The organism is Stenotrophomonas sp. YJH_SMC_138, assembly GCF_059369855.1.
Map to the genome: position 1 here is coordinate 278,538 of NZ_JCAFTB010000004.1, position 106,073 is coordinate 384,610.

83 protein-coding genes and 2 pseudogenes (1 of these 85 only partly in view) are annotated in these 106,073 nt (G+C 67.1%); 54 read left to right on the forward strand and 31 right to left on the reverse strand.

The window, feature by feature from the left end:
- The 15 genes from hisD to cueR form a co-directional block, all read left to right on the forward strand.
- On the forward strand, nucleotides 1-287 hold the end of the coding sequence (gene hisD / locus AC5P7I_RS11630; RefSeq protein ID WP_032957995.1) for a histidinol dehydrogenase. 1,009 nt of this gene lie to the left of the window's left edge; the window shows 287 of its 1,296 coding nt (coding positions 1,010-1,296); the start codon falls outside the window, past its left edge; its stop codon occupies nucleotides 285-287.
- The gene (gene hisC / locus AC5P7I_RS11635; RefSeq protein ID WP_049440829.1) at nucleotides 284-1,378 is read left to right on the forward strand and encodes a histidinol-phosphate transaminase; all 1,095 of its coding nucleotides are present in this window, start codon (nucleotides 284-286) and stop codon (nucleotides 1,376-1,378) included. Before hisD ends, hisC begins: the two co-directional genes overlap by 4 nt.
- The gene (gene hisB, locus AC5P7I_RS11640) at nucleotides 1,375-2,448 is read left to right on the forward strand and encodes a bifunctional histidinol-phosphatase/imidazoleglycerol-phosphate dehydratase HisB (RefSeq protein WP_014646950.1); all 1,074 of its coding nucleotides are present in this window, start codon (nucleotides 1,375-1,377) and stop codon (nucleotides 2,446-2,448) included. The genes hisC and hisB overlap by 4 nt, the downstream gene beginning before the upstream one ends.
- Entirely contained in the window at nucleotides 2,445-3,047 is a 603-nt protein-coding gene (gene hisH, locus AC5P7I_RS11645; protein ID WP_262087468.1) for an imidazole glycerol phosphate synthase subunit HisH, read from the forward strand. The genes hisB and hisH overlap by 4 nt, the downstream gene beginning before the upstream one ends.
- On the forward strand, nucleotides 3,044-3,778 hold the full coding sequence (hisA, locus tag AC5P7I_RS11650) for a 1-(5-phosphoribosyl)-5-[(5-phosphoribosylamino)methylideneamino]imidazole-4-carboxamide isomerase (protein ID WP_014646952.1): 735 nt from the start codon (nucleotides 3,044-3,046) through the stop codon (nucleotides 3,776-3,778). Before hisH ends, hisA begins: the two co-directional genes overlap by 4 nt.
- Nucleotides 3,772-4,548, forward strand: coding sequence for an imidazole glycerol phosphate synthase subunit HisF (gene hisF / locus AC5P7I_RS11655; RefSeq protein ID WP_014646953.1), 777 nt, complete (start codon nucleotides 3,772-3,774; stop codon nucleotides 4,546-4,548). The genes hisA and hisF overlap by 7 nt, the downstream gene beginning before the upstream one ends.
- Nucleotides 4,538-5,158 (forward strand): bifunctional phosphoribosyl-AMP cyclohydrolase/phosphoribosyl-ATP diphosphatase HisIE, encoded by a 621-nt coding sequence (gene hisIE / locus AC5P7I_RS11660; RefSeq protein WP_014646954.1) that lies wholly within the window; start codon nucleotides 4,538-4,540, stop codon nucleotides 5,156-5,158. The genes hisF and hisIE overlap by 11 nt, the downstream gene beginning before the upstream one ends.
- 98 nt (nucleotides 5,159-5,256) lie before the next feature.
- Nucleotides 5,257-6,846 (forward strand): calcineurin-like phosphoesterase C-terminal domain-containing protein, encoded by a 1,590-nt coding sequence (locus tag AC5P7I_RS11665; RefSeq protein ID WP_262087469.1) that lies wholly within the window; start codon nucleotides 5,257-5,259, stop codon nucleotides 6,844-6,846.
- A 36-nt stretch (nucleotides 6,847-6,882) separates the two neighbouring features.
- Nucleotides 6,883-7,167 carry a hypothetical protein gene (locus AC5P7I_RS11670; RefSeq protein WP_005409434.1) on the forward strand — a complete coding sequence of 95 codons (285 nt, stop codon included), beginning with the start codon at nucleotides 6,883-6,885 and terminating at the stop codon, nucleotides 7,165-7,167.
- Nucleotides 7,168-7,251: 84 nt separating this feature from the next.
- Nucleotides 7,252-8,274, forward strand: coding sequence for a glucokinase (locus AC5P7I_RS11675; RefSeq protein ID WP_075076817.1), 1,023 nt, complete (start codon nucleotides 7,252-7,254; stop codon nucleotides 8,272-8,274).
- 51 nt (nucleotides 8,275-8,325) lie between these two features.
- Nucleotides 8,326-9,324 carry a glycosylasparaginase gene (locus AC5P7I_RS11680; protein WP_041863371.1) on the forward strand — a complete coding sequence of 333 codons (999 nt, stop codon included), beginning with the start codon at nucleotides 8,326-8,328 and terminating at the stop codon, nucleotides 9,322-9,324.
- Nucleotides 9,321-10,052 (forward strand): copper homeostasis protein CutC, encoded by a 732-nt coding sequence (locus AC5P7I_RS11685; protein ID WP_164167546.1) that lies wholly within the window; start codon nucleotides 9,321-9,323, stop codon nucleotides 10,050-10,052. Before AC5P7I_RS11680 ends, AC5P7I_RS11685 begins: the two co-directional genes overlap by 4 nt.
- Nucleotides 10,053-10,430: 378 nt before the next feature.
- On the forward strand, nucleotides 10,431-13,388 hold the full coding sequence (locus AC5P7I_RS11690; RefSeq protein WP_227864047.1) for a TonB-dependent receptor plug domain-containing protein: 2,958 nt from the start codon (nucleotides 10,431-10,433) through the stop codon (nucleotides 13,386-13,388).
- 150 nt (nucleotides 13,389-13,538) lie between these two features.
- Nucleotides 13,539-16,040 (forward strand): heavy metal translocating P-type ATPase, encoded by a 2,502-nt coding sequence (locus AC5P7I_RS11695; protein WP_262087475.1) that lies wholly within the window; start codon nucleotides 13,539-13,541, stop codon nucleotides 16,038-16,040.
- Between the two features lie 11 nt (nucleotides 16,041-16,051).
- Nucleotides 16,052-16,507, forward strand: coding sequence for a Cu(I)-responsive transcriptional regulator (gene cueR, locus AC5P7I_RS11700; RefSeq protein ID WP_134808815.1), 456 nt, complete (start codon nucleotides 16,052-16,054; stop codon nucleotides 16,505-16,507).
- Between the two features lie 78 nt (nucleotides 16,508-16,585).
- On the opposite strand, the gene AC5P7I_RS11705 is transcribed toward cueR, so the two are convergent.
- Nucleotides 16,586-16,780, reverse strand: a complete 195-nt coding sequence (locus AC5P7I_RS11705) for a heavy-metal-associated domain-containing protein (RefSeq protein WP_008267227.1) — start codon at nucleotides 16,778-16,780, stop codon at nucleotides 16,586-16,588.
- A 202-nt stretch (nucleotides 16,781-16,982) separates the two neighbouring features.
- Nucleotides 16,983-20,057, reverse strand: a complete 3,075-nt coding sequence (locus AC5P7I_RS11710; protein WP_262087481.1) for a TonB-dependent receptor — start codon at nucleotides 20,055-20,057, stop codon at nucleotides 16,983-16,985.
- 1,029 nt (nucleotides 20,058-21,086) lie between these two features.
- On the opposite strand from AC5P7I_RS11710, the gene AC5P7I_RS11715 reads away from it, so the two are divergent.
- The 6 genes from AC5P7I_RS11715 to AC5P7I_RS11740 all read left to right on the forward strand — a co-directional run bounded on the left by AC5P7I_RS11715 (nucleotide 21,087) and on the right by AC5P7I_RS11740 (nucleotide 30,994).
- Nucleotides 21,087-23,552, forward strand: coding sequence for a GH92 family glycosyl hydrolase (locus AC5P7I_RS11715; protein ID WP_262087483.1), 2,466 nt, complete (start codon nucleotides 21,087-21,089; stop codon nucleotides 23,550-23,552).
- A gap of 96 nt (nucleotides 23,553-23,648) precedes the next feature.
- A complete protein-coding gene (locus AC5P7I_RS11720; RefSeq protein ID WP_014646964.1) occupies nucleotides 23,649-24,698 on the forward strand; it encodes a LacI family DNA-binding transcriptional regulator in 1,050 nt (349 codons plus the stop codon).
- A gap of 60 nt (nucleotides 24,699-24,758) precedes the next feature.
- Nucleotides 24,759-26,072, forward strand: coding sequence for an L-fucose:H+ symporter permease (gene fucP, locus AC5P7I_RS11725; RefSeq protein ID WP_032957977.1), 1,314 nt, complete (start codon nucleotides 24,759-24,761; stop codon nucleotides 26,070-26,072).
- A 7-nt stretch (nucleotides 26,073-26,079) separates the two neighbouring features.
- Nucleotides 26,080-27,075, forward strand: a complete 996-nt coding sequence (locus AC5P7I_RS11730; protein WP_046430385.1) for a carbohydrate kinase family protein — start codon at nucleotides 26,080-26,082, stop codon at nucleotides 27,073-27,075.
- Nucleotides 27,072-28,298, forward strand: a complete 1,227-nt coding sequence (locus AC5P7I_RS11735; RefSeq protein ID WP_049408762.1) for an AGE family epimerase/isomerase — start codon at nucleotides 27,072-27,074, stop codon at nucleotides 28,296-28,298. The genes AC5P7I_RS11730 and AC5P7I_RS11735 overlap by 4 nt, the downstream gene beginning before the upstream one ends.
- Before the next feature lie 77 nt (nucleotides 28,299-28,375).
- Nucleotides 28,376-30,994 (forward strand): beta-mannosidase, encoded by a 2,619-nt coding sequence (locus AC5P7I_RS11740; protein ID WP_262087485.1) that lies wholly within the window; start codon nucleotides 28,376-28,378, stop codon nucleotides 30,992-30,994.
- A gap of 81 nt (nucleotides 30,995-31,075) precedes the next feature.
- On the opposite strand, the gene mtnC is transcribed toward AC5P7I_RS11740, so the two are convergent.
- From mtnC to AC5P7I_RS11765, 5 genes are all read right to left on the reverse strand, one after another.
- Nucleotides 31,076-31,771 (reverse strand): acireductone synthase, encoded by a 696-nt coding sequence (gene mtnC / locus AC5P7I_RS11745; protein ID WP_014646969.1) that lies wholly within the window; start codon nucleotides 31,769-31,771, stop codon nucleotides 31,076-31,078.
- 3 nt (nucleotides 31,772-31,774) lie between these two features.
- Nucleotides 31,775-32,332, reverse strand: a complete 558-nt coding sequence (locus AC5P7I_RS11750; protein WP_005409451.1) for a 1,2-dihydroxy-3-keto-5-methylthiopentene dioxygenase — start codon at nucleotides 32,330-32,332, stop codon at nucleotides 31,775-31,777.
- A gap of 92 nt (nucleotides 32,333-32,424) precedes the next feature.
- Entirely contained in the window at nucleotides 32,425-33,066 is a 642-nt protein-coding gene (locus AC5P7I_RS11755; protein WP_164077971.1) for a methylthioribulose 1-phosphate dehydratase, read from the reverse strand.
- Between the two features lie 554 nt (nucleotides 33,067-33,620).
- Nucleotides 33,621-35,048 carry an amino acid permease gene (locus tag AC5P7I_RS11760; protein ID WP_014646971.1) on the reverse strand — a complete coding sequence of 476 codons (1,428 nt, stop codon included), beginning with the start codon at nucleotides 35,046-35,048 and terminating at the stop codon, nucleotides 33,621-33,623.
- Between the two features lie 80 nt (nucleotides 35,049-35,128).
- Nucleotides 35,129-36,604 carry an amino acid permease gene (locus AC5P7I_RS11765; protein WP_014646972.1) on the reverse strand — a complete coding sequence of 492 codons (1,476 nt, stop codon included), beginning with the start codon at nucleotides 36,602-36,604 and terminating at the stop codon, nucleotides 35,129-35,131.
- Nucleotides 36,605-36,735: 131 nt separating this feature from the next.
- Between AC5P7I_RS11765 and AC5P7I_RS11770 the strand changes: the two genes are divergently transcribed.
- Nucleotides 36,736-37,350 carry an NUDIX hydrolase gene (locus AC5P7I_RS11770; protein ID WP_032957967.1) on the forward strand — a complete coding sequence of 205 codons (615 nt, stop codon included), beginning with the start codon at nucleotides 36,736-36,738 and terminating at the stop codon, nucleotides 37,348-37,350.
- Between the two features lie 94 nt (nucleotides 37,351-37,444).
- Here AC5P7I_RS11770 and serA read toward each other — a convergent pair whose 3' ends face one another.
- Nucleotides 37,445-38,686, reverse strand: a complete 1,242-nt coding sequence (gene serA, locus AC5P7I_RS11775) for a phosphoglycerate dehydrogenase (protein WP_005416356.1) — start codon at nucleotides 38,684-38,686, stop codon at nucleotides 37,445-37,447.
- 168 nt (nucleotides 38,687-38,854) lie between these two features.
- Between serA and AC5P7I_RS11780 the strand changes: the two genes are divergently transcribed.
- From AC5P7I_RS11780 to AC5P7I_RS11790, 3 genes are all read left to right on the forward strand, one after another.
- The gene (locus AC5P7I_RS11780) at nucleotides 38,855-40,243 is read left to right on the forward strand and encodes an FAD-linked oxidase C-terminal domain-containing protein (protein WP_164077663.1); all 1,389 of its coding nucleotides are present in this window, start codon (nucleotides 38,855-38,857) and stop codon (nucleotides 40,241-40,243) included.
- A 62-nt stretch (nucleotides 40,244-40,305) separates the two neighbouring features.
- The gene (locus tag AC5P7I_RS11785) at nucleotides 40,306-40,605 is read left to right on the forward strand and encodes a DUF2388 domain-containing protein (RefSeq protein ID WP_049408767.1); all 300 of its coding nucleotides are present in this window, start codon (nucleotides 40,306-40,308) and stop codon (nucleotides 40,603-40,605) included.
- 136 nt (nucleotides 40,606-40,741) lie between these two features.
- Complete coding sequence (locus AC5P7I_RS11790) at nucleotides 40,742-42,511, forward strand: DUF7844 domain-containing protein (protein WP_164077664.1); 1,770 nt, start codon at nucleotides 40,742-40,744, stop codon at nucleotides 42,509-42,511.
- Here AC5P7I_RS11790 and AC5P7I_RS11795 read toward each other — a convergent pair.
- Together AC5P7I_RS11795 and AC5P7I_RS11800 are read right to left on the reverse strand one after the other, a co-directional pair.
- On the reverse strand, nucleotides 42,489-43,565 hold the full coding sequence (locus AC5P7I_RS11795) for an ATP-binding protein (RefSeq protein WP_014646977.1): 1,077 nt from the start codon (nucleotides 43,563-43,565) through the stop codon (nucleotides 42,489-42,491). The genes AC5P7I_RS11790 and AC5P7I_RS11795 overlap by 23 nt on opposite strands.
- Nucleotides 43,565-44,281 carry a response regulator gene (locus AC5P7I_RS11800; RefSeq protein ID WP_014646978.1) on the reverse strand — a complete coding sequence of 239 codons (717 nt, stop codon included), beginning with the start codon at nucleotides 44,279-44,281 and terminating at the stop codon, nucleotides 43,565-43,567. Before AC5P7I_RS11800 ends, AC5P7I_RS11795 begins: the two co-directional genes overlap by 1 nt.
- 129 nt (nucleotides 44,282-44,410) lie before the next feature.
- Between AC5P7I_RS11800 and AC5P7I_RS11805 the strand changes: the two genes are divergently transcribed.
- The 4 genes from AC5P7I_RS11805 to AC5P7I_RS11820 all read left to right on the forward strand — a co-directional run bounded on the left by AC5P7I_RS11805 (nucleotide 44,411) and on the right by AC5P7I_RS11820 (nucleotide 49,903).
- On the forward strand, nucleotides 44,411-45,559 hold the full coding sequence (locus AC5P7I_RS11805) for an efflux RND transporter periplasmic adaptor subunit (protein WP_197637166.1): 1,149 nt from the start codon (nucleotides 44,411-44,413) through the stop codon (nucleotides 45,557-45,559).
- Between the two features lie 36 nt (nucleotides 45,560-45,595).
- A complete protein-coding gene (locus AC5P7I_RS11810; protein WP_262087500.1) occupies nucleotides 45,596-48,745 on the forward strand; it encodes a multidrug efflux RND transporter permease subunit in 3,150 nt (1,049 codons plus the stop codon).
- A complete protein-coding gene (locus AC5P7I_RS11815; RefSeq protein WP_046429967.1) occupies nucleotides 48,726-49,118 on the forward strand; it encodes a nuclear transport factor 2 family protein in 393 nt (130 codons plus the stop codon). The genes AC5P7I_RS11810 and AC5P7I_RS11815 overlap by 20 nt, the downstream gene beginning before the upstream one ends.
- A gap of 83 nt (nucleotides 49,119-49,201) precedes the next feature.
- Nucleotides 49,202-49,903 (forward strand): COG3650 family protein, encoded by a 702-nt coding sequence (locus AC5P7I_RS11820; RefSeq protein ID WP_169411791.1) that lies wholly within the window; start codon nucleotides 49,202-49,204, stop codon nucleotides 49,901-49,903.
- Between the two features lie 119 nt (nucleotides 49,904-50,022).
- On the opposite strand, the gene yeiP is transcribed toward AC5P7I_RS11820, so the two are convergent.
- The 5 genes from yeiP to AC5P7I_RS11845 form a co-directional block, all read right to left on the reverse strand.
- The gene (yeiP, locus tag AC5P7I_RS11825; RefSeq protein WP_005409468.1) at nucleotides 50,023-50,589 is read right to left on the reverse strand and encodes an elongation factor P-like protein YeiP; all 567 of its coding nucleotides are present in this window, start codon (nucleotides 50,587-50,589) and stop codon (nucleotides 50,023-50,025) included.
- Nucleotides 50,590-50,638: 49 nt separating this feature from the next.
- Entirely contained in the window at nucleotides 50,639-51,409 is a 771-nt protein-coding gene (locus tag AC5P7I_RS11830) for an SDR family oxidoreductase (protein WP_014646983.1), read from the reverse strand.
- Between the two features lie 101 nt (nucleotides 51,410-51,510).
- Entirely contained in the window at nucleotides 51,511-52,407 is an 897-nt protein-coding gene (locus AC5P7I_RS11835) for a hydroxymethylglutaryl-CoA lyase (protein ID WP_046429964.1), read from the reverse strand.
- A complete protein-coding gene (locus tag AC5P7I_RS11840) occupies nucleotides 52,404-52,805 on the reverse strand; it encodes a VOC family protein (protein ID WP_032959476.1) in 402 nt (133 codons plus the stop codon). The genes AC5P7I_RS11835 and AC5P7I_RS11840 overlap by 4 nt, the downstream gene beginning before the upstream one ends.
- A 2-nt stretch (nucleotides 52,806-52,807) precedes the next feature.
- Nucleotides 52,808-53,596 (reverse strand): enoyl-CoA hydratase/isomerase family protein, encoded by a 789-nt coding sequence (locus AC5P7I_RS11845; protein WP_100449967.1) that lies wholly within the window; start codon nucleotides 53,594-53,596, stop codon nucleotides 52,808-52,810.
- A 119-nt stretch (nucleotides 53,597-53,715) separates the two neighbouring features.
- Between AC5P7I_RS11845 and AC5P7I_RS11850 the strand changes: the two genes are divergently transcribed.
- From AC5P7I_RS11850 to AC5P7I_RS11860, 3 genes are read left to right on the forward strand one after another with little or no spacing between them, the layout of a single operon-like run.
- Entirely contained in the window at nucleotides 53,716-53,970 is a 255-nt protein-coding gene (locus AC5P7I_RS11850) for a FeoA family protein (protein WP_005416370.1), read from the forward strand.
- The gene (gene feoB, locus AC5P7I_RS11855) at nucleotides 53,967-55,832 is read left to right on the forward strand and encodes a ferrous iron transporter B (RefSeq protein WP_032959475.1); all 1,866 of its coding nucleotides are present in this window, start codon (nucleotides 53,967-53,969) and stop codon (nucleotides 55,830-55,832) included. Before AC5P7I_RS11850 ends, feoB begins: the two co-directional genes overlap by 4 nt.
- Complete coding sequence (locus tag AC5P7I_RS11860; protein WP_014646987.1) at nucleotides 55,832-56,080, forward strand: DUF6587 family protein; 249 nt, start codon at nucleotides 55,832-55,834, stop codon at nucleotides 56,078-56,080. Before feoB ends, AC5P7I_RS11860 begins: the two co-directional genes overlap by 1 nt.
- A 127-nt stretch (nucleotides 56,081-56,207) precedes the next feature.
- Here the strand turns inward: AC5P7I_RS11860 and AC5P7I_RS11865 are convergent, their stop codons facing one another.
- The 4 genes from AC5P7I_RS11865 to AC5P7I_RS11880 all read right to left on the reverse strand — a co-directional run bounded on the left by AC5P7I_RS11865 (nucleotide 56,208) and on the right by AC5P7I_RS11880 (nucleotide 58,615).
- Nucleotides 56,208-56,669 carry a DUF4304 domain-containing protein gene (locus AC5P7I_RS11865; protein WP_014646988.1) on the reverse strand — a complete coding sequence of 154 codons (462 nt, stop codon included), beginning with the start codon at nucleotides 56,667-56,669 and terminating at the stop codon, nucleotides 56,208-56,210.
- Between the two features lie 147 nt (nucleotides 56,670-56,816).
- Entirely contained in the window at nucleotides 56,817-57,398 is a 582-nt protein-coding gene (locus tag AC5P7I_RS11870; RefSeq protein WP_049408776.1) for an NAD(P)H-dependent oxidoreductase, read from the reverse strand.
- A gap of 55 nt (nucleotides 57,399-57,453) precedes the next feature.
- The gene (locus AC5P7I_RS11875; protein ID WP_014646990.1) at nucleotides 57,454-57,849 is read right to left on the reverse strand and encodes a MerR family transcriptional regulator; all 396 of its coding nucleotides are present in this window, start codon (nucleotides 57,847-57,849) and stop codon (nucleotides 57,454-57,456) included.
- A gap of 4 nt (nucleotides 57,850-57,853) precedes the next feature.
- Complete coding sequence (locus tag AC5P7I_RS11880) at nucleotides 57,854-58,615, reverse strand: 3-oxoacyl-ACP reductase (RefSeq protein ID WP_425604946.1); 762 nt, start codon at nucleotides 58,613-58,615, stop codon at nucleotides 57,854-57,856.
- Nucleotides 58,616-58,705: 90 nt separating this feature from the next.
- Here AC5P7I_RS11880 and dapB point away from each other — a divergent pair, with 90 nt between their 5' ends.
- From dapB to AC5P7I_RS11905, 5 genes are all read left to right on the forward strand, one after another.
- Nucleotides 58,706-59,425 (forward strand): 4-hydroxy-tetrahydrodipicolinate reductase, encoded by a 720-nt coding sequence (gene dapB, locus AC5P7I_RS11885; protein WP_080052982.1) that lies wholly within the window; start codon nucleotides 58,706-58,708, stop codon nucleotides 59,423-59,425.
- A gap of 329 nt (nucleotides 59,426-59,754) precedes the next feature.
- The gene (gene carA / locus AC5P7I_RS11890) at nucleotides 59,755-60,882 is read left to right on the forward strand and encodes a glutamine-hydrolyzing carbamoyl-phosphate synthase small subunit (RefSeq protein WP_014646993.1); all 1,128 of its coding nucleotides are present in this window, start codon (nucleotides 59,755-59,757) and stop codon (nucleotides 60,880-60,882) included.
- A gap of 149 nt (nucleotides 60,883-61,031) precedes the next feature.
- A complete protein-coding gene (gene carB / locus AC5P7I_RS11895) occupies nucleotides 61,032-64,274 on the forward strand; it encodes a carbamoyl-phosphate synthase large subunit (protein WP_014646994.1) in 3,243 nt (1,080 codons plus the stop codon).
- A gap of 8 nt (nucleotides 64,275-64,282) precedes the next feature.
- Nucleotides 64,283-64,747 carry a transcription elongation factor GreA gene (greA, locus tag AC5P7I_RS11900; protein ID WP_026347191.1) on the forward strand — a complete coding sequence of 155 codons (465 nt, stop codon included), beginning with the start codon at nucleotides 64,283-64,285 and terminating at the stop codon, nucleotides 64,745-64,747.
- Nucleotides 64,748-64,751: 4 nt separating this feature from the next.
- A complete protein-coding gene (locus AC5P7I_RS11905; protein ID WP_014646995.1) occupies nucleotides 64,752-65,669 on the forward strand; it encodes a Regulatory protein, RpfE type in 918 nt (305 codons plus the stop codon).
- Between the two features lie 112 nt (nucleotides 65,670-65,781).
- On the opposite strand, the gene AC5P7I_RS11910 is transcribed toward AC5P7I_RS11905, so the two are convergent.
- Entirely contained in the window at nucleotides 65,782-66,822 is a 1,041-nt protein-coding gene (locus AC5P7I_RS11910; RefSeq protein WP_262087510.1) for a DUF1176 domain-containing protein, read from the reverse strand.
- 146 nt (nucleotides 66,823-66,968) lie between these two features.
- Between AC5P7I_RS11910 and recJ the strand changes: the two genes are divergently transcribed.
- Nucleotides 66,969-68,726 carry a single-stranded-DNA-specific exonuclease RecJ gene (gene recJ / locus AC5P7I_RS11915; protein ID WP_262087512.1) on the forward strand — a complete coding sequence of 586 codons (1,758 nt, stop codon included), beginning with the start codon at nucleotides 66,969-66,971 and terminating at the stop codon, nucleotides 68,724-68,726.
- Between the two features lie 142 nt (nucleotides 68,727-68,868).
- Nucleotides 68,869-71,781 carry a DUF2135 domain-containing protein gene (locus tag AC5P7I_RS11920; RefSeq protein ID WP_262087515.1) on the forward strand — a complete coding sequence of 971 codons (2,913 nt, stop codon included), beginning with the start codon at nucleotides 68,869-68,871 and terminating at the stop codon, nucleotides 71,779-71,781.
- Between the two features lie 102 nt (nucleotides 71,782-71,883).
- Here the strand turns inward: AC5P7I_RS11920 and AC5P7I_RS11925 are convergent, their stop codons facing one another.
- Nucleotides 71,884-73,083 carry an acyltransferase family protein gene (locus tag AC5P7I_RS11925; RefSeq protein ID WP_049418897.1) on the reverse strand — a complete coding sequence of 400 codons (1,200 nt, stop codon included), beginning with the start codon at nucleotides 73,081-73,083 and terminating at the stop codon, nucleotides 71,884-71,886.
- 175 nt (nucleotides 73,084-73,258) lie between these two features.
- On the opposite strand from AC5P7I_RS11925, the gene AC5P7I_RS11930 reads away from it, so the two are divergent.
- From AC5P7I_RS11930 to AC5P7I_RS11965, 8 genes and pseudogenes are all read left to right on the forward strand, one after another.
- On the forward strand, nucleotides 73,259-74,119 hold the full coding sequence (locus AC5P7I_RS11930; RefSeq protein WP_032959458.1) for a LytTR family DNA-binding domain-containing protein: 861 nt from the start codon (nucleotides 73,259-73,261) through the stop codon (nucleotides 74,117-74,119).
- A 70-nt stretch (nucleotides 74,120-74,189) separates the two neighbouring features.
- A protein-coding gene (gene prfB / locus AC5P7I_RS11935) for a peptide chain release factor 2 (RefSeq protein ID WP_014037064.1) occupies nucleotides 74,190-75,315 on the forward strand; the annotation gives its coding sequence in 2 pieces (ribosomal slippage) (nucleotides 74,190-74,264 and nucleotides 74,266-75,315; 1,125 coding nt in all).
- A gap of 156 nt (nucleotides 75,316-75,471) precedes the next feature.
- Nucleotides 75,472-76,254: a helix-turn-helix transcriptional regulator gene (locus AC5P7I_RS11940; RefSeq protein WP_021204557.1), complete on the forward strand. Its 783-nt coding sequence runs from the start codon at nucleotides 75,472-75,474 to the stop codon at nucleotides 76,252-76,254.
- Between the two features lie 645 nt (nucleotides 76,255-76,899).
- A complete protein-coding gene (locus tag AC5P7I_RS11945) occupies nucleotides 76,900-78,285 on the forward strand; it encodes an NAD-dependent succinate-semialdehyde dehydrogenase (RefSeq protein ID WP_262087518.1) in 1,386 nt (461 codons plus the stop codon).
- 62 nt (nucleotides 78,286-78,347) lie between these two features.
- The gene (locus tag AC5P7I_RS11950) at nucleotides 78,348-79,988 is read left to right on the forward strand and encodes an acetolactate synthase large subunit (protein WP_111206961.1); all 1,641 of its coding nucleotides are present in this window, start codon (nucleotides 78,348-78,350) and stop codon (nucleotides 79,986-79,988) included.
- A gap of 187 nt (nucleotides 79,989-80,175) precedes the next feature.
- The gene (gene lysS / locus AC5P7I_RS11955) at nucleotides 80,176-81,687 is read left to right on the forward strand and encodes a lysine--tRNA ligase (RefSeq protein WP_049440102.1); all 1,512 of its coding nucleotides are present in this window, start codon (nucleotides 80,176-80,178) and stop codon (nucleotides 81,685-81,687) included.
- Between the two features lie 205 nt (nucleotides 81,688-81,892).
- Nucleotides 81,893-83,039 (forward strand): annotated as a pseudogene (gene rpfG / locus AC5P7I_RS11960) (cyclic di-GMP phosphodiesterase response regulator RpfG).
- The gene (locus tag AC5P7I_RS11965) at nucleotides 83,036-85,213 is read left to right on the forward strand and encodes a response regulator (protein ID WP_180835313.1); all 2,178 of its coding nucleotides are present in this window, start codon (nucleotides 83,036-83,038) and stop codon (nucleotides 85,211-85,213) included. The pseudogene rpfG and the gene AC5P7I_RS11965 overlap by 4 nt, the downstream one beginning before the upstream one ends.
- 70 nt (nucleotides 85,214-85,283) lie before the next feature.
- On the opposite strand, the gene AC5P7I_RS11970 is transcribed toward AC5P7I_RS11965, so the two are convergent.
- The 5 genes from AC5P7I_RS11970 to betI all read right to left on the reverse strand — a co-directional run bounded on the left by AC5P7I_RS11970 (nucleotide 85,284) and on the right by betI (nucleotide 92,101).
- Nucleotides 85,284-86,156, reverse strand: a complete 873-nt coding sequence (locus AC5P7I_RS11970; protein ID WP_262087529.1) for a crotonase/enoyl-CoA hydratase family protein — start codon at nucleotides 86,154-86,156, stop codon at nucleotides 85,284-85,286.
- 161 nt (nucleotides 86,157-86,317) lie between these two features.
- A complete protein-coding gene (locus tag AC5P7I_RS11975) occupies nucleotides 86,318-87,994 on the reverse strand; it encodes a long-chain fatty acid--CoA ligase (RefSeq protein ID WP_014647008.1) in 1,677 nt (558 codons plus the stop codon).
- Nucleotides 87,995-88,215: 221 nt separating this feature from the next.
- A complete protein-coding gene (gene betA / locus AC5P7I_RS11980; RefSeq protein ID WP_014647009.1) occupies nucleotides 88,216-89,898 on the reverse strand; it encodes a choline dehydrogenase in 1,683 nt (560 codons plus the stop codon).
- Nucleotides 89,899-89,999: 101 nt separating this feature from the next.
- Nucleotides 90,000-91,472: a betaine-aldehyde dehydrogenase gene (gene betB, locus AC5P7I_RS11985; protein WP_014647010.1), complete on the reverse strand. Its 1,473-nt coding sequence runs from the start codon at nucleotides 91,470-91,472 to the stop codon at nucleotides 90,000-90,002.
- Between the two features lie 38 nt (nucleotides 91,473-91,510).
- On the reverse strand, nucleotides 91,511-92,101 hold the full coding sequence (betI, locus tag AC5P7I_RS11990; RefSeq protein WP_262087532.1) for a transcriptional regulator BetI: 591 nt from the start codon (nucleotides 92,099-92,101) through the stop codon (nucleotides 91,511-91,513).
- Between the two features lie 168 nt (nucleotides 92,102-92,269).
- On the opposite strand from betI, the gene AC5P7I_RS11995 reads away from it, so the two are divergent.
- Nucleotides 92,270-93,820, forward strand: a complete 1,551-nt coding sequence (locus AC5P7I_RS11995; RefSeq protein ID WP_014647012.1) for a BCCT family transporter — start codon at nucleotides 92,270-92,272, stop codon at nucleotides 93,818-93,820.
- Between the two features lie 128 nt (nucleotides 93,821-93,948).
- On the opposite strand, the gene acnA is transcribed toward AC5P7I_RS11995, so the two are convergent.
- Nucleotides 93,949-96,702: an aconitate hydratase AcnA gene (gene acnA / locus AC5P7I_RS12000; protein ID WP_169411802.1), complete on the reverse strand. Its 2,754-nt coding sequence runs from the start codon at nucleotides 96,700-96,702 to the stop codon at nucleotides 93,949-93,951.
- A 302-nt stretch (nucleotides 96,703-97,004) separates the two neighbouring features.
- On the opposite strand from acnA, the gene AC5P7I_RS12005 reads away from it, so the two are divergent.
- From AC5P7I_RS12005 to AC5P7I_RS12030, 6 genes are all read left to right on the forward strand, one after another.
- On the forward strand, nucleotides 97,005-97,229 hold the full coding sequence (locus tag AC5P7I_RS12005; protein WP_005409505.1) for an AbrB/MazE/SpoVT family DNA-binding domain-containing protein: 225 nt from the start codon (nucleotides 97,005-97,007) through the stop codon (nucleotides 97,227-97,229).
- Between the two features lie 6 nt (nucleotides 97,230-97,235).
- Nucleotides 97,236-97,634 (forward strand): type II toxin-antitoxin system VapC family toxin, encoded by a 399-nt coding sequence (locus tag AC5P7I_RS12010; RefSeq protein ID WP_005416402.1) that lies wholly within the window; start codon nucleotides 97,236-97,238, stop codon nucleotides 97,632-97,634.
- A gap of 43 nt (nucleotides 97,635-97,677) precedes the next feature.
- The gene (gene acnB, locus AC5P7I_RS12015) at nucleotides 97,678-100,269 is read left to right on the forward strand and encodes a bifunctional aconitate hydratase 2/2-methylisocitrate dehydratase (protein ID WP_014647014.1); all 2,592 of its coding nucleotides are present in this window, start codon (nucleotides 97,678-97,680) and stop codon (nucleotides 100,267-100,269) included.
- Between the two features lie 142 nt (nucleotides 100,270-100,411).
- Entirely contained in the window at nucleotides 100,412-101,239 is an 828-nt protein-coding gene (locus AC5P7I_RS12020; RefSeq protein ID WP_262087535.1) for a WG repeat-containing protein, read from the forward strand.
- 327 nt (nucleotides 101,240-101,566) lie between these two features.
- Nucleotides 101,567-102,214 carry a hypothetical protein gene (locus AC5P7I_RS12025; protein ID WP_262087539.1) on the forward strand — a complete coding sequence of 216 codons (648 nt, stop codon included), beginning with the start codon at nucleotides 101,567-101,569 and terminating at the stop codon, nucleotides 102,212-102,214.
- A gap of 648 nt (nucleotides 102,215-102,862) precedes the next feature.
- Complete coding sequence (locus AC5P7I_RS12030; protein ID WP_232017610.1) at nucleotides 102,863-102,976, forward strand: TonB family protein; 114 nt, start codon at nucleotides 102,863-102,865, stop codon at nucleotides 102,974-102,976.
- Nucleotides 102,977-103,113: 137 nt separating this feature from the next.
- Here the strand turns inward: AC5P7I_RS12030 and AC5P7I_RS12035 are convergent, their stop codons facing one another.
- The 4 genes and pseudogenes from AC5P7I_RS12035 to AC5P7I_RS12050 form a co-directional block, all read right to left on the reverse strand.
- Complete coding sequence (locus AC5P7I_RS12035; protein ID WP_014647016.1) at nucleotides 103,114-104,187, reverse strand: protein-glutamate methylesterase/protein-glutamine glutaminase; 1,074 nt, start codon at nucleotides 104,185-104,187, stop codon at nucleotides 103,114-103,116.
- Nucleotides 104,184-104,780 carry a chemoreceptor glutamine deamidase CheD gene (gene cheD, locus AC5P7I_RS12040; RefSeq protein WP_014037083.1) on the reverse strand — a complete coding sequence of 199 codons (597 nt, stop codon included), beginning with the start codon at nucleotides 104,778-104,780 and terminating at the stop codon, nucleotides 104,184-104,186. Before cheD ends, AC5P7I_RS12035 begins: the two co-directional genes overlap by 4 nt.
- A complete protein-coding gene (locus AC5P7I_RS12045) occupies nucleotides 104,777-105,646 on the reverse strand; it encodes a CheR family methyltransferase (RefSeq protein WP_049407415.1) in 870 nt (289 codons plus the stop codon). Before AC5P7I_RS12045 ends, cheD begins: the two co-directional genes overlap by 4 nt.
- A 37-nt stretch (nucleotides 105,647-105,683) precedes the next feature.
- Nucleotides 105,684-106,073 (reverse strand): annotated as a pseudogene (locus AC5P7I_RS12050) (methyl-accepting chemotaxis protein); the annotation flags it as partial.

Sequence of the window (106,073 nt, forward strand, 5' to 3'; positions counted from 1 at the left end):
CATGGCTGGACAAGGTGCAGGCGGCCGGCTCGGTGTTCCTGGGCGATTACACCCCCGAAGCACTGGGTGACTACTGCAGCGGCACCAACCACGTATTGCCCACCGCCGGTGCCGCGCGTGCCTACAGCGGCGTGAGCGTTGCCAGCTTCCAGAACCTGATCAGCGTGCAGAGCGCCAGCGCCGCCGGCCTGGCCGCGATCGGCGGCTGCGCGCGCATCATCGCTCGTGCCGAAGGCCTGGATGCGCACGAGCGTGCCGTTGCGTTGCGCATGGAGGTGGCGGCATGAGCGCGGCGATCGATGAGGTGCTGGCACTGGTGCGCCCGGACCTGCAGGCCTTCGCCGGCTACAGCTCGGCACGCAGCGCGGCGGTGCAGGGCGAGGTCTGGTTGAATGCCAATGAGTCGGCCTGGGCCAATGCGGCCGATCCCGCAGGCAGCAGCCGGCGCTATCCGGAGCCGCAGCCGCTCGCGCTGCGCGAGGGACTGGCGGCGCTGTACGGCGTGACGCCACAGCAGCTGCTGATCGGTCGCGGCAGCGACGAAGCCATTGATCTGCTGGTGCGCGCGCTGTGCGTGCCGGGTCGCGATGGCGTGCTGGTCACGCCGCCGGTGTTTGGCATGTACGCCGTCTGCGCACGCCTGCAGGGTGCCGCCTTGATTGAAGTGCCGCTGGTGGACAGCGAGGATGGACTGCGCACCGATCTGGATGCGGTGATCGACGCGGCCAAGGCGCAGGGTGCCAAGCTGGTGTTCCTGTGTGCGCCGTCGAACCCGGCCGGCAGTGACATCGCCCTGGATGAGGTCGAGCGCGTGGCGGTTGCGCTGCGCGGGCAGGCGCTGGTCGTGGTGGACGAGGCCTATGTCGAGTATGCACAACGGCCGTCGGCGACCACGTTGCTGGCCGCGCACGCCAATCTGGCGGTGCTGCGCACGCTGTCGAAGGCGCACGCGCTCGCGGCCGCCCGCGTTGGCACGCTGATCGCTGCCCCGGAGCTGATTGCCCTGCTGCGTCGCTGCCAGGCGCCGTACCCGGTACCGACGCCGTGCGCGGAACTGGCCGTGCAGGCACTGCAGCCGGCCGCGCTGGCGCGCACCGCCGAGCGCGTGACCACGGTGATCGCCGAGCGCGAGCGCCTGCGTGCAGCCCTGGTCGGCCTGCCCGGCGTGTGCCGGGTGTATGCCTCGGCCGGCAACTACCTGCTGGTCCGCTTCGCCGATCCCCAGTCCGCGTTCGATACGCTGCTGGCTGCGGGCGTGGTGGTGCGCGACCAGCGCGCTGCGCCGCAGCTGGGTGATGCGCTGCGCATCAGCATCGGCAGCCCCGAAGAGAATGACCGCGTGCTTGCGGCCCTGTCGGCGCGGAGGGCCGCAGCATGACCCCGATCCTGTTCATTGACCGCGACGGTACCCTCATCGAGGAGCCGTCCGACTTCCAGATCGACGCCTACGAAAAGCTGCGCTTCGTGCCGCAGGTGATCCCGGCGCTGCTGAAGCTGCGTGATGCCGGCTACCAGTTCGTGATCGTCACCAACCAGGACGGCCTCGGCAGCGACAGCTACCCGCGCGCCAGCTTCGATGGCCCCAACGACCTGATGCTGCAGATCTTCGAGAGCCAGGGCATCACCTTCCGTGACGTGCTGATCGATTCCAGCTGGCCGCAGGACAATGCGCCGACCCGCAAGCCGGGCATCGGCCTGATGACCGCCTACCTGCAGGACCGCAGCATCGACTGGGCACGCTCGGGCATGGTCGGTGACCGGATCACCGACCTGCAGTTTGCCGCCAACCTCAACATCCGTGGTTTCCAGCTGCGCACCGCGCAGTTTGGTGGGGAGTGGGACTGGCCGGGCATCGCCCATGCGCTGGCCGACGCGCCGCGCACCGCCGTTGTCCAGCGCAACACCAAAGAAACGAAGATCCGCGTTGAGCTGGACCTGGACCGCGCGGGCGATGCACGCATTGCCACCGGCCTGCCGTTCTTCGACCACATGCTGGAGCAGATCGGCAAGCACGGCGGCTTCGCGCTGGACATCCAGGCCGAGGGTGACCTGCACATCGACGAGCACCACACCATCGAGGACACCGGGCTGGCCCTGGGCCAGGCCCTGCGCGAGGCGTTGGGCGACAAGCGCGGCATTGGCCGTTACGGCTTCACCCTGCCCATGGACGAGACCCTGGCCAGCGCTGCGCTGGACTTCAGCGGCCGTCCCTATTTCGTGTTCGAGGGCGAGTTCAAGCGCGAGCGCGTGGGCGATATGCCGACCGAGCTGGTGCCACACTTCTTCCGTTCGCTGTGCGATGCCAGCGGTTTGAACCTCAACCTGCAGGTGCGCGGCGACAACGATCACCACAAGGTGGAGGCCTGCTTCAAGGCGCTGGCGCGCGCGCTGCGTCCGGCGCTGGCCCGGCAGGGCACGGCACTGCCGAGTACCAAGGGGGCGTTGTGAGCGATGTTGCGCTGATCGATGCCGGTGGCGCCAACCTGGGCTCGGTGCGCTACGCACTGGAGCGCCTGGGCGCGACGGTGCGGCTGGTGCGCGATGCGGACGGCCTGGTTGGTGCGCGGCGGGTGATCCTGCCCGGCGTCGGCGCCGCCGGTCCCGGCATGCAGCGCCTGCACGCTCAGGGCCTGGTGGAACCGCTGCAGCGACTGGAGGTGCCGTTGATGGGCATCTGCCTTGGCATGCAGCTGCTGTTCGAACGCTCCGAGGAAGCGGGCGCAGAGACACTGGGACTGATTCCGGGCGTGGTACGCAAGCTGGTGCCGGCCTGTGGCATCCGCGTGCCGCACATGGGCTGGAACCGCCTGCTGCCGCTGCGCGAATCGCTGTTGCTGCAGGGCGTGCCGGAACGCGCCAGCGCCTACTTCGTGCACAGCTATGCGGCGCCGCTCAATACCCACACCGTCGCTGCCTGCGACCACGGTGGCCTGTTCACCGCCGTGGTGGAGCAGGGGCGCTACTACGGCGCACAGTTCCATCCCGAGCGCTCCGGCGAGACCGGCTCGCTGATGCTGCGCAACTTCCTCGAGGGCACTGCTGCATGAGTTTCATCGTCTACCCCGCGCTGGATATCCGCGACGGCCGCGTGGTGCGGCTGCGCCAGGGCGACTACGCGCAGGAAACCTCCTATGGGGATGACCCTCTGCCGCGCGCGCAGGCCTTCGCCGCGCAGGGCGCGCAGTGGATGCATCTGGTCGACCTGGATGCCGCACGGGCCGGTGGCTACACGCTGGCGCCGCTGTTGGCATCCATTCGTGCGCAGACCCCGCTGCAGGTGCAGACCGGCGGTGGCGTGCGCGGCCGCGACGATGTGGCGCGCATCCTCGACGCTGGCGCCGGCCGCGTGGTGGTGGGTTCGCTGGCGGTGCGTCGTCCCGATGAAGTGGTCGGCTGGCTGGAGGAATTCGGCGCCGATCGCATCACGATTGCGCTGGACGCGCGCCAGGACGCCCAGGGGCAATGGCAGCTGCCGGTGCACGGATGGACCGAGAACGCCGGGGTGACCCTGGATGACCTGGCCCGGCGCTACGCGCGCGCCGGCATGCGCCATCTGCTGTGCACCGACATCGCCCGCGACGGCATGCTGGCCGGGCCCAACATCAGCCTCTACCAGCACCTGTCGGCGCTGTTGCCGGGTGTGGCGGTGCAGGCGTCCGGTGGCATCCGTGACGTGGCCGATGTGGCGGAGGCGCGTGCCGCCGGCTGCGGAGGTGCCATCCTCGGCAAGGCACTGCTGGAGCAGCGCATGGACCTGAGCGAGGCGTTGGCATGTTGAGCCGCCGCATCATTCCGTGCCTGGACGTGCGCGATGGCCGCGTGGTCAAGGGCGTGCGCTTCCGCGATCACGTCGACATGGGCGACATCGCCGAGTTGGCACAGCGCTATCGCGACCAGGGCGCGGACGAGCTGGTGTTCTATGACATCGGCGCCAGTCCCGAGGCACGGTCGGTTGACGTCGCCTGGATCGAGCGCATCGCGCGCCTGATCGACATTCCGTTCTGTGTGGCCGGTGGCATCGACAGCGTGGAAACCGCGCGCCGCGTGCTGTTCGCCGGTGCCGACAAGGTGTCGATCAATTCGCCGGCGCTGGGCCGGCCGGAGCTGATCACCGAGCTGGCGGACGAGTTCGGCGTGCAGTGCGTTGTGGTGGGGGTCGATTCGGTGCGCGAGGCCGACGGGCAATGGCGGGTGCGTCGTTTCAGCGGCGATCCGGACAAGACCCAGGCGGTGCCGCTGCGCACGCTCGACTGGATCGTCGAAGCGCAACGGCGTGGAGCCGGTGAGATCGTGCTGAACTGCATGGACAGCGACGGTGTGCGCCGTGGCTACGATGTCGTGCAGCTGCAGCAGGCGCGGGCGCTGTGCCAGGTGCCGCTGATTGCCTCCGGTGGTGCCGGAGCGATGGAGCACTTCGCCGACGCCTTCGACCAGGCCGACGTCGACGGTGCGTTGGCGGCCAGTGTGTTCCACAGCGGCGCCATCGCCATTCCAGAATTGAAGCGCTACCTGCGCGGACAGCAGATCGAGGTGCGGGATGTCTATTGAAGTGAGGCCATCGCTGGATGCGCTGCAGGCGCTGGACTGGGGCAAGGGCGACGGCCTGCTGCCGGCCGTGGTGCAGGATGCCGATACCCTGCAGGTGCTGATGCTGGGCTATGTCAGCGCCGAATCGCTGGCGGCTACGCTGGCCATCGGCCACATGACCTTTTTCAGTCGCAGCAAGCAGCGGTTGTGGACCAAGGGCGAGCAGTCCGGCAACGTGCTGGTGGTGCAGTCGATCCGTGTCGACTGCGACGCCGATACGCTGCTGGTGATGGCGCGCCCGGCCGGGCCGACCTGCCACACCGGTGCCGAGAGCTGTTTCGACCAGGCGCCGAAGGATTTCCTGGGTGGGCTGGGCCAGCTGGTGGCCATGCGTGACGCGCAGCGCCCTCCCGGCAGCTACACCACCAGCCTGTTTGAAGGCGGCATCCGCCGCATCGCGCAGAAGGTGGGTGAGGAGGGCGTGGAGACCGCATTGGCCGCCGTGGCGCAGGATGATGAGGCATTGCTGGGCGAGGCGTCGGACCTGCTGTACCACCTGCTGGTGCTGCTGCGCGCGCGCGGGCTGTCGCTGGATGATGCGCGCGCGGTACTGGAAAAACGCCATCGTTGAGGAAGGCGTACGGACCAACGGTCCGCACCCACCTCTGCAATGCAGCCGAGCATGGCTCGGCTCTACAATAGGTGGTCTTCTTCTTTCCCGGACCGCCCATGAAACTGCCTGCCGCCTGGCTGTGCTGCCTGTTGCTGACCTCGCCGGCCTGGGCCGCGGACACCGTGGTCAGCGGCAAGGTGTATCTGGAGCGTGACGGCAAACCCGGCCGCGGTGCGACCGATCCGGGCCTGGCCGGGATGCAGGTTTCCAACGGCGAGACCATCGTCAAGACTGCCGCTGACGGCAGCTACAGCCTGCCGGTGCGCGACGGCCAGACCGTATTCGTGATCAAGCCCGATGCCTACGCCTTCCCGAAGGCGGCGGACGGCCTGCCTTCGTTCTGGCGCCATTACCGCCCGAACGGCTCGCCGGCGCTGAAGTACGGCGGCATCGCCGCGACCAGCGACGTCACCCGCAACTGGGACTTCGCCCTGCAGTCGGATCGGCATGACAGCCGTCGTGGTTTCCAGATGCTGGTATTCACCGATTCGCAGACCGCCAGCCTGAAGGACATCGGCTACTACCAGCAGTCGATCGTGGCGCCACTGGTCGGCCAGACCAGGGCACGCATGGGCACCACCCTGGGCGACATCGTCAACGACGACCTGACCCTGTACCCGGCGATCAACAAGGTCACCACCGAACTCGGCGTGCCGTGGTTCCACGTGCCGGGCAACCATGACCTCGACTTCGATGCGGCCAGCGACGAACACTCACTGGACAGCTGGCGCAACATCTACGGCCCGGACACCTACGCGGTGGAAGAGGGCGGCGCCAGTTTCGTGTTCCTGGACGACGTGGTGTACGACCCCAAGGCCAGGCCGAAGTACATCGGCGGCCTGCGCGAAGACCAGTTCGCCTTCCTCGCCAGCTACCTGAAGGGCCTGCACAAGGACCGCCTGCTGGTGCTGGGCATGCACATCCCGCTGTTCGACGCGGCGCCGGGGCGCGAGACCTTCCGCCATGCTGACCGCCAGCGCCTGTTCGACCTGCTGAAGGACTTCCGCAACGTACTGGTGCTCAGCGGCCACAGCCACACCCAGCAGCACGTCTACCACGGCAAGGCCGAGGGCTGGAACGGCGACAAGCCACTGCACGAATACAACGTCGGTGCCAACTGCGGTGCGTTCTGGTCGGGCGTGAAGAATGCCGCTGGCGTGCCGGACAGCACCATGAGCGACGGCACGCCGAAGGGCTATGCATTGCTCGACGTGGCCGGCAACGGCAGCTATCGCCTGCAGTACCGCGTGGCCGGCAGGCCGGCCAGCGAGCAGATCGGCCTGCACGCGCCGAAGGTGCTGCGCCAGGGGGCCTACCCGGCGTGGGGTGTCTACGCCAACGTCTACATGGGCGAGGATCGGAGCGTGGTCGAGTACCGTGTCGATGGCGGCGCCTGGCAGCCGATGAAGCAGGTCAGCCAGCCCGACCCGCGCCTGATGGTGGAGAACGTGGCCGATGATCTGGCCAGCAGCCTGCGCGGCTACGACCGTTCGCCCGAGGCCACTGCGTCGCCGCACCTGTGGCGTGGCGCGCTGCCGACCGATCTTGCAGTGGGCAGCCATAAGGTCGAAGTACGCTCCACCCAGCCTGATGGCGCAGTGTTCACCGCCACCACCAGCTACAGCCTGCAGACTGCCCAGCCCTGACCCCCGCGCACCAGCGCTCCAGCGAAAGGACCCCGCATGGATATCCGCTTCATGGCCGGCACCACACCGGTGACCCTCAGCCGCCACTGGTTCACCGGCGCGATGCTGCTGCAGAGCGCCACCGAGAAGGTCTGGGTGCAGCACCCGCTGCATCCGGGCACCCACTTCTCGTTCTCGCTGGTACAGTCGTGGCTGCGCCACATCGCCGGCCACGAAGTGCTGGTCGAGCGCACCCGGCCGCTGTTGTTCGCCGGCTTCCGCCCACAGCGCCTGCGCGTGCTGGTGGATGGGGTGCAGGTGGCCGAACAGGAAGGCATGTAGGTTCACCTGAACCACCGGCGCGCTAGGCAAAGCCGCCCCGATGCCTGAGAATCGGGGCGATTCAATCGATCCAAGCAGGCCAGCGTGACCATCGCAGCAGCGTCAACGGTTTCCTCCGACTCCGCCCGCGGCGGTCTTCCGCGCCGTCTGGTCGTCGCCGATGTCGGCGGCACCTTTGCCCGGCTCGCGCTGGCGGAAACCCGACCCGGCCAGACGCCGCTGCTGGGCAGCCACCGTACCTATGCCTGTGCCGAGCATTCCAGCCTGGCCGCGATCCTGGCCGATTTCACCGCCGGCCTCGGCCACCCGGTGCAGACCGCGGTGGTCGCCATCGCTGGCCTGCTGGATGGCGATGTGCTGATCAACTCGAACCTGCCGTGGACGGTCTCGCTGTCGGCCACCCGCGCGCAGTCCGGGCTGCACGACCTGCAGCTGATCAATGATTTCGAAGCGGTGGCGTTGGCCATCCCCTACCTGCAGCCGGAAGCCCTGGTGCCACTGAACGGTGACGCCGATCCGGCGAAGGCCTTCCCGGCGCTGGTGCTGGGCGCGGGTACCGGGCTGGGCGCCGCGCTGCGTTTCGCTGATGGCGAGCGTCCGGTGCTGGCCAGCGAGATCGGTCATGCCGCGCTGGGCGCCGGCAACGCGCTGGAACTGCAGGTGCTGGGCCGCCTGCTGCAGCGTTGGCCGCACGTGGACAACGAACGCGTGCTGTCCGGCAGCGGCCTGATGAACCTGTATCCGTGCCTGTGCGAACTGCGCGGCGTCACTCCGGTGTGGAACAGTACGGAGGCGCTGATCGGCGCCGCGCGTGGCGGTGAGGATGCACTGGCGGTGGAAACGTTGCAGGTCTTCTGTGCGTGGCTGGGCAGCCTGGCCGGCGACGCGGCGATCGCCGTCGGCGCGCGCTCGGTGTACCTGGCCGGTGGCATTTCCGCGCATGTGCAGGATTTCCTGGCCGATGGCCGCTTCCGTGAGCGCTTCCTCAACAAGGGCGTGCTGACCGAGGTGCTGCGCCAGGTGCCGGTGTGGCGCGTGGAGCATGGCCAGCTGGGCGTGCTCGGCGCAGCGGTCTGGCACGCCGCACGGCAGCCCACGCACGACTGATCGGCAGGGTTGGCATCGGGCCGGCCGTGCATTGCAGACTGGGAGGGGAAAATGGTGGATCGCAGGCAGTTCCTGCAGGCCGGTGCACTGGCCGCAGGCATGGCGGCATTGCCGGGCGTGCAGGCGCGCACGCAGGGTGGGGCCCGGGTGGTCTCCACCTGGGACTTCGGCGTACCGGCCAACCAGGCCGCATGGAAGGTGCTGGCGCAGGGTGGCAGCGCGCTGGATGCGGTGGAGGCGGGCGCACGCTGGGCCGAGAGCGAGCTGTGCAACCCTACCGTTGGCCATTGCGGCAATCCGGATCGCGACGGCGTGCTGAGCCTGGATGCGAGCATCATGGACGGCGATGGCCGTTGTGGTGCAGTGGCCGCGCTGGTGGACATCCTGCATCCGGTGTCGGTGGCCCGCAAAGTGATGGAGAACAGCCCGCATGTGCTGCTGGTCGGCGAGGGCGCGCAGCAGTTCGCGGTGCAGCAGGGATTCGAGCGCAAGCATCTGCTGACGCCGCAGGCCGAAGCGGCCTGGCGCGAGTGGCTGAAGACCGAGAAGTACCAGCCGCAGATCAATGCCGAGCGCCGTGGCATTCCCGGCAACAGCGACAACCACGACACCATCGGCATGCTGGCACTGGATGCCAAGGGCCAGCTGGCCGGTGCCTGCACCACCAGCGGCATGGCGTGGAAACTGCACGGTCGCGTTGGCGACAGTCCGATCATCGGCGCCGGCCTGTACGTCGACAACGACGTCGGCGCGGCCACTGCTTCGGGGGTGGGTGAAGAGATGATCCGCAACGCGGCTTCGTTCCTGGTGGTCGAGCTGATGCGCCAGGGGCGTTCACCGGCGCAGGCCTGCCGTGAAGCCATCGACCGCGTGGTGCGCAAGCGCCCGGAAGCGAGCAGAACGTTGCAGGTGTGCTTCCTGGCCATGAACAAGCAGGGCGAGGTCGGCGCCTATGCGCTGCATCGTGGCTTCGTCTATGCGGTGTGCGATGCGCAGCGCCAGGATGACCTGCGTGACTCGCCGTCGATCTACACGAGCACCCAGGCGTGAGTACGCGGCTGACCCTGGAGATCGCCAGCAACTCGCTGGCCTCGGCGCTGGCCGCGCAGGCTGGCGGCGCCGACCGCATCGAACTGTTCGACAATCTGGCCGAGGGCGGCACCACGCCGTCGTTCGCCAGCATCGCGATGGCCCGCGAGCGCCTGTCGATTCCGCTGTTCGTGCTGGTGCGGCCACGCCCGGGCGACTTCCACTACGACGCGCTGGAAACCGAACTGATGCTGCGTGACATCGCGCAGTGCCGCGCGCTGGGTTGCGATGGCGTGGTGATCGGCGCGCTGGACGTGCAGGGCGGCATCGACCTGGCGCTGTGCCGGGAACTGGTGCAGGCCGCCGGGCCGTTGCAGGTGACCTTCCATCGCGCCTTCGACGCCGCCCGCGATCTGCCGGCGGCGCTGGAGCAGGTGATCGGGCTGGGCTGCCAGCGCGTGCTGACCTCGGGCGGGCAGGCCAGCGCCGAGGCCGGTGCCGATGTGCTGGCGGGCCTGGTCACCCAGGCGGCGGGGCGCATCACGGTGATGGCTGGCGCCGGATTGGCCCCGGGCAACATCGCAACCGTCGCGCGGCAGACCGGCTGTACCGAACTGCACGCCTCCGCAAAAGGCCTGCGCCGCTCGGCGATGCAGTTCCAGAACCCGGCGCTGCGCGGTCTGGACCCGGACTGGAGCCAGACCGCCACCGCTACCGTGGCCGCGCTGCGGCAGGCGCTGGACGGCTGATCGAATCCGTCGGGCATGGCCCGGGGTCAGATCCCTTCTGCGAAGGGATCTGACCCCTGTCGCAACCCCGGCCGCAGGCACGCGACGGACAAAACCGTTCCGCGCGCGATTGTCGTGATCATGTCACTACTTCGTGCGCCGTTCTGTCAGCGATGCGTCGCAACTCTTTGATTGTTCTGGACACCGGCAGCCGATAGCGGCATCTCGCCGGCTGTTGCTGCGTTGCCGCATGCCGGGCGTGGTTCAGCTGTGCTTTAGTTTGGATCGATCCACAGGGGAGGTGCCATATCGGTCGTGAACCGATCCAAGCGCCTGGATCCGTCGTAGTGCCGCGCCACCGTCCGCCCGTGCGTCCACATCTTCGAAGAGCAACCACCCATGGCTCAGATCGTCCACAAGCGTCGCCACCTGCTGTCCCAGGCCCTGATCCTGGCCCTGTTGCCGCTGGCGGCCAGCGCGCAGGAAGCTGCCAGTTCGTCCACCAAGGATCTGGACGCGGTCACCGTCACCGGCTCGCGCATCAAGCGCGCCAGCGTCGAGGGCCCGGCGCCGGTCAACGTGATCACCGCCGCGCAGATCCAGAAGGAAGGCTTTGTCAGCGTGTACGACGCGCTGAAGACCCTCACCGAGGCCACAGGCACCGTTGAAGCCGCATCGCAATGGGGCTCGCATACGCCCAATGCCAGCGGCCTGAACCTGCGCGGGATGGGCCCGAACCGCTCGCTGCTGCTGGTCAATGGCCGTCGTGTAGCGGATTACCCGCTGCCCTACGGTGGCGAAACCAACTTCTCCAACTACGGCAACATTCCGGCCGCGGCGGTGGAGCGCATTGAAGTGCTGACCGGTGGCGCCTCGGCCATCTACGGTTCGGATGCGATCGCCGGCGTGGTCAACGTCATCCTCAAAACCAACTACGACGGCGACGAAGTGCGCGTGCGCGGCGGCACTTCCAGCGAAGGCGGACGTGATACCTGGGATCTGTCCTGGGCCGGTGGCAAGACCGGCGACAACTGGAGCGTGACCTACGCGCTGCAGTACACCAAGCGCGACCCGCTGTTCGGGCGTGATCGCCCGCAGATGGACGATGCCGACGATGCGCCGTACCCGTCCTGGAACATGGAACAACGCAAGGTCGGCTTCCGTCCCACCGCCGGTCTGGCGCTGATCGATCCGACCACGGGCCAGCGCCTGGCGCCGCCCACCGGCACCTGCGAAAAATTCGACGGCGAGTACTACACCGCCGATCGATTGGTCTACAACTACGCCGCCAACCGCATCACCAACACCGGCCGCCTGTGCGGCATGAGCGCCGACTACGCCAACTGGCTGCTTACCGGCGGCGCCGAGAACGTGTCCGGAAACCTGTACGCCACCTTCGATTTCAGCAATGACCTGCAGGCCTGGACCAACCTGGCGGTGTATCGCTCCGAAGCGATCTGGGGCACCAATCCGCCCGGCGTGTCGCTGATCGACGATGACAACGGCTATTACTGGGATGCCAACCGCAACCGGCCGATCCTGGGCGTGCGCCAGTTCACCCCGAACGAAGTCGGGGGCCTGGATACGCTGCGCAACACCAACCGCGAACTGTCCTGGGACTGGAGCGCGGGCCTGCGCGGGCGCCTGGCCGACCGTTTTGACTGGAGTGCCACGGTGGGGCGTTCCTATTACCGCGTGGAAGAACGGCAGAACGTGGTCGACAAGCAGAAGTCGTATGACTACTTCCTTGGCCCGCGCCTGGGCACCACCGCCGATGGCGAGGCGATCTATGCGTTGAACGAATCGCGCTGGTGGAACCCGCTGACGCCGGACCAGTACTGGCAGATGGGGACCGTGGCGAAGAACCGCGCGGCGTCATGGGTCAACCAGGCGTCGGCGGATATCACCGGCGAGCTGTTCCAGGGCTGGGCCGGCCCGATTTCGTTTGCGGCGGTGGCTGAAGTCGCGCAGCAGGGCTATCACCTCAGTCCGGACCCGCGCGCTGGCATCGACTTCGACCTGCAGAATGTCGATCGCGGCGGCGGCGAGCGTACCCGCTACTCGGCCGGCGTCGAGTTCAAGATCCCGCTGCTGGACAGCGTGACCGCCACTGCGGCCGCGCGCTACGACCGCTATGGCAACTACAAGGCCGATGACAGCAGCGAAGCGCTGGACATCGGCAGCCAGAAGGAAACCACCTGGAACGTCGGCCTGGAATGGCGCCCGGTCGAATCGCTGCTGGTGCGTGGCTCGTACGCCACCAGCTTCCATGCGCCGGACATGCATTACCTGCTGGGCCAGCCGAGCAGTTCGGAAGTGCAGACCTATGACCGCCTGCGCTGCATCCAGAGCGGCGCGTACCTGGTCAACAACTGTGGCGTGGGCAACACCGACGTCTGGTACACGTTCGACGTGAACCGGCGTGGGACGCCGCTGCTGCGCTCGGAGACCGGTGATTCGTGGACGGTCGGCTTCGTCTGGGACGTGCTGCCGAACCTGTCGGTCAGTGCCGACTACTGGGCGATCAAGCTGGAAGACATGATCGTCGACGTCGGCGCCGATGAGGTGCTGGCCAGCGAGGCCGGCTGCCTGACCGGCAAGAACATGGACGGTACGCCATGGGCCAACCCGGCCGGTGGCGAGTACTGCGCCGGCATCCTGGCCCGCGTGAACCGTGACAGCAACGGTCGCCTGGTATCGATCGAGCGCGGCCCGTTCAACCTGGCCAGCCGCGAGGTGCGCGGCATCGACCTGACCGCGCGCTATCGACTGGAAACCGCGCAGTGGGGCAGCTTCCAGCTGGGCGTGAACTACACCAACCAGATCTCGACCAAGGAGCAACGCTACGCCGCCGACCCGAATCCGGAACGCCGCGATCGCGACCTGCGCAGCAAGCTGCGCGCGAGCCTGGCCTGGCAGCGCGGCAACTGGAACGCCAATGTCTATGCCGACCGCATCGGTTCGGTGCCGGGCGTGCGCTACCACTGGGGTACCGACCGCCTGGACAACCCTGGTGGCTGCCTGCCGTTCGCCGATGGCTACGTGCCCAGTGACAGCCCGTCGCTGAACTGCCTGGAGCCGGCACGGCTGCCGGATGGTTCGGTGAACCCGAACCCCAACGCCGGGCAGCAGACGGCGCGCTACTACGGTCGAGTGGGGCCGTTCATCACCTGGAACTTCAACGTGGGCTACCAGGTGACCGAACACGCGAAGGTAAACGTGTACGTCAACAACGCCTTCAACGCCGCCAGCTGGAACCACAAGGACCCGTACAAGCTGGATTACGACTTCGCTCCGACCCGCCTGCTGGGCGCGGTCGGCCGCGAGTTCGCGTTGGAGTATGTGTTCACCTTCTGAGGTGACCTGCCTCCGCCGGTAGGTCCACGCCATGCGTGGATATGGACACCCGGGTGCCCATTCAGGAAATGCGGACAGGCTGGATTTGACCTTCCCACGATGGCAAGGTTTAGCCTGTCCGCATCCAGAAGGAGCCCCGGGAATCCGATCATGAGCACGCCCCGCGCCACTGCAGCCCCCGCAAGCCCTGCCACCATCAGCCTGCCCATCGAGGGCATGACCTGTGCCAGCTGTGTCGGCCGGGTCGAGGCGGCGCTGTCCAGGGTCGAAGGCGTGGGCAGTGTTTCGGTCAATCTGGCCACCGAGCGCGCGGATATCCGCCCGTCCGGTCCGGTCGATCGGGCCGCGTTGATCCAGGCGGTGGAGCGGGTGGGCTACGACGTGCCCGCTGCCACCACCGAGCTGTCGGTCGAGGGCATGACCTGTGCGTCCTGCGTGGGCCGAGTCGAACGTGCGCTGTTGGCCGTGCCCGGCGTCAGCCAGGCCAGCGTGAACCTGGCCACGGAGCGCGCCACGGTGCGTGGCATGGCGGAAGTTGCAGCGCTGGTCGCCGCGATCGACAAGGCCGGCTATGACGCACGCGTGATTGAAGCCGGCGTGCAGTCCGATGACGAGGCCGCGGAAAAGAAGGATGCCGAGCGCGCCGAACTGAAGCGCGACCTGATCGTGGCGTCCGCGCTGGCGCTGCCGGTGTTCGTGCTGGAGATGGGGTCGCACCTGATCCCCGGCATGCACGAATGGGTGATGTCCACCATCGGCATGCAGGCCAGCTGGTACCTGCAGTTCGTGCTGACCGCGCTGGTGCTCGCCATCCCGGGCCGCCGCTTCTACCAGAAGGGCATCCCCGCGCTGCTGCGGCTGGCGCCGGACATGAATTCGCTGGTGGCGGTGGGCACTGCCGCAGCGTTTGGCTACTCGGTGGTGGCCACGTTCCTGCCGACGCTGTTGCCGGCGGGCACGGTGAACGTCTACTACGAAGCAGCGGCGGTGATCGTTGCGCTGATCCTGCTCGGCCGCTTCCTTGAGGCCCGGGCCAAGGGCCGCACCTCCGAGGCGATCAAGCGACTGGTCAATCTGCAGGCGAAGGTTGCCCACGTGGTCCGTGACGGCCGGACGGTGGATGTCCCGGTCAATGAAGTGCTGAGCGGCGACGTGGTGGAAGTGCGCCCGGGCGAGCGCGTGCCGGTCGACGGCGAGGTGGTCGAGGGCCGCAGCTACATCGACGAGTCGATGATCAGCGGCGAGCCGATCCCGGTCGAGAAGCAGCCGGGCAGCAGCGTGGTGGGCGGTACGGTCAACCAGAAGGGCGCACTGACGGTACGTGCCACGGCGGTGGGCGCGCAGACCATGCTGGCGCAGATCATCCGCATGGTCGAACAGGCGCAGGGCTCGAAGCTGCCGATCCAGGCGGTGGTCGACAAGGTCACCCTGTGGTTCGTGCCGGCGGTGATGCTGGCCGCGCTGGCGACCTTCGCAGTCTGGCTGATCTTCGGGCCCTCGCCAGCGCTGAGCTTCGCGCTGGTCAATGCGGTGGCGGTGCTGATCATTGCCTGCCCGTGCGCGATGGGGTTGGCGACGCCGACCTCGATCATGGTCGGGACCGGCCGTGGCGCCGAGATGGGTGTGCTGTTCCGCAAGGGTGAAGCGCTCCAGTTGTTGAAGGATGCACAGGTGGTGGCGGTGGACAAGACCGGCACGCTGACCGAAGGGCGCCCGCGCCTGACCGATCTGGAGATTGCTGCCGGCTTCGATCACAACACGGTGCTGGCGGCAGTTGCCGCAACGGAGTCGCGCTCGGAGCATCCCATCGCCCGCGCGATTGTTGATGCCGCGACCGGCCAGGGCATCGCGTTGCCGGGCATGGTCGACTTCGAATCGGTCACCGGCATGGGCGTGCGGGCCAGTGTCGAGGGTGCACGCGTGGAGGTCGGTGCCGATCGCTTCATGCGCGACCTGGGCGTGGACATCACTGTGTTTGCGACGCTGGCGGCAGAGCTGGGCATCCAGGGCAAGTCGCCGCTGTATGCCGCCATCGACGGCCGCCTGGCCGCAATCATCGCGGTATCCGATCCGATCAAGCCGAGCACGCCGGCCGCAATCGCGGCACTGCATCAGCTTGGCCTTAAAGTGGCGATGATCACCGGTGACAACGCTGGTACCGCGCAGGCGATCGCGCGCCAGCTCGGCATCGACGACGTGGTGGCCGAGGTGCTGCCGGAAGGCAAGGTCGAGGCGGTGCGCCGCTTGAAGGCCACACATGGCCATGTCGCCTTCGTCGGCGACGGCATCAACGATGCGCCGGCGCTGGCCGAGGCCGATGTCGGCCTGGCCATCGGCACCGGCACCGATATCGCGGTCGAGTCGGCCGATGTCGTGCTGATGTCGGGCAACCTGCAGGGCGTGCCGAATGCCATTGCACTATCGAAGGCGACGCTGGGCAACATCCGCCAGAACCTGTTCTGGGCCTTCGCTTACAACACCGCATTGATTCCGGTGGCGGCCGGCGTGCTGTATCCGACCTGGGGCGTGCTGCTCTCGCCGGTGTTCGCGGCCGGTGCGATGGCACTGTCCAGCGTGTTCGTGCTGGGCAACGCGCTGCGCCTGCGCCGCTTCCAGCCGCCGATGGCGGACGCCCCCGCCGCGATCCATTGAGGGAGAACCGCATGAATATCGGTGAAGCCGCCAAGGCCTCCAGCGTGTCGGCGAAAATGATCCGCTACTACGAACAGATCGGCCTGATTCCTGCGGCTGATCGCACCGAGTCGGGCTACCGGGCGTACTCGCAGGCGGACATCCACCGCCTGCGCTTCATCCGCCGCGCGCGCGATCTCGGCTTCCAGGTTGCCGAGATCACCGATCTGCTGGGCCTGTGGAACGACACCTCGCGGCACAGCGCCGACGTCAAGCACCTGGCCGAACAGCACATTGCCGACCTGGAGCAACGCATCGAGCACATGCGGCAGATGGCCGACACGTTGAAGTCGCTGATCAGCTGCTGCGCGGGTGACGAGCGCCCGGAATGCCCGATCCTGGAGCGGTTGGGCGAAGACCATGATGCCCCGGTGCCGGTCGTCGCCGCCAAGACCGGCGCGGTGCGGCGACGCGCACAGAAGCAATGAATCGATATCGCGTGCACTGAAAAGCCCGCCCTGTGACAGTGCACGGGGCGGGCTTGGTTCTGGATGCAGTTCAGGGAATCAGGCAGTGCGAGGCGGGAAGCCGGCATCGTTCACCGCGGCGAACACCTGTTCCTGCGACGCGGTGGTCTGCACCTTGACCAGCCCGGTCGGCGGATCGGCCACCACGCTGGCGTTCGGATCGATCTGCTGGATCGCACGGGTCACGCTGCGCGCACAGCCGCCGCAGGTCATGCCGTCGACATGGAATTCCATCTGTAGCTCCTTCGCTGCTCTTGGGATGGGACCAGTGTGCACCTTCCAACGATGGCAGGGTCAAGCGTCGGGCTGAACGACGAACAAGGCGCGGACAAAAAAACGGCAGCCACCTGTACCAGCGCGGCTGCCGTGGAGGAACGTCCCCGCCAGGGCAGGGCATGGGTTGCGCCGGGACGTGCCCGGCCAACCCGGTGCGGGCTTAGAACTTCCAGTTCACGCCGAAGTACAACTGGCGACCGGCGTACAGGTTGGACAGCAGGCGGGCCTGGCTGTCGTTGCCGATGTAGCTGCGCAGCTCGGACTTGGTGGCGTTCAGCACGGCAGCCGTCACCGTCCAGTCCGGGGTCAGGTTGTAGGCCACGTTCAGGTCAAGCTGGCTGTACGGCTTGGTGTAGGTGGTCATGCCATTGTTCAGCCCGCCGACCACTTCACCGCGACGGTTGTACGAGGCACGCGCCAGGAACTTGTCGTTCTCGTAGAACACGGTGACGTTGGCCTGGTTCTTGGCGCTGCCGACCAGCGGCGATGAGCCGATTTCCTCGCCGTCCAGCACGATCGAGGCCAGGTTGGTGTCGTTGTAGGTGTAGTTGGCCTGCACGCCCAGACCGAAGTCGAAGGTGTACTGGCCATACAGCTCCACGCCCTGCGAAACGCCATCGCGGCCGTTGGCCTGGGTCTCGTACTTCTGCACGGTGACCGACTGCCCGCCGACGTTCATCTGCTGGTCGCGCACCACCGGCACGGTGAAGTTGTCCACGTTCTTGCGGAACAGCGAAACACCTGCGACCGCGCCCGGCTGGAAGTACCACTCCAGGCCCAGGTCGAACTGGACCGCCTTGAACGGCTCCAGCGCCTTGTTGCTGCCCGAGCCGTACCAGCCGGGCGTGTCGGTGCCGCCGGTGACACGGCGATCGTTGGCGTACTCCTCGCTGATGTAACGCAGGCCACCGGGATAGGCGATGCTGGTGTAGCTCGGGCGCGCGACCACCTTCGACGCCGCACCGCGCAGCACCAGGTTGTCGGTGATGTCCCAGGCAATGTTGAAGCTCGGCAGCACGTCGGTATAGGTCTTCTCCAGCGACGACAGGGCGTACACCTTGTCGCGCACCTGGGCGTCGGGCAGGCGGACGAAGCCACCCTGGCAGCGCAGGTTCGGATCGGCGGCCGGATCATCGCAGCTCATCGGCGCGCCGCTGGCGTTGTCGACGAAGTAGTCGTTGAAGCGCTCGACCGAGTCGCTGGACTGGGCGAACTGCTTGGTGCGCACCACGCGCACGCCGACGTTGCCGCGCACGCGCTCGGTGCGGAAGTTGGCCTGGAAGTAGCCGGAGTAGATCTTCTCGTTGACGTCGTAGACGAAGTCTTCCTCGGTGCGGTTGTGCGAGCCGCCGTAGGTCTTGTTCAGGTAATCGATGTAGGCCGGGTAGTTGATGCCCGGGAACACATTGGCGTTGAAGGCGCCGGTGATGTTGCTGATCGGGTTGGACAGGAAGAAGCCCGGCTGCGCGTTGCCAGCGGTCGGATCGCAACCGGCCTGGTAACGGTTGTTGTCATAGTCGGACGGGTCCAGGCCCGGGCACACCCAGTAGGTGTTGCCGGTGTTGCGGTGGACCTTGCCGTCGCGGTACTTGGCACCGAACTGGATCGAGTCCAGCCAGCCGGCCTCGAACAGCTTGGTGACGTCTGCCTGGAAGTAGTTCTGCTTGACTTCGGTCTGCATCCACGACGAGTCGGTGGAACCGGTATCGACTTCGGCGACGCCGGCCATCAGCTGCTGCTGCAGGTCGGGAGAGAACTGCACCGACGGCGTGCCGGTGAGGTCCCACGCGGTGTACTGGTTGCCGGACTGCCACTGGTTGCCCACCTTGCGGCGCGGCTTGGCCGACATGCGGAAGTTCATCGACGGACCACCTTCGGACCAGGTGCGGCCGCCGGTGAACGAGGCTTTCCAGAGGGGGCTGATGTCCCAGTCAATGGTCAGGTCCGCGGTCTGCGACAGTGCCTTTTCCTTGCTGTAGCCGCCGGTGAGCTGCGGGGTGGGGATGGTGCAGTCGTCCGGGCCCCAGCCACCGGGCTTGAGGCCGGCGGCAGCCGCTTCATCCTCGCTGCAGTAGTAGGTCTTACCGGCCAGCTTCTGGTACTGCGCGCCGGTGACGATGCTGCCGGTCGGATCGAAGTCCAGGCCATTGAGCAGGCGGCCGCCGGCCCAGTTGCCGTCCTGGTTGTAGCGGGCCAGGTTCCACTCCGGCACCTTCAGCATGTTCTGGGTGTAGTCACCCTGCAGCTCGAAGCGGAAGTAGTTGGCCGTCATCGTGACGTTGTCGACCGGCTTGAACTGGAAGGTCAGCTGCCCGCCCTTGCGTTCGCGCTTCTCTTCCTTCACCGCGAAGTTCACCGAGGTCGGCATGAAGAACTCACTGTAGTTCTTGCCGGTCTGGTTGTTGAAACCGGACTCGCCCCACCAGTAGTGGATGCCATCCTGCTCCAGCAGGTTGCCGTTGGCATCGCGGGCGGTGGTGCCGTTGCCGTACCACTGGTAGTCCTCGGTGCTGGCCTCCATGGTGCGGGTAGTGCGTTTCTGCTGGGTCACGCCGACCAGCACGCCGAAGCGCTCGTCCTTGCTGTGCCAGGAATACAGCGCCGACACCTGCGGATCGACGTCGTGGCTGGTGTCGGAGGTGGTGCCCTCCAGGTTCACGTAGCCGGAGTTGGATTCCATGTCGAGCGGACGGCGGGTATGCAGGATGACCGTGCCGCCGATGCCGCCTTCGTCGATGCGTGCTTCCGGCGACTTGAACAGCTCGGCGCTGGACAGCATGTTCGACGGCAGCAGGGTGTAGTTGAAGGAACGGGTGGCTTCGTTGTTGGTTTCCGAGGAGGCGACGAAGTTGCCGTTCAACTGGGTCAGGGTCAGGTCCGGTGCAAGGCCGCGCACGCTGACGCTCTTGCCTTCGCCACCGCTGCGGGTGATGACCACGCCGGGCACGCGCTGCAGTGCGTCGGCCACGTTCTTGTCGGGGAACTTGCCGACGTCTTCGGCGGTGATCACTTCGACCACGGCGTTGGCATCGCGCTTCTGCTCAAGGCTCTTTTCAATGGCATAGCGGTAGCCGGTGACCTGGACGCTGTCCAGAGTCGTGGCGTCCTGCGAGCTGGTGGTCGTGGCCTGCTGCGCGGCGGCGCCTGCCGGAATGACGGCGGCAGCCAGGGCCAGCGCGATGGCCAGCGACAATGCGTCCTGGCCGTGCGTACGTGTTGAATGCTTCATTCCCATCTCTCCCTCTCTCCTGGATTGATCCGGTGACGTGGCACGGACAACTTGAATCGATCTAATTTGAAGTGAATTTGTCGCTGTCGCCATGCAGTGGCAGTAGCACCGCACGCGTGGCCTGGTGTACGTCCTGTTGCTGCTCCCCCAACTCCCGGCCATCGCAGCGTCGTCTTGGATCGATCTAAGCGATGGGCGGGCGATTTTTAGCATGGGTCGCCCTTGGGCGCATGCTGCTCCGCAATATGGTACTGGCGTGGCGTAGGGATGACGGTTTGCTGAAATCAGTGAAATCGTTTTCGTGCGCAGGGAGGGGGGCGGCAGGGCTGCGCCCTGCACCTGCGGGTAGTGCCGGCCGCTGGCCGGCAAGAGCCAAAGCCAAAGCGGCTCTGGGTTGTCTGGGTTTGGCGGTGCGGTGTGGACTGGCAGGACACGCCGTAAACCCTTCCATGGGGGCTCGATGGCGCCATTGACAGTTTCCCGGTGACGGTTGGATTGATCCTGGAGCGACATGGGGTCATGGGGTCAGATCCGTTTCCCGTTGGAAAACGGATCTGACCCCGGATTGATTTCGATATCTGACAGAGATTCATCCACTCATGGCGTGGATCCATCCACAGATCGCGGAAATCTGTCGAAGGCGGGGTGGGTCCGGTTGCGGGGGTGTCCGCGGCATGGATGCCGCGGCCAAGCCCCCAGGGATGGGTTTACGGCGTCCCTCGCAACCGGACCCACCCCGCCATTCCACGGATCGCCGGCTTTTGCTGTTGCTTCGGCTGTTGCTTCTGAGGTTGCCGGCCAGCGGCCGGCACTACCGCGGGTGCAGGGCGCAGCCCTGCCGAACCCCCTCATGCTGCGCCGCAGAATGCATTCGGCTGAACCTGCATGCTCTACTTGAATCGATCTAAATCCACGGTCACGTGGGTCGGGCGTCATTCCAGGGGGAGCCTTCTGCCGGTCCAGGCAGAGCTCAGCGGAACGGTGCCGGAAGGCCCGGGCCGTCTGTCTCTGCGTCATCGACTACAGGAACCCGACATGCGTCCAGTGCCGTCCGCTCCCGCCGTCCCATCATCCTCGCGCCCGCTGGTGCGCCTGGCCTGCCTGATTGCGCTGTCGGCGGCGCCGATGCTGCTGCAGGCCGCGCCGGCAGCGCTGGAGCGCGAGGTCAATACCTTCATCGGCAGCAAGGACGACGGCAACACGTTCCCGGGCGCGTCGGCGCCGTTCGGCCTGATCCAGGTCAGCCCGATCGGCAGCCACTATTCGGGTTGGCGCTATGACGACGAGAAGATCCGTGGCTTCGGCCACTCCTTCATCTCCGGTGCCGGCTGCTGGGAACAGGGCGGCCAGGTGTCGGTGCTGCCGGTCACGGGCTCGATCGGTCCGGGCGGCGATTTCGATACCGGCAACGCCAAGCAGTTCGACCACAAGGCCTACGCCGCGTCCTACACCCACGATGGCGAGGTCGGCCAGGCCGGCTACTACAAGGTGCGGCTGACCAGCTACGGCGGCATCGATGCCGAGGCGACCGCGCGTACCCGTGCTGCGGCCGAGCGCTACACCTTCAGCCAGCGCAGTGGCGATGGCCACGTGCTGGTCAATGTCGGCCAGGCCAACGAGCGCCATTCGGTGATCGGCAGCGTGGTCGATGTGGTCGGCGACCGCGTGGTCGAGGGCAAGCTGGTCACCAAGAGTTTCTGCGGCGGCCATCAGTACACCACCTGGTTCCGCATCGAGTTCGACCGTCCGTTCAAGGCGCATGGCACCTGGGGTGAGGGCGGCGGCCTGCCGGGCGCGCGCCACAGCATGGAAGGCGAGCAGAAGCCGAACGGTGCCTGGCTCAGCTTCGACCTGGCCAAGGGCCAGTCGGTGACGGCGGTCAGCGCGATCTCGCACGTGGATGCCGAAGGCGCGCGCACCAACCTGCGTGCCGAGGGCATGCAGGGTGGGTCGCTGCTCGGTTTCGACCGCATGCGCGCGCTGTCGCAGCAGGCCTGGCGTGAGCAGCTTGGCCGTGTACGCGTGCAGGGCGGCACCGCCGATGACCGCACCGTGTTCTACAGCGCGGTCTACCACGCGCTGCTGCAGCCGATGACCGGCAACGATGCCGATGGCCGCTACCGCGGCTATGACGATGGCATCCACCGTGCCGAAGGCTGGACCTATTACGAGTACTTCTCGCTGTGGGATACCTACCGCGCGCAGAACCAGTGGCTGGCACTGACCCGCCCGGACGTGGCGCGCGACATCGGCCGCACCTTGCTGGCGATCGATGAGCAGGGCGGTTGGCTGCCGCGCTGGGGCTATGCCAACTTCGAAACCAACATCATGACCGGCGATCCGGTCACCCCGTTCATGGTCGACCTGTGGCGGTTCGGTGCACTCAAGGGCCGTGAATCGCAGGCGTGGGATGCGCTGCGCCGCAATGCCTTCGGCACGCCGCCGCTGAACTCGCGCATGGCCGGCCGCTCCGGCAACCCGACTTACCTGGACAAGGGCTACGTGGCCTATGACCGTGCATTCCCGTCCAAGGGCATGGACGTCGATCCGCACCACGGTGGTTCGGCCACGCTGGAGTACGCGCTGGCCGACTGCGCGCTCTCGCAGATGGCCGACGGCCTGGGCCATGCCCAGGATGCGGCGACGCTGCGCGAGCGCGGCCGCAACTGGCGCAAGGTGTGGGACCCGCAGGTGCGCGACGCCGAGACCGGCTTCACCGGGTTCCCGCGCCCGCGTAACGAGGACGGCCAGTGGTACACCCCGTCCGACGGCCATTACAGCCCGCGTTCGCACCACGGTTTCCACGAGGGCACGGCGTGGCAGTACCAGTGGCTGGCGCAGCAGGACGTGCCGGGCCTGGTCGAAGCGATGGACGGCCGCGAGCAGGCGGGCCGCCGCCTCGATGCGTTCTTCGCGATGGACGCGCTGCAGGCCGACCCGCTCAATGCCGCCCGCAAGGCGTGGGTGGTCGGGCCGTACAGCTACTACAACCAGTTCCGCTACAACCCGAACAACGAGCCGGACCTGCACTCGCCGTGGCTGTACACGCTGATCGGCCAGCCGTGGAAGACCGCGGCCGTGGTGCGTGCGGCGCAGCAGCTGTTCACCAATGCCCCCAACGGTGTGACCGGCAACGATGACCTCGGCACGATGTCGGCCTGGTACCTGTTCAGTGCCATCGGCGTGTACCCGGCGGTGCCGGGCAGCGGCCAGTTCCTGCTGCACACCCCGCGCTTCAGCAAGGTGGAAGTGGACATGGGCAATGGCCGCACCCTGCGCATCGACGCGCCGGGCGCCGATGGCCGCCGCCTGCAGTATGTGCAGGGCGTGCAGGTCGATGGCCAGGCGCATGCACCGGTGTGGCTGGACTGGAACCGCCTGCAGCAGGGCCCGCGCGTGCGCTTTGCGCTGGATGCGAAGGTGCCGGAGCAGGGCTGGGGCACGGCGGTGAAGGATCTGCCGGTATCCTGGTGCGCGGCACCGGGCAGCCAGCTGCGCTGAGCCGGACTGTGCCGTTCGCGGCGACCCAGCGAACGGCACGGCACGACACGGCCCTGATCCATTAGGCTTGAGCTTCCAGCGGAGTCCGGGAAGACGATGAACGACAACGGCAGCAGTCCCAGCAAGCGCGCCGGCAAGGCGGTGACGGTGACCGACATCGCGCGTGCGATCGGCGTGTCACGGGCAACCGTGTCGCTGGTGCTGCGCGGCAGCCCGCTGGTCAATGTCGATACCCGCGCCAAGGTCGAGGCCGAGCTGCGCCGCCAGCGCTATGTCTACAACCGCGCGGCGGCCAACCTGCGCCGGCGCACCTCGTCGAGCATCGCGCTGGTGATCAACGACCTGTCCAACCCGTTCTTCGCCGAATTCGCGTCAGGCGTGGACGAGGCGCTGGGCGGGCGCGGTTACGTGACGTTGCTGGGCAGCACCGGGGAATCGCCAGAGCGCCAGCAGGCCGTGCTGTCCACGCTGATGGAGCACACCCCGGCCGGCCTGATCCTGTCGCCGGCCGAGGGCAGCGACACCGCGCAGTTGCGGCAGGCGCTGGGCGCCAATGCCAACGTGCTGCTGTTCAACCGCGAACTGGCCGGGGCTGACTGGGACTTCCTGACCCTGGACAACCAGCACGGCGCCTATCTGGCCACGCGCCACCTGATCGAGCGCGGCCATCGCCAGATCGCCTTCTTCGGCGGCCACGCCGCATCCAGTTCCTGCCACCAGCGCCGCGCCGGTTTCCAGCAGGCGCTGGCCGAGGCCGGGCTGTCGCTGCCGCCGGGTTGGATGATCGAGTCGGCGCCGAACCGCCTGGAAGCAGCAGCGCGCACCGATGAACTGTTTGCCGATGGCCATCGTCCGAGTGCGGCGGTCTGCTACAACGACACCGTCGCGCTGGGCCTGATGCTGGGCTTGAACTCGCGTGGCATCCGTCCCGGTGGCGACTTTGCCGTTACTGGTTTCGACGACATTTCCGAGGCTGCGGTGGCGGTGCCACCGTTGACCACGCTCACTGCCGACCCGCGCGAGCGTGGCCGGCAAGCGGCCGCGCTGCTGCTGCAACGGCTGGACGAACCGGATGCGCCGCCACGGCGCACGGTCGCGCCGGTGCAGCTGCGCATCCGCGAAAGCAGTGCTGCGCGACCGAACTGATTCCTTTCATACACCCCTTCCACGCAACAACGACCTTCCGCGCATCGAGGCGCGTACCGCATGCCGATCTCCGCAACGCCCCGTCCATCGGGTTCCTCGGGCAACGCACCCGCCGTCACCAACGGCAAGGCGTTGGCTGTCGTCACCACGATCTTCTTCATGTGGGGCTTCCTGACCTGCCTCAATGACATCCTGATCCCGCACCTGAAGGCGGTGTTCGAACTGAACTACGCCAAGGCGATGCTGGTGCAGTTCACCTTCTTCGGCACCTATTTCCTGATGTCGCTGCCGGCGGGGCGGCTGGTGGCGGCGCTGGGCTACAAGAAAGGCATCGTCGCCGGCCTGGTGATCGCCGGCATCGGCGCGCTGGGCTTCTGGCCGGCGGCCGAACTGCGCGTCTATGGCGCCTTCCTCGGCGCACTGTTCGTGCTGGCCACCGGCATTACCGTGCTGCAGGTGGCCGCCAACCCCTATGTCGCGCTGCTGGGCCCGGAGCAGACCAGCTCCAGCCGCCTGACCCTGGCGCAGGCGCTGAACTCGCTGGGCACGGCCATCGCCCCGATCTTCGGCGGCATGCTGATCCTGTCCAACACGGTCAAGAGCGCTGACGACATCGCGGCGCTGCCGGCCGCCGAGCAGCTGGCCTACCGTGCCGCCGAGGCGCAGGCTGTGCAGGGTCCGTACGTGGGCCTGGCGGTGGCGCTGGTGCTGCTGGCGCTGTTCGTATTCCTGTTCCGCCTGCCGGCGCTGAGCGACGCCACCGAGCAGGCCGACCAGGGCCACCACCACAGCTACCTGGATGCGCTGCGCAAGCGCCACCTGCTGCTGGGCGTGCTGGGCATCTTCTTCTACGTCGGTGCCGAAGTGTCGATTGGCAGCTTCCTGGTCAACTACCTGTCGATGCCGAACATCGGTGGCTTCAGCGAGCAGCAGGCCACGCATTACGTGTCTGCCTACTGGACGATGGCGATGATCGGCCGCTTCGCCGGTTCGGCGCTGCTGGCGCGCTTCTCGCCCAGCCGTCTGCTGGCGATCTTCGCGCTGGTCAACGTGGCGCTGCTGGTCACCACCATGCTGAGCTCCGGCAACGTCGCGCTGTACTCGGTGGTGGCCATCGGCCTGTTCAACTCGATCATGTTCCCGACCATCTTCGCGCTGAGCATCGAGCGCCTCGGCCCGCTGACCAACAAGGGGTCCAGCCTGCTGATCATGGCCATCGTCGGCGGTGCCGTGGTGCCGTACCTGCAGGGCGTGCTGGCCGACCACATCGGTGTGCAGGCCAGCTTCATCCTGCCGCTGCTGTGCTACGGCTACATCATTTTCTACGGACTGGTCGGCGCGCGTACGCCGGCCTCCGCAACGCAGGGAGGCTGAGTCCGGAATGGGTGCCATCGTTTGCTTCGGCGAAATTTTGATCGATCTACTAGCACAGCCGCCGGCCTCGGCCGACACCCCGCGTGCGTTCCTGCAGTACGCCGGTGGGGCGCCGGCCAACGTCGCGGTGGCGGCTGCGCGGCTGGGTGCGAAGACCCAGTTCGTCGGCATGCTGGGCCGCGACATGTTCGGCGATTTCCTGGCCGACAGCCTGGTCGAGCACGGCGTGGGTACCGATTACATCGTGCGCACCGACGCGGCGAAGACCGCACTGGCCTTCGTGGCCCTGGATGCCAATGGCGAGCGCAGCTTCAGTTTCTACCGCCCGCCGGCGGCTGACCTGCTGTTCCGTGACAGCGACTTCCAGGCGGCGTGCCTCGACAGCGCGCAATGCTTCCACGTCTGTTCCAACAGCCTGACCGAGCCGGCCATCGCCGAGGCGACCTTTGCCGGCATGGACCGTGCCCGCGCTGCCGGTGCGGTGGTCAGCCTGGACCTCAACCTGCGTCCTGCCCTGTGGCCGGCGAACGAGGACCCGGCGCCGCGCCTGTGGCAGGCGCTGGAACGCGCCGACCTGGTCAAGCTGTCGCGCGAGGAGCTGGACTACCTGGCCGCGCCGCTGGGCGCCGATGGCGAGGCGGCGGTGCTGCGGCGCCTGCTGGCCGCGCGGGCGCGCTGGGTGATCGTCACCGATGGTGCAGCCACGCTGCACTGGTACACCCGCGACAACCACGGCACGGTCACCAGCTTCCGCGTGGCCACGGTCGACACCACGGCGGCCGGTGATGCCTTCGTCGGTGGCGTGCTGGTTGGCCTGCTGGAGCGCGGCGGGGCCGGTGCCGGTTTTACCGCCTTCTGCCAGGACCCGGAGGCGATCACCGCCACGCTGCGCTTCGGCGCAGCGGTCGGCGCGCTGGCTGTTACCCGCAAGGGCGCGTTCGCCGCGATGCCCTCGCTCGATGAAGTGCAGCAGCTGCTGCAGGCACAGGACATTACTGCATGAGCACCTCGCCCGATTTCCGTTCGCCCGCGTTCCTGCGCGCGCACATCGCCGATACCATGGCGTTCTACCACCCGCGCTGCATCGATCCCAACGGTGGCTTCTTCCACTACTTCCGTGATGACGGCAGCATCTACGATGCCAGCCATCGCCACCTGGTGAGCAGTACCCGTTTCGTCTTCAACTACGCGATGGCCTACCGCGAGTTCGGCAATGCCGAGTACCGCGACGCGGTCGAGCACGGCGTGCGCTACCTGCGCGAGGTGCACCGCAACCCGGCCACCGGCGGCTATGCCTGGACCCTTCGTGATGGCAAGGTCGAGGACGACATGAACCACTGCTACGGCGTGGCCTTCGTGCTGCTGGCCTACAGCTGCGCGCTGAAGGCAGGTATCGAGCAGGCCCGCGCGTGGATGGACGAGACCTGGCAGCTGCTGGAAGCGCGCTTCTGGGAGCCGCAGCACGGGCTCTACAAGGATGAAGCGGACGGCCAGTGGAACTTCACCGGCTATCGTGGGCAGAACGCCAACATGCACATGTGCGAGGCGATGCTGGCCGCGTTCGAGGCCAGTGGCGAGCAGCGCTATGTGGAGCGCGCGCTGCAGCTGGCCGACAACATGACCCGCCGCCAGGCGGCCAAGGCCGGCGGGCTGGTCTGGGAGCACTACGATGAGAACTGGGAGATCGACTGGGACTACAACCTGGACGACCCCAAGCACCTGTTCCGCCCGTGGGGCTTCCAACCGGGGCACCAGACCGAGTGGGCCAAGCTGCTGCTGATCCTCGATCGCCACGTGCAGGCCGACTGGCTGGTGCCGACCGCGCAGCACCTGTTCGACGTGGCCGTGGCGCGCAGCTGGGACGACGCGCGAGGCGGCCTGTACTACGGCTTCGCACCGGAATCGCGCCGGCAGCCGGGCATGGATGGCGCGCCGATCGGCGGCGACAGCTTTGTCTGCGACGACGACAAGTACTTCTGGGTGCAGGCGGAGACGCTGGCGACCGCCGCGCTGATGGCCAAGCGCACCGGCGATGACCGCTACTGGCAGTGGTACGAACGCATCTGGGCGTACGCGTGGGAACACTTCGTCGACCATCAGTTCGGCGCCTGGTTCCGCATCCTCGATGCCGACAACCGCAAGTACAGCGACGAGAAGAGCCCGGCCGGCAAGGTGGATTACCACACCATGGGCGCGTGCTACGAAGTGTTGAACGTGGTGCGTTGAGGCGCGTGTCGCCATACGCATGATGAATCGGAATCAGTAGCGCCGGGCCACGCCCGGCGGAGAAACAGGAGCTCCGCGTGCATCGTCTTTCCCTCGTTGTCCGTCTGCTCCTGCTGCTGGTCGCAACGTCGGCCTTCCCGGCAATTGCAGCGCCTCTGCAGGCACAGTGGGAGTTCCGCATGCTGCCCGGCGACGCGCAGGGCGCCGCCCACCCAGGCCTGCAGCAATGGCGTGCGGCAACGGTGCCGGGCAGCGTGCACACCGAGCTGCTGGCGCATGCGCTGATCCGCGACCCGTACGTGGGTGCGCCCGAAGCGGAGCTGCAATGGATCGGCCTGGCGGCCTGGGAGTACCGCGCGCGCTTCGACGTGGACGCGGCGATGCTGGCCAAGCCCCATGCCGAACTGCGCTTCGACGGGCTGGACACTTATGCCGAAGTCAGCCTCAACGGCAAGCCGCTGCTGCGCGCGGACAACGCGCACCGGACCTGGCGCGCGCGCGTGGAAGGGCATCTGCGCGCAAGGGGCAATGAACTGCAGATCGTGTTCCGCTCACCGATCCGCACGCTGCTTCCGGGCGTACAGGCGATGCCACACAAGATCGCTGGCAACTACCCGTCGCCGTATGGCGATGAGCCGAAGGACGCGATGGTCGGAAACTTCGCGCGCAAGCCGGCCTACCACTTCGGCTGGGACTGGGGCCCGCGTTATGTCACCGCCGGGGTCTGGCGCGGGGTCGACCTGCAGGCTTGGGATACGCACCGCCTGACCAGTCTTGCCGTGCGCACCGATGCATTGAGCGCGGAGCAGGCGAAGCTGGCGGTGCTGCTGCAGGTGGAGCAGGGCAGCGCCACCGGTTCTGCGGTCGTCAATGTGGAAGTCCTCGATCCGCAGGGTCGCAGCGTGGCCCAGCAGCAGCGCACCGTACTGCTGAAGCCCGGGCAGAACAGTGTTGAACTACCGATTGAACTGGCGGAACCGAAGCGGTGGTGGCCGGTCGGCCATGGTGCGCAGGATCGCTATACCGTGCAGGCGCGCCTGGATGGCGGTGCCGACGCAACGCTGGTGCGCGAGCAGCGCATCGGCCTACGCACGGTCGAACTGCGCCGCGAAGAGGACGGCAAGGGCGGGCAGGGCTTCGCCTTCGTCATCAACGGCGTGCCGATCTTCGCCAAGGGCGCCAACGTCATTCCGTTCGATGCCTTCCCCGCACGCGTCGACGCAGCACGCCTGCGCCAGGTGCTGACCGCCGCGCGCGACGCCAACATGAACATGCTGCGCAACTGGGGCGGTGGCTACTACGAGGACGACGCGTTCTTCGACATCGCCGATGAGCTGGGCCTGCTGGTCTGGCAGGACTTCATGTTCGGCGGCGGCATGCAGCCGGGCTACGATCCGGCCTTCCGTGCCAGCGTGGTGGCCGAGGCGCGCGACAACGTGCGCCGGCTGCGCCATCACCCCAGCATCGTGCTGTGGTGTGGCAACAACGAGGAAGAAACCGCCTGGAAGGACTGGGGTCACGGCCGCGACCTGAAGGCGGCCGACCCGGCATTTGCGGCGAAGGTCTGGCAGGGCTATGTCGACCTGTTTGGCAACGACCTGCGCCAGGTGGTGGGCGAGGAAGGACTGGGCGTACCGTACTGGTCCAGTTCGCCCAGCAACGATCTGGACGAGAAGGCCAACGATTCGACCCGCGGCGACAAGCACTACTGGCAGGTCTGGGGCAATCCGGCGCTGCCGGTGCAGGCCTACCTGCGTGAGACGCCGCGCTTCATGTCCGAGTACGGGCTGCAGGCGTGGCCGTCGGTGGCGACGGTGGATCAGATCGCCACCCGCGCCGAGCAGCGCATCGACAGCCCGGTGATCCGCGCGCACCAGAAATTCATGGCCGGCGAGGGCAACAGCCGCCTGCTGCACTACATCGAACAGGGCTATGGCACGCCGAAGGACTTCGAGGACTTCGTCTACCTCAGCCAGGTCATGCAGGCCGATGGCATCGCACTGGCGGCGCTGCATCATCGCGCCTCCCGGCCATACACGATGGGTTCGCTGTACTGGCAGCTCAACGATGTCTGGCCAGGCGCCTCGTGGTCCAGCGTGGATTACTTCGGCCGCTGGAAGGCGCTGCACTTCGCCGCGCGGCGCTTCTTCGCGCCGGTCACGGTAGCCGCGCTGCGCGATGAAGGCAGCACGCGGGTACGCCTGATCAATGACGGTGCGGCGCTGGATGCACGTTGGCGGCTGCGGGTGATCGACATGGACGGCAAGGTGCTGCGCCGTCGCGAGGATGCGGTGACGCTGGCGGCGTCGGGTGTGACCTCGATCGGTGATTTCCGCGATGCCGAATTGCTGGCCGGTGCCGACCCGAAGCGCACGGTGGCGGTGTTTGAGCTGCTGCGGAACGGGGCGGTGAGCGCACGGCAGGTTGTCGGATTCGTCGAAGCCAAGGACCAGGTATTGCCGCGGCAGAAGCTCAAGGCCACCTTGTCCATCGAAGGCGACCACTATCGACTGCGGCTGGAAAGCGCGGCGTATGTGCGTGCGACGTGGATCGACTTCGGTGCGCTGGACGTGCAGGTCGAAGAAAACCTGCTGGATCTGCTGCCGGGCGAAACCCGCGATATCGCGGTGCGCGGCCCGGTGGATCTGGTTACCCTGCGCGAGGCGCTGAGGGTGAAGACCCTCAGCGAGCGTTGAGGGATATCCCGCTTTGGTAGGTGCCAACCTTGGTTGGCACACCAGGAGCCTGCCAACCAAGGTTGGCCTCTACCATTTTGCTTACAGCTGGATCTGCTGGAAGTTCTCGACCCGCTCGTGGCCGTTGGCGGACTGGCCGGTACGCGGCATCGGGTAGTCATCCAGGCGGTCGATCAGCCGGGTCTGCAGGCCGGCTTCGCGGGCAGCATCCAGTTCTTCGACCACATCGGACAGGAACAGGATCTCGCCGGCCGGCACGCCAATGGCCTGCACGATGCGGCGGTAGCTGTCGGCCTCACGCTTGCCACCCATCTCGGTATCGAACCAGCCCGACACCAGCGGGCTGAGGTCACCGGCATCGCTGAAGCCGAAGAACAGCTTCTGTGCCGGCACCGAGCCGGAGGAGTACACGTACAGCGGCAGGCCGGAGGCATGCCAGCCCTTCAGCACCGGTGCCACTTCCGGGTAGAAGTGCGCGGTGTAGTCGCCGCGACGGTAGCCCTCATCCCAGATCAGGCCCTGCAGCGCCTTCAGTGCGGTGTGCTTGCGGTCCTGGTCAATCCAGCCCTGCAGCGTCTCGGCCACCAGGCTGTCCTGGCAGGCGCCGCCGATCTCGGTAGCCACCGCGTCCAGCCAGCGGCGGACCTCCGGCTGCTGGCCATGTTCGGCGACGAACGCGGGCAAGGCCTTGCGGGCATAGGGGAACAGCACGTTCTTGACGAACGAGATGCTGCTGGTGGTGCCTTCGATGTCGGTCAGGATGACGCGGGGCTGCATGGATCAGGACGCCTGGGTAGGTACGTAACGGGGGAACTTCTGCGCGATGTCGGTGCCGGTGAAATGACCCACCCAGCCGTCCGGCTCGGTGAAGAAGCGGATCGCCACGAAGCTCGGTTCATCGCCCATGTCGAACCAGTGGGTGGTGCCATCGGGCACGGCGATCAGGTCGTCCTTCACGCACTCGATCTCATAGACCTTGTCACCCACGTGCAGGGTGAACAGGCCCGAGCCTGCGACGAAGAAGCGCACCTCGTCTTCCTTGTGGAAGTGCTCGTCGAGGAACTTCTTGCGCAGCTCGGCGCGGTTCGGGTTGTCCGGGGCGATCGAGGCCACGTCCACGCTCTTGAAGCCGCGCTCGGCGACCAGGCGGTCGATGTCCGCACGGTAGGCGGCGAACACTTCCTCCTGGCTGGCGCCCGGCGCGACTGGCGCGGTGGCCTGCCAGCGCTCGAAGGTGACGCCGATCTTCTGCAGCTCGGCAGCGATGACCGCGCCGTCCTGGGTGTCCAGCAGCGGCGATTCGGGGCGGGTGTCGTCGTAGATGCGCAGTCGGCTCATGGCGGCAGCTTGAACGTCTCGGGGGGAAGACAGGGTAGCAGGGTGGGGGCGAGGCGCAGATTCCGGATCGGCATCTGCACCTGCGCGCAGGCTCAGCCGCGCAGCTTGCGCAGCTCGAGCTCGCAGTGGAACAGGAATTCGAAGGCTTCCAGGTGGCGGCGCGCCTCGGCCATGTCACGACCCCAGGCATACAGGCCGTGGCCGTCGATCAGGTAACCCCACAGGTTCTGCCGGTCGAGCAGGTCGTCGACCTGCGCCGAGAGCACGTTCATGTCCTGGGTGTTGGCGAACACCGGCACGTCGATGGCCATTTCATGGGTGCTGTTGCCGGCGAAGGCCTTCAGCAGCTCGTAGCCTTCCAGGCGGATATGACCCTGCGGCGCGTACAGGCGCGAAGCGATGGTCTGCACCGGCGAATGCGTATGCAGCACACAGCCGATTTCCGGGAAGCGGCGGTACAGCTGGGTGTGCAGCAGGGTCTCGGCGGACGGGCGCAGCGGGCGACCGACGGCCAGGCCGTCGAAGTCCACCACCATGATGTCGTCCTCGATCAGCCGGCCCTTGTCCTGGCCGGACACGGTGATCGCGGCGTGGCGGTCATCCAGGCGGTGGGAGAAATTGCTGCTGGTGGCCGGGGTCCAGCCGGCGTGCGCCAGTTCGCGGACGTTGTCGATCAGCAGCTGGGCCAGTTCGCTCAGGCGCGCGGTGTCGTACGGGAAGGTGGGGGCGTTCATGCCGGCGATTTTACTGGATTCGGCCAACGGCTGAGCCCCTCGTGGCGGGTCGTGTAGAGCGGTTCATGGGCGGGCGGGGCGGGTGGGCCGTGCAGGGGACGCTGCAAGTACGTCCCTGTAAGCTCGATGGCGCCATACATGGCGCCAACGCCCTTGCACGGCCCACCCACCCGCCTCGGACAGGTTCCGGCGTGCGGCCAGCCACGGAGTGAAGAAGGAAAAGCGAAACGCGGGTCGCGGCGCTGGCTTGCTCGGAGCCGAGCATGGCTCGGCTCTACAGGGGATTCATCGACCGGAGAGAATTCATCTCTCAGACGCAATTCATCCACGCATGGCGTGGATCTACCGGACGTGCCAGGAGACTGTCGGAGGCGGGGAGGGGGGAGGTTGCGGGGGCGTGAGCCGCATGGATGCGGCGACCGAGCTTACAGGGATGTACTTGCAGCGTCCCCCGCAATCTCCCCCCTCCCCGCCAAACCCTCAGCCCAGCTCTTGCCGTCGCTCCGGCTTCAAAGGCGGGTGCAGGGCCGCAGGCCCTGCAATACAAAAACCCCTTACTGACCCCGCAGGCGGCTGTGCCGGAACCCGTAGCAGAAATAGATCACGAAGCCGACGAACGTCCATACACCCATCAGCATCCAGTTGTGCATCGTCATCGCCGACAGCAGCGCCAGGCAGCTCAGCACGCCCAGGCTGCAGATCAGCCACGCCATCGGCATGCGGAACGGGCGCGGCAGGTCCGGCTGGGTGCGGCGCAGGATCAGCACGCCGGCGCAGACTGCGGCGAACGCGATCAGCGTGCCCATCGAGGTCAGCTCGCCGAGGATGTCCAGCGGGAACAGCGCCGCCAGCAGCGCGATGCCGATGCCGGTGATCACGGTGTTGATGTGCGGCGTGCGGTACTTCGGGTGGATCCGGGTGAACACCGGTGGCAGCAGGCCGTCGCGCCCCATGATCATGAAGATGCGCGGCTGGCCGATGATCATCACCAGCACTACCGAAGACAGGCCGACCAGCGCACCGACCTCGACCACCCAGCGCAGCCAGCCCAGCTGTGGGTGCGCGGCCACGGCAGTCACCACCGGCTCGTCGGTGCCCAGCAGCTGGAACGGCACCAGGCCAGTCATCACTGCGGCCATTGCGATATACAACACGGTGCAGATCACCAGCGACAGCATCATGCCGATCGGCATGTCACGCTGCGGGTTCTTCGATTCCTGCGCCGCCACCGATACCGCCTCGAAACCGATGTAGGCGAAGAACACCATCGCCGCGCCACGCAGCACGCCTTCCATGCCGTACTTGCCCGGGCCTTCATTGGCCGGAATGAACGGGGTCCAGTTGCTGGTGTCCACGTATTTCCAGCCGACCACGATGACCAGCACGATCAGGCCGGTCTTGAGCACGACCATCGCCATGTTCATCGCCGAGGACTTGCTGATGCCGACGTAGCACAGCCAGGTCAGCAGCAGCACCAGTGCGGCGGCGGGCAGGTTGGCGATCGCGCCGGTGGGGCGCAGCTGCGCGTCCAGTGGCGCGCTGACCAGTGCCGCCGGTAGATGGATGTCGAACTGGCTGAGCAGGCTGAGGAAATAACCGGTCCAGCTGACCGCCACCGCCGAGGCGGAGACGCCGTACTCGAGCACCAGCATCCAGCCGATGAACCAGGCCGAGAGCTCGCCGAAGGTGGCGTAGGTGTAGGTGTAGGCGCTGCCGGAGACCGGCACCATCGAGGCGAATTCGGCATAGGCCAGCGCGCAGAAGGCGCAGCAGATGGCGGCCAGCACGAAGGACAGCATGATCGCCGGGCCGGCGTGGTTGGCGGCGGCCTGGCCGGTGATGACGAAGATGCCGCCGCCGATCACCGCGCCGATGCCCAGGGCGGTCAGCCCCCAGGGGCCAAGGTGGCGACGCAGGCTCAGGCCGTTGGCGTCTTCATGGGCGGCATGCGGATGCTTGGTGGCCCACAGTTGCTTGAACATGTGCGGTGGTCTTGTCGAAGCGCGCCATGGCGGCGCGCGGGAAAACGGACGGGCCGGCGCGAGGCCGGCCCGAAGGCGGATCAGGGCGACTTGGCGAGCTTGCTGTTGCGGATGCCGTAGCCCAGGTAAATCAGCAGGCCGAGCAGCGTCCAGCCAACGAACAGGTGCCAATGCACCACGAACGCCTGCCAGAACAGGAACAGGCAGGTGGCCGCGCCGAGCGGGCAGATGATCCAGACCATCGGCACGCGGAACGGGCGGTGCAGGTCCGGCTTGGAATAGCGCAGCACCAGCACGCCGATGCAGACCGTGGCGAAGGCCAGCAGGGTGCCCATCGAGACCAGCTCGCCCAGCACGTTCAGCGGCACCAGGCCGGCCAGCGCGGCGGCGATCACGCCGACCACGATGGTGGCGACGTACGGGGTGCGGAAACGGGCATGGACCTTGCCGAAGAACTTCGGCAGCAGGCCGTCGCGGGAGATGGTATAGGCGATGCGGGTCTGGCCCATCATCATCACCAGCACCACCGAGGACAGGCCGGCGATGGCGCCGACTTCCACGAACGTCTTCAGCCAGGACAGGGTCGGGTAGGGCTCCAGGGCGGTGGCCACCGGCTTGTCGGTGCCCAGCAGGTGGTACGGCATCATGCCGGTCAGCACCGCACAGACGATGATGTAGACGATCGTGCACACGGCCAGCGAGCCGAGCAGGCCGATCGGCATGTTGCGTTGCGGGTCCTTGGTCTCGCCAGCAGCGGTGGAGACCGCATCGAAGCCGATGTACGCGAAGAACACGATGGTGGCGGCGCGGAAGATGCCGCTCCAGCCGAACTCACCCGGCACGCCGGTGTTTTCCGGAATGAACGGGTGCCAGTTGGCCGGGTCGATGTGGGCCGCGCCGATGCCGATGAACAGGCAGATGACAGTGACCTTGATCGCCACGATGATCGCGTTGACGAACGCCGACTGGGTCACGCCCACGTACAGCAGGCCGGACACCGCCGCCACGATCAGCACCGCCGGCAGGTTGAACAGCTTGCCGGAGGAGACGAACTCGCTGCCGGTCCAGGCGATGGGCGCGGCGCTGAGCATGTCCGGGAAGGGCATGTGCAGCGTGGTGGTGATGAAGCTGATCAGGTAGGCCGACCAGCCCACCGCGACCGAGGCCGAGGCGAACAGGTACTCCAGCACCAGGCACCAGCCGATGAACCAGGCCATGCCTTCGCCGAGGGTGGCGTAGGAATAGGAGTAGGCACTGCCGGAGACCGGCATCATCGCCGCGAACTCGGCATAGCACAGGCCTGCCAGCGCACAGGCGAAACCGGCCAGCACGAACGACAGCATGACCGCCGGGCCCGCGTGGTTGGCTGCGGCCTGGCCGGTCAGCACGAAGATGCCTGCGCCGATCACCGCACCCACGCCCAGCAGGATGAGGTGTTTAGCCGTGAGGGTCCGTTTCAACGTGGCTTCGCCGTCCAGGCTGCCTTCGATGGGTTCGCCGGCATCGACGTGCCCGGCCGGCTCGACCGGCTTGACCCTCAACAGAGCTTTCAGCATGCAGTACTTCCTAGTGATCGGATGGGGTGGGCGGCCGATACGTTGCCGGCTGCCTTGATGGTGAAGGCCGTGCGAACGGCCCGCTGTACCTTAGCCAAAGCTGAAGCCAACGCACAAGCGCAATCGCAACAATGAACGGCGATAATGAGCAGTATTTTTCCGAACCGCCCCCATTCATGAGCCAGACCGCCGAAACCCTTGCCGCGCTTGACGATCGCCTGCGCGGCCTGCTCCGGGACTACGCGCGCCGCGAACCCGCCCACGACGCCCTGGCTGCCGAATTCGGCACATTGCTGGATGATCCGGAAGATCCGTTCCGCCGCGAGCGCCTGGCCGGCCACTTCACCGCCAGCTGCTGGCTGGTCAGCGCCGATGGCCAGCGCCTGCTGCTCACCCACCACCGCAAGCTGCAGCGCTGGCTGCAGCTGGGCGGCCACGCCGACGGCGACCGTGACCTGGCCCGGGTGGCGCTGAAGGAAGCCGAGGAGGAGTCGGGCCTGAGCGGCCTGGTACTGGAAGACCCGGCCATCTTCGATCTGGACAAGCACTGGATTCCGGAGCGCAAGGACGTGCCGGGGCACTGGCACTACGACGTGCGTTTCGTGATACGGGCGCTGGGGGGCGAGGCCTTCGTGCTCAGCGAGGAATCGCTCGACCTGGCCTGGCGGCCGGTGACCGAGGTCGCGTCCGATCCGGAATCGGATGAATCCATGCAGCGCATGGCACACCGCTGGCTGGCGCGCTAGCCATATGTAGAGCCGAGCCAATGCTCGGCTCAATGTCGGCCAGAAGTGCAGCCGAGCATGGGCTCGGCTCTACAAGTGCAAGGCGGAACGCGCGTCAGTACAGGATGCGCGTCCGCAGCGTGCCCGGAATCGCGGCCAGTTCGTCGCGGACGGCGGCGGCCTGCGCCTCGCTGGCGGTGATGTCAATCACCACGTAACCCACCTTCGGGTCGGTGCGCAGGAACTGGCCGTCGATGTTGACGTTGTGGCGCGAGAAGATCTCGTTGACCCTGGACAGCACGCCCGGCACGTTCTGGTGGATATGCAGCAGGCGCAGGCTGTCCTCGTGTTCGGGCAGGGTCACTTCCGGGAAGTTGACCGCCGACAGCGTGCTGCCGTTGTCGCTGTAGCGCACCAGCTTGGCCGCCACTTCCACGCCGATGTTGTCCTGCGCTTCCAGCGTGCTGCCGCCCACGTGCGGGGTCAGGATCACGTTGTCGTGGCGGGTCAGCGGCGACTCGAAGATATCGCCGTTGCCCTTCGGTTCGACCGGGAATACGTCCAGCGCGGCACCGCCGACGTGGCCGCTGGCTAGCGCTGCGTCCAGCGCGTCGATGTCGACCACGGTGCCGCGCGCGGCGTTGATCAGGTGCGCGCCCTTGCGCATCTTCGCCAGCTCGGTGCTGCCGATCATCCACTGCGTGGCCGGGGTCTCCGGCACGTGCAGGGTGACGATGTCGGCGCGGGCCAGCAGATCGTCCAGGCTCGCCGCGGCACGGGCATTGCCCAGCGCCAGCTTGGTTTCCACGTCGTGGAAGATCACCTGCATGCCCAGCGATTCGGCCAGCACGCCGACCTGGGTGCCGATGTGGCCGTAACCGATGATGCCCAGCGTCTTGCCGCGCACTTCATGGCTGCCGCTGGCCGACTTCGACCAGCCGCCGCGATGGCACTCGGCGTTCTTCTGCGGAATGCCACGGGTCAGCATGATCGCCTCGGCGATCACCAGCTCGGCCACGCTGCGGGTGTTGGAGTAGGGCGCATTGAACACCGGGATGCCGGCCAGCTCGGCCGCGTCCAGGTCGACCTGGTTGGTGCCGATGCAGAAGCAGCCCACCGCGATCAGGCGCTTGGCCTCGGCCAGCACCTCGGCGCTGAGCTGGGTGCGTGAGCGGATGCCGACGATGTGCGCCTCGGCGATGCGCGCCTTCAGTTCGTCCTCGGGCAGCGCCTTGGTGTGCGCCTCGATCTGGCTGTAGCCGGCGGCGCTGAACACCTCCACGGCGGTCTGGCTGACCCCCTCCAGCAACAGTACGCGGATATCCTGCTTCGGGAACGAGGTCTTCTTCGGCGACATGGGGCAACACGGCCAGTGGGACAGGGGCTGACCACTATGCCAGATCGAAGCGCCCATGGTGCAGTGCGCAATTGGTTGCATCCGTAGCTATCTGTATCGCTGCGGGGCTGGACGCTGGCGCGTACCGCTGGCACGCTTGCCCGTCTTCACGCACCGCGTTGGACCGTCATGACCGATTCCCGCATTGCCTCGCTGCAGCAGGCCTGTCCCGGCCTGAAGCTGAAGATCGACCCGGCTGACCTGGAGCATTACGGGCGCGACTGGACCCGGCGCTGGACGCCAGCGCCGCTGGCGATCGCACTGCCGGCCACGGTCGAGGAAGTGCAGGCGGTGATGCGCTGGAGTGCGGGCGAGGGCGTGGCCGTGGTGCCGTCCGGCGGACGTACCGGCCTTTCCGGTGGCGCGGTGGCCGCCAACGGCGAGCTGGTGCTCAGCCTGGAACGGATGAACAAGGCACTGGCCTACGACGCGGTCGATCGCACCCTGGTGGTGCAGGCCGGCATGCCGCTGGAGGCCGTGCACAACGCCGCGCTGGACCACGGCCTGATCTACCCGGTGGACTTCGCTGCGCGCGGGTCGTGCACGATCGGCGGCAACATCGCCACCAATGCCGGCGGCATCCGCGTGATCCGCTATGGCAATACCCGCGAGTGGATCGCCGGGCTGAAGGTGGTTACCGCCAGCGGCGAACTGCTGGAACTCAACAAGGGCCTGATCAAGAACTCCAGCGGCTATGACTTCCGCCAGCTGCTGATCGGTTCGGAAGGCACGTTGGGCGTGATCGTCGAGGCGACAGTGAAACTCACCGATCCGCCGCCAGCCAGCAACGTGATGCTGCTGGCCGTGCCCAGCTTCGAGGTGCTGATGCAGGTGTTCGCCGCGTTCCGCGCGCGCCTGCAGCTGCAGGCCTTCGAATTCTTCACCGACCGGGCGCTGGAGCACGTGCTGGCGCATGGCGCGCAGGCACCGTTCGACGAGGTGCATCCGTACTACGTCGTCACCGAGTTCGCGGCCAACGACGAGGCACAGGAAGCCGCGGCGATGGCGGCCTTCGAGGACTGCATGGGCAACGGCTGGGTCAGCGACGGTGTGATCAGTGCCAGCGATGCCCAGGCCGCCCAGCTGTGGCGCCTGCGCGAAGGCATCACCGAGTCGCTGGCGCGCTACAAGCCCTACAAGAATGACGTCTCGGTGCGGATCTCGGCGATGCCGGCGTTCCTGGCCGAGACCCAGGCACTGATCGGGCAGGCCTACCCGCACTTCGACGTGGTCTGGTTCGGCCATATCGGCGATGGCAACCTGCACATCAACGTGCTCAAGCCGGACGACACCAGCGACGCCGACTTCGTGGCGCAGTGCGAGCACGTGACCAAGCTGCTGGCGCAGGTGCTGGCCCGCTTCGATGGCAGCATCTCGGCCGAGCACGGCATCGGACTGGTCAAGAAGGGCTACCTGGACAGCACCCGCGGCCCCGCCGAGATCGCGCTCATGAAGGCGGTCAAACGCGCGTTCGATCCCCAAGCGCGGCTGAATCCCGGCAAGCTGTTCGACGCCTGAGCCGGGCAAATCCTTCACGTACCCGTTACGCTCCACGCACCTTCACAACCGGCTTCGAACCGATGACCCGTCCGCTTCTGCTGCTCGCCCTGCTGTCCCTGCCGCTGGCCGGCTTCGCTTCCAGCTTCGCTGGCACCTCGGCCGGTTCGGCGACCGGTGCCTCCTCCGGTTCCTCGGGCAGCAGCTCGGGCGACGACAAGGTGGTGCAGGCCGCGCGCGACGATGCCGCTGCGTTCGTCGCCAGCGACGGCCAGATCCGTGGCGCCCGCCTGCAGGCCGCGCTGGTCCACCTGCGCGAGCAGAGCGCTGCCGCACAGCAACAGAGCGACCTGGAACTGGCCCGCGCGCTGCTGGCGCGTTGATGCGGGCTGCATGACCTCGGCGCCATCGCTTTCTGCAGAGCCGAGCCATGCCCGGCTGGATGCCCGGCGCACCCGGATCGCAACAGCAGCCGAGCATGGCTCGGCTCTACGGAAGCACAGCGGGCGGTGCGGGTGGATGGCCGCATTGGCATGGCTGCTCATCCCTTCCGCCCATGCGGCTGATCGGCTGCAGCTCGATCCCTCCGGTCTCGATCCGACGCAGCAGCAGCTCGCCAGCCAGACCCTGGCTGACGTGCAGTCCCTGCTGCCGGAAGGCCTGCTGCGCGCTTTGCCGGCTCAGGTGCAGGTGCGCTGGAGTGATGACCTTCCCGCCGAGGTGCACGGGCGCGCTTTCGCCGGCCGCATTACGTTGCGCCGCACCCTGCTGGATGACGGCATGCCCGGCAACCGCCGTGCGCGCCGCAGTGCGCTGGTGCATGAACTGACCCACGTCGCCGACCGTGGCGGTGCGAACTGGTCGCAGAGCGTGCGATGGCGTGACCTTGCGGGCTGGCAGCGCAAGCCCTGGCACCTCGGCCGGGGCGACAACGATTTCCGTGATCGCAGCCCGGATGTCTATGAACTGACGAACCCGGCCGAGTACCTGGCCGTGAATGCCGAGCATTTCGTCCTCGACGGCGAGTTCGCCTGCCGGCGGCCCGCATTGGCGCAGTGGTACCAGGCGCATTTCGGAACGCCACCGTCGCTGCCACGGCCGCGGTGCGCCACGACGCTGCCCCTGCTGCAGGCCGAATCGGAGGAGGGCGCTGCATCGCTGCTGCAGCTCGATCCGGCGCGCGTCTACGCGGTGGACTACCTGTTCGCCGAAGGCAGTGCGCAGCCGATGAGTCGCTGGGGCCACAGCATGCTGCGGCTGGTGGTCTGCAAGCCGGGCCGCGTACCTGGGCCGGACTGCCGCCTGGACCTGGAGTACCACCGCGTGCTGTCGTTCCGCGCGTTCGTGGGCGACGTGCAGATATCCAACTGGCGTGGCCTGACCGGCGGCTATCCGTCGCGGCTGTTCGTGCTGCCCCTGCAGCAGGTGGTGGACGAGTACACCAAGGTCGAGCTGCGCGGGCTGCAGTCGCTGCCGCTGCAGCTGGGCCGCAGCGAAATCGCGAGCCTGCTCGAGCGCACCGCGCAGGTGCACTGGAGCTATGACGGGCGCTATTACTTCGTCAGCAACAACTGCGCGGTGGAAACCGCCAAGCTGCTGCAGGCCGGGGTGCCGCGCCTTGGCGAGGCGGGCCTGGCCCAGCTGAGCCCGCGCGGCCTGAAGCGGCGACTGGTGCGGCTGGACGTGCTCGACGAGAGGGTACTGGCGGACCGCACTGCAGCGCAGGCGCAGGGCTACTACTTCGCCTCGGCGCGCGACCACTACCAGCAGTTGTTCGCAGTGGCCGCGGCCCAGCTGGCCTTGCCCGCTCGTGATGTGCGCGGCTGGTTGAAGCTGCCTGCACAGCAACGCGCACCGTGGCTGCTGCAGGGTGACCTGCGTGCCAGTGCCGGCCTGTTGCTGCTGGAACAGGCCGCGCAGCGGCGCGCCGAGCTGCGCGCACGCGATGTGCTCAAGCGGCAGCTGCTGGCCGCACCGGACAGCGCTGAAACGCGCAGCCTGCGCGGGTTGCTGGAGCAGAGCGGGCAGTGGCTGCGCCCGGGGACGCTGCTGCAGGATGACGGCTATGGATTGCCGCTGGGCGACGAGCAGGCGCTGCTGTCCGCGGCCGTGGCCACTGCCAGTGCGCAGGCGGTCCCGGCGTGGCAGGCATTGCGCGTCCAGCTGCGCCAGCAGCTGCCGATCCGCCAACGCGAGGAAATGGATGCGATCGACGCCAATCTGGCCGCACTCGGTGCACACCTGCGTACGCAGGCAGCCCGCCCGGCTACTGGCGCGGCAGTTCGATGACGAAGCGGCTGCCGCCGGCGCTGCCCGGGATGCAGTAGACGCGGCCACCGTGCGCGTCGGCGATGGCCTTGACCACCGCCAGGCCGAGCCCGCTGCCGCCGCCCTGTCGCGAACGCGAACCGTCGCCACGCATGAACGGGGTGAAGATATCCGCGTGCAGTTCAGGGTCGATGCCCGGACCCTCGTCTTCGATCGCCACCTGCACGTGGCCGGGCGTGTCATGCACTGCAATCCGCACCTTGCCCGGGCTGGCATAGCGCCGCGCGTTCTCCAGCAGCGCCAGCAATGCCTGGCGCAGGCGGGTCGGGTCGCAGTGCGCGTTGTGTTCCTCGCGGCTGGTTTCCAGCTCAAGCACGAAGCCGGCGGCGCGGAACTGTGGATCGACCAGGGTCATCACCGAATGCACCTCGGCCACCACGTCGGTGCGCGCGCGACGCACGTCCAGCCGCGCGTTGTCGGACAGGCTCAGCACGCGCAGGTCCTCGATCAGCCGTGACAGCCCTTCGACCTGGGCCAGCAGGCTGCGGAACTGCGACTCGTCTGGCTGGAACACACCCTCTGCCAGCCCCTGCAGGCGGCCACGCAGGATCGTCACCGGTGTGCGCAGCTCATGGGCGATGGCCGCGTGCCACATCGCGCGCTCGCTCTCCATGTGCTGCAGGCGGCGCGCCATCGCATTGAAGTCCTCGACCAGGGTCGCCACTTCGCCCGGCGAATTTTCCTCGACGCTGGCGCGTGCACCCAGGTCGCCGCCCGCGAGCGCACGCACGCTGTCCACCAGCGAATTCAGCGGCGACAGGATGCGGTGGGCGAGGCGGAACGAGGCGGCGATGGCCAGCGCCAGCCCGGTCAGGATCACGCCCACCATCCATGCCAGTTCCGGGCCGGTCGGCAGCCAGCTTTCCGGCTCCTCGGCACTGCCGGGGAAGAACTCGACCAGCACCGCGTACAGCAGCCACGATGACAGGATCATCATCACGATGACGCCGATCACCATCAGCGACATCGAAACGATGATGTGGCGGCTCAGCCCGGAGCGGCGCAGGGAGGGCATCAGCGATCGGCCATCAGCCGGTAGCCGACGCCACGCACGCTGGCTGGGACGTTGACCATGCCCACTTCATCCAGCTTGCGGCGCAGCTTGCTGACATGGCTGTCGACGGTGCGCTCCAGTGCTTCGCTTTCCGGCAGGCATTCGTGCATCAGCTCGCTGCGGCTGAAGATGCGCGTCGGCGCCAGCGCCATGCAGTGCAGCAGCTTGAACTCGGTGAGGGTGAGCAGCACTTCGTGGCTGTAGCCTTCGCCCTCCACGTGCACCGCGTGGGTGGCCGAGTCGATCAGCAGCGGGCCGACGCGCAACGCGGTGGGTGCGTCCACGCGCGCGGCGCGCAGCGTGCGCCGCAGTACGGCGCGCACGCGCGCGGCCACCTCGGCCGGGTTGAAGGGCTTGACCACGTAGTCATCAGCGCCCATCCGCAGCGCGGTCAGCTTGTCCAGGTCCTGGTCCAGTGCGGTCAGCATGATCACCGGCGTCTCGCCGCGCTGGCGCAGCTGGGTCAGCACGCTCCAGCCGTCCAGGCGCGGCAGCTGCACATCGAGCAGGACCAGGTCGGGCCGGGCGCTGCGGTGCAGGTCCAGTGCGCTGTGGCCATCGGCGGCGCGCAGCGTGCGCAGTCCTTCGCGTTCCAGGTAGGCGCAGAGAATGTCAGCGATCTCGGCCTCATCCTCGACGATCAGGACGAGGGCGGCGAGGGCAGGGGAGGCATGCATGCAGGGGCGGGGCCGTAAGGTGCTTGCCTCCATCGTATCTCCACAGTTCCTCCATCGAAACCCCATCATCGCCACGCAGACTGCGCGCTTCAGAACCTATCCGCCGCCTGCGCGGCATTGTGCACAGCAATGAGAACCTTCAGGACTCCGGTCGCGTTGATCGCGGCCCTCGCCTTGGCCATGACGGCCTGCTCCACTCCCGAAGCCACCCCCGAGGCGGCGCCGCGCGTCAGCGTGATCAGCGTCGGCCCGCAGGTGGTGCAGCGTGACGACGAACTGCCAGGCCGCGTCGCGGCGGTGCGCACCGCGCAGATCCGCGCACAGGTGGGCGGCATCGTGCAGCGGCGCCTGTTCGACCAGGGGGCGGAAGTCAGTGCAGGCCAGGCCTTGTTCCAGATTGACCCGGCAGCGTTCCGGGCCGACGTCGATTCGGCGCTGGCCGCACTGCAGCGCAGTGAGGCGGCGTTGGGCCGCAGTCGCGTGCAGTCGCAGCGCCTGCACGCCCTGGCTGCCGCGCAGGCGGTCAGCCAGCAGCATCGGGACGACGCCAGCGCCGAGTACGAGCAGGCACGCGCGGCAGTGAATGAAGCGCGCGCGATCCTGTCCCGTCGCCAGCTCGACCTGCGCTATGCCACGGTCAGCGCACCGATTGCCGGTCGTATCGATCAGGCATTGGTGACCGAAGGTGCGCTGGTCGGCGTGGCCGATGCCGAGCCGATGGCCGTGGTACAGCAGATCGACCAGGTCTACGTGGATGTGCGCCAGCCGGCGGCGCAGCTGGAGTCGCTGCAGCGCAGTGCGGCCGGCGGCGACAAGCTGCCGGTGACGATCATCGGTGCCGCCGGCAAGCCGCTGCCCGAGCGTGGCCAGCTGCTGTTCTCCGGTATCAATGTCGATGCACGGACGGGTGATGTGATCCTGCGCATCCTGGTGGACAACCCGCGGCGGCAGCTGCTGCCCGGCATGTATGTGCGCGCGAGGGTGCCGCGGGGTGCCCCGGCCAGCACGATGACCGTGCCACAGCAGGCGGTGCTGCGCAGCGCCGGTGGCCAGGCCTATGCCTGGGTGATCGGCGCCGAGGGCAGGGCGGTGATACGCACGCTGGAGGTGGAAGGCAGCGTCGATCGCCAGTGGCTGGTGCGCGCGGGCCTGAAGGCCGGCGAGAAAGTGGTGGTCGAGGGCCAGGAGCGCCTGCAGGAAGGCGTGGTGGTCGATGCGCGCGACTGGCAGAAGCCAGTCGCCAGCGCCGGTGCGGTGCAGGCCGGCAGCAAGGGCTGAGCCTTTCCCGGGACAGCCCCTCCAGGAAAATCCAACATGGCACGTTTCTTCATCGATCGCCCGGTGTTCGCCTGGGTGCTGGCGATCTTCATCATCCTGGCCGGCGCGCTGGCGATTCCGCGCCTGGCCGTGGAGCGCTATCCGGCGGTCGCGCCGCCCAGCGTCAGCATCTATGCCAGCTACCCGGGTGCGAGCCCGCAGACGTTGAACGATGCGGTGGTCGGCCTGATCGAGCGCGAGCTGTCCAGCGTCAAGCACCTGCTGTACTTCGAATCGTCGGTGGACACCTCCGGCGAAGCCTCGATCACCGCCACCTTCAAGCCCGGCACCAATCCGGAACTGGCGCAGGTGGACGTGCAGAACCGGATCAAGGCGATCGAGCCGCGCCTTCCGCGCAGCGTGCGGCAGAACGGCCTGTTCGTGGAGGCCGCCGATTCCGGCTTCCTGATGCTGGTCGGCCTGCGTTCGCCGGATGCCAGCGTCAGCGAGGCCGCGCTGGGCGATTTCATGGCGCGCAACATCATCGAAGAGCTGCGCCGCATCGATGGCGTCGGTCGCGTGCAGTTATTCGGTGCCGAGCAGGCGATGCGCGTGTGGCTGGACCCGACCCGGTTGACCGGCTACGGCCTGACCATGGGCGATGTGGCCACTGCCATCGAGCAGCAGAACCTGGAGATCTCGCCGGGGCGCATCGGTGATTCGCCGGGTGTTCCAGGCCAGCGCATCACCGTGCCGCTCAGCGCCGACGGCCAGTTGTCCACGCCGGAACAGTTCGCGGCGATCGTACTGCGCGCCGGGGCCGACGGTTCACGGGTGGTGCTGGGTGATGTCGCCCGCGTCGAACTGGGCGCGCAGAGCTATGCCTGGGGCACCCGCGAGGATGGCCATCCGGCCACCGCCGCCGGGGTGCAGCTGCGGCCGGGCGCGAATGCGGTGCGCACGGCGTCGGCGGTCCGTGAGCGCATGGCGGAACTGGCGCCGCTGTTGCCGCGCGGCGTGGAGGCGAGCATCCCGTTCGACACCGCGCCGTTCGTGAAGATCTCGATCCAGAAGGTGGTGCAGACGCTGCTGGAGGCGATGCTGCTGGTGTTCGCGGTGATGTACCTGTTCCTGCAGAACTGGCGCTACACGCTGATTCCTGCGCTGGTCGCACCGATCGCGCTGCTCGGTACCTTCGCGGTGATGCTGGCGCTGGGCTTCTCGATCAACGTGCTGACCATGTTCGGCATGGTGCTGGCGATCGGCATCATCGTCGACGACGCGATCGTGGTGGTCGAGGGCGTGGAGCGGATCATGGCCGAGGAGGGCCTGCCGCCGCGCGAGGCGACCATCAAGGCGATGCGCGAGCTGACCGGCGCGGTGATCGGCATCACCCTGGTGCTGACCGCGGTGTTCATTCCGATGGCCTTGGCCAGCGGCTCGGTGGGCGCGATCTACCGCCAGTTCACCGTGGCGATGGCGGTGTCGATCCTGTTCTCGGCGCTGCTGGCACTGAGCCTGACACCGGCGCTGTGCGCGACCCTGCTGCGCCCGAACACCCACGGCCATCATGGTCGTGGCGGGCTGTTCGGCGCCTTCAATCGTGGCTTCGAGGCGTTGACCGGGCGCTACCAGCGTGGCGTGGCCTCCGTGCTGCGGCGAAGCGGCCGGGTGATGGGCGTGTTCGCCGCGCTGGTGGCGGCGCTGCTGCTGGGCCTGCACTGGCTGCCGGGCGCGTTCCTGCCGGAAGAGGACCAGGGCTATTTCATGACCTCGATCCAGCTGCCGGCCGAAGCCACCGCCGAACGCACGCTGGCGGTGGTCGAAGCCTACGAACGGCACGTGGCCTCGCGCCCGGGCATCGGCTCCAACCAGTCGATCCTCGGTTACAGCTTCTCCGGTTCCGGCCCGAGCGCGGCGCTGACCTACACCATGCTGAAGGACTGGGGCGAGCGTGCTGGCGCCACCGCGGCCGGCGAGGTGGAGGCCGCGCAGCAGGCGATGGCCACGGTTGCCGAGGGCGAGGTGATGAGCGTGATGCCGCCGGCGATCGACAGCCTGGGCCGTTCGTCCGGGTTCTCGCTGGCCCTGCAGGCGCGTACCGGGCAGAGCCAGGCCGAGCTGCGCGCGGCCCTGCAGCAGCTGCTGAAGCTGGCCGACGCCAGTCCGCTGCTGTCGGAGGTGCATGCCGATGGCCTGCCGGCAGGTACCAGCGTGCGGCTGGACATTGATCGCGCCAAGGCCGAGGCGATGGGCGTGGGCTTCGAGCACATCAGCAACACGCTGTCAGCGGCGATGGGCTCGCAGTACGTCAATGATTTCCCCAACAAGGGCCGGTTGCAGCAGGTGATCCTGCAGGCCGACGCGCCGCATCGCATGGAACTGGAGGACGTGCTGAAACTGTACGTGCGCAACAGCGAGGGCGGCATGGTGGCGTTGTCGGAACTGGTGACCCCGCACTGGACCGAGGCGCCGCTGCAGCTGCAGCGCTACCTCGGCTTCCCGGCGTTGAATCTGTCCGGCGCACCGGCCTCCGGCGTGTCGACCGGCCAGGCCATGGCGGAGATGGAGCGGTTGGCCGGGAAGCTGCCGTCCGGTTTTGCCCTGCAGTGGACCAGCCAGTCGCTGCAGGAGCGTGAGTCGGGGGCGCAGGCGCCGTGGCTGCTGCTGTTGTCGATGCTGGTGGTGTTCCTGGTACTGGCGGCGCTGTACGAGAGCTGGTCGATTCCGCTGGCGGTGATGCTGGTGGTGCCGTTGGGCCTGCTCGGCGCGGTCGCCGCCGTATTGTTGCGCGGCATGCCCAACGACGTGTTCTTCAAGGTCGGCATGATCACTGTGATCGGGCTGTCGGCGAAGAACGCGATCCTCATTGTCGAGTTCGCGCGGCAGCTGCAGCAGCAGGGGCGTGGCCTGGTCGAGGCGGTACTGGAGGCGGCCCGTCTGCGCCTGCGCCCGATCGTGATGACCTCGCTGGCGTTCGCGCTGGGCGTGGTGCCGCTGACGCTGGCGCAGGGTGCGTCGAAGGAAACCCAGCAGGCGATCGGAACCGGTGTGTTCGGCGGCATGGTCAGTGCGACCGTGCTGGCGGTGTTCTTCGTGCCGGTCTTCTATGTAGTGGTGCAGGGCGCGCGGCAGTGGATCGCGCAGCGCCTGCGCAGGCGCCGGCCGATGCCGGGAGGAACCGTGGATGGAACGGAACATCGTTGAAGATCTGCATGAGCAGCAGTTGATGGCGCTGGAGCAGCGCCTGTGCGCTGCGCTGCTGGAAAATGACCACGATGCGTTGAACGCGCTGGTATCGCCGGCCTTGTTCATGATGGAAGGCCACGGCGGCCGCATGCTCGATCTGCCATGGCTGGGCGATTGGCTGGCCGGCAGCCTGCAGGTGCGAAGCCTGCAGCTGCACGCGGTGGAGACGCTGCTGTGTGGCCGCCTGGCGTTGCTGTCCAGCGACGTGCGGTTGTCCGTGTCGCGGCAGGGCCGGGAGCGTGAAGTGAAGCTGCGCCTGCTGCGGGTCTGGACCTGCAGTTCCGCCGGCAGCGGTGCGCAGCTGTTGTCGATGGCGGTACTGGCCGCGTGAGTACGGTCAGGCCGCTTTCAGGCCGCGCTCACCGGCAGGTGGTAGGGTCGAAGGTCTCTGTAGTGTCGACAAGGAGTCGAGCCATGCGTGTAGTTCCCAGTCTGTTGGCAGCCTCGCTCGGGTTGGTGCTGGCCGCGTGCCAGCCGGCCCAGGCACCCGCTGCGGGCGGCACCGATGCCGCGCCGCCGGCGGCGCCCGAACCGGCTGCCAGCACCAGCGCCGGTACCGGCAGCGAGACCACGTACCAGTGTGGTGATCTGAGCGTGCGCGCGACTTTCAATGGCGAGGATGCGGCCACGGTGGTGATCGGCGAACGTACCTTCGCCATGACCTCCGAACGTGCGGCGTCGGGTGCCAGGTACGGTGATGGCCAGGGCAACAGCTTCTGGACCAAGGGCAGCGATGACGGCCTGTTGAGCCTGAAGGGCGAGGCGGACCGCGAGTGCCATGCGGTCGAAGCGACCGAAGGCGATGGCAGCGCGGGCACGGCCGCGTTCCGCGCCACGGGCAACGAGCCGGGCTGGTTGGCGGTCGTCGATGGCGACGCGCCGGGCCTGCGGGTGGAAGTTGACTATGGCGAGCGTCGCTTCGACGTCGCCACGCCCACCGAAGGTGCTGACGGTTGGAGTGGCAAGGCGTCCGACGGTACCGACGTCAAGCTCAGCTTCCAGCGCACCACCTGCCAGGACGACATGAGCGGCGAGTCGTTCGATGCCAAGGTGAACCTGACCATCGGCACCCGCCAGTACCACGGCTGCGGCAACTTCGGTGCGAAGCAGCCGTAAGCCTTCTGTAGAGCCGAGCCCACGCTCGGCTCTACACGATCGGTACATCCGATGCGCTGCCCGCTGCCTGCGGCGAGCACGCCGCAAGCAGGGACAGGCAGCCGATCAGCGCAGGGTGCTCAGTCGGCGCGGCCGGCGAATTCGCCGGTGGCGGTGTTCACCAGCACGCGTTCGCCGTTGACGATGTACTCCGGCACCATGATCTCGATGCCGGTGTTGAGTTTGGCCGGCTTCGGGCGCTTGGTGGCAGTGCCGCCCTTCAGTTCCGGCGGGGTCTCGATCACTTCCAGCACCACCGAGGCCGGCAGCTGGATCGCCACCGGCTGCTCGTCGATCACCTGCACGTAGATGCCGGTCAGGCCGTCGGTGATGTAGCCGGCGTCGTCGCCGATCACGTCCGCGTCCAGGGTGTAGGGCGTGTAGTCCTCGTCATCGAGGAACACGAAGGCATCGCCATCCTTGTACGAATAGGTGGACTGGCGGCGCAGCAGTTCGACCTCGACCAGGTTGTCGTCGGCATCGAAGCTGGCGTCGAGCTTGTTGCCGCCCGGCACGCTGTACATGATGAAGCGGAAGCGGACGTTGCCGCCGCGACCCTGCGGCGAGCTGCGCTCGATGTCGCGGATCTGGTACACGCCGTTGTTGTACTCGACGACGTTGCCCTTCTTGATGTCGTTGGCTTTCATGGTGATCTAGGTCGTTGGGGGAGGGCGCCGTCCCGGCGCCCGGGGGGAATCACTTCGGAGCGAGGCGGGTAGCGCCGTCCAGGCGGATGGTCTCGCCGTTGAGGTAGGTGTTGCCGAGGATGAAGCCGACCAGGCTGGCGAAGTCTTCCGGCTTGCCCAGGCGCGACGGGAACGGGATCGAGGCGGCCAGCGACTGCTGCACGGCTTCGGGCATGCCATCGACCATCGGCGTCCAGAACACGCCAGGAGCAATCGTATTGACGCGGATGCCGAAGCGCGACAGTTCGCGCGCCATCGGCAGCGTCATCGACACCACGCCGCCCTTGCTGGCGGCATACGCGGCCTGGCCGATCTGTCCTTCATAGGCAGCGATGCTGGCGGTGTTGATGATCACGCCGCGCTCGCCGTCTTCGCCGGCGTCGTTGTGCTGCATGCGGTTGGCCGCGGCCTTGGCGACGTTGAAGCTGCCGACCAGGTTGACCATCACCGTGCCCTGGAAGCCGGCCAGCGGCATCGGGCCTTCCTTGCCGAGCACGCGACCGGCGCCGAGGATGCCGGCGCAGTTCATCGCCACGTTCAGGCCGCCGAGGAAATCGTGGGCCTGGTCGATGGCTGCAGCCACGGCCGCCTCATCGCTGACATTGACATTGAAATAGCGGGCCTTGTCGGCACCCAGCCCGGCAACGGCAGCTGCACCCTTGTCGTCGTTGAGGTCGAACAGAGCCACCTTGCCGCCCTGGGCGACGAGGTGCTGGGCCACGGCCAGGCCGAGGCCGGAGACGCCGCCAGTGATCACGGCACGTACGGAAGACAGCTGCATTGCACGGTCCTGCAGGTTCGAGAACCGCCGATTCTAACGGAAGCGGCGACCGCCGCCGTTGTGCACTGCGCCGCCCCGGCAGGAGCGGCGCAGCGGGGTGCTCAGCCGGTCGCTGCCAGCGCCTGCCCGGTGCGGCTGGCGGTGGCGCGGCCGAGCAGGCCAGCCAGCCAGCGGCCGGTCTCTGCCAGTGCCGGCAGGTCCACGCCGCTGTCCAGGCCCAGGCCCTGCAGCAGGTAGACCACGTCCTCGCTGGCGACGTTGCCGCTGGCCCCCTTCGCATACGGGCAGCCACCGGCCCCCGAGACTGCGCTGTCGACCACGCGCACGCCTGCTTCCAGGCAGGTGGCGATGTTGGCGATGGCCTGGCCGTAGGTGTCGTGGAAGTGCACGGCCAAGGCGTCCATCGGGATCTCGGCAGCGACCGCCTGCAGCATCGCCCGTGCCTTGCGTGGGGTGCCGACGCCGATGGTGTCGCCCAGCGAGATTTCGTAACAGCCCATCTGGTGCAGCGCGCGCGCCACCCGCACCACGTCGGCCAGCGGCACCTCGCCCTGGTAGGGGCAGCCGAGCACGGTGGAGACGTAGCCGCGCACGCGCACGCCATCGGCGGCGGCGCGGCGCAGTATCGGCTCGAACCGGGCCAGCGATTCGTCGATGCCGGCATTGGTGTTGGTGCGGTTGAAGGCCTCGGACGCAGCGGTGAACACCGCCACTTCCTCCACGCCCACCGCGCGGGCGCGGTCGTAGCCCTGTTCGTTCGGCACCAGCACCGGGTAGTGGATGCCCGGCCGGCGCTGGATGCCGGCGTAGACCTCCGCGGCATCGGCCAGCTGCGGAATCCACTTCGGGCTGACGAAACTGGTCGCCTCGATGCTGCGCAGGCCGGTGGCCGACAGGCGGTTGATCAGTTCGATCTTGTCGGCGGTGGACACCGACTGCTTTTCGTTCTGCAGGCCGTCACGCGGGCCGACCTCGACGATGCGGACGTAGTCGCTCATGCAGCCACCTCGCCGACGGGGCGATGGCAGACCGCTTCGATGTTGTTGCCGTCCGGGTCGAGCACGAAGGCGGCGTAGTAATCCGGGTGGTACCACGGGCGCAGGCCCGGCGCGCCGTTGTCGCGGCCACCGGCGGCGAGGGCGGCGGCGTGGAAGGCGTCCACCTGCGCGCGGCTGGCGCAGGCGAAGGCCACGTGCACGCCGTGGCTGGCGGTGCCGCCATTGCCGAGCCAGAAGAACGGCTTGCCGTCGCTGCCGAAGCCGATGTGGTCGTGGTCGCCGGTCTGTTCGGCGCTCACTTCCATCACCACGCCGATCTGCAGCGGCGCCAGCGCCTGCAGGAAGAAGGTCTTGCTGCGCGCCAGGTCGGCGCTGGTCAAACCAAGATGATCGAGCATGTTCAGGCTTCCGTGACCCAATGGGGGGCGCGCTTGTCGAGGAAGGCACCCAGGCCTTCCTGGCCCTCGGCGGACACCCGCAGGCGCGCGATCAGGGCGGCATTATCTCGATCCAGCGCATCGCGGTCATCGCTGTCGCGGACCTGCCGGACCAGCTGCTTGGCGGTGGACGAGGCGATCGGGCCGGCCTTGTCGAGCAGGGCCAGCTGGCGCTCCAGCGCTTCGTCCAGGCGCTCGGGCTCGACCAGCTGGTGGACCAGGCCGATGCGCAGTGCGGTATCGGCGTCGAAGTGCTCGCCGGTGGCGAACCAGCGCCGCGCCTGGCGCGGGCCGATGGCCTCGATCACGTAAGGCGAGATCACCGCCGGCAGCAAGCCAAGGCGGCTTTCGGTCAGGCCGAAGCGGGCCGAGGTGCTGGCGATGGCAATGTCGCAGCAGGCAACCAGGCCGACGCCGCCACCGAAGGCCGCGCCGTGGACCCGGGCCAGGGTCGGCTTGGGCAGCTCGTCCAGGGTGCGCATCAGCCGTGCCAGTGCCAGCGAGTCCTCGCGGTTGTCGGCCTCGCTGGCCGCCGCCATGCCGCGCATCCACTGCATGTCGGCACCGGCCGAGAAGGAGGCGCCGTGGCCGGCGACCACCACGGCCCGGACCGAATCATCGCGGCCGGCGGCTTCCAGCGCGGCGGTCAGCCGGGCGATCAGGCTGGCGTCAAAGGCGTTGTGCAGCTCCGGCCGGTTCAGCCAGAGGGTGAGGACGGCGCCACGGCGCTCGATCTGCAAAGCATCGTTCATGGGATTCCAGGGTCACTCCATACCTGTATGGATCATAGCGGGCCATTGGTCATGGGCCATGACGCGACGCGGGAATGTTAGAATCGAGAACCATTTACATCCAGCAGAGAACACGCTAGATGACGCTGTCCGAACTGCCGCTGCACACCTCGGCCGTGGTCGAGTCCGTGCAGGACCTGCATGCCAACGATGCCATTGCCCGGCGCCTGCGCGAGCTGGGTTTCGTGAACGGCGAGGAAGTGCGCCTGGTGGCCAAGGGCCCGGTGGGCGGCGAGCCGCTGCTGGTGCAGGTCGGGTTCACCCGGTTCGCGCTGCGGATCAGTGAAGCCAAGCGGGTCGTGGTCGACGCCGCCAGCCAGGAACGACGTGCATGACCGCAATCGCCGCCACCGCCCCCCTGCGCATCGCGCTGGTCGGTAACCCCAACAGCGGCAAGACCGCGCTGTTCAACCAGCTGACCGGCAGCCGGCAGAAGGTCGCCAACTACACCGGCGTCACCGTCGAGCGCAAGGAGGGCCGCCTGCGCGCGCCGTCCGGCCGTGAATTCGCCGTGCTTGACCTGCCGGGCGCCTACAGCCTGCATCCGGCCAGCCTGGACGAGGCGATCACCCGTGACCTGTGCCGGGGCTTCTACCCGGGCGAGGCCGCGCCGGACGTGCTGCTGTGCGTGATCGACGCCACCAACCTGCGCCTGCACCTGCGCTTCGCGCTGGAACTGCGCGAGCTGGGCAAGCCGATGGTGGTGGCCCTGAACATGGTCGACGCGGCCCAGCGCCGCGGCATCCAGGTGGATGTGGCCGCGCTGGAACGCGAGCTGGGCGTGCCGGTGGTGGAGACCGTGGCGGTGCGCAAGCAGGGCGCCAAGGCCCTGGTCGAGCGCCTGGACGCCATGGTGCCGCACCTGGATGCGCCGGTGCCGGGCCCGGAAGGTGGCATCGATTACCACGCCAAGGTGCGCGGGATCCTGTCGGTCGCCGTGCGCATGCCGGCACGGACCGCGAAGATCGACGACGCGCTGGACCGCTGGCTGCTGCACCCGGTGTTCGGCCTGGTCAGCCTGGCGGTGGTGATGTTCCTGATCTTCCAGGCGGTGTACGCCTGGGCGACGCCGCTGATGGACGGCATCGAGGCTGGCTTCGCCTGGCTCGGCACCTTTGTTGGCAGCGTGCTGCCGGAAGGCCCGCTGGCCAGCCTGCTGACCGACGGCATCATCGCAGGCGTCGGCGGCGTGGTGGTGTTCCTGCCGCAGATCCTGATCCTGTTCTTCTTCATCCTGGTGCTGGAGGAGTCCGGCTACCTGCCGCGTGCGGCGTTCCTGCTCGACCGCATGATGGCGGCCGCCGGCCTGTCCGGCCGCTCGTTCATCCCGCTGCTGTCCAGCTTCGCCTGCGCGGTGCCGGGCATCATGTCCACGCGCAGCATCCAGGACCCGCGTGACCGCCTGGCCACGATCCTGGTGGCGCCGCTGATGACCTGCTCGGCGCGCCTGCCGGTGTACGCGCTGCTGATCGGTGCGTTCATTCCGCAGAAGACGGTGTGGGGCGTGTTCAACCAGCAGGGCCTGGTGCTGTTCGGCCTGTATGCGGCGGGCATTCTCAGCGCGCTGGCGATGTCGTGGATCATGAAGAAGTGGCGTCGCGACAAGAGCGAGCACCCGCTGATGCTGGAGCTGCCGTCGTACCGCCTGCCGCATGTGCGCGACCTGGCCGTGGGGCTGTACGAGCGCGGCATGATCTTCCTCAAGCGCGTCGGCGGCATCATCCTGGCGCTGACCATCCTGCTGTGGGTGCTGCTGTCGTTCCCGGCGGCACCGGCCGACGCCACGATGCCAGCCATCGACTACAGCTACGCCGGCCAGATCGGCCATGCGATGGCGGTGTTCTTCGCGCCGCTGGGCTTCAACTGGCAGATCTGCATCGCGCTGATCCCGGGCCTGGCCGCGCGCGAGGTGGCGGTGTCTTCGCTGGCCACCGTGTATGCGCTGTCGGCCGCCGATGACGATGCCGCCAGCCAGGCGCTGACCCCGCTGATCAGCGATGGCTGGTCGCTGGCGACCGCGCTGTCGCTGCTGGTCTGGTACATCTACGCCCCGATGTGCATCTCGACGCTGGCCACCATCAAGCGCGAGACCAATTCGTGGAAGCAGATGGGCTTTGCCGCGTTCTACCTGTTCGCAGCGGCTTATGTGGCCGCACTGATCACCTACCAGGTGACCAGGGCGCTGGGAGGCGGCTGATGGATACCGGCCTGCTGATCCAGTACCTGATCATCGCGGTGGCTGTGCTGGTCAGTGCCTGGGTGGTGCTGAAGAAGCAGTTCCCGGGCACCGTGCGCACGCTGCGCGGTGCGTTGGCGTTGGCCCTGTTGAAGCCGGGCCGCGCCGCCTGGCTGCAGGCGCTGGGGCGGAAAATCGCGCCGCCGGCAACGGGCGGCGGTGGTGGTGCCTGTGGCGGTTGCGACAGCTGCGGGCCGACCAAGAAGTAGCGTCGAGCCATGCTCGACGGCGGCCGGCCGGTGGGTGCGAACCTTCGGCCGGTGGTGCGGGCCTTCGCCCTGTGGGTGCAAACCTTCGCCCTGTGGGTGCGGACCTTGGTTCGCACGCTCTCGGGATTCAGACCTCTCTGCGGATGATCGCCCGGAAGTTCCCGTCCCGGTTGAATCGCCGCACCGATTCCCTGTTCCCATGGGCTGCCGCGAAACCTGCCACGTCGGCCAGGGCATCGAGCAGCAGGGCCTTCAACGCGTCGCGGTTACCGGCCTCCAGCAGATCTTCAAGATCCTGCTGGATGAAGGTCCGGCGCAGGCCCGGCGTTTCTTCGATCCGCCAGTCGACATGGGGCGTGGGGATGCTGGAGCGGTACCGGAAAGCCGTTTCAAGATCGTCAGGCGCGAGGGGATACGCGAGCAGCTCCGGAAAGTAGAGTCCAGCATTCACATAGAAGCCCCGGCTTTCGCTGGCGCGCTGGTGATTCACGACAAGCAGCGCGGCGTCCAGCAAGCGGTAGCGGGTCGTCGACGTCCCGGCAAAGCCGGTCTTCCTGGCGCACTTGCTGAAGACAGTCGAGGATTTCATGGGCTTTGCCTGGGCCGTAACAAGGGCCCACAGCCTTGAGGCGCAGTGCCTGACGGTCAATTGGCAAACGCGACACCCGCAACGAGTGCCGCAGGTGGGTGCGAACGCTCCAGGTGGGTGCGAACCTTGGTTCGCACGCTCTTCCAGCTAGTTGGCCCGTGAGCCCAGCTCCGCTGCCAACGCCAGCCACCGGTTGCGTTGCTCCGGCGAGCTGCTGCGCACCGCACCGAGTCGGCTGACCCGCACCGGGCGGATGCCGCAGAATTCCAGAATAGTGGCGCGGATCTGGGTGATGCCCGGGTCGCGGTAGATCCAGCGGTAATACCAGGGCGGCGTATCCAGCGTGGTGATCACCCGTGCGCTGCGACCGGCCAGCAGCCGGTCCCACCAGACTGAATCGCGCCGGTAGCGGAAGGCGTACCCCGGCAGCAGCACGCGATCGAAGAAGCCCTTCAGCAGCGCCGGCATCGCGCCCCACCAGGTGGGATAGACCAGCACCAGATGGTCGCAGGCCTCGATCGCATCCGCAGTGTCCTGCAGGTCGGCTTCCAGCGGCTGGATCTGGCGGTAGCCATGGCGCAGCACCGGATCGAACTCGAGTTCGCCCAGTGCGATCAGGCGCACCCGATGGCCAGCATTCTCGGCGGCGGTGGCGTAGCGCTGGGCGAGGGCACCGCACAGGCTGTCGCGGTCGGGATGGCCGAGCAGGATCAGGATGGAACGGGACACGGCAACCTCGGGCAATGGAAAGTGCGCGAGGTTGGGCTATGCCCTTGGGGCAGAGTCAACCACCAGCGGCGCAGCCGCTGGGTTCCAGGATGCAGTCACCGCTGCCGGAGTGCAGCCACTGCCGCAGTTCGTCGCTGACCTGCTGCAGGTCGAGCTCGACCTGCGCCAGCCGTGCCCGCTCGCTGGCGATGCGGCTGCGTTGTTGCTCGAGCAGGGCCAGCACCGCGGGCCAGTCGAGCCGTCCGTCGCGGCCCTGCAGGCGGGAGATCGCGGCCAGGGTGATGCCCAGCGCCAACGCCTGGCGGATCAGCTGCACCCAGGCCACATCCTGTTCGCTGTAGTCGCGATAGCGGTTCAGCCGCGGCACCGGCGGCAGTAGTCCGCGCGCCTCGTACAGGCGGATGGCCTTGGCGCTGGCGCCGGTCAGGCGGCTGACCTCGGAAATGCGCATTGGCTCAGTCCCGCACCAGCCCGCCATCGACCACCAGGTTCTGCCCGGTCACCGCGCGCGACCAGGGGCTGGCGAAGAACAGCGCGGCATCGGCGAATTCTGCTGGCGTGGTAACGCTGCGCAGTGGCGTGTTGGCGGCGATGTAGTCGAACACTGCCTCCGGCGTGGCAGCGCTGGCATCGGTGGTGCGCAGCAGGCCGCCGGACAGCATGTTCACGGTGATGCCATGCGGGCCGAGGTCGCCGGCCAGCGTGCGCGTGAGGGACAGTAGCGCGGCCTTGGCGGCGGTGTAGTCGTGGTAGGGCACGACCGGGTTCTGGAACAGGTTGGTGCCGATGTTGATGATGCGGCCGAAGCGTCGGGCCTGCATGCCGGGCAGGGCGGCCTGCACGGTGTTCAGCGCGCCGCGCACGCTGCCCTCGAACTGCGCCTGGAAGGCCGGCCAGCCGATATCGGCGGCGCCGTCGCGGGCATCACCATTGAACGAGAACGCGGCGAGCGCGTTGTTGACCACGGTGGTGACGCCCTGGCCGAAGTGGGCCAGGGCGTGCTGCAGCATTGCATCGACCTGGCTGCGGTCGGTGACGTCGGCCGGCAGCGCGATCGCCTGTCCGCCCAGCTCGGCGGCCAGCGCCCGTGCGGGGCCTTCGCTGCGGTGGTAGTTGACGATGACGCGCGCACCCTGCGCCGCGAACGCGCGGGCGATGTGCTGGCCAAGGCCGCGGCCGGCGCCGGTGATCAGCACCAGCTGTTCGCTGATCTGCATGAGGGAGCTGCCATCCATTGCATGAAAGGGCATGCAGCGTAGCAGCGATGGCGCTTGCCGGAGCGGGCGTGCTGCCGCTAGCCTGCAGGCATGAACCAGACTCCTCTGCGATTGCTCATTCACGGTGCCTCCGGGCGCATGGGCCAAGCCCTGCTGCGGCTGGCCGCCGAACATCCCGAAACCCTGCAGATCGTGGCCGCAGTGACCGGCCGTGCGCCGGCACAGCGCGTGGTCGACGGCGTGCCGTTCTTCGGCGCCAGTGAGCTGCCCGGCGCGCCGGTGTTCGATGTGGCGATCGACTTCAGCCTGCCGGAGGGCTTCGACCCGATGCTGGCGCTGTGCGTGGAGCGGGGTGCCGGGCTGGTGTCGGGCACCACCGGTATCTCCAGCACGCAGCGGCAAGCGTTGGAGGCCGCGGCGGCGAAGATCCCGCTGGTATGGGCCTCGAACTTCAGCCTGGGCGTGGCGGTACTGGACGAGCTGGTGGAGCGCGCGGCGCAGGCGCTGGCCGGCTGGGACTGCGACATCGTCGAATCGCACCACACCCAGAAGAAGGATGCGCCATCGGGCACCGCGCTGACCCTGGGCGCGGCCGCGCAACGGGGCGGGGCGGAGCCGCACTACGCCAGCCTGCGTGCCGGTGACATCGTGGGCGAGCACCTGGTGCAGTTCACCGGTCTGGGCGAGCGCATCGAGCTGGTGCATCGGGCCACCAACCGCGACATTTTCGCCCGCGGCGCCCTGTTCGCCGCCCGCCAGCTGCAGGGGCGGGCGCCGGGCAGCTACCGGGTGCGGGACCTGCTGCAGTAGGGCGGGCTGATTCGTGGGGTCGGATCCCTTTCCTGCGGAAAGGGCTCTGACCCCATCCGAGGGCGCCTGGGGTCAGAGCCTTTCCCATTCGGGAAATGGATCCGACCCCGCCTCCGGCCCGCATACGCCATCGGATTGAAATGAATGCGCAATCGCCGAAGCGCGATAACCGCTGGCGCGAGCGCCCCGGCAGCGCTACAATTCGCACTCGCCGAATCACGAAAGCCGGACCGGTCCCAGACCGTACGTCCGCGCTTTTTTGCAACCGGATTTCCGTGAAGCGCAGGCGTGACTTCGGCAGCCCCCTCGGTAGCCAAAGTGAGATTCCCGTGACCCAAGCCGCAATCCTCGTCCTCGAAGACGGCACCGTATTCGAGGGCGAATCCGTAGGCGCGCCCGGCCTGTCCGTCGGTGAGGTGGTGTTCAACACCGCCATGACCGGCTACCAGGAAGTGCTGACCGACCCGTCCTACGCCCGGCAGATGGTCACGCTGACCTATCCGCATATCGGTAACACCGGCATGACCGACCAGGACAACGAAGCGTCCAAGGTGTGGTCGGCCGGCCTGATCGTGCGCGACGTTCCGCGCCGCCCCAGCAACTGGCGCAGCCAGGTGTCGCTGCAGGACTGGCTGATCCAGCGTGGCGTGGTCGCCATCGCCGGCATCGACACCCGCAAGCTGACCCGCATCCTGCGCGAGAAGGGCGCGCAGAACGGTGCGCTGATGGCCGGCGACATCGACGTGGAAAAGGCACTGGAAGCCGCCCGCAAGTTCCCGGGGCTGAAGGGCATGGATCTGGCCAAGGTCGTCACTACCGAGAAGACCTACACCTGGACCGAGGGCCAGCTGGACCTGGATGCCAACGCTTTCGTCAGCGTGCCGGCCCGGTTCAAGGTCGTGGCCTACGACTTCGGCGTGAAGACCAACATCCTGCGCATGCTGGCCGAGCGTGGCTGCGAAGTGACCGTGGTACCGGCGCAGACCCCGGCCGCCGAAGTGCTGGCCCTGAAGCCGGACGGCGTGTTCCTGTCCAACGGCCCGGGTGACCCGGAGCCGTGTGACTACGCCATCGAAGCGATCAAGACCTTCATCGATGTGAAGATCCCGACCTTCGGCATCTGCCTGGGCCACCAGCTGCTGGGCCTGGCCTCGGGCGCGCAGACCATGAAGATGGGCCATGGCCACCACGGTGCCAATCACCCGGTGCAGGACCTGGACAGCGGCCGGGTGATGATCACCTCGCAGAACCACGGCTTCGCGATCGATGAAGCGACCCTGCCGCCGACCCTGCGCGTGACCCACCGTTCGCTGTTCGACGGCACCAACCAGGGTGTCGCCCGCACCGACGTGCCGGCGTTCTCGTTCCAGGGCCACCCGGAAGCGTCGCCGGGCCCGACCGATGTCGGTCCGCTGTTCGACCGCTTCGTGGTGCTGATGGAGCAGGCCAAGGCGTGATCAGTACGCCGCCGGCCCCCCGGTGGCGTCGCGATGGACCGTAAACCCCGCATCGCTGCTGCCCCCGGCGCGGCGCTGCGGATCAAGATTCCTGATCGACAGCGTGCGATCACTCCCCCTTGTCACGCTGTACTGACTTAGAGAAGAAAATGCCCAAGCGCACTGACCTCAAGACCATCCTCATCATCGGTGCTGGCCCGATCGTCATCGGCCAGGCCTGCGAGTTCGACTACTCCGGCGCCCAGGCCTGCAAGGCCCTGCGTGACGAGGGTTACCGCGTGGTGCTGGTCAACAGCAACCCGGCCACGATCATGACCGACCCGGAGATGGCCGACGCCGTCTACATCGAGCCGATCAACTGGCAGACGGTCGAGAAGATCATCGCCAAGGAAAAGCCCGATGCGCTGCTGCCGACCATGGGTGGCCAGACCGCGCTGAACTGCGCGCTGGACCTGGCCGACAACGGCGTGCTGGAGAAGTACAACGTCGAACTGATCGGCGCCAAGCGCGAAGCGATCCGCATGGCCGAAGACCGCGAGCTGTTCCGCGTGGCCATGGGTGAGATCGGCCTGGAATGCCCGACCGCCGCCGTCGCCCACACCCTGGACGAAGCGCTGGAGATCCAGACCCGCGTCGGCTACCCGACCATCATCCGCCCCAGCTTCACCCTGGGCGGCAGCGGTGGCGGCATCGCCTACAACCGCGAAGAGCTGGTCGAGATCGTCAGCCGCGGCCTGGAACTGTCGCCGACCACCGAGGTGCTGGTGGAAGAGTCGGTGCTGGGCTGGAAGGAATTCGAGATGGAAGTGGTCCGCGATACCGCGGACAACTGCATCATCGTCTGCTCGATCGAAAACCTTGACCCGATGGGCGTGCACACCGGTGACTCGATCACCGTGGCGCCGGCGCAGACCCTCACCGACAAGGAATACCAGCGCCTGCGCGATGCCTCCATCGCCGTGCTGCGCAAGATCGGCGTCGATACCGGTGGCTCGAACGTGCAGTTCGGCATCAACCCGAAGACCGGCCGCGTGGTCGTCATCGAGATGAACCCGCGCGTGTCGCGTTCCTCGGCGCTGGCCTCCAAGGCCACCGGCTTCCCGATCGCCAAGGTCGCCGCCAAGCTGGCCGTGGGTTACACCCTGGACGAACTGAAGAACGAAATCACCGGTGGCCTGACCCCGGCCTCGTTCGAACCGTCGATCGACTATGTCGTCACCAAGATCCCGCGCTTCGCCTTCGAGAAGTTCCCGGCCGCCGACGCCCGCCTGACCACCCAGATGAAGTCGGTGGGCGAGGTGATGGCGATGGGCCGTACCTTCCAGGAGTCGGTGCAGAAGGCCCTGCGTGGCCTGGAAACCGGCAAGGTCGGCTTCGACCCGACCGGCCTGGACCTGGCCAACGAAGACGACCTGCAGACCCTGCGTCGCGAGTTGAAGGCGCCGGGCCCGGAGCGCCTGTTCTTCGTCGCCGACGCGTTCCGCGCCGGCATGAGCGTGGAAGAGATCTACGCACTGTCGTTCATCGACCACTGGTTCCTGGACCAGATCGAGGAAATCATCGCTGCAGAAGGCGAAGTCGCTGCCGGTGGCATCGACGCGCTGGACGCCGCACGCCTGCGCAAGCTGAAGCGTGCTGGCTTCTCCGATGCGCGCCTGGCGCAGCTGACCGGCACCAATGAAGCCGCCATCCGCGCGCTGCGTCGTGCGCACAAGGTGCGCCCGGTCTACAAGCGCGTGGACTCCTGCGCCGGTGAATTCTCCACCGGCACCGCCTACCTGTACTCGACCTACGAGGACGAGTGCGAGGCCGCGCCGAGCAACCGCGACAAGATCATGATCCTGGGCGGTGGCCCGAACCGCATCGGCCAGGGCATCGAGTTCGACTACTGCTGCGTGCACGCCGCACTGGCGCTGCGCGAGGATGGCTATGAAACCATCATGGTCAACTGCAACCCGGAAACCGTGTCGACCGACTACGACACCTCCGACCGCCTGTACTTCGAACCGCTGACCCTGGAAGACGTGCTGGAGATCGTCGAACTGGAACAGCCGAAGGGCGTGATCGTGCAGTACGGCGGCCAGACCCCGCTGAAGCTGGCGCGCGCGCTGGAAGCCAATGGCGTGCCGGTGATCGGCACCAGCCCGGACTCGATCGACCTGGCCGAAGACCGCGAGCGCTTCCAGCAGCTGGTCGACACGCTGGGCCTGAAGCAGCCGCCGAACCGCATCGCCCGCAACGACCAGGAAGCCCTGCTGCTGGCCCGCGAGATCGGCTACCCGCTGGTGGTGCGCCCGAGCTACGTGCTGGGCGGCCGTGCGATGGAAATCGTCTACGGCGAAGCCGACCTGGCCCGCTACGTGCGCGACGCGGTGAAGGTGTCCAACGATTCGCCGGTGCTGCTGGACCGCTTCCTCGACAACGCCGTGGAGTGCGACGTCGACATCATTGCCGATGCCCAGGGCAACGTCCTGATCGGTGGCGTGATGGAGCACATCGAAGAAGCCGGCGTGCACTCGGGCGATTCCTCGTGCTCGCTGCCGCCGTACTCGCTGTCGGCTGAAACCCAGGCCGAGCTGCGCCGCCAGGTGGTGGAGCTGGCCAAGGCCCTGAACGTGGTCGGCCTGATGAACACCCAGTTCGCGATCCAGACCAGCGACGAGGGTGCCGACACCATCTACCTGCTGGAAGTGAACCCGCGTGCCTCGCGCACCGTGCCGTTCGTGTCCAAGGCCACCGGCATGCCGCTGGCCAAGATCGCCGCCCGCTGCATGGCCGGCAAGACGCTGGCCGAGCAGGGCGCGACCAAGGAAATCGTGCCGGACTACTACTCGGTGAAGGAAGCGATCTTCCCGTTCGCCAAGTTCCAGGGCGTCGACCCGATCCTCGGGCCGGAGATGCGCTCCACCGGTGAGGTGATGGGCGTGGGCCGCACCTTCAACGCCGCCTTCGCGCGGGCGCAGGAAGCCGGCGGCATCAAGGCCCCGCCGGTTGGCAAGGCCTTCGTCTCGGTGCGTGATCCGGACAAGAAGCGCGTGCTGCCGGTGGCCAAGGCGCTGCTGGCGCGCGGCTACAGCCTGGTCGCCACCCGTGGCACCGCCGCCTGGCTGCAGCAGCACGGCATGGACTGCGAGATCATCAACAAGGTGGTCGAAGGCCGTCCGCACATCGTCGACTCGATCAAGAACGGCGAGATCGTCTACATCGTCAACACGACCGAAGGTCGTTCGGCGATCAACGACTCGTTCTCGATCCGTCGCGAGGCGCTGCAGCATCGCGTCACCTACTCGACCACCATTGCCGGCGCCAAGGCGCTGGTGGATTCACTGGAATTCCGCGGCACCGGTCCCGTCTGGTCGCTGCAGGAGCTGCACAAGGAGTTGAATGCATGAGAGCCCCCATCACCATGAAGGGCGCGCAGAAGCTGCGCGACGAACTGGATCACCTGAAGTCGGTCAAGCGCCCGAAGGTGATCGCCGCCATCGCCGAAGCGCGTGAGCATGGCGACCTGAAGGAGAACGCCGAGTACCACGCCGCGCGCGAGGAACAGGGCTTCATCGAAGGCCGCATCAAGCAGCTGGAAGGCGAGCTGTCGCACGCCGAGATCATCGACGTGAGCAAGCTCAACGCCGGCTCCAAGGTGGTGTTCGGCGCCAGCGTGACGCTGGCCGACGTGGAAACCGACGAAGAGAAGAAGTACCAGATCGTCGGTGACCTGGAAGCGGACATCAAGCTGGGCCTGATCGCGATTTCCTCGCCGGTGGCGCGCGCGATGATCGGCAAGCTGGAAGGCGATTCGATCGTGATCGACGCCCCGGCCGGCCAGCGCGAGTACGAGATCGTCAGCGTCAGCTACGTGGACTGACACGGTGGCAACGGCGACCCTGCTGTTGCCGGCCCGCAGCCGCTTTGCCGCGGCTGCGTTGCCGGACGATGTGGCACGTGCGCTCGGCCGTGCCACGACCGTGCAGGTCGCGCCGGGCGAACGCGCGCAGCTGACGCGCCATTTCGCGGTTGCCGCGCCGCACTGGCCGGTGGCCGCGTTGACCCGCCAGCGCGACGTCGGCGATGCGGCCGGCGCCAGCTGGCTGCGTGCCGATCCGGCCTGCATGGTGCCGGACATGCATGGCGCGCGGATGATGGCCTACGGCGAAACCCTGCGGCCGACGCTGGCCGACAGCCTGGCCCTGCTGCCGGTGCTGCAGCCCTTGTTTGCCGATGCCGGGTTCGTGCTTGACGCACCGGACCCGTCGCGCTGGTACCTGCGGCTTCCAATCGACCTGGTGCTGCCGGACTTCAATAGTCCGGACGAGGTGCTGGGCGATGACCTGTTCTCGCATCTGCCGGAGGGCGAGGGCGGCCGTCGCTGGCGGGCGCTGATGACCGAAGCGCAGGTACTGCTGCACAACCATTCCTGGAACCAGCAGCGCGCCGCTCAGGGACAACAGCCGATCAATTCGCTGTGGTTCTGGGGCGGTGGCGTGATGCCGGTGTCGGTCAGCACGCCGCACGCACAGGTGCGCAGCCGCGATGCCCTGCTGCAGGGCCTGGCCCTGGCGGCTGGCGTAGCCGTGGATGGCGAACAGGCGGTGGATGCACTGGTCGACCTGCGCCAGCTGCGTTCGCTGCAGCAGCTCGGCAATGATGCAATCCGGCCGCTGCTGGCCGCGCTCAAGCGTGGCGAGCTGCAGCGGCTGGTGCTCGATTTCGAGGACGGCCTGCAGTTCCAGCTGGACCGCGGCCAGCGCTGGCAGTTCTGGAAGAAGCCGCGGCAGCTTCACGATTGATCGGGGTCGACCGATCGGGGTCGGATCCGTTTTCCATCGGAAAACGGCTCTGACCCCCAGGGTTTGTCGGGGTTGCCGACCAGCGGCCGGCACTACCGCAGGTAGCGGCGCCTCAACGGACCTCGCTGACCACCGTCGGCAGTGTCCAGTGCCCGCCGAGCATATTGCGACACTGGCCCGTCGTGAAATCGCTGCTCTTCACGAAGCGCTCCCCGTCCCACACCCAGTCATTGGCGGAGATGCAATCGCCGACACCGCGGCCTCGGGAGCGGCCTCGCAGCGTAGCGTCATCGCGGTCAAAATCTTCGGCCAGGTTGGTGACAAAGGTCGCCTGGTACGGCGATTTGTCTCGCACCACCCAGTAGGCGTTGCTCATGTTGTAGGCACCCACGAAGCAACTGGTGCTTGCCAGTACATGCTGGGCGTCCAGTCGCTGGATCTCGATCTCATCTGTCCCGCCATCGCTCAGGCGGCCGCACTCATCCGGCTTCGGCAGGCTGGCGATCAGTGCCTTGCGCAGGCCCGGCGCTTTCGCCAGTGCCGCGTCCGAGGACCGCGGTGCCACCAGCGTGCCGCGCATGATCACTGGCACCGGTAATGCCGCAGGCACGCTCGCTTCGGGCTTGTCGCCACGCCGCACCAGCGCACCGGGCGTGCCCAGCCGGCCCTGGGCCTCGTCCATCTTCAGCAGTACGGCCGCTGCGCCGCTGTCGGAGATCGGCCACGCCTTGCCCTTGCCGTCGATGATCTCGATGCGTGCCTGGCGCGGCAGTGCGGCGACCAGTGCATCGGTCTGTGCCTGCTGCAACAACACGTTGTCCCTGTCGCCGGTGTCGTGCACCGGGCCCAGGTCCTTGCCGTTCAGGCGCAGGCGCAGCGCCCCGGTCGGCGTCGGGCTTTCGCCATCCTCGCCATTGCGCAGCCGCGCGAGCACCTTCGTACCCGGGCCGCCCGCGCGTTCCAGCATCAGGCTGAGCAGATTGCCGGGTTCTTCCGGGCTGTAGCCGGCGGCGCGGCAGGTGCGGGTGTTGTCACAGGCCAGCGACCAGTCGTTGTGCTGGAACTGCACGCCGGCCTTCGGTTCGGGCGTGGCGGCGTGGGCGGCCGGGGCCAGTGCGAGGCCCAGCAGCGCGGGAAGCAGCGTGCGATGCATGCGTTGAAGTCCATTTCAGGGCCGACAAGCATGGAAGATATGCTGGCAGATTCCAAATGCTCGCGATCAGGGGGGGAGCCTCCTGCGGGCAGAGAGATCCGACCCCGCGCTATCATGGGGATGTCTTCCGCAACCCGGCGATGCCGATGTCCCTTGCCGCCGATGCTGTGCAGCCATTCCCTGATACGCCGACGATCCGCCGCCGCGATGCGGTTGCGCCCGGCAGCTGGCCGGATGGCACGCTGCCGCTGCTGGCGCGTCTCTATGCCAACCGGGGCGCGGGTACACCGGAGTTGGCGCAGCCGAAACTGGGCCATCTGCACGCCCCCGAGCTGCTGACCGGCATCGATGATGCGGTGGGCCTGCTGATCGAGGCCATCGCCAATGACAAGCGCATCCTGGTGGTCGGCGATTTCGATTGCGATGGCGCCACCGCCTGTGCGGTCGGCGTGCGTGGCCTGCGCATGCTCGGCGCGCAGCATGTCTTCCACGCGGTGCCGAACCGAATGGTGCACGGCTACGGCCTGTCACCTTCTCTGGTGGAGGAGCTGGCCGAGCTGCAGCCGGACCTGCTGGTCACGGTCGACCACGGCATCGCCTGCCATGCGGGCGTGATCGCGGCCAAGGCGCGGGGCTGGCAGGTGCTGGTCACCGACCATCACCTACCCGGGCCGCAGCTGCCGCCGGCCGATGTCATCGTCGATCCCAATCTCGACGGTGATGCCTTCCCCAGCAAGTCGCTGGCCGGCGTCGGCGTGATCTTCTACGTGCTGATGGCGCTGCGCCGGCACATGCGCGAGGCCGGCGTCTTCGCCGATGGCAAGGGGCCGGACCTGACCACGCTGCTGGACCTGGTGGCGGTCGGCACCGTCGCCGACCTGGTGGCGCTGGATCCGAACAACCGGGCACTGGTCAGCGCGGGCCTGCGGCGCCTGCGCGCGGGGCAGGGCTGTGTCGGCCTGCGTGCGCTGATCGAAGCCAGCGGCCGTGATGCCGCGCGGCTCACAGCCACCGACATCGGCTTCGCGCTTGGCCCGCGCCTGAATGCCGCGGGCCGGCTGGAAGACATGGCGCTGGGCATCGCGCTGCTGCTGACCGAAGACCCGCGCCAGGCGCGCGAGATCGCGCAGACGCTGGAGCAGATCAATTCGGAACGGCGCGCCGTGCAGCAGTCGATGACCGATGACGCCGAGCAGGCGTTGACCCGGGTAGTGCTGGACATGGCCGGTCAGCGACCGGTGGCGGCCTGCCTGTTCGATGCCGACTGGCATCCGGGCGTGGTCGGCCTGGTCGCGTCGAAGATGAAGGACCGCCTGCATCGACCGGTGATCGCCTTCGCGCCGGCCGAACCCGGCGCCGACACCCTGCGAGGCTCGGCGCGCTCCATTCCCGGCCTGCACATCCGTGACGCCCTGGCGCTGGTCGATGCGCGCCATCCGGGCCTGATCGAGCGCTTCGGCGGCCACGCCATGGCGGCCGGGCTCAGCCTGCGGCGTGACCACGTCGATGACTTCAAGGCCGCCTTCGTCGCGGTGGTGCTGGAGATGCTCGATCCGGCGGCACTGCAGCAGCAGGTGCTCAGTGACGGCGAGCTGGCCGCGGACGAGCTGGACCATCGCCACGCCGATGCGTTGCGCCTGGCCGGGCCGTGGGGCCAGGGTTTCCCCGAGCCACTGTTCGACGGCCACTTCGAAGTGGCCAACTGGCGCGTGCTGAAGGAGCGTCACCTGAAGCTGGAGCTGCGCCTGCCCGGCGTACCCGGCACGATCAACGCCATCCATTTCGGCGGCTGGCACGGCAACGCGCCCGGTCGCCATGTGCATCTCGCCTATCGCCTCGCCTGCGACGACTATCGCGGCGGCAGCGCCATCCAGCTGATCGTGGAGCACTGCCTGCCCGCATGAAAAAAGGGGACGGAGGGGATTAAGTCGCTTGTGCCTTGTTTGCCACTTGCGACTTAATCCCCTCCGTCCCCTTTTTGGGGGCGCCAACCCCATTACGGTTGCTGGTGCGTTCAAAGGTTCACGATCCCACTGGAGTCCGCTCATGGTCTTCGTCCGTTGCTGCACTGTGTTGTTGCTGGCCCTCGCGGCCTGGCCCGCTGGCGCGCAGTCGCCGCCGATCTCCCGGCCGCAGGCCAGCATGCCTTTGCTGATTGCCCCGGCCGCCGAGCAGGCGGTGCAGCTGCGACACGCCCGCATCGAAGGCGAAGTCCAGGCCGGCATCGCCCAGACCCGGATCACACTGGAATTCCACAACCCGAACCGGCGCGTGCTGGAGGGCGAGCTGCAGTTCCCGCTGGCCGACGGTCAGCAGATCAGCGGCTTCGCGCTGGATATCAACGGCGAGATGCGTGACGCGGTGCCGGTGCCCAAGGACCGCGGCCGCCAGGTTTTCGAGGAGATCGCCCGCCGCGGCGTCGACCCGGGCCTGCTGGAACAGACCGCTGGCAACCAGTTCCGGTTGCGCATCTACCCGCTGCCGGCCGGCGGTAGCCGGCGCGTGGAGCTGGTGATTCGCGAGCCGTTGGCCTTCGCCGGCCAAGGCTGGCAGTGGACGCTGCCGCTGCAGTTCGCCGCCGGTGCAGCCTCGGTTGAGCTGAAACTGCAGGCCCCCGACACGGCCACCGCGGGTACGGCGCCATTCCGCATCAGCGCGGGCCAGCTGCAGTGGCAGGGCAGGGGCGCGCAGCTGCCGCAGCAGCTGCAGTGGAGCCTGCCGGCAGCCCGACAGGCACAGGTGCAGGTGGCGCCCTGGCAGGACGGCCATTACCTGTTGGCGCAGCTGCCGGTGGTGGCCAGCAGCACGCCGCGCACGTTGCCCAGCGAGATCGGGCTGCTGTGGGACGGCTCCGGTTCGGCGGGGCAGCGCGATCGCTCGCGTGAGTTCGCCCTGCTGGATCGCTACTTCGCTGCGCTGGGTGACGGCACCGTGGCCTTGACCGTGCTGCGCGATCGCGCCGAGCCGGTGCGTCGATTCCGCATCCGCGCCGGCAACTGGAACGAGCTGCGTGCGGCGCTGCAGGCCGTACGCCCGGACGGTGCCAGCGCGCTGGCGCAGTGGCAGCCGCAGGCGGGCGTGAAGGAATACCTTCTGGTCAGCGATGGACTGTTGACCTATGGGCCGGAACAGCTGCCGGCGATGGCGCCGGACCAACGCCTGTTTGCGATCAGCAGCGCCGGTGCGCGCACCGATGCCGTGCGACTGCGTGGCTGGAGCGAAGCGCATGGTGGTCGCTTCGTCGCGCTGGGGAAGGATGTCGAATTGGCCGCCCGTGAGCTGCTGTCGTCGCCGCTGGATGTGCAGGTCGATGCAGGGCGCGGCGTGCAGGACGTGGTGATCGATCGTCGCAGTGAAGCCCAGGGCTGGTTGTGGCTGCATGCACGACTGGCGGCCGACGGTGTGCCGATGCGGGTGCGCGTGGGTGGCGGCGAATGGCAGGCGCTGCCCGCCACGCAGAAGAGCAAAGACGGTGAACTGCTGGCAGGCTTGTGGGCGCAGGCGCGCCTGCAGCAGCTGGCCGCCGACCGCCGTGGCAACCGTGAGGCGATGCAGCGCCTGTCACAACAGTTCGGCCTGGTCGGGCCGGATACCTCGCTGATCGTGCTGGAGACGCTGGAGGACTACCTGCGCTATGCGATCCGCCCTTCGGGCACGTTGCGCGCCGAGTACGACGCCAGGTTTGCAGTGCAGGTAAGTGATCGCGCCGCAGCCGATCGCCAGCGCCTGGATGAAGTGGCCGCTCGCTGGAAGGAGCGCCAGCAGTGGTGGAACCGCAGCTGGCCGAAGGGTGTGCCGCCGCAGCCGAAGGGCGGGGCACTCGAAGTGGCCTCCGCGGACTACGCGATGGAATCAGCGCCGGTGGCGATGCTCGCCGCGCCGGCCCCGGCGGCACCACCCGCCCCGGCACCGATGGCCGCCGCCGCCGAGCAGCGCATGGAAGCCAGCAGCGCGCGTGCGCGTCGCTCAGCGCCTGCATCGAACAAGGCCCTGGATTCAATCACGGTCACTGGTGGCCGTGTCGCTGCGCCCGCTGCTGCCAACGACGGCCAACTCGGCATCCAGCTGGCGGCCTGGCAGCCGGACTCGGCCATCGCCCGGCGCCTGCGCGAGGGCCCGCCGTCGCAACTCTACGACCGCTATCTGGCCGAGCGCGATGCCCACGCCGACAGCAGCGCGTTCTTCCTCGATGTGGCCGACCTGCTGCTGGAGCAGGGCCAGCGCGAACTGGCACTGCGGGTACTGTCGAACCTGGCCGAGATGGATCTGGACAACCGGCATCTGCTGCGCGTGCTCGGCTACCGGCTGATGCAGGCTGATGCCCCGGCACTGGCGGTGCCGGTGTTCGAGCAGGTGCTGGCGATGGGCCAGGAAGAACCGCAGAGCTTCCGCGACGTGGGCCTGGCGCTGGCAGCGGCCGGCAAGCCGCAACAGGCGCTGGCACCGCTGTACCAGGTGGTGGTGCGGCCGTGGGACAGCCGCTTCGATGGCATCGCCCTGATCGCATTGGATGAGCTGACCAACCTGGTGGCGCGCAGCACGCCACGGCTGGATACCTCGGCCATCGACCCGCGCCTGCTGCAGGCAATGCCGCTGGACCTGCGCGTGGTGCTGTCCTGGGATGCCGACAACAGCGACATGGACCTGTGGGTGACCGACCCGAACGGCGAGCGTGCCTACTACGGCAACCGCCAGACCTACCAGGGCGGGCGGATGTCGCAGGACTTCACCGGCGGCTATGGCCCCGAGCAGTTCTCGCTGCGCAACGCCAAGCCGGGCAAGTACAAGGTCGAGGCGAACTATTTCGGCAGTCGCCAGCAGCTGGTGACCGGTGCGACGACGCTGATGCTGCGCCTGACCACCCATTGGGGCACGGCCAAGCAGAAGGACCAGATGGTGACGATGCGGCTGAAGGATCGCGCCGAAACCGTGCTGGTGGGCGAGTTCGAGGTGCGTTGATCGCTCGGGCACCCGTGTAGAGTCGAGCTGGCTCGACTGCCTCAATGTAGAGCCGAGCCTGCGCTCGGCTCATGGCAGAAGCAGCCGAGCGTGGGCTCGGCTCTACACTACTGCGGTGCGCGCCATTGGCGCCGCCGGCGGATTCGCACGCAGGCCGAACAGGGGCCGCAGCCAACGCACGCGACGGATCAGCAACTCATGGATCAGCAGGCAGCCGCCGACAGTACCGGCCAGCAGCAGGGCCGGTTCCATCCACGGGCCCAACTGAAGTGGCTTGAGCCAGAACAGCAGCACGATGATCAGGCTCTGGTGCAGCATGTACCAGGGATAGATCGCCTCGGTGCAGTACGGCAGCCAGCGGAACGGGCGATCGAGGAAGACCTTTCCCCAGCCGAGGATGGCCAGCAGCGCGGTCCATACGTAAAGCGACTGGCTGGCCCGGCCCTGCAGGTCCCAGAACGGTTCGGGCCATTGCCGCAGCGGGGAATCGGCGGGCAATACCTGGCCGAGGATGCGCAACCCCAGATACCAGCCGACGGCAGCCAGCGCCAGCCATAGCGTGGTGCGGCGCAGGGCGACCACGCGCTCCCAGAACACCGGTTCACGACCCAGCAGGTAGCCGGCCAGGAACACCGTCGCGTACTTCGCGTGCTGGTACCAGTCGCCGAGCAGGGCATTGGTGGACGGGTAGATCGGCTCCAGCCAGATCACCCAGGCCAGCAGCAGGGCGGACGGAAGGCCGATCAGCAGCATCGGCGATGCTGCGCAGAGCGCCATCGCGCGGCGAACCACCGCCGTTCCCAGCAATGGCATCAACAGGGCCAAGGCCAGCGTGTAGTTCCACAGATAGGCCAGGTACCACAGGTGGTTCCAGGTGATGCCGTACTGCCAGCCGGCGAAGCTGCCTTCCGGCCACGGTCGCACCTGCCAGTAGCGCAGCAGGAACTGGCCGAAGCCGGGTGCCACGTGGCCGTTGGCCACGCCTTCGCAATAGGGCTGGATCGGCACGATCACGAACATGCCGAACAGCAGCGGCAGCAGCAGCCGCCAGGTGCGCAGGCCGGCGAAGCGCAGCAACCTGCCTTCCGGCCGCATCAGCGCGATGGCGATACCCGAGATCAGGAACAGCAGCGACATCCGCCAGCGGTTGACGAACAGCATTGGCCACTGCAGCCATTCGGCGGTATGCACGCTCTTGAGGTGAAAGCCCCAGTCGTCCACGTAGGCCATGGCGGTGTGGTAGAGGATCAGCAGGGCGAAGGCGAACACGCGCAGGGCGTCGATGTCGTAGCGTCGGGTCATGGTGGTGGTGTGCCGGAGAGTCGAGCCAAGGTGACGCCGCCCGGTCCGTGCGGCGACTGGCAAGGGGCCGCTGGAACCGACGCAGTGACCAATGGCGGGGGTGGTGGGATCAATGGAGCCGCTACCCTTTGTCCCTTGAGGCAGGCTGGAGCACCGCAACGACATGGATGCAGCAATGACTCAGGGCCGACCATCGCGCTGGCGTACTTCAACCCGGCTGCTGGTATGGGCGGCGATCCTGTCGGCCTCGGCAGTGACCAATGCGCTGGTGGAAGTGATGGACGCCAGTCGCCGCGGCGCCGATCTCGGGCTGTGGGAGCCGATGATCTGGGAGTTCAGCAGCCTCGGCCTGGTCCTGTTGACCCTGCCGCTGCTGTGGTGGGGCTGCGAGCGCTGGCCGCTGCATGCCGATACCTGGAAGCGGCGATTGCCGCTGTATCTGCTGGCCAGCGTCGGCTGGTCGCTGCTGCACGTGGTGGGGATGGTGCTGCTGCGGCACCTGGCCTACGGGTCGCTGGGCCATCGCTACCAGGATGATGCCGGCTGGCTGGAGCGTTTTGCCTACGAATACCTGAAGGATGTACGCACGTTTGCGATGTTCGTGGCACTGGAGCACTTTGCCAGCTGGTTCGGCCGGCGCAGGCAGGGCGAGGCGAGCCTGCTGGCCGAGCCGGACGTCGGCCCGCCGGTGGAGCCGGTCGAGCGCCCCCAGCACTTCCTGGTGCGCAAGCTGGGCAAGGAGTTCCTGGTCGCCACGGCGGACGTGGAGTATGCCCAGGCCGCGGGGAACTATGTGAACCTGCGGGTACGCGGCCACGACTATCCGCTGCGGATCACCATGGCGGTGCTGGAGCAGCGGCTCGACCCGGGCGAGTTCCTGCGCCCGCACCGCAGCTGGCTGATCCATCGGGGCCAGCTGCGCTCGATCGAGCCGCTGGACGGTGGCGAGGCCCTGCTGCACATGGCCGACGGGGCGAAAGTGCCGTGCAGCCGGCGCCAGCTGCCGCTGCTGCGGCAGGCGCTGGGGGCAGGGTGAGGCCCTCATTCCGGGCACCCGCAGCCTGCGGTATCATTACCAGTCATCTTTTGAATGCATAACCGCCGACATGATCGAACTGAATCCTGTCCGCCAGCGCATCACCGATCTGACCGATCGCGTGCTGTCGCTTCGGGGGTATCTTTGACTACGACGCCAAGAAAGAGCGTCTTGAAGAAGTAACGCGGGAGCTGGAAAGCCCCGACGTCTGGAACAACGCCGAGTACGCCCAGAACCTGGGCCGCGAACGTTCCAGCCTGGAAAAGACCGTGGGCGGCATCGCCTCGGTGCTCGATGGCCTGAACGATGCCACCGAGCTGCTGGAGCTGGCCGAGTCCGAGCAGGACGAGGACACCGCCCTGGCCGTGGTCGCCGACCTGGACAAGCACCAGGCCCACGTGGAGAAGCTGGAGTTCCAGCGCATGTTCTCCGGCGAGATGGACAATGCGGCGGCGTTCGTCGACATCCAGGCCGGTGCCGGCGGCACCGAAGCCCAGGACTGGGCCGAGATCCTGCTGCGCATGTACCTGCGCTGGTGCGAGTCGCGCGGCTGGAAGACCGAACTGATGGAAGTGTCCGGTGGCGACGTTGCCGGCATCAAGTCGGCCACGCTGCGCGTGGAAGGCGACTATGCCTATGGCTGGCTGAAGACCGAGACCGGCGTGCACCGCCTGGTGCGCAAGTCGCCGTTCGACTCGGACAACCGCCGCCACACCAGCTTCACCTCGGTGTTCGTGTCGCCGGAAATCGACGACAACATCGACATCACCATCAACCCGGCCGACCTGCGTACCGACGTGTACCGTTCGTCCGGTGCCGGTGGCCAGCACGTGAACAAGACCGAGTCGGCGGTGCGTATCACCCACATCCCGACCAACATCGTCGTGGCCTGCCAGACCGGCCGCAGCCAGCACCAGAACCGCGACAACGCGATGAAGATGCTGGCCGCCAAGCTGTATGAACTGGAGATCCAGAAGCGCAACGCCGAGAAGGACGCGGTGGAAGCCACCAAGTCCGACATCGGCTGGGGCAGTCAGATCCGCAACTACGTGCTCGACCAGAGCCGCATCAAGGACCTGCGCACCGGCATCGAACGGTCGGACACGCAGAAGGTGCTGGACGGCGACCTGGACGAGTTCGTCGAGGCCAGCCTGAAGGCCGGCCTGGCCGTGGGCTCCAAGCGCGTCGATGCCTGATCGGCGCGCCTGCGCGGATATCGTCACCCTCGTGCGCAACGCCGAGGGTGGCTGATCACGCTTCCGATGTGGGGCCGAGCCCATGCTCGGCTGCTGTTGGCGCAGTAGCAGATGCGTCGAGCATGGCTCGACGCTACCACGGGTACGGCGGTAGCGATGATGCGCAGCGAAAGTGAACGCAAGGAACTCGGCGGCTTTCTCAAGGCCTGCCGCGCCCGTGTCGATCCTGCCACGCTCGGCCTGCCGGCCGGGCGCCGGCGTACCCCGGGCCTGAAGCGCGAGGAAGTCGCGCTGGCGATCGGGGTGAGCGTCAGCTGGTACACCTGGATCGAGCAGGGCCGTGAAGTGCGCGCCTCGCCCGAGGTGCTGGAGCGCCTGGCGCAGGTGCTGCGCATGAGCGACGACGAACGCGCCTACGCGTTCGCGCTGTCCGGCTACGGCGTGCCGCTGGAATCACCGGACGAGAGCGTGACCGACGGCTTGCGCCAGCTGGTGGAGGCGATGCAGCCGATCCCGGCCTATGTGCGCAACACCCGCTTCGACATCCTGGCCTGGAACCCGGCCATCGCCGATCTGTTCGTGGACTACAGCCAACTGGCGCCGCATGAGCGCAACACGCTGCGGCTGATGTTCCTGTACCCGCCGTACCGCACGCTGATCCTCAACTGGGAAGAAATGACCCGCGGCCTGCTGGCAGGCTTCCGTGCGGCGATGGCGCAGGCGCCGGACAAGGCGCCGTTCCTGGCGCTGGTGGAGGACATCGCGGCGCATAGCGAGGAGTTCCGCCAGTGGTGGCCGGAGCACGACGTGCGCCGGTTCGATGAGGGTGCGAAGAAGCTGAACCATCCCACGCGCGGGCTGCTGGACCTGCAGTACGTGGCGCTGGTGCCGGAGAGCCGGCACGATCTTTCCCTGGTGACTTACCTGCCGCGTAGGTAGGTTGGTCGGCAGGGCTTGCAGCCCTGCACCTGCTCAATGCAACGGCCAAAGCCAGAGCCAGAGCTAGAGCTGGATTCCGTGGGTTGGCGGGGCGGTGTCGGAGTGCGGGGACGCCGTAAACCCGTCCCTGGGGGCTTGGCAGCCGCATCCATGCGGCTGACACCCCGCACTCCGACACCGCCCCACCTCCGACAGATTCCCGCGGCTGTGGGTAGGTGTCGACCTTGGTCGACACATCTGTCAGATATCGAAAGAAATTCCGGGGTCAGATCCGTTTTCCTATGGAAAACGGATCTGACCCCAAGAGCATTTCCGACAGATCGCGGAAAACCGTCGAAGGCGGGGTGGGTCCGGTTGCGGGAGTGTCCGCGGCATGGATGCCGCGGCCAAGCCCCATGGAAGGGTTTACGGCGTCTCCGGCAACCGGACCCACCTCGCCATCCCACAGATAGCCCGCTGTTGCTGCTGCTTCGGCTGTTGCCGTTGCCTCTGCGGGTGCAGGGCGCAGCCCTGCAAGAGCCCCCATTCAGACAGGTAAGTGCAGGTCACAGGATAAGCAGACGCCTTGTTGCCTCCGCCAATCGGGTCCACATTCCTGTGCAGGAGACGGGCCGCCGCCCGTCGTCGAGACACCAGGAGACCTGCATGTCCGCTGCCCCCACCACCGCCATTTCCCGCGATCCGGCTACCGGCCAGCAGATCGCCAGCCATCCCTTCGCCACCGATGCCGAACTGGATGCGATCCTCGAGCGTGGCCAGGCCGGTTTCGCCGCCTGGAGCGCCCGCAGCCTGGAACAGCGAGCGCAGGTGTTGCGTGCGATGGCGGGCGTACTGCGCCGTGACCGCGAGACGCTGGCTGCGCTGGCTACCGCCGAGATGGGCAAGGTGCAGGCCGAAGCACTGGCCGAGATCGAGAAGTGTGCCGTGCTGTGCGACTGGTACGCCGACCATGGTGCGCAGTTCCTGCGCGACGAGCCGACCCAGGTGCCCGACGACAAGGCTTACGTGTCCTACCTGCCGCTGGGCGTGGTGCTGGGCGTCATGCCGTGGAATTTCCCGTACTGGCAGGTGATGCGCGCGGCGGTACCGATCCTGATGGGCGGCAACGGCTTCCTGCTGAAGCCGGCCGAGAACATCGTCGGCACCGCGCAGCTGCTCGATGCCGCCTGGCGTGATGCCGGGCTGCCGGAAGGCACCTTCATCGCCGCCAACATCAGCCGCGAGGGCACCAGCCGCGCGATTGCCGATGACCGCATTGCGGCAGTCACCCTGACCGGCAGCGTGGCCGCAGGCCGCAGCATCGCTGCCCAGGCCGGGCAGGCGCTGAAGAAGGTGGTGCTGGAACTGGGCGGCTCGGATCCGTTCATCGTGCTGGCCGACGCTGACCTGGATGCGGCCGTCGATGCGGCGGTGACCTCGCGCTTCCAGAACACCGGGCAGGTCTGCATTGCCGGCAAGCGCATCATCGTTGAAGACGCGGTGTACGACCGCTTCGTGGCGCAGTTCTGCCAGAAGGTGCAGGCGCTGACCATCGGTGATGGCCGTGAAGCGGGCAATCGCATTGGTCCGATGGCACGCCAGGACCTGCTGGAACAGTTGGACGCGCAGGTGCGCGCCTCGGTGGACGCAGGCGCGAAGCTGCTCGTCGGCGGCCATCAGCTCGATCGCCCGGGCGCGTTCTACGCGCCCACCGTACTGGCGGACGTGGAGCCGGGCATGCAGGCCTTTGACACGGAAACGTTCGGGCCGGTGGCCTCGATCAGCCGCGCCCGCGATGCCGACCACGCGGTGGAACTGGCCAACCAGAGCGAGTTCGGCCTCAGCGGCAACCTGTGGACCGGTGACCGCGCGCGGGCCATGCAGCTGGCGCGCCGGCTGCAGACCGGCGGTGTGTTCGTCAACGGCTTCTCCGCTTCCGACCCTCGCGTGCCGATCGGCGGTGTGAAGAAGAGCGGCTTCGGCCGCGAGCTCTCGCACTTCGGCATCCGTGAATTCGTCAACGCGCAGACAGTGTGGTTCGACAAGCATTGACGCGCGGCTCTCATCCTTCCTGCAACGATCCACCATCAGTCCAGCACAAAGGACGGCATCCGATGTCCAAGGGTTCAGATCTGCTCGTCGCCGCACTTGAGAACGAAGGCGTCGAGCGCATTTTCGGCATTCCCGGCGAAGAAAACCTCGACGTGGTCGAGTCGCTCCGCCATTCCAGCATCGAACTGGTCATCACCCGCCACGAACAGGCGGCGGTGTTCATGGCGGCCACTTACGGCCGCCTGACCGGCAAGCCGGGCGTATGCCTGGCCACGCTCGGCCCGGGCGCGCTCAACTTCACCACCGGCGCCGCCTATGCGCTGCTGGGTGCGTGGCCGGTGATCATGATCACCGGCCAGAAGGGCATCGTCGCCAGCAAGCAGGCGCGCTTCCAGATCGTCGACATCGTCGGCACGATGAAGCCGCTGACCAAACAGGCGCGGCAGATCGTCTCGGCACGCACCATTCCGACCATCGTCCGCGAGGCGTTCCGTGTCGCCCAGGAAGAGCGCCCGGGCCCGGTGTTGCTGGAGCTGCCCGAAGACATTGCTGCCGATGAGGTCGAGGGCGTGGCGCTGATTCCGCCGCACGCGGTGGACCGTCCCATTGCCAGCCCGGAGGCGCTGGATCGGGCAGCAGAGCTCATCCGCAATGCAAAGCGGCCGCTGCTGATGATCGCTTCGGCGGCCTCGCGGCCGCAGTCCAGCGACGCGCTGTCCGCGTTCGTGCTGCGCGCCGGCATCCCGTTCTTCACCACGCAGATGGGCAAGGGCGCGGTGGCCGGTGGTTCAGGCCTGTACATGGGCACCGCGGCGCTGACCGAGCGCGATTACGTGCACATGGCGATCGACCAGGCCGACGTGATCGTGACCATCGGCCACGAGGTCACCGAGAAGCCGCCATTCGTGATGCGCCCGGGTGGGCCGACGGTGATCCATATCGGGTACTCGCAGGCGGCGGTGGAACAGGTGTATTTCCCGCAGGTGGAGGTGATCGGCGATATCGGTCGTTCGCTGACCCAGCTGGCCGACCGCATCGAGGGCGCGGTGCCGAATGCCGCTGCGCTGCTGCCGCTGCGCGCGACCATCCTCGAACACCTGGCCGACCGGGCCGAAGAGGTCGGGTTCACCCCGCAGCGGCTGGTGCACGACGTGCGCCAGGTGATGCCGCCGGATGGCATCGTGGCGCTGGACAACGGCATGTACAAGATCTGGTTCGCGCGCAACTACCGCACCCAGGTGGCCAACACGCTGCTGCTGGACAACGCGCTGGCGACGATGGGCGCGGGCCTGCCGTCGGCGATCATGGCCTCGATCCTGTATCCGCAGCGGCGGGTGCTGGCGGTGTGCGGCGACGGCGGCTTCATGATGAACAGCCAGGAGCTGGAGACGGCCCGCCGGCTGGGCCTGAACCTGGTGGTGCTGATCCTCAACGACGGTGCCTACGGCATGATCCGCTGGAAGCAGGCCGTGGACGGATTCACCGACTACGGCATGACCTTCAGCAACCCCGATTTCGTGAAGTACGCCGAGGCCTATGGCTGCAAGGGCCACGAGGTGACGGCCATCGAGCAGTTCATCCCGACCCTGGAAGCGGCCTTCAACGAGGGCGGGGTGCACCTGGTGTCGGTGCCGGTGGACTATTCGGAGAACCAGCGGGTGCTGGTGGATGAGTTGCGCCAGGCGTTCCCCGGCAACAGGTAGCGGCGGAGCAGGGCCGGCCGATCCGCCCGGTAGGTGTCGACCTTGGTCGACACGCACGGCGCCAACCAAGGTTGGCGGCTACCGGGGCGGGCCCGGCCCAGGGCTGGGGCTGGGCGGTTTTGGTATGCTGGGCAACCGGCTGTGCCGGGCGCTGCATCCCCTCTCACTACACGATTCCCGCAGATCCATGAGCGAAGCTACCGATACCCCCCCCGTCGACGAAAACAAGTTGATCGCCGAGCGCCGTGAGAAACTCAAAGCGCTGCGTGGGCAGGGCATCGCGTACCCGAACGACTTCCGTCGCGAGGACTTCGCCGGCCGCCTGCAGGAAGAATTCGCAGATGCCGAAACCTGGACCGCCGAGGCCCTGGAAGGCAACGGCCGCCAGGTGAAGATGGCGGGCCGCCTGATGGCCAAGCGCATCATGGGCAAGGCCAGCTTCGCGCAGATCCAGGACGAGTCCGGCCGCATCCAGCTGTTCCTGCAGGGCGCGGTGCTGGGCGATGCCTATACCGCCTTCAAGGGCTGGGACGTGGGCGACATCATCGCCGTCGAAGGCGGCCTGACCCGTACCAAGACCGGCGAGCTGTCGGTCAAGGCCGAATCGATCCGCCTGCTGACCAAGTCGCTGCGCCCGCTGCCGGACAAGTGGCATGGCCTGGCCGACGTCGAGCAGCGTTACCGCCAGCGTTACGTCGACCTGATCGTGACCCCGGAGTCGCGCGCGGTGTTCATCAAGCGCTCGAAGATCATCCGCGCCATGCGCGCGTGGCTGGACAATCGCGACTTCCTGGAAGTCGAGACGCCGATGATGCATTACATCCCCGGCGGCGCGGCGGCCAAGCCGTTCACCACCCACCACAATGCGCTGGACCTGGACCTGTACCTGCGCGTGGCGCCGGAGCTGTACCTCAAGCGCCTGACCGTGGGTGGCCTTGAGCGCGTGTACGAGATCAACCGCAACTTCCGCAATGAAGGCGTCAGCACCCGCCACAACCCGGAATTCACCATGATGGAGCTGTACGAGGCCTATGCCACGTACAACGAGATCATGGACCTGACCGAAGGCGTGATCCGTGACGTGGCCAAGGCCGTCAATGGTGGCACCGAGGTCGAATGGGACGGCGCGAAGATCGACCTGGGCCCGGCATTCCGCCGCTGGCGCATGGACGAGGCAGTCCGCCACCACAACCCGGAAATCTCCGTCGCCGATTGCACCGACCGCGATGCGCTGCTGCGTCATTGCGAGCGCCTGAAGATCCGCGTCAAGCCGTCCTACGGCTGGGGCAAGCTGCTGCTGGAGATCTTCGAGGCCACCGTCGAGCACACCCTGATCCAGCCGACCTTCATCACCGACCATCCGGTGGAGGTCTCGCCGCTGGCCCGTGCCAACGACAATGACCCGGGCTACACCGACCGCTTCGAGCTGTTCGTCAACGGCAAGGAGCTGGCCAACGGCTTCTCCGAGCTGAACGATCCGGAAGACCAGGCCCAGCGCTTCCAGGCCCAGGTGGCGGCGAAGGAAGGTGGCGATGACGAGGCCATGCACTACGACGCCGACTACATCCGTGCGCTGGAGTACGGCATGGCACCGACCGGCGGCCTCGGCATCGGCGTGGATCGCCTGGTGATGCTGCTGACCGGCAGCAGCTCGATCCGCGATGTACTGCTGTTCCCGTACATGCGTCCGGAGCAGTAAGTCGCCTTTTTGACTCCCGATTGTGCGCGCCGTCCCGAAACGAGACGGCGCGATTGACGCGTCCCGCACTCGGCGTATCGTAATTGCACTACCTTGACGCCCGTTATGGCTTGATCGGCGCCAGGGGGAGGGCACGGTGTGGGGAGTCCGCTTCACATTGTGATGACGATCATGAATCGGGACGCATGACACGGGAGTCAGGCCGATGCAGGGTGCGAGCGTTCGCAGCGGCAGAGTATCCTCGCCTGCTGATGATCCAGCGTGGTCGAGAAACCAGGCAGAGTACGCGTTGAACATCGTCATCGTTGACGACCAGACTTCGGCCCGGACGATGCTGCGTCACGTCATCGAAGACATCGCGCCGGAACTGAGCGTGTATGACTTCGGAGACCCGCTGACCGCATTGGCCTGGTGCGAAGCCCATCCGGTCGACCTGCTGCTGCTCGATTACCGCATGCCGGAGATGGATGCGGCTGGAATTCGCCCGTCGTTTCCGTCGTCTGCCCAAGCACCGTGACATTCCGGTGATCCTGATCACCGTGGTCGGTGACGAGCCGATCCGGCAAGCGGCACTGGAAGCAGGCGTCATCGACTTCCTGGTCAAGCCGATCCGCCCGCGCGAGCTGCGTGCGCGCTGCTACAACCTGCTGCAGCTGCGCCAGCAGACCGAGAACGTGAAGCAGCGGGCGCTGTCGCTGGAGCAGCGCCTGCTGGCCAGCATGCATGAGGTCGAAGAGCGCGAGCGCGAGACGCTGTCGCGGCTGGCACGCGCGATCGAGTTCCGTGATGCCGGCACCAGCGCCTACCTGGAGCGCATGGCGCGCGTGGCCGGACTGATCGCCGAACAGCTCGGGCTGCCCGAAGAGGAGGTGCGCCTGATCGAAATGGCTGCGCCGCTGCATGACATGGGCAAGATCGCCATTCCCGATGCGGTGCTGCTCAAGCAGGGCAAGCTCAACGAGGAAGAGCTGGCGATCATGCGCCGGCACCCGCGGATTGGCCATGAACTGCTGAGCGGCAGCCAGAATCGCTTCATCCAGGTTGGCGCGTTGATCGCACTGCGTCATCATGAGCGCTATGACGGCAGTGGCTATCCCGATGGGCTGGTCGGCGACGCGATTCCGCTGGAAGCGCGCATCGTGGCCGTCGCCGATGTCTTCGACGCCCTGATTTCGCCCCGTCCGTACAAGGAAGCATGGACCATGGAAGCCACTCTGGCTTATCTCTACGCCCAGCGTGGCCGCCTGTTCGATCCCCGATGCGTGGACGCGCTGCTGCGCGGCCGCGAACAGCTCGACCAGATCTGCGCCGAGCATTCGATGGCGTCCGCGCGCCCGGGGCTGGGCGCGTGAAACGCCTGTTGTCGCAGCTGCGGCTGCGCCTGTCCCAGCGCCAGGACAGCGAGCACGGCCAGCAGATCGTCCGCATCGTGCTGATCAGCCTGATCCTGGCCTACGTACTGTTGCCGGCACCGCGCCACGATCTGCCGCACACCCAGTACGTCGGTGTGCTGGCGATCGTGCTGACCGGCCTGAGCCTGTCACTGTTGCTGTTCGGCTGGCTGCTGTGGCGGCCGGCGCGTTCCGATCCGCGCCGCGTGCTGGGCATGCTGGCTGACTACGGCCTCATTGCTGCCGGCATGGTGCAGATGGGTGAGCCGCTGGCCTGGGTCTACATCGTGGTGATGTGGGTGACGGTCGGCAATGGCATGCGCTTTGGCAACCACTATCTGTACGTTGCGGTGGCCATGGCGATGGTGAGCTTCGGTTGCACCGTGATGCTGACGCCTTACTGGCAACAGAATTTCCGCCTGGCCATCGGCCTCTGGCTGGGCCTGGCAGCGGTGCCGCTGTACTTCTCGACATTGCTGCGGCAGCTGACCGAAGCGATGGCCGAGGCGCGCCGCGCCAGCGAGGCCAAGAGCCGGTTCCTGGCCAACATGAGCCATGAGTTCCGCACGCCGTTGAACGGTCTCAACGGCATGACCGAAGTGCTGGCCACCACGCGCCTGGATGACGAGCAGCGCGAGTGCCTCAACACCATCCAGGCGTCGTCGCGCAGCCTGCTGGCACTGGTGGAGGAAGTGCTGGACATCTCGGCCATCGAGGCCGGCAAGCTGCGCGTGGTGGCCGAGGACTTCGCCGTGGCCGACGTGATCCAGGCGATCGGTCTGATCCTGTTGCCACAGGCCAAGGCCAAACGGCTGGATTACCGGGTGAAGGTGGCCGATGGTGTGCCGCCACGCGTGCGCGGCGATGTCGGGCACCTGCGGCAGATCCTGCTGAACCTGGCCGGCAACGCGGTCAAGTTCACCGACCATGGCCGGGTCGAGATACGTGTCGGCGTGGTGCAGGCCGATGCCAGCGGGGCGGTGCGGTTGCGCTTCGACATCCTCGACACCGGCATCGGCGTGCCACCTGCCATGCGTGCACGGCTGTTCGACGCGTTCGAGCAGGCCGATGTCAGCATGGCGCGCCGCCACGAGGGGACGGGGCTGGGCACGACCATCGCCAAGGGCCTGGTCGAGGCGATGGACGGTGACATCGGCTATCTGGAAAACCCGCCGCGCGGCAGCCACTTCTGGGTCGAGCTGCCGTTCGCGCCGCCGCAGCCGCAGGTGCCGGGCGCGGTGCCGAGCCTGAGCGGCGACGAAGACGCGGGCCCGGGCGGCAACGTGATCGCTTTTGCCGATCCGTTCCTGCGCCATCGCGCCCGCGTGCGCAGCATGCAGATCCTGGTGGCCGACGACCACGAGGCCAACCGCATGGTCCTGCAGCGCCTGCTGCAGAAGGCCGGCCATCGCGTGCTGTGCGTGGACGGCGGTGAGGCGGTGCTGGATGCGCTGGCCGACAGCGAGTTCGACGCGGTCATCGTCGATCTGCACATGCCGGGCATGAGCGGGCTGGACATGCTCAAGGAACTGCGGGTGATGCAGGCCGGCGGCGGTCCGCGCACGCCGGTACTGGTACTCAGTGCGGATGTAACGCCCGAGGCGATCCAGCGCTGTACCCAGGCCGGCGCACATGCCTTCCTGGCCAAGCCCGTCGTTGCGGTGCGCCTGCTCGATACGCTGGCCGAGATCGCCAGCAATGCCCAGCTGAAGACCATGGCCCCACCGGTGGTGCGACCGGCGGCGCCGCTGCAGGATGGCGTGCTCGACAGCAGCGTGCTGGACGAACTGGCTTCGCTGGGCATGGGCGAGGGCTTCGAACGTGAGTTCATCCGCCAGTGCCTGGAGGACGTGGCGAGCTGCATGGGCAAGGCCGAGCAGGCCGGCGAGGCCACGCAGTGGGATGTGTTCCGCGAACAATCCCACGCGATCAAGGGCGTGGCCAGCAACCTCGGCCTGATGCGCGCGTCCAACCGTGCCGGCGAGCTGATGCGGATGGCCGACTGGCAGCTCAAGACCGAATGGCGTCCGCGCCTGGGCATCCTGCAGGAGGCGATCAAGGAAGGCCGGCGCGCGCTGGACGCGCGGGCCGAACGCCGCATGCGCGGCGCCGCCGATGATGGTGAAGCGCGCTGAGGCGTGGCGTGGACCCAAAAAAAGCCCGGTGGCCAGCCGGGCTTGAACCCATCCTGGGGGAGGGGAGGAATCAGGCCGCGTCGAGACTGGCGCGACGGGTCTGGGCCTTGATCAGGCGATCCATGGTGCGCAGCGAGCGGTCGCCGAGTGCAAGGGCGGAATCGACCCATACCTTGGTGATCTCCAGCAGTTCGTCGTAGCTGACCGGCTGGGCGATGGCGCGTGCGGCATTCATCGCCAGATAGGACTGCGGCGTGCGCTGCTGCTGGCGGATCAGTTCCTCGACCGCCGCCCGGCCTTCGCCCTTCTTCACCAGCACGTCGACCACGCCCATGGCATGCATCTCCTCGGCACTGTAGACCCGGCCGTCGAGGATGATCTTCTCGGCCAGATGGGGGGGCACGCGCCGGCACAGGAAGGAGTACGCACCCATGCCCGGGAACAGGCCGAACAGCACCTCCGGCAGGCCCAGTCCGCTGCCTTCCTCGGCGACGATGGTGTGGCAGGCCAGGGCCATTTCCAGGCCGCCGCCGAGGGCGTCACCCTGGATCAGCGCGATCGAACGGACGTCGCCACCGAACCCGGTATGCAGGTGGTGCACGCCCTCCACGCAGCGCTGGGCGTAGTTCAGCAGGAGGTCGCGGTTGCCTTCGCGGATCAGGCGGGTGAACAGGTCCAGGTCGCCGCCCAGGTTGTAGGCGACGGCATCGGAGGCCAGCACGAAATGCCGCAATGTCCCGTTGTGGCGTTCGGCAGGGCTGCGGGTGATGGCCGCCATGTAGCTCCACATTTCGTCGAGCATGTCCTTGCGGCAGCAGGGGCGGATCCCGGTGGCGGCATCGGCGTGCATGAACAGCCAGTGGGCAGCGCCATCGGCGCTGTCTTCGGTACGGATGGTGGCGAACGGTGAGCCGCTTGAAGGCAGCTTTTCGATGGTACTCATGGAAGGGTCCTCGGCATGCGGCCCGCAGTGTCAGGTGGGTGGCCGGCGGGCCGAACGGTCCACACACGCGGCGATGCTACACCGCCTCAGCGGCGTCGCATGCGAAAGGGCCCGGGACGTTTCCGCCCCGGGCCCTGCACTGTCCAGATTGCCGCAAACCCTTACTGGGCGGGCGTATCGCGGAGTTCGCGACGGAGGATCTTGCCGACGTTGGTCTTCGGCAGCTCCTTTCGGAATTCAACGATTTTGGGGTGCTTGTAGCCGGTCAGGTTGGCCCGGGCATGCTCCTTGACCATTTCGGCGGTCAGGTTCGGGTCCTTCTTCACGATGACCACCTTCACCACCTCGCCGGACTTGTCGTCCGGGACGCCGACCGCGGCCACTTCCAGCACGCCCGGCATCATCGCGATCACGTCCTCGACTTCGTTCGGGTACACGTTGAAGCCGGACACCAGGATCATGTCCTTCTTGCGGTCGACGATGTAGAAGAAGCCGTGTTCGTCCATCTTGGCCATGTCGCCGGTATGCAGCCAGCCGTCCGCGTCGATGGCCTTGGCCGTTTCCTCCGGGCGCTGCCAGTAGCCCTTCATCACCTGCGGGCCCTTGATGCAGAGCTCGCCGACCTCGCCCAGCGGCAGGATGGCACTGTTGTCATCCTTGATGCAGGCATCGGTGGAGGGGATCGGCAGGCCGATCGAGCCGTTGTACTCGGTCAGGGTAAGCGGGTTGATGCAGGCTGCCGGCGAGGTCTCGGTCAGGCCATAGGCCTCGACCAGGGTCACGCCGGTAACCTTCTTCCAGCGCTCGGCGACGGCGCGCTGCACCGCCATGCCGCCGCCCAGGGTGACCTTCAGCGAGGAGAAGTCGACCGTGTCGAAACCGGGGGTGTTGAGCAGGCCGTTGAACAGCGTGTTGACGCCGGTGATGGCGGTGAAACGCACCGACTTGAGCTCCTTGACGAAGCCCTTCATGTCGCGCGGGTTGGTGATCAGGTGATTGCAGCCACCGAACTTCATGAAGACCAGGCCGTTCGCGGTCAGCGCGAAGATGTGGTACAGCGGCAGGGCGGTGATGATCCACTCCTTGCCCATCTCGATGCCGGACGCACTGATCCAGGCCGAGGCCTGCTGCATGTTGGCGATCAGGTTGCGGTTGGTCAGCATCGCGCCCTTGGCCACGCCGGTGGTGCCGCCGGTGTACTGCAGGAACGCGATGTCGTCGTGGTCGATCTCGACCTTGGGCAGGCTGTGGCGGCTGCCGAGCTTGAGCGCCTGGCGGAAGCGCACCGCGCCCTTGAGATGGTAGTTGGGCACCATCTTCTTGATGTACTTCAGCACGAAGTTGACGATCACGCCCTTGGCGCCGAGCAGGTCGCCCAGGCCGGTGGTGACCACATGCTTGACCGGCGTATCGGCGATGACCTGCTCGACGGTGTCGCCGAAGTTGTCGACCACCACCAGCGCGGTCACGCCGGCATCGACCAGCTGGTGCTTGAGCTCGCGGGCGGTGTACAGCGGGTTGACGTTGACCACGGTCAGGCCGGCGCGCAGCACGCCGAAGGTGGCCACCGGGTACTGCAGGCAGTTGGGCATCATCAGGGCGACGCGGTCACCCTTCTTGAGCTTGAGCTCACCGAGCAGGTAGGCCGCGAACTGTTCGACCAGCGCGTCGGTCTCGCCGTAGGTGAGGACCTTGCCGAAGCTGGAGTAGGCGGGACGGTCGCGGAATTTCGCGACGGAAGCGTCGAAGACCGAAGCTACCGAATGGAACTCGTTGACGTCGATCTCGGCGGGAACGCCTTTCGGATAGCTCTGCAGCCAGGGACGATCCAGACTCATATTCCCCCTCCAGGAATCGTGATGTATTAGGTCCGGCCCTGAGCGTATCGACAACGGCCGGTCATTGCAGCATACCCCGCCGTAGGGAAAACGCGAAGAGGCCCCGAAGAGCCTCCTTGCTGGGTAGTGCCGGCCGCTGGCCGGCATCTGCGCTGGACGGACCATACGATGGATGCCGGCCAGCGGCCGGCACTACCGTGGCCCCAAACGGGCCGGCTGCGTCAACCCTGCTTGCGAACGGGTGCGCCGTTGGCCTTGTAGTACGGCGCGGTGCTACGGGCGAGCGGGGTGCGGCCGCGGATCACGTCGGCCAGCTTCTCGGCCATCATGATGGTCGGCGCGTTGAGGTTGCCGGTCACCACCTGCGGCATGATCGAGGCATCGACGATGCGCAGGCCTTCCAGCCCGTGCACGCGGCCCTGGCCATCGACCACCGCCATCGGATCGTCGGCATGGCCCATCTTGTTCGAGCACGACGGGTGATAGGCAGTCTCGGCGTGCTCGCGCACGAACGCATCGATCTGCGCGTCGGTCTGCAGCGCGCTTCCCGGCGAGATCTCGCGGCCGCTGTACGGGGCCAGTGCCGGCTGCGCGAAGATCTCGCGGGTGATGCGGATCGCCGCACGGAACTCGCGCCAGTCCTGGTCGTGCGACATGTAGTTGAACAGGATGCTCGGATGTTCGCGCGGGTCCTTCGAGCGCACGTGGATGCGGCCGCGGCTGGGTGAGCGCATCGAACCGACGTGCATCTGGAAGCTGTGCGCCTTGATCGGGTTGGAGCCGTTGTAATTGATCGCCACCGGCAGGAAGTGGTACTGCAGGTTCGGCCAGTCGAATTCGGCGTCGCTGCGGATGAAGCCACCGGCCTCGAACTGGTTGCTGGCGCCGATGCCGGTGCCCAGGAACAGCCACTCGGCACCGATCGCCGGCTGGTTGTACAGCTTCAGTGCCGGCGCCAGCGACACCGGCTTCTTGCACTCGTACTGCAGGTACATCTCGAGGTGGTCCTGCAGGTTGGCGCCGACGCCCGGCAGGTGGTGCACCAGGTCGATGTCCAGGCTGCGCAGCAGGTCGGCCGGGCCGACGCCCGAGCGCTGCAGGATCTGCGGCGAGGCGATGGCACCGCCGCACAGCAGCACTTCGCGGCGGGCGGTGGCGCGCTGCGGCTGGTCGCTGTGCAGCCACTGCACGCCCACGGCGCGCTTGCCCGAGAACAGAATGCGGTCGGTCAGCGCGTGGGTGACGATGGTCAGGTTCGGGCGCGGCTTGGCCAGGTCCAGGTAGCCGCGGGCGGTGCTGGAACGACGGCCCTTCGGGGTCACCGTGCGGTCCATCGGGCCGAAACCTTCCTGCTGGTAGCCGTTGAGGTCGTCGGTGCGCGGGTAGCCGGCCTGCACGCCGGCTTCGACCATCGCAGCGAACAGCTCGTTGTTGCCGGCCTTCGGCGTGGTAACGCGCAGCGGGCCGTCGCCACCGTGGTAGTCATTGGGGCCGATATCACGGGTTTCGGCCTTGCGGAAGTAGGGCAGGCAGTCCAGGTAGGTCCAGTCTTCCAGGCCCGGCATGCTGGCCCAGTTGTCATAGTCCATCGCGTTGCCGCGGATGTAGCACATGCCGTTGATCAGCGACGAGCCGCCCAGGCCCTTGCCGCGGCCGCAGTCCATGCGGCGGTTGTTCATGAAGGGCTCGGGATCGGTCTTGTACGCCCAGTTGTAGCGCTTGCCCTGCAGTGGGAAGGCCAGTGCCGCCGGCATCTGGGTACGGAAGTCGAGCCGGTAGTCCGGGCCACCGGCTTCCAGCAGCAGCACACTGACATCGGCATCTTCGGTGAGGCGGGTAGCCAGCACGTTGCCGGCCGAACCGGCGCCGATGATGATGTAGTCGTACTCGTTGTGGGTGCTCATGGGTGTCTCCTGCAGGCCGGGGCGCGCTGCATGCAGGCGTCCCGGCGGGATGTCGGATCGGCGCGGTGGCCGGACGATGGGGCGTGCTGGCGGCGCGCCGGTCAGAACACGCTGGCGTAGTCGCCCAGCTCGACCTGCACCGACTTGATGCGGGTGTAGTGGCCGAGGGTCGAGATGCCGTTCTCGCGGCCGACGCCGGATTCCTTGTAGCCACCGACGGGCATTTCGGCCGGCGATTCGCCCCAGGTGTTGATCCAGCAGATGCCGGCTTCCAGGCGGTGGATGATGCGGTGGGCGCGGCTGACGTCCTTGCTGACCACGCCGGCGGCGAGGCCGAAGGTGGTGTCGTTGGCACGACGCACCACTTCGTCTTCGTCGTCGTAGGCGAGGATGCTCATCACCGGCCCGAAGATCTCTTCCCGGACAATCGTCATGTCATCGCGGCAGTCGGAGAACACGGTCGGCAGCACGTACGCGCCATTGGCCAGCGCGCCTTCGGTGGCACGGCCGCCGCCGGTCAGCAGGCGGGCGCCTTCGGCCTTGCCGCTTTCGATGTAGCGCAGCACGTTTTCCATGTGCGGGAAGCTGGTCAGCGGGCCGAAGTTGGTCTCGGCGGCCATCGGGTCGCCGATGCGGATGCGCTTGACGCGCTCGACAACGGCGGCCTCGAACGCGGCCAGCATGCTGCGCGGCACGAACACGCGGGTGCCGTTGGTGCAGACCTGGCCGGAGCTGAAGAAGTTGGCCATCACCGCGATGTCGGCGGCGCGGTCCAGATCGGCGTCATCGCAGATCACCAGCGGCGACTTGCCGCCCAGCTCCATGGTCACTTCCTTCAGCGACGAGGACGCCGCGCTGGCCATGACCTTCTTGCCGGTGGCGACGCCGCCGGTGAAGGAAATCTTCTCGATCACCGGGTGCTCGGTCAGCCACTGCCCGATCTCGCGGCCCGGGCCCTGCACGACGTTGAACACGCCGGCCGGCACGCCGGCTTCGGTGTAGATCTCGGCCAGCCGGATCGCGGTCAACGGGGTCACTTCGGACGGCTTGAACACCATCGCATTGCCGGCGGCGAGGGCCGGGGCCGACTTCCACATGGCGATCTGGATCGGGTAGTTCCAGGCGCCGATGCCGGCCACCACGCCCAGCGGTTCGCGGCGGGTGTAGAAGAAGCTCGATTCGCGCAGCGGCAGCTGGATGCCTTCGATGGCGGTGGCCAGGCCAGCGTAGTACTCGACCACGTCGGCGCCGGTGACGATGTCCACGGTGGTGGTCTCGGCCAGCGCCTTGCCGGTGTCCAGGGTTTCCAGGTGGGCCAGTTCGTCGTTGCGCTCGCGCAGGAGCTCGACGGCGCGGCGCAGGATGCGCGAGCGCTCCATGGCCGTCATCGCGGCCCACACCTTCTGGCCTTCGGCCGCGCTCTGCACGGCGCGCTCGACGTCGGCCTGGCTGGCAACCTGCACTTCGGCGATCACCTCACCGGTGGCCGGGTTGACGGTCTTGAAGGTCTTGCCGCTGGTGGCATCGACGCGCTGGCCGTGGATGTAGAGCTGTTGGACGGGCAGGGTGGTCATGGGGCGTACTCCTTGGAAGGGGGCGGGTGCTGAAGCGCTTATAGCGCGGCAGCCTGCAACTGGAAGTCGATGTAGCCGTAGGCGATGCGCCGCGACTTGTCGGCGTTGAACTGGCCGCCGACCAGGCTGCCACGCAGCCACAGGCCGTCGATCATCGCGGCCAGGCCACGGGCGGCCAGGCGGGCCTGCGGGTGGGGCAGCAGGCGGTTGAACTGGTGGCACAGGTTGGAGAACAGGCGCTGGTCGTTGGCGCGCTGCAGCCGGGCCAGTTCCGGCTGGTGCATGCTGGCGGCCCAGAACGTGAGCCAGACGCGCATTGCGGTACCGTTGATCTGGCTGTCGTCGAAGTTGCCATCGACGATGGCACGCAACTGCTCGCGGGGGTCATCGCTGGCCTCGGAGCGGTAGCGGGCGACGGCGTCCTTCAGTTCGCGCAGGATCTGCCGCATTGCAGCATTGAGCAGGCCGTCCTTGTCGCCAAAGTAGTGGGCGACGATGCCGCTGGACAGCCCTGCCTTCTTCGCGATGGTGGCGACGGTCGCGTCGGCCATGCCGATCTCGTCGATGGTCTGGAAAGTGGCCCGGATCAGCTGTTCGCGCCGTACCGGTTCCACGCCTTTCTTCGGCATTGTCTCTCCATGGATTGCGACCCGAAGGATCGGCTGCCCGCCATTATGCTTTTTATTGATTGAACGTTCAATCAATAAACCCTAGGATGCGCTCGCGCCCCACGCCATGGGCCCGGTTTACCGGTCCGGCCCCGCCCATGTGCTCCCCCGGACTGATGAGACGATCCCATGTCTTCCCTGGCTCATCCCAAGCGTTCGCCCCTGCGCTTGAACCGTTTTGTCTTTCTCAGCTCCTCGGTGTCGATCGGCATCCTCGGGCTGCTCACCGTTCTCTATCCCGAAGGCAGCGAGCACTGGCTGCAATGGGCGCAGGCCGAGGTGTCGGCCGCGTTCGGCTGGTGGTACATGCTGCTGATCGTGCTGTGCCTGGGCTTCGTGCTGTGGCTGGCGTTCTCGCCGTATGGCCGCATCCGCCTGGGCCACAACGAGGAGTCACCGGCGTTTGGCTACGTTGCCTGGGTCTCGATGCTGTTCTCGGCCGGCATCGGCATCGCGCTGCTGTACTACGGTGCCTACGAGCCGCTGGACCATTTCCTGCATCCGCCCGGGCAACCCGGCGGGACCGTGGCCGCCGGCCGCGAAGCGATGGTGCTGACCTTCCTGCACTGGGGCCTGCACGGCTGGGCGCTGTACGCGCTGGTCGGCGTGGCGCTGGGCTACTTCGCGTACCGCCGCGACCTGCCGCTGGCGCTGCGTTCGGCGCTGTACCCGATCTTCGGTGAGCGCATCCACGGCCGCATCGGCGACATGGTCGATGGTTTCGGCATCCTGGCCACGCTGATCTCGATGGTGACCAACCTCGGCATCGGCGCGCTGGTGGTGCAGTCCGGCCTGGTCTACCTGTTCCACATCCCGGATACGCCGCAGGTGCTGGTGGCCATCGTGCTGGTGATGATGGTGGTGGCCACCATCGGCGTGGTCGCCGGTGTGGAAAAGGGCATTGCCTGGCTGTCCAACCTCAACGTGCGCCTGCTGTGTGGCCTGCTGCTGTTCGTGCTGGTCACCGGCCCGACCCTGCACCTGTTCGACGGCCTGATCCAGAACACCGGCGATTACCTCGGCGCGTTCGTGCGCAAGAGCTTCGACATGTACCTCAACGACCCGAAGGGCCGTGAGTGGATGGGCTCGTGGACGCTGTTCTACTGGGCCTGGTGGATCGCCTGGGCGCCGTTCGTCGGCCTTTTCGTGGCGCGCATCTCGCGCGGCCGCACCATCCGCGAAGTGATCATGGGCGTGCTGCTGATCCCGCTCGGCTTCACCCTGGCCTGGCTGTCGATCTTCGGCAACACCGCCATCGACCTGGTGCTCAACCACGGCCAGGCGATCCTGGGTGAGGTGGCCCAGCACGATGCGGCGATGACGCTGTTCAAGTTGCTGGAATACCTGCCCGGCGCGCCGTACGTGGCCGGTGCCGCAGTGGTGATCGGCTTCGTGCTGTTCCTGACCCCGGTCGACTCGGGCACGCTGATGATCGCCAACCTGTGCACCCGTCGCGTTGACGATGGTGTGGAAGACGGCCATGACGCGCCGATCTGGCTGCGCGTGTTCTGGGCGGCCGGCATTACCGTGGCCAGCGTCGGCCTGCTGCTGGCCGGCAATTTCAGTGCGATGCAGACGGCGGTGGTGCTGTGTGGCCTGCCGTTCTCGTTCACCCTGGCGTTCTACATGTGGGGCCTGCTGAAGGCGCTGCGCACCGACCCGGACGCACCCCGCCGCTGAGCGCGTCTGTAGAGCCGAGCCCATGCTCGGCTGCTGTTGGCGCAGAAGCAGCCGAGCGCAGGCTCGGCTCTACAGGGGGGCATCGCAGACGGAAAGGGCCGGACCCGCAAGGATCCGGCCCTTTTCCGTTACTTGGCTGCCAGCTGGCGCAGCACGTACTGCAGCAGGCCGCCATGACGGAAGTACTCGACTTCCTTCGGGGTCAGCAGCATCACCGAGACCTCGAAGGTCTTCTTCGTGCCATCGGCCTTGGTCGCGGTGACCGTGGCGCGCTTGCTGGCACCGTCCTGCAGGCCGGTGATGTCGATCACTTCCGAGCCGTCCAGGCCCAGGCTCTGCGCGTTCTCGCCGTTGCGGAACTGCAGCGGCAGCACGCCCATGCCGACCAGGTTGGAGCGGTGGATGCGCTCGAAGCTTTCGGCGATGACCGCCTTCACCCCCAGCAGCAGGGTGCCCTTGGCCGCCCAGTCGCGCGACGAACCGGTGCCGTATTCCTTGCCGGCCAGCACCACCAGCGGCACCTTGTCGGCCTTGTACTTCATGGCCGCATCGTAGATCGCCAGCTTCTCCGGCTGGCCACCACCGGCGGGGTAGTACAGGGTGTTGCCGCCTTCCTCGCCACCGAACATCAGGTTCTTGATGCGGATGTTGGCGAAGGTGCCGCGGACCATCACGTCATCGTTGCCGCGGCGGCTGCCGTAGCTGTTGAAGTCGGCCGGCTGCACGCCGCGTTCCTGCAGGAAGCGGCCCGCCGGCGAGTCCTTCTTGATGTTGCCGGCCGGGGAGATGTGGTCGGTGGTGATCGAATCGCCGAACAGGCCCATCACGCGTGCGCCGTGCACGTCGTCGATGCTGCCGGTCTGCATGGTCATGCCATCGAAGTACGGCGGGTTCTTGATGTAGGTGGAGGCACCGCTCCACGCGTACAGGTTGCCGTCCGGCGAGGCGATGGTGTTCCAGCGGGTGTCGCCCTTGAACACGTCGGCGTAGTTCTGCTTGAACATCTCCGGGCCGATGGTGGCGGCGATGACATCGCCGATTTCCTTGTTGCTCGGCCAGATGTCGCGCAGGAACACCGGCTGGCCATCGCTGCCGGTGCCCAGCGGCTGGGTGGTCAGGTCGATGTCGGTGGTGCCGGCGATGGCATAGGCCACCACCAGCGGCGGGCTGGCCAGGTAGTTCATCTTCACTTCGGGGTGCACGCGACCCTCGAAGTTGCGGTTGCCCGACAGCACCGAGGTGACCACCAGGTCGCCGGTGGCGATGCCGGCGCTGACTTCGGTCGGCAGCGGGCCGGAGTTGCCGATGCAGGTGGTGCAGCCGTAGCCGACCACGTAGAAGCCGATCTTCTCCAGCTCCTTCAGCACGCCGGCCTTTTCCAGGTAGTCCGTGACCACGCGCGAGCCCGGCCCGAGCGAGGTCTTCACCCACGGCTGGCGGTTCAGGCCCTTGGCGGCCGCATTGCGGGCCAGCAGGCCGGCACCGATCATCACCGCCGGGTTGGAGGTGTTGGTGCAGGAGGTGATGGCGGCGATGACCACCGCGCCATCCTTCAGCCGCACCTTGCGGCCTTCGATCTCGATGTCGGCGAAGCCCTTGGCCAGCTGCTCGTTGCCGACCGCCGCGCCGCCGCCCTCATTGACGAACGAGGAAACATCATCACTGCGCTTGTCGCGGTTGCTGGTCATGCCAACCAGTGCTTCGCGGTAGTTCTTCTGCACGTCCTCCAGCAGCACGCGGTCCTGCGGACGCTTCGGGCCGGCCAGCGACGGCTTCACCGTGCCCATGTCCAGTTCCAGCGTGGTGCTGTACTGGGCATGCGGGCTGCCCGGTTCGTGCCACAGGCCCTGTGCCTTGGCATAGGCTTCGACCAGGTCGATCTGCTCTTCGCTGCGGCCGGACAGGCGCAGGTAGTTCAGCGATTCGGCGTCGATCGGGAAGATGCCGCAGGTGGCGCCGTACTCCGGGGCCATGTTGCCGATGGTGGCACGGTCGGCCAGCGGCAGGTGCTGCAGGCCGTCACCGTAGAACTCGACGAACTTGCCGACGACGCCCAGCTTGCGCAGCATCTGGGTGACGGTCAGCACCAGGTCCGTAGCGGTGGCACCCTCGGGCAGCTTGCCGGTCAGCTTGAAGCCGACCACCTGCGGAATCAGCATCGACGACGGTTGGCCGAGCATGGCGGCCTCGGCTTCGATGCCGCCCACGCCCCAGCCAAGCACGCCGATGCCGTTGATCATGGTGGTGTGGCTGTCGGTACCGAACACGGTATCGGGGTAGGCGATCGCCTTGCCGTCCTTGTCGGCGGTCATCACTACGCGGGCCAGGTTCTCCAGGTTCACCTGGTGGACGATGCCGGTGTTCGGCGGCACCACCTTGAAGTTGTCGAAGGCCTTCTGGCCCCAGCGCAGGAAGCCGTAGCGTTCCTGGTTGCGCTGGAATTCGATCTTGCCGTTGAGGTCCAGCGCGTCCGGCTTGCCGAACACATCGACCTGCACCGAGTGGTCGATGACCAGTTCGGAGGGGATCTGCGGGTTGATCTGCTCCGGCGAGCCGCCCAGCTTGACGACCGCGTCGCGCATCGCGGCCAGGTCGACCACGCAGGGCACGCCGGTGAAGTCCTGCAGGACCACGCGCGCCGGCATGAAGGCGATCTCGGTGTCCGGCTCGGCCGCCGGGTTCCAGCGGGCCACGGCTTCGATGTGGTCCTTGCCGACGGTGATACCGCCGTCCTCGTGCCGGAGCAGGTTCTCCAGCAGGATCTTCATCGAGTAGGGCAGGTGGGAGATATCGAAGCGCTGGCCCAGCGTGGGCAGGCTGAAGTAGTCGTAGGTCTTGCCGCCGACGTTCAGCTGGCTGCGGGTGGAGAACGAATCGCTCATGCGGGGTAACTCCTTCTTGCGGATGGCTTGCAGTGGCCCGCGCATGGGCGGGCCTGCTTGCGGTCGCCGCGGGCCTGACGGCCCCGGTCGTCCCAGTATGAACCTCAGACTGAATGGATTCATCCGGGCCGGGTCCCGGCCTGCGGCATCGGTTCCAGACTACAGGGGAAGGTGTATGGCGTATGTCACGTTTGTGGCCGATCCTTTGCGAGGCAAGGGCTGGCGGGGCGCCGGTCCTGTTCAGGGTGGAAGTATGCCCGGGGAAGTATGTATAATTTGTGCATACTCTGGAGGGCCTACCGATGGAAGCCACTGTTGCAGAACGCGGACAGATCACCCTGCCCAAGGCGGTGCGTGATGCCCTCGGCCTGACCAAGGGCACGCTGCTGAAGGTCGAGCTGGACGGCAGCCGCATCATCCTGCGCAAGAGTGTTGACGATGCGATTTCACGGGCGCGCGGCAAGTTTGCGCTGGACGGCTTCGAATCGTCCGACGCAGCGGTACGCGCGGTGCGTGACGAGGAATAAGCCGTGATGATCGCCGTCGATTCACCGGTGCTGGTCGAGCTGCTCAGCAATGGTCCGCAGGCCGATGCCGTGGAAGCCATCCTCCGGCAGAGCCTGGTCGGTGGCCGCGTGGTGGTCTGTGGCGCGACCCTGGCCGAGGTCTGCGCATCGCTGCGCGGCGGCGCCGAGGTGCTCGAAGCGCTGGAAGAAATGGGCGTGCACTTCAACCCGATGGAAGCCAAGTCGGCGCTGCGCGCCGGCGAGATGCACCGCCGTCATCGCCAGCGCGGCGGCAGCCGCCGCAGCCTGGACGAATTCATGGTCGGCGCCCACGCACTGCTGCAGTGTGACGGCCTGATCACCTGGAACGACACGTTTTACCGCGACTACTTCAAGGGCCTGAAGCTGATCGTGCCGCACGCCTGAGCCCACTTTGTTATTTCAACCTACGCATTACCCGGGAGTTGTCATGTTGGAAGCCTACCGCCACCACGTCGCCGAGCGCGCTGCGCTTGGCATCCCGCCGCTGCCGCTGAGCGCGCAGCAGACGGCCGATGTCATCGAACTGCTGAAGAACCCGCCGCAGGGCGAGGCCGAGTTCCTGCTCGACCTGCTGACCCATCGCGTGCCGGCCGGTGTCGATGACGCGGCCAAGGTCAAGGCCTCGTACCTGGCGGCGATCGCCCTGGGCAGCGAGCAGAACCCGCTGATCAGCCGCGAGCGCGCCACCGAACTGCTGGGCACCATGCTCGGCGGTTACAACGTGGCCCCGCTGGTGCAGTTGCTGGACGACGCCAGCGTCGGCACCATCGCCGCCAACGGCCTGAAGAAGACCCTGCTGGTGTTCGATGCGTTCCATGACGTGCAGGAAAAGGCCAAGGCCGGCAACGCCAACGCCCAGGCCGTGCTGCAGAGCTGGGCCGATGCCGAGTGGTTCACCAGCAATCCGGAAGTGCCGCAGAGCCTGACCGTCACCGTGTTCAAGGTGCCGGGCGAGACCAACACCGACGACCTGTCGCCGGCACCGGACGCGACCACCCGCCCGGACATTCCGATGCACGCCCTGGCGATGCTGAAGAACAAGCGCGACGACGCGCCGTTCACCCCGGAAGAAGACGGCAAGCGCGGCCCGATCCAGCAGATCCTCGACCTGAAGGACAAGGGCCATCTGGTCGCCTACGTCGGCGACGTGGTCGGCACCGGTTCCTCGCGCAAGTCGGCCACCAACAGCGTGCTGTGGTGGACCGGCGACGACATTCCGTTCATCCCGAACAAGCGCGCCGGTGGCGTCTGCCTGGGTTCGAAGATCGCCCCGATCTTCTACAACACCATGGAAGATGCCGGCGCGCTGCCGATCGAGCTGGACGTGTCGAAGATGGAACACGGCGATGTGGTCGAGCTGCGTCCGTATGAAGGCAAGGCGCTGAAGAACGGTGAAGTGATCGCCGAGTTCCAGGTCAAGTCCGACGTGCTGTTCGACGAAGTGCGTGCCGGTGGCCGCATTCCGCTGATCATCGGCCGTGGCCTGACCGGCAAGGCGCGCGAAGCGCTGGGCCTGGCCCCGACCGATCTGTTCCGCCTGCCGGTGCAGCCGGTCGACACCGGCAAGGGCTTCTCGCTGGCGCAGAAGATGGTCGGCCGCGCCTGTGGCCTGCCGGAAGGCCAGGGCATGCGCCCGGGCACCTACTGCGAACCGAAGATGACCTCGGTGGGCTCGCAGGACACCACCGGCCCGATGACCCGCGACGAGCTGAAGGACCTGGCCTGCCTGGGCTTCTCGGCCGACCTGGTGATGCAGTCGTTCTGCCATACCGCCGCGTACCCGAAGCCGGTGGACGTGAAGACCCACCACACCCTGCCGGAGTTCATCTCCACCCGTGGCGGCGTTTCGCTGCGCCCGGGCGACGGCGTGATCCACAGCTGGCTCAACCGCATGCTGCTGCCGGACACCGTCGGCACCGGTGGTGACTCGCACACCCGTTTCCCGGTGGGTATTTCGTTCCCGGCCGGTTCGGGCCTGGTCGCCTTCGCCGCGGCCACCGGCGTGATGCCGCTGGACATGCCGGAGTCGGTGCTGGTGCGCTTCAAGGGCAAGATGCAGCCGGGCGTGACCCTGCGTGACCTGGTCAACGCGATCCCGCTGTACGCGATCAAGTCGGGCCTGCTGACCGTGGCCAAGGCTGGCAAGAAGAACATCTTCTCCGGTCGCATCCTGGAAATCGAAGGCCTGCCGGAGCTGAAGGTCGAGCAGGCGTTCGAACTGTCCGATGCCTCGGCCGAGCGTTCGGCGGCCGGTTGCTCGGTGCGCCTGAACAAGGAACCGATCATCGAGTACCTGACCAGCAACATCACCCTGCTGAAGTGGATGATTGCCGAGGGTTACCAGGACCCGCGTTCGCTGCAGCGTCGCATCGAGAAGATGGAAGCTTGGCTGGCCAACCCGCAGCTGCTGGAGCCGGATGCCGACGCCGAATACGCCGCCGTCATCGAGATCGACCTGGCCGACATCCACGAGCCGATCGTGGCCTGCCCGAACGACCCGGACGACGTGAAGACCCTGTCCGAAGTGGCCGGCGCCAAGATCGACGAAGTGTTCATCGGTTCGTGCATGACCAACATCGGTCACTTCCGCGCCGCTGCCAAGCTGCTGGAAGGCAAGCGTGACCTGCCGACCCGCCTGTGGGTGGCCCCGCCGACCAAGATGGATGCTTCGGAGCTGACCAAGGAAGGCGTGTACGGCACCTTCGGCGCTACCGGCGCGCGCATGGAAATGCCGGGCTGCTCGCTGTGCATGGGCAACCAGGCGCAGATCCGCGAAGGCTCCACCGCGATGTCGACCTCGACCCGCAACTTCCCGAACCGCCTGGGCCGCAACACCAACGTGTACCTGGGTTCGGCGGAACTGGCGGCGATCTGCTCGCGCCTGGGCCGCATCCCGACCAAGGAGGAGTACATGGCGGACATCGGCGTGATCAACGCCAATGGCGCGGAGATCTACCGCTACATGAACTTCGACCAGATCGAGGAATACCAGGACGTGGCCAAGACGGTCGCTGCCTGATGCGGTAGTGCCGGCCGCTGGCCGGCATCTCGTTGAAATGAAGAACCCCCGGTGAAAGCCGGGGGTTTTTTGTGGACAGGGCACTTTCGGAGAAATTGTAACGCGCGCGGGCAGGATGTTTCCCACGCCTGCAGGCCACTGTATGAAAACAGATAAGTTCGCTGAACGAGTAGGCTATGTAATTTTCAGTTCGGAAGATGATGAATACGTTGTAGGTCTGGATGGGGCGCTGCGCTCCCTGCAACGCGCTGCAGGCCTGCATCCGTTGAACCGCAGGATCGTCGAGTATCAAAGGCCCGGCGAAGCGGGGGTGCGTTTCATGATGCTGGAAGACGGCAGCATCTCGTCTTCCCTGTACTACCGACTTGCGCCTTTTCAAACCGCGGCAGGACTGGATGACCAACTGCTGTTGGCCCAAGCCGATGGAGGATGGGGTGTAATAGATCCTACGGGTGCTTGGCTGATTCCTCCTCGCTACCGTCGGATACAAACATTGGGTCCGAATCTGGTCGCGGCATTCGAACGACTGGGATATGACCCCGGGTATCACATACTCGATCTGCGCGGTAATGCGGTGGCTGATTTCACGCCGCATGATCCCTCACCGGAGTTTTTGGCGGATGGAACAAGGGTCTATGCCCTCTCACTGCGGGGTCGCTGGGGTCTGCTGGATGAGTCGGGGCGGTGGAGGCTGGCACCCCGCTACGGCTACGTGAGTGTTTCGAAGGGCTTGGTTTTCGTGCGTGACCGAAACAGTGCCGGTGATGTTACGGTTAATTTTCTTGACCCAGACACAGGAACGACGCTGTTCGAACAGGGATTTCTATCGATTCATCATCAAGCGGATGGTCTGTTTGAGACGTTGAAGACAGATCAGACCTTGGAGCTGATCAAGCTTGACGGGACCGTTCTGGCGAGCCTGCATCCACGTCCAGCTGATAGTCGGACCATGACTGATTGGAGTCGCTGAAGCCTGGCGCGATTCAAATGGCTGACAGGACGTTCCTACATCGCATTACGACCAAGGGTAGGTTCATCGCCGATACCTCCTTGATTGAAGCCTGGCGCGGTATTTCCTGCGCTTTGTCGTCAACTCGTCGATACAAAGGTTCCGGATAACTGCCCCGGATAGCTGTGCTCTTCTCGATTTTTTCAAGGCGATTGGCGATCATGTCCCGTTGAACTGAGATGCATCACCGGAACAGGGAAGCGGACAATGAAGGACATAAGTGGTTTGGCTGGATTCCATGGAGCGGGAAGGTCAGCTACCAAGCTGAAGCCAGTCGTCGAGTCATGGATGGAAATTCTTACCACGTATAGCCGGCGCAACTCGAACGATGCGCTCTGGTGGTACAACGAACGTGCGACGTTGAGCAGCCTTGCGGGCGCTGCGTGGAGGGTGAGTTCCGGCCGTTGGATGGCCATTGAGGAGTTCAGCAGTAGTAAGCGGGCACGTGTCCGCGCCAACTTGATGGAGGACAGCGCGCCACATGGCCGGGTGGAGAGTGGTTCAATCAGTCCGGGCAGAGTCGATCTGCTTTTGACAAATGGCAGGAACCAGTTTGCGATAGAGGCCAAGCAAGCGTGGCAGCCCATTGGTCGAGAGGCGGTCGATTGCCGTGTGCATATGCGCCGCGCGATGGCTGCAGCGTGGAAGGACGCAGGCCACCTGCTGCTTGACGAAGGTGATCACCGTTTGGCATGCACGTTTGTTGTTCCTTATATTGCACCGGGTATTGCCGATCGGGTAGGGGATGTAACCAGCATCATCGAAGGTTGGCTTGAACAGGAAATGTCGGGCCTGAAGGCGGACGCCATCGCTTATCACTTTCCCGGTTGTACCCGTGACCTCAGATCGATCAAGGAGTACGTCTATCCCGGTGTGGTTATGCTGCTCAGGGAGCGGAAGAGGGCCGTCAAGCGGGAAAGGCTGATACAGCAGTGAAAGTGGAGATCTTCCATGAGCCATGGTGCTCATGAATGCACGTTTTCCACTGGGGTTTCGGGCTTCGCCGGGCGACTTCCCGAGCTGTCTGGGCCGCATCCCGACCAAGGAAGAGTACATGGCCGATGTGGGCGTGATCGCCGCCAGCGGCGCGGAGACCTACCGCTACATGGACTTCGACCAGATCGAGGAATACCAGGACGCGGCCAAGACGGTCGCTGCCTGATCCTGCTGATCGGTTGATGATGTAAACGAAGAACCCCCGGTGAAAGCCGGGGGCTCTTCGTTATGCACCGGGCTAGACTTGCCGCTTCGTTTCTTGGAGTACACGGGTGTCGCAGGATCGATTGAGAGGGAGCCGCTCCCGCTGCTGGCGCTGCGTTGGCAGTGCGGTGGTGCTGGCCACGGTGATGATGGCCCACAGCGCCATGGCGCAGCAGGAGACGCAGCAAGCGGTTGTCGAGAACGTTCGCCCCCGCGCACGTGCCGGCATCAATCGTGATGGAGACCAAGCACAACAACCCGCCGCGCTATCCATCACAGGCCTTTCGCGATGAGAAAGAGGGCGAAGCGATCCTGATGGTGCAGGTGGCTGCCGACGGGCAGTAGGTCAGTGCCACCGTACTGCAGAGCACTGGCTGGCCGGAGCTGGACGAGGCCGCGCAGGCGGCGACTCGCAAGTGGCAGTACCTGCCGGCGAGCGAAGGCGGTGTGCCGGTGCCCGGAGAGATCCGCGTGCCGGTGTCGTTCAAGCTGTGGTGATGTTACGGGCGTGTCGAACGGGTTGCATGTGACGCTCGCGGCGCAACGCTGGAGTTCAATAGAGCCGAGCCTACGCGCGGCTTGCCGGTGCGGGCCTGAAAAGCAGCCGAGCGTGGGCTCGGCTCTACAGGGGCCTGTCAGCCGCGGGCGAGGGCGAGCAATCGCTCGGCGATCCGCTCCAGCGGCACCTGTTCCTCGGCCGCGCCCAGCTTGAACGCGGCGCCGGGCATGCCCCAGACCACGCTGGTGGCTTCGTCCTGCACCAGCGTCGGCGCGCCGGCCTGGCGCATTTCCAGCAGGCCGCGTGCGCCGTCGTCGCCCATGCCGGTGAGGATGGCACCGATCGCATTGCCACCGGCGTTCTGCGCGACCGAACGGAACAGCACGTCCACCGCGGGCTTGTGGCGGTTCACTGCCGGGCCATCGTCGACGCGGCAGCGCCAGCGCGCACCGTCGCGGATGATCCGCAGGTGCTTGCCGCCGGGTGGCAGGTAGGCATGGCCAGGCAGCACCGCTTCGCCATCGCTGGCCTCGCGCACGGCCATCGCCGAGTGCCGGTCCAGGCGTTCGGCGAAGGCACTGCTGAAGCTGGCCGGCAAATGCTGGGTCATCACCACGGCGGGCGCGTCGGCAGGCATGCCTTCCAGCACCACGCGCAGCGCTTCGGTGCCGCCCGCCGAGGAACCGATCGCGATCAGTCGGTCGGTGGTGCGGAACTGCGGCGCGGCCGGGCGTATCGCGGGCGCGGCGTCCAGCATGAGCTTCGGCGCGGCAGCGCGCACCAGCGGACGTACCCGCGAGCGCGCCGCCATCTTGACCTTGGCGATGATCTCGTCGGCGTAGCCCTGCAGGCCGCGGGCCACGTCCAACTTCGGCTTGGACACAAAATCCACGGCGCCCAGCGCCAGTGCCTGCAGGGTGGTGTCGGCGCCGCGCTCGGTGAGCGAGGAGATCATCACCACCGGCAACGGGTGCAGGCGCATCAGGTTTTCCAGGAACGCCAGCCCGTCCATGCGCGGCATTTCCACGTCCAGGGTGATCACGTCCGGGGCCAGTCGCTTGATCTTTTCACGGGCCAGCAGCGGGTCGGCGGCGGTGCCGACCACGTCGATGGCGGGATCGCTGGACAGGATCTCGGTGAGCATCTGGCGCACGACGGCAGAGTCGTCGACGATCAGCACCCGGCAGGGGGCGTTGCCGGTAAAGGTCATTCGAACAGCTCCACGCCACCGGTGACCGGCGCCTTGGACAGGCGCGCACGCACCGCCGATTCGGTGGCGGCCACTTCGGCCTCATGCGCATGCGGCAGGCGCTGCACCACCACGCGGCCGGTGTCGGCGAAGAACCAGATCTTGCGCGGATGGATGCCGCACAGGTCCTCGGCGATGATCGGGATGTGCTCGGCCTGCAGGTACTGGCGCACGAACTCGGCGTTGCGGGTGCCCACTGGATTGCTGGTGAAGCCCTTGAGCACGTTGGCGCCGCCGAACACCTTGGCTTCGATGCGCTTGCGGTGGGCGCCCCGCTTGAGCATGTCGTTGATCAGCAGTTCCATCGCATAGCTGCCGTAGCGTGCGGGTGCGCCGTCACCGGCGTTGCCCTCCGGCAGCAGGAAGTGGTTCATGCCGCCGATCTTCAGCACCGGGTCGCGCAGGCAGGCCGCCACGCAGGAGCCCAGCGTGGTGGTCAGCGCAGTGGTGTCATCGACCACCAGGTACTGGGTCGGCAGCAGCTTGGCGGCGATGGTCTGGAAGCGCGCATCCTGGTAGCGCATCACATCGTCGGTACGCAGCGAGGCATTCATGCGCCGGCCTTTGCCGCACGGCGGTACAGGGTGCGGCCGCAGGGCTGGATCAGGTCGGCGGCGTGCAGGTAGTTCTCCGAATGGCCGGTGTAGAGCAGGCCGTCATCGGCCAGGTGCTGGACCAGGCGACCGAGGATGGCGCGCTGGGTCGGCTTGTCGAAGTAGATCATCACGTTGCGGCAGAACAGCGCGTCGAACGGGCCGCCGACGTCGTAGCGCGGGGCGAGCAGGTTCAATGGGCGGAACTCGATCAGTTCGCGCAGCGCCGGCAGCACGCGGCACTGGCCTTCGTTGGGGCCGCTGCCGCGCTGGAAGTAGCGGCGGCGCAGGTCCGGATCGAGGCTGGCGACGCGATCGATGTTGTAGACGCCGCGGCCGGCGGTGGCCAGCACCTGGGTATCGACGTCGGTGGCAATGATGCGTACCGGCGGCTTCAACGTGCCGAAGGCCTCGCAGGCGGTGATCGCCATCGAGTAGGGCTCTTCGCCGGTGGACGCCGCGCACGACCACAGCAGCAGTGGGGCGCGGCTGGAGCGCTGTTGGAGTTCCTCGCGCAGCTTGTCGAAGTGATGCGGTTCGCGGAAGAACGAGGTCAGGTTGGTGGTCAGCGCGTTGGTGAACGCCTGCCATTCGTCACCATCTTCCTGCTCCAGATGGTCCAGGTACTGCTGGAAGCTGCGCATGCCCAGCGTGCGCAGGCGGCGCGACAGGCGGCCATAGACCATGTCGCGCTTTGCCGGCGCGAGGGCGATGCCCACCCGCTGGTAGATCAGGTCGCAGACGCGGCGGAAATCGCGGTCGGCGAACTCGAATTCGCGCGGGCCGGTGACGATGGGGGTAGGACTTTGCACGGGGGACGTGTCCATCGGCAGAGGCGGCGGCCGCAGCCGCCGCGGGTGGGTCTCAGAATTCCTGCCAGTCGCTGTCGCTGGCGGCGAAGGTGCTGGCGTTGCTGCTGCGGCGGACCGGAGCGGGCGTGCTGGTCGGCTGCGGGCGTGCCACGGTGGTGATACGGGCCGGCTCCGCGCGCGCGGCCACGGCCTTCACTGCGGCGGACACCTGGTTGTCGAGGCGGAAGATCGCCACGGCGTCAGCCAGCTGGCCGGCCTGGTCCTCCATTGCGCGTGCCGCAGCAGTGGCTTCTTCCACCAACGCAGCATTCTGCTGGGTGGTTTCGTCCATCTGCACCACGGTCTGGTTGACCTGCTCGATGCCCGCCGACTGTTCCTGCGAGGCCGCAGAGATCTCGGCCATGATGTCGGTCACGCGCTGCACCGAGGCGACGATCTCGCC

Excerpts from the sequence above, each read along its gene's own strand:
- hisC (WP_049440829.1), top strand. The coding sequence starts at position 284 with ATGAGCGCGGCGATCGATGAGGTGCTGGCACTGGTGCGCCCGGACCTG.
- hisB (WP_014646950.1), top strand. The coding sequence starts at position 1,375 with ATGACCCCGATCCTGTTCATTGACCGCGACGGTACCCTCATCGAGGAG.
- hisA (WP_014646952.1), top strand. The coding sequence starts at position 3,044 with ATGAGTTTCATCGTCTACCCCGCGCTGGATATCCGCGACGGCCGCGTG.
- hisF (WP_014646953.1), top strand. The coding sequence starts at position 3,772 with ATGTTGAGCCGCCGCATCATTCCGTGCCTGGACGTGCGCGATGGCCGC.
- hisIE (WP_014646954.1), top strand. The coding sequence starts at position 4,538 with ATGTCTATTGAAGTGAGGCCATCGCTGGATGCGCTGCAGGCGCTGGAC.
- AC5P7I_RS11665 (WP_262087469.1), top strand. The coding sequence starts at position 5,257 with ATGAAACTGCCTGCCGCCTGGCTGTGCTGCCTGTTGCTGACCTCGCCG.
- AC5P7I_RS11670 (WP_005409434.1), top strand. The coding sequence starts at position 6,883 with ATGGATATCCGCTTCATGGCCGGCACCACACCGGTGACCCTCAGCCGC.
- AC5P7I_RS11680 (WP_041863371.1), top strand. The coding sequence starts at position 8,326 with ATGGTGGATCGCAGGCAGTTCCTGCAGGCCGGTGCACTGGCCGCAGGC.
- AC5P7I_RS11690 (WP_227864047.1), top strand. The coding sequence starts at position 10,431 with ATGGCTCAGATCGTCCACAAGCGTCGCCACCTGCTGTCCCAGGCCCTG.
- AC5P7I_RS11695 (WP_262087475.1), top strand. The coding sequence starts at position 13,539 with ATGAGCACGCCCCGCGCCACTGCAGCCCCCGCAAGCCCTGCCACCATC.
- cueR (WP_134808815.1), top strand. The coding sequence starts at position 16,052 with ATGAATATCGGTGAAGCCGCCAAGGCCTCCAGCGTGTCGGCGAAAATG.
- AC5P7I_RS11705 (WP_008267227.1), bottom strand. The coding sequence starts at position 16,780 with ATGGAATTCCATGTCGACGGCATGACCTGCGGCGGCTGTGCGCGCAGC.
- AC5P7I_RS11710 (WP_262087481.1), bottom strand. The coding sequence starts at position 20,057 with ATGGGAATGAAGCATTCAACACGTACGCACGGCCAGGACGCATTGTCG.
- AC5P7I_RS11715 (WP_262087483.1), top strand. The coding sequence starts at position 21,087 with ATGCGTCCAGTGCCGTCCGCTCCCGCCGTCCCATCATCCTCGCGCCCG.
- AC5P7I_RS11720 (WP_014646964.1), top strand. The coding sequence starts at position 23,649 with ATGAACGACAACGGCAGCAGTCCCAGCAAGCGCGCCGGCAAGGCGGTG.
- fucP (WP_032957977.1), top strand. The coding sequence starts at position 24,759 with ATGCCGATCTCCGCAACGCCCCGTCCATCGGGTTCCTCGGGCAACGCA.
- AC5P7I_RS11730 (WP_046430385.1), top strand. The coding sequence starts at position 26,080 with ATGGGTGCCATCGTTTGCTTCGGCGAAATTTTGATCGATCTACTAGCA.
- AC5P7I_RS11735 (WP_049408762.1), top strand. The coding sequence starts at position 27,072 with ATGAGCACCTCGCCCGATTTCCGTTCGCCCGCGTTCCTGCGCGCGCAC.
- mtnC (WP_014646969.1), bottom strand. The coding sequence starts at position 31,771 with ATGCAGCCCCGCGTCATCCTGACCGACATCGAAGGCACCACCAGCAGC.
- AC5P7I_RS11750 (WP_005409451.1), bottom strand. The coding sequence starts at position 32,332 with ATGAGCCGACTGCGCATCTACGACGACACCCGCCCCGAATCGCCGCTG.
- AC5P7I_RS11755 (WP_164077971.1), bottom strand. The coding sequence starts at position 33,066 with ATGAACGCCCCCACCTTCCCGTACGACACCGCGCGCCTGAGCGAACTG.
- AC5P7I_RS11760 (WP_014646971.1), bottom strand. The coding sequence starts at position 35,048 with ATGTTCAAGCAACTGTGGGCCACCAAGCATCCGCATGCCGCCCATGAA.
- AC5P7I_RS11765 (WP_014646972.1), bottom strand. The coding sequence starts at position 36,604 with ATGCTGAAAGCTCTGTTGAGGGTCAAGCCGGTCGAGCCGGCCGGGCAC.
- AC5P7I_RS11770 (WP_032957967.1), top strand. The coding sequence starts at position 36,736 with ATGAACGGCGATAATGAGCAGTATTTTTCCGAACCGCCCCCATTCATG.
- serA (WP_005416356.1), bottom strand. The coding sequence starts at position 38,686 with ATGTCGCCGAAGAAGACCTCGTTCCCGAAGCAGGATATCCGCGTACTG.
- AC5P7I_RS11780 (WP_164077663.1), top strand. The coding sequence starts at position 38,855 with ATGACCGATTCCCGCATTGCCTCGCTGCAGCAGGCCTGTCCCGGCCTG.
- AC5P7I_RS11785 (WP_049408767.1), top strand. The coding sequence starts at position 40,306 with ATGACCCGTCCGCTTCTGCTGCTCGCCCTGCTGTCCCTGCCGCTGGCC.
- AC5P7I_RS11790 (WP_164077664.1), top strand. The coding sequence starts at position 40,742 with ATGGCCGCATTGGCATGGCTGCTCATCCCTTCCGCCCATGCGGCTGAT.
- AC5P7I_RS11795 (WP_014646977.1), bottom strand. The coding sequence starts at position 43,565 with ATGCCCTCCCTGCGCCGCTCCGGGCTGAGCCGCCACATCATCGTTTCG.
- AC5P7I_RS11800 (WP_014646978.1), bottom strand. The coding sequence starts at position 44,281 with ATGCATGCCTCCCCTGCCCTCGCCGCCCTCGTCCTGATCGTCGAGGAT.
- AC5P7I_RS11805 (WP_197637166.1), top strand. The coding sequence starts at position 44,411 with ATGAGAACCTTCAGGACTCCGGTCGCGTTGATCGCGGCCCTCGCCTTG.
- AC5P7I_RS11810 (WP_262087500.1), top strand. The coding sequence starts at position 45,596 with ATGGCACGTTTCTTCATCGATCGCCCGGTGTTCGCCTGGGTGCTGGCG.
- AC5P7I_RS11815 (WP_046429967.1), top strand. The coding sequence starts at position 48,726 with ATGGAACGGAACATCGTTGAAGATCTGCATGAGCAGCAGTTGATGGCG.
- AC5P7I_RS11820 (WP_169411791.1), top strand. The coding sequence starts at position 49,202 with ATGCGTGTAGTTCCCAGTCTGTTGGCAGCCTCGCTCGGGTTGGTGCTG.
- yeiP (WP_005409468.1), bottom strand. The coding sequence starts at position 50,589 with ATGAAAGCCAACGACATCAAGAAGGGCAACGTCGTCGAGTACAACAAC.
- AC5P7I_RS11830 (WP_014646983.1), bottom strand. The coding sequence starts at position 51,409 with ATGCAGCTGTCTTCCGTACGTGCCGTGATCACTGGCGGCGTCTCCGGC.
- AC5P7I_RS11835 (WP_046429964.1), bottom strand. The coding sequence starts at position 52,407 with ATGAGCGACTACGTCCGCATCGTCGAGGTCGGCCCGCGTGACGGCCTG.
- AC5P7I_RS11840 (WP_032959476.1), bottom strand. The coding sequence starts at position 52,805 with ATGCTCGATCATCTTGGTTTGACCAGCGCCGACCTGGCGCGCAGCAAG.
- AC5P7I_RS11845 (WP_100449967.1), bottom strand. The coding sequence starts at position 53,596 with ATGAACGATGCTTTGCAGATCGAGCGCCGTGGCGCCGTCCTCACCCTC.
- AC5P7I_RS11850 (WP_005416370.1), top strand. The coding sequence starts at position 53,716 with ATGACGCTGTCCGAACTGCCGCTGCACACCTCGGCCGTGGTCGAGTCC.
- feoB (WP_032959475.1), top strand. The coding sequence starts at position 53,967 with ATGACCGCAATCGCCGCCACCGCCCCCCTGCGCATCGCGCTGGTCGGT.
- AC5P7I_RS11860 (WP_014646987.1), top strand. The coding sequence starts at position 55,832 with ATGGATACCGGCCTGCTGATCCAGTACCTGATCATCGCGGTGGCTGTG.
- AC5P7I_RS11865 (WP_014646988.1), bottom strand. The coding sequence starts at position 56,669 with ATGAAATCCTCGACTGTCTTCAGCAAGTGCGCCAGGAAGACCGGCTTT.
- AC5P7I_RS11875 (WP_014646990.1), bottom strand. The coding sequence starts at position 57,849 with ATGCGCATTTCCGAGGTCAGCCGCCTGACCGGCGCCAGCGCCAAGGCC.
- AC5P7I_RS11880 (WP_425604946.1), bottom strand. The coding sequence starts at position 58,615 with ATGCAGATCAGCGAACAGCTGGTGCTGATCACCGGCGCCGGCCGCGGC.
- dapB (WP_080052982.1), top strand. The coding sequence starts at position 58,706 with ATGAACCAGACTCCTCTGCGATTGCTCATTCACGGTGCCTCCGGGCGC.
- carB (WP_014646994.1), top strand. The coding sequence starts at position 61,032 with ATGCCCAAGCGCACTGACCTCAAGACCATCCTCATCATCGGTGCTGGC.
- AC5P7I_RS11910 (WP_262087510.1), bottom strand. The coding sequence starts at position 66,822 with ATGCATCGCACGCTGCTTCCCGCGCTGCTGGGCCTCGCACTGGCCCCG.
- recJ (WP_262087512.1), top strand. The coding sequence starts at position 66,969 with ATGTCCCTTGCCGCCGATGCTGTGCAGCCATTCCCTGATACGCCGACG.
- AC5P7I_RS11920 (WP_262087515.1), top strand. The coding sequence starts at position 68,869 with ATGGTCTTCGTCCGTTGCTGCACTGTGTTGTTGCTGGCCCTCGCGGCC.
- AC5P7I_RS11925 (WP_049418897.1), bottom strand. The coding sequence starts at position 73,083 with ATGACCCGACGCTACGACATCGACGCCCTGCGCGTGTTCGCCTTCGCC.
- AC5P7I_RS11930 (WP_032959458.1), top strand. The coding sequence starts at position 73,259 with ATGACTCAGGGCCGACCATCGCGCTGGCGTACTTCAACCCGGCTGCTG.
- AC5P7I_RS11940 (WP_021204557.1), top strand. The coding sequence starts at position 75,472 with ATGATGCGCAGCGAAAGTGAACGCAAGGAACTCGGCGGCTTTCTCAAG.
- AC5P7I_RS11945 (WP_262087518.1), top strand. The coding sequence starts at position 76,900 with ATGTCCGCTGCCCCCACCACCGCCATTTCCCGCGATCCGGCTACCGGC.
- AC5P7I_RS11950 (WP_111206961.1), top strand. The coding sequence starts at position 78,348 with ATGTCCAAGGGTTCAGATCTGCTCGTCGCCGCACTTGAGAACGAAGGC.
- lysS (WP_049440102.1), top strand. The coding sequence starts at position 80,176 with ATGAGCGAAGCTACCGATACCCCCCCCGTCGACGAAAACAAGTTGATC.
- AC5P7I_RS11970 (WP_262087529.1), bottom strand. The coding sequence starts at position 86,156 with ATGAGTACCATCGAAAAGCTGCCTTCAAGCGGCTCACCGTTCGCCACC.
- AC5P7I_RS11975 (WP_014647008.1), bottom strand. The coding sequence starts at position 87,994 with ATGAGTCTGGATCGTCCCTGGCTGCAGAGCTATCCGAAAGGCGTTCCC.
- betA (WP_014647009.1), bottom strand. The coding sequence starts at position 89,898 with ATGAGCACCCACAACGAGTACGACTACATCATCATCGGCGCCGGTTCG.
- betB (WP_014647010.1), bottom strand. The coding sequence starts at position 91,472 with ATGACCACCCTGCCCGTCCAACAGCTCTACATCCACGGCCAGCGCGTC.
- betI (WP_262087532.1), bottom strand. The coding sequence starts at position 92,101 with ATGCCGAAGAAAGGCGTGGAACCGGTACGGCGCGAACAGCTGATCCGG.
- AC5P7I_RS11995 (WP_014647012.1), top strand. The coding sequence starts at position 92,270 with ATGTCTTCCCTGGCTCATCCCAAGCGTTCGCCCCTGCGCTTGAACCGT.
- acnA (WP_169411802.1), bottom strand. The coding sequence starts at position 96,702 with ATGAGCGATTCGTTCTCCACCCGCAGCCAGCTGAACGTCGGCGGCAAG.
- AC5P7I_RS12005 (WP_005409505.1), top strand. The coding sequence starts at position 97,005 with ATGGAAGCCACTGTTGCAGAACGCGGACAGATCACCCTGCCCAAGGCG.
- AC5P7I_RS12010 (WP_005416402.1), top strand. The coding sequence starts at position 97,236 with ATGATCGCCGTCGATTCACCGGTGCTGGTCGAGCTGCTCAGCAATGGT.
- acnB (WP_014647014.1), top strand. The coding sequence starts at position 97,678 with ATGTTGGAAGCCTACCGCCACCACGTCGCCGAGCGCGCTGCGCTTGGC.
- AC5P7I_RS12020 (WP_262087535.1), top strand. The coding sequence starts at position 100,412 with ATGAAAACAGATAAGTTCGCTGAACGAGTAGGCTATGTAATTTTCAGT.
- AC5P7I_RS12025 (WP_262087539.1), top strand. The coding sequence starts at position 101,567 with ATGGAAATTCTTACCACGTATAGCCGGCGCAACTCGAACGATGCGCTC.
- AC5P7I_RS12035 (WP_014647016.1), bottom strand. The coding sequence starts at position 104,187 with ATGACCTTTACCGGCAACGCCCCCTGCCGGGTGCTGATCGTCGACGAC.
- cheD (WP_014037083.1), bottom strand. The coding sequence starts at position 104,780 with ATGAATGCCTCGCTGCGTACCGACGATGTGATGCGCTACCAGGATGCG.
- AC5P7I_RS12045 (WP_049407415.1), bottom strand. The coding sequence starts at position 105,646 with ATGGACACGTCCCCCGTGCAAAGTCCTACCCCCATCGTCACCGGCCCG.